This is a genomic window from Altererythrobacter xiamenensis (assembly GCF_900177715.1).
Classification (GTDB): Bacteria; Pseudomonadota; Alphaproteobacteria; order Sphingomonadales; family Sphingomonadaceae; genus Erythrobacter; species Erythrobacter xiamenensis.
This window is the reverse complement of sequence record NZ_FXWG01000002.1, coordinates 725866-839999: the sequence shown is the minus strand read 5'-3', so window position 1 is coordinate 839999 and position 114134 is coordinate 725866. Positions and strand designations below refer to the sequence as shown.

At 60.0% G+C, this 114134-nt stretch carries 113 protein-coding genes, 3 tRNA genes, 1 pseudogene and 1 riboswitch (2 of these 118 only partly in view); of the genes and pseudogenes, 78 read left to right on the top strand and 39 right to left on the bottom strand.

Translation table 11 applies throughout. The features are described 5' to 3' along the window. From CCE89_RS09465 to CCE89_RS09455, 3 genes are all read right to left on the bottom strand, one after another. Nucleotides 1-319, bottom strand: the 5' portion of a protein-coding gene (locus CCE89_RS09465) for a 6-phosphogluconolactonase (RefSeq protein ID WP_086437763.1). Its footprint begins 305 nt before the window's first position; only the first 319 of its 624 coding nucleotides appear in the window; it begins with the start codon at nt 317-319; the stop codon falls past the left edge of the window. Between the two features lie 74 nt (nt 320-393). Beyond that, the gene (locus tag CCE89_RS09460; RefSeq protein ID WP_086437762.1) at nt 394-855 is read right to left on the bottom strand and encodes a Dps family protein; all 462 of its coding nucleotides are present in this window, start codon (nt 853-855) and stop codon (nt 394-396) included. Between the two features lie 120 nt (nt 856-975). After that, nucleotides 976-1536, bottom strand: a complete 561-nt coding sequence (locus tag CCE89_RS09455; protein ID WP_086437761.1) for a hypothetical protein — start codon at nt 1534-1536, stop codon at nt 976-978. A 117-nt stretch (nt 1537-1653) separates the two neighbouring features. Here CCE89_RS09455 and CCE89_RS09450 point away from each other — a divergent pair, with 117 nt between their 5' ends. Continuing rightward, entirely contained in the window at nt 1654-2448 is a 795-nt protein-coding gene (locus CCE89_RS09450) for an SDR family oxidoreductase (protein WP_086437760.1), read from the top strand. 3 nt (nt 2449-2451) lie between these two features. Here the strand turns inward: CCE89_RS09450 and CCE89_RS09445 are convergent, their stop codons facing one another. From CCE89_RS09445 to CCE89_RS15455, 4 genes are all read right to left on the bottom strand, one after another. After that, nucleotides 2452-3396, bottom strand: a complete 945-nt coding sequence (locus CCE89_RS09445; protein ID WP_200810318.1) for an alpha/beta fold hydrolase — start codon at nt 3394-3396, stop codon at nt 2452-2454. A gap of 85 nt (nt 3397-3481) precedes the next feature. Continuing rightward, nucleotides 3482-3555 (bottom strand) — tRNA-Gly (locus CCE89_RS09440). A gap of 53 nt (nt 3556-3608) precedes the next feature. Next, entirely contained in the window at nt 3609-4706 is a 1098-nt protein-coding gene (locus CCE89_RS09435; RefSeq protein ID WP_159456634.1) for a tyrosine-type recombinase/integrase, read from the bottom strand. Further along, entirely contained in the window at nt 4703-4900 is a 198-nt protein-coding gene (locus tag CCE89_RS15455) for a hypothetical protein (protein ID WP_086437758.1), read from the bottom strand. The genes CCE89_RS09435 and CCE89_RS15455 overlap by 4 nt, the downstream gene beginning before the upstream one ends. 78 nt (nt 4901-4978) lie before the next feature. Here CCE89_RS15455 and CCE89_RS09425 point away from each other — a divergent pair, with 78 nt between their 5' ends. The 13 genes and pseudogenes from CCE89_RS09425 to CCE89_RS09365 all read left to right on the top strand — a co-directional run bounded on the left by CCE89_RS09425 (nt 4979) and on the right by CCE89_RS09365 (nt 19579). Continuing rightward, nucleotides 4979-5533, top strand: coding sequence for a hypothetical protein (locus tag CCE89_RS09425; RefSeq protein WP_086437757.1), 555 nt, complete (start codon nt 4979-4981; stop codon nt 5531-5533). 749 nt (nt 5534-6282) lie between these two features. Then, nucleotides 6283-6570, top strand: a complete 288-nt coding sequence (locus tag CCE89_RS15155; protein ID WP_143256006.1) for a hypothetical protein — start codon at nt 6283-6285, stop codon at nt 6568-6570. 661 nt (nt 6571-7231) lie between these two features. After that, on the top strand, nt 7232-7759 hold the full coding sequence (locus CCE89_RS09410) for a hypothetical protein (protein WP_086437754.1): 528 nt from the start codon (nt 7232-7234) through the stop codon (nt 7757-7759). A gap of 155 nt (nt 7760-7914) precedes the next feature. Next, entirely contained in the window at nt 7915-9735 is a 1821-nt protein-coding gene (locus CCE89_RS09405; RefSeq protein ID WP_086437753.1) for a type I restriction-modification system subunit M, read from the top strand. Next, nucleotides 9732-11054: a restriction endonuclease subunit S gene (locus CCE89_RS09400; protein WP_143256005.1), complete on the top strand. Its 1323-nt coding sequence runs from the start codon at nt 9732-9734 to the stop codon at nt 11052-11054. The genes CCE89_RS09405 and CCE89_RS09400 overlap by 4 nt, the downstream gene beginning before the upstream one ends. After that, a complete protein-coding gene (locus tag CCE89_RS09395) occupies nt 11051-11572 on the top strand; it encodes a hypothetical protein (protein ID WP_086437752.1) in 522 nt (173 codons plus the stop codon). The genes CCE89_RS09400 and CCE89_RS09395 overlap by 4 nt, the downstream gene beginning before the upstream one ends. 5 nt (nt 11573-11577) lie before the next feature. Beyond that, nucleotides 11578-12663 carry a DUF4268 domain-containing protein gene (locus CCE89_RS09390; RefSeq protein ID WP_086437751.1) on the top strand — a complete coding sequence of 362 codons (1086 nt, stop codon included), beginning with the start codon at nt 11578-11580 and terminating at the stop codon, nt 12661-12663. Between the two features lie 6 nt (nt 12664-12669). Continuing rightward, entirely contained in the window at nt 12670-15771 is a 3102-nt protein-coding gene (locus tag CCE89_RS09385; RefSeq protein ID WP_086437750.1) for a type I restriction endonuclease subunit R, read from the top strand. Beyond that, nucleotides 15768-16244, top strand: a complete 477-nt coding sequence (locus CCE89_RS09380) for a hypothetical protein (RefSeq protein ID WP_086437749.1) — start codon at nt 15768-15770, stop codon at nt 16242-16244. Before CCE89_RS09385 ends, CCE89_RS09380 begins: the two co-directional genes overlap by 4 nt. A 228-nt stretch (nt 16245-16472) precedes the next feature. Continuing rightward, nucleotides 16473-16808, top strand: coding sequence for a recombinase family protein (locus CCE89_RS15450; protein WP_234990025.1), 336 nt, complete (start codon nt 16473-16475; stop codon nt 16806-16808). Between the two features lie 597 nt (nt 16809-17405). Continuing rightward, nucleotides 17406-17696: pseudogene (locus CCE89_RS15585) on the top strand (HipA N-terminal domain-containing protein); the annotation flags it as partial. A 3-nt stretch (nt 17697-17699) separates the two neighbouring features. Further along, complete coding sequence (locus CCE89_RS09370; protein ID WP_086437748.1) at nt 17700-18584, top strand: HipA domain-containing protein; 885 nt, start codon at nt 17700-17702, stop codon at nt 18582-18584. Then, nucleotides 18581-19579: a helix-turn-helix domain-containing protein gene (locus tag CCE89_RS09365; RefSeq protein ID WP_086437747.1), complete on the top strand. Its 999-nt coding sequence runs from the start codon at nt 18581-18583 to the stop codon at nt 19577-19579. Before CCE89_RS09370 ends, CCE89_RS09365 begins: the two co-directional genes overlap by 4 nt. A 370-nt stretch (nt 19580-19949) precedes the next feature. Here the strand turns inward: CCE89_RS09365 and CCE89_RS09360 are convergent, their stop codons facing one another. Next, nucleotides 19950-20999 carry an IS110 family RNA-guided transposase gene (locus CCE89_RS09360; RefSeq protein ID WP_159456633.1) on the bottom strand — a complete coding sequence of 350 codons (1050 nt, stop codon included), beginning with the start codon at nt 20997-20999 and terminating at the stop codon, nt 19950-19952. Nucleotides 21000-21106: 107 nt separating this feature from the next. On the opposite strand from CCE89_RS09360, the gene CCE89_RS09355 reads away from it, so the two are divergent. The 11 genes from CCE89_RS09355 (at nt 21107) to mmsB (ending at nt 32944) form a co-directional block, all read left to right on the top strand. After that, complete coding sequence (locus CCE89_RS09355) at nt 21107-21730, top strand: S24 family peptidase (RefSeq protein ID WP_086437745.1); 624 nt, start codon at nt 21107-21109, stop codon at nt 21728-21730. 415 nt (nt 21731-22145) lie between these two features. Beyond that, nucleotides 22146-25064: a TonB-dependent receptor gene (locus CCE89_RS09350; RefSeq protein WP_086437744.1), complete on the top strand. Its 2919-nt coding sequence runs from the start codon at nt 22146-22148 to the stop codon at nt 25062-25064. A 118-nt stretch (nt 25065-25182) separates the two neighbouring features. Then, nucleotides 25183-26205 (top strand): LacI family DNA-binding transcriptional regulator, encoded by a 1023-nt coding sequence (locus CCE89_RS09345; protein ID WP_086437743.1) that lies wholly within the window; start codon nt 25183-25185, stop codon nt 26203-26205. 90 nt (nt 26206-26295) lie between these two features. After that, entirely contained in the window at nt 26296-27792 is a 1497-nt protein-coding gene (locus tag CCE89_RS09340; RefSeq protein WP_086437742.1) for a CoA-acylating methylmalonate-semialdehyde dehydrogenase, read from the top strand. Nucleotides 27793-27835: 43 nt separating this feature from the next. Further along, entirely contained in the window at nt 27836-28336 is a 501-nt protein-coding gene (locus CCE89_RS09335; RefSeq protein WP_200810317.1) for a hypothetical protein, read from the top strand. Then, nucleotides 28333-28656, top strand: coding sequence for an I78 family peptidase inhibitor (locus CCE89_RS09330; protein WP_234990024.1), 324 nt, complete (start codon nt 28333-28335; stop codon nt 28654-28656). The genes CCE89_RS09335 and CCE89_RS09330 overlap by 4 nt, the downstream gene beginning before the upstream one ends. Next, complete coding sequence (locus CCE89_RS09325) at nt 28653-29042, top strand: RidA family protein (protein WP_086437741.1); 390 nt, start codon at nt 28653-28655, stop codon at nt 29040-29042. Before CCE89_RS09330 ends, CCE89_RS09325 begins: the two co-directional genes overlap by 4 nt. Nucleotides 29043-29090: 48 nt before the next feature. Then, a complete protein-coding gene (locus CCE89_RS09320; RefSeq protein WP_086437740.1) occupies nt 29091-30236 on the top strand; it encodes an acyl-CoA dehydrogenase family protein in 1146 nt (381 codons plus the stop codon). Continuing rightward, nucleotides 30233-31279, top strand: a complete 1047-nt coding sequence (locus CCE89_RS09315; protein WP_086437739.1) for an enoyl-CoA hydratase/isomerase family protein — start codon at nt 30233-30235, stop codon at nt 31277-31279. The genes CCE89_RS09320 and CCE89_RS09315 overlap by 4 nt, the downstream gene beginning before the upstream one ends. Next, nucleotides 31276-32070: an enoyl-CoA hydratase-related protein gene (locus CCE89_RS09310; protein WP_086437738.1), complete on the top strand. Its 795-nt coding sequence runs from the start codon at nt 31276-31278 to the stop codon at nt 32068-32070. Before CCE89_RS09315 ends, CCE89_RS09310 begins: the two co-directional genes overlap by 4 nt. Continuing rightward, nucleotides 31955-32944 (top strand): 3-hydroxyisobutyrate dehydrogenase, encoded by a 990-nt coding sequence (gene mmsB, locus CCE89_RS09305; RefSeq protein ID WP_234990044.1) that lies wholly within the window; start codon nt 31955-31957, stop codon nt 32942-32944. Before CCE89_RS09310 ends, mmsB begins: the two co-directional genes overlap by 116 nt. Before the next feature lie 3 nt (nt 32945-32947). Here the strand turns inward: mmsB and CCE89_RS09300 are convergent, their stop codons facing one another. Continuing rightward, on the bottom strand, nt 32948-33670 hold the full coding sequence (locus CCE89_RS09300; RefSeq protein WP_086437736.1) for an Nmad3 family putative nucleotide modification protein: 723 nt from the start codon (nt 33668-33670) through the stop codon (nt 32948-32950). Between the two features lie 87 nt (nt 33671-33757). On the opposite strand from CCE89_RS09300, the gene CCE89_RS09295 reads away from it, so the two are divergent. Continuing rightward, complete coding sequence (locus tag CCE89_RS09295; RefSeq protein WP_086437735.1) at nt 33758-34558, top strand: NTP transferase domain-containing protein; 801 nt, start codon at nt 33758-33760, stop codon at nt 34556-34558. A gap of 20 nt (nt 34559-34578) precedes the next feature. Beyond that, nucleotides 34579-35847, top strand: a complete 1269-nt coding sequence (locus tag CCE89_RS09290) for a lipopolysaccharide biosynthesis protein (protein ID WP_086437734.1) — start codon at nt 34579-34581, stop codon at nt 35845-35847. 21 nt (nt 35848-35868) lie between these two features. Here CCE89_RS09290 and CCE89_RS09285 read toward each other — a convergent pair whose 3' ends face one another. The 10 genes from CCE89_RS09285 to CCE89_RS09240 all read right to left on the bottom strand — a co-directional run bounded on the left by CCE89_RS09285 (nt 35869) and on the right by CCE89_RS09240 (nt 48046). Further along, nucleotides 35869-36447 carry a J domain-containing protein gene (locus CCE89_RS09285; RefSeq protein ID WP_086437733.1) on the bottom strand — a complete coding sequence of 193 codons (579 nt, stop codon included), beginning with the start codon at nt 36445-36447 and terminating at the stop codon, nt 35869-35871. A 232-nt stretch (nt 36448-36679) separates the two neighbouring features. Next, nucleotides 36680-38242: an aminomethyl-transferring glycine dehydrogenase subunit GcvPB gene (gene gcvPB, locus CCE89_RS09280; protein WP_086437732.1), complete on the bottom strand. Its 1563-nt coding sequence runs from the start codon at nt 38240-38242 to the stop codon at nt 36680-36682. Continuing rightward, nucleotides 38239-39600, bottom strand: coding sequence for an aminomethyl-transferring glycine dehydrogenase subunit GcvPA (gene gcvPA, locus CCE89_RS09275; RefSeq protein ID WP_086437731.1), 1362 nt, complete (start codon nt 39598-39600; stop codon nt 38239-38241). Before gcvPA ends, gcvPB begins: the two co-directional genes overlap by 4 nt. Before the next feature lie 39 nt (nt 39601-39639). Continuing rightward, nucleotides 39640-40011, bottom strand: coding sequence for a glycine cleavage system protein GcvH (gene gcvH / locus CCE89_RS09270; RefSeq protein ID WP_086437730.1), 372 nt, complete (start codon nt 40009-40011; stop codon nt 39640-39642). Between the two features lie 3 nt (nt 40012-40014). Continuing rightward, nucleotides 40015-41157: a glycine cleavage system aminomethyltransferase GcvT gene (gene gcvT / locus CCE89_RS09265; RefSeq protein ID WP_086437729.1), complete on the bottom strand. Its 1143-nt coding sequence runs from the start codon at nt 41155-41157 to the stop codon at nt 40015-40017. A gap of 154 nt (nt 41158-41311) precedes the next feature. After that, a riboswitch (glycine riboswitch) is annotated at nt 41312-41413 on the bottom strand. Nucleotides 41414-41546: 133 nt separating this feature from the next. Further along, a complete protein-coding gene (locus CCE89_RS09260) occupies nt 41547-42503 on the bottom strand; it encodes a sulfite exporter TauE/SafE family protein (protein WP_086437728.1) in 957 nt (318 codons plus the stop codon). Then, the gene (metH, locus tag CCE89_RS09255) at nt 42479-45091 is read right to left on the bottom strand and encodes a methionine synthase (protein ID WP_086437727.1); all 2613 of its coding nucleotides are present in this window, start codon (nt 45089-45091) and stop codon (nt 42479-42481) included. Before metH ends, CCE89_RS09260 begins: the two co-directional genes overlap by 25 nt. Continuing rightward, entirely contained in the window at nt 45091-46137 is a 1047-nt protein-coding gene (locus tag CCE89_RS09250; RefSeq protein WP_086437726.1) for a homocysteine S-methyltransferase family protein, read from the bottom strand. Before CCE89_RS09250 ends, metH begins: the two co-directional genes overlap by 1 nt. After that, entirely contained in the window at nt 46134-47063 is a 930-nt protein-coding gene (gene metF, locus CCE89_RS09245; protein WP_086437725.1) for a methylenetetrahydrofolate reductase, read from the bottom strand. The genes CCE89_RS09250 and metF overlap by 4 nt, the downstream gene beginning before the upstream one ends. Then, the gene (locus tag CCE89_RS09240; RefSeq protein WP_086437724.1) at nt 47060-48046 is read right to left on the bottom strand and encodes an ArsR/SmtB family transcription factor; all 987 of its coding nucleotides are present in this window, start codon (nt 48044-48046) and stop codon (nt 47060-47062) included. The genes metF and CCE89_RS09240 overlap by 4 nt, the downstream gene beginning before the upstream one ends. A gap of 159 nt (nt 48047-48205) precedes the next feature. Between CCE89_RS09240 and CCE89_RS09235 the strand changes: the two genes are divergently transcribed. The 3 genes from CCE89_RS09235 to CCE89_RS15150 all read left to right on the top strand — a co-directional run bounded on the left by CCE89_RS09235 (nt 48206) and on the right by CCE89_RS15150 (nt 51183). Beyond that, complete coding sequence (locus tag CCE89_RS09235) at nt 48206-49234, top strand: glycosyltransferase family 2 protein (protein ID WP_086437723.1); 1029 nt, start codon at nt 48206-48208, stop codon at nt 49232-49234. Nucleotides 49235-49354: 120 nt separating this feature from the next. Further along, the gene (locus CCE89_RS09230; protein ID WP_159456632.1) at nt 49355-50383 is read left to right on the top strand and encodes a glycosyltransferase family 4 protein; all 1029 of its coding nucleotides are present in this window, start codon (nt 49355-49357) and stop codon (nt 50381-50383) included. Beyond that, nucleotides 50380-51183 (top strand): hypothetical protein, encoded by an 804-nt coding sequence (locus CCE89_RS15150; RefSeq protein ID WP_143256003.1) that lies wholly within the window; start codon nt 50380-50382, stop codon nt 51181-51183. The genes CCE89_RS09230 and CCE89_RS15150 overlap by 4 nt, the downstream gene beginning before the upstream one ends. On the opposite strand, the gene CCE89_RS09225 is transcribed toward CCE89_RS15150, so the two are convergent. Further along, nucleotides 51117-51770: a class I SAM-dependent methyltransferase gene (locus CCE89_RS09225; protein WP_086437721.1), complete on the bottom strand. Its 654-nt coding sequence runs from the start codon at nt 51768-51770 to the stop codon at nt 51117-51119. The genes CCE89_RS15150 and CCE89_RS09225 overlap by 67 nt on opposite strands. A 386-nt stretch (nt 51771-52156) precedes the next feature. On the opposite strand from CCE89_RS09225, the gene CCE89_RS09220 reads away from it, so the two are divergent. From CCE89_RS09220 to CCE89_RS09185, 8 genes are all read left to right on the top strand, one after another. Further along, the gene (locus CCE89_RS09220; RefSeq protein ID WP_143256002.1) at nt 52157-53686 is read left to right on the top strand and encodes a hypothetical protein; all 1530 of its coding nucleotides are present in this window, start codon (nt 52157-52159) and stop codon (nt 53684-53686) included. Continuing rightward, complete coding sequence (locus CCE89_RS09215) at nt 53683-55563, top strand: ArnT family glycosyltransferase (RefSeq protein ID WP_086437719.1); 1881 nt, start codon at nt 53683-53685, stop codon at nt 55561-55563. The genes CCE89_RS09220 and CCE89_RS09215 overlap by 4 nt, the downstream gene beginning before the upstream one ends. Before the next feature lie 207 nt (nt 55564-55770). Continuing rightward, a complete protein-coding gene (locus CCE89_RS09210) occupies nt 55771-56709 on the top strand; it encodes a glycosyltransferase family 2 protein (protein ID WP_234990023.1) in 939 nt (312 codons plus the stop codon). Nucleotide 56710: 1 nt separating this feature from the next. Beyond that, entirely contained in the window at nt 56711-57439 is a 729-nt protein-coding gene (locus CCE89_RS09205; RefSeq protein ID WP_086437717.1) for a class I SAM-dependent methyltransferase, read from the top strand. A gap of 1 nt (nt 57440) precedes the next feature. Next, nucleotides 57441-57836 (top strand): GtrA family protein, encoded by a 396-nt coding sequence (locus tag CCE89_RS09200; RefSeq protein WP_086437716.1) that lies wholly within the window; start codon nt 57441-57443, stop codon nt 57834-57836. 55 nt (nt 57837-57891) lie between these two features. Next, nucleotides 57892-58767 (top strand): sulfite exporter TauE/SafE family protein, encoded by an 876-nt coding sequence (locus tag CCE89_RS09195; protein ID WP_086437715.1) that lies wholly within the window; start codon nt 57892-57894, stop codon nt 58765-58767. A gap of 17 nt (nt 58768-58784) precedes the next feature. Next, complete coding sequence (locus CCE89_RS09190) at nt 58785-59915, top strand: pyridoxal phosphate-dependent aminotransferase (RefSeq protein WP_234990022.1); 1131 nt, start codon at nt 58785-58787, stop codon at nt 59913-59915. 19 nt (nt 59916-59934) lie between these two features. Next, nucleotides 59935-61155 (top strand): NHL repeat-containing protein, encoded by a 1221-nt coding sequence (locus CCE89_RS09185; protein WP_086437714.1) that lies wholly within the window; start codon nt 59935-59937, stop codon nt 61153-61155. Between the two features lie 67 nt (nt 61156-61222). On the opposite strand, the gene CCE89_RS09180 is transcribed toward CCE89_RS09185, so the two are convergent. Next, nucleotides 61223-64744: an autotransporter domain-containing protein gene (locus CCE89_RS09180; RefSeq protein WP_086437713.1), complete on the bottom strand. Its 3522-nt coding sequence runs from the start codon at nt 64742-64744 to the stop codon at nt 61223-61225. Nucleotides 64745-65061: 317 nt separating this feature from the next. On the opposite strand from CCE89_RS09180, the gene CCE89_RS09175 reads away from it, so the two are divergent. The 11 genes from CCE89_RS09175 (at nt 65062) to CCE89_RS09125 (ending at nt 73274) form a co-directional block, all read left to right on the top strand. Next, a complete protein-coding gene (locus tag CCE89_RS09175) occupies nt 65062-66219 on the top strand; it encodes a PepSY-associated TM helix domain-containing protein (RefSeq protein WP_086437712.1) in 1158 nt (385 codons plus the stop codon). Next, complete coding sequence (locus CCE89_RS09170; protein WP_086437711.1) at nt 66216-66416, top strand: hypothetical protein; 201 nt, start codon at nt 66216-66218, stop codon at nt 66414-66416. The genes CCE89_RS09175 and CCE89_RS09170 overlap by 4 nt, the downstream gene beginning before the upstream one ends. A gap of 29 nt (nt 66417-66445) precedes the next feature. Next, nucleotides 66446-68554, top strand: a complete 2109-nt coding sequence (locus tag CCE89_RS09165) for a TonB-dependent receptor (protein WP_086437710.1) — start codon at nt 66446-66448, stop codon at nt 68552-68554. A gap of 264 nt (nt 68555-68818) precedes the next feature. Beyond that, entirely contained in the window at nt 68819-69049 is a 231-nt protein-coding gene (locus CCE89_RS09160; protein ID WP_086437709.1) for a hypothetical protein, read from the top strand. Nucleotides 69050-69230: 181 nt separating this feature from the next. Beyond that, on the top strand, nt 69231-69524 hold the full coding sequence (locus tag CCE89_RS09155; RefSeq protein WP_234990021.1) for a potassium channel family protein: 294 nt from the start codon (nt 69231-69233) through the stop codon (nt 69522-69524). Next, nucleotides 69505-70026, top strand: coding sequence for a DUF305 domain-containing protein (locus CCE89_RS09150; protein ID WP_234990020.1), 522 nt, complete (start codon nt 69505-69507; stop codon nt 70024-70026). The genes CCE89_RS09155 and CCE89_RS09150 overlap by 20 nt, the downstream gene beginning before the upstream one ends. After that, nucleotides 70023-70502 (top strand): DUF6692 family protein, encoded by a 480-nt coding sequence (locus CCE89_RS09145; protein ID WP_086437707.1) that lies wholly within the window; start codon nt 70023-70025, stop codon nt 70500-70502. Before CCE89_RS09150 ends, CCE89_RS09145 begins: the two co-directional genes overlap by 4 nt. A 70-nt stretch (nt 70503-70572) precedes the next feature. Then, nucleotides 70573-70968: a DUF302 domain-containing protein gene (locus CCE89_RS09140; RefSeq protein WP_086438057.1), complete on the top strand. Its 396-nt coding sequence runs from the start codon at nt 70573-70575 to the stop codon at nt 70966-70968. A 564-nt stretch (nt 70969-71532) separates the two neighbouring features. Further along, nucleotides 71533-72075 (top strand): ParB N-terminal domain-containing protein, encoded by a 543-nt coding sequence (locus CCE89_RS09135; protein ID WP_086437706.1) that lies wholly within the window; start codon nt 71533-71535, stop codon nt 72073-72075. Further along, complete coding sequence (locus tag CCE89_RS09130; RefSeq protein WP_159456631.1) at nt 72072-72818, top strand: DNA-methyltransferase; 747 nt, start codon at nt 72072-72074, stop codon at nt 72816-72818. The genes CCE89_RS09135 and CCE89_RS09130 overlap by 4 nt, the downstream gene beginning before the upstream one ends. Before the next feature lie 27 nt (nt 72819-72845). After that, a complete protein-coding gene (locus CCE89_RS09125) occupies nt 72846-73274 on the top strand; it encodes a DUF5681 domain-containing protein (protein WP_086437704.1) in 429 nt (142 codons plus the stop codon). Between the two features lie 94 nt (nt 73275-73368). On the opposite strand, the gene CCE89_RS09120 is transcribed toward CCE89_RS09125, so the two are convergent. Next, nucleotides 73369-74511, bottom strand: coding sequence for a CaiB/BaiF CoA transferase family protein (locus CCE89_RS09120; RefSeq protein WP_234990019.1), 1143 nt, complete (start codon nt 74509-74511; stop codon nt 73369-73371). A 165-nt stretch (nt 74512-74676) separates the two neighbouring features. Between CCE89_RS09120 and CCE89_RS09115 the strand changes: the two genes are divergently transcribed. From CCE89_RS09115 to CCE89_RS09100, 4 genes are all read left to right on the top strand, one after another. After that, nucleotides 74677-75801 carry an iron-containing alcohol dehydrogenase gene (locus CCE89_RS09115; protein ID WP_234990018.1) on the top strand — a complete coding sequence of 375 codons (1125 nt, stop codon included), beginning with the start codon at nt 74677-74679 and terminating at the stop codon, nt 75799-75801. 13 nt (nt 75802-75814) lie between these two features. Beyond that, nucleotides 75815-77440: an AMP-binding protein gene (locus CCE89_RS09110; RefSeq protein WP_086437702.1), complete on the top strand. Its 1626-nt coding sequence runs from the start codon at nt 75815-75817 to the stop codon at nt 77438-77440. A gap of 64 nt (nt 77441-77504) precedes the next feature. Beyond that, on the top strand, nt 77505-79463 hold the full coding sequence (locus tag CCE89_RS09105; RefSeq protein ID WP_086437701.1) for a flavin-containing monooxygenase: 1959 nt from the start codon (nt 77505-77507) through the stop codon (nt 79461-79463). 9 nt (nt 79464-79472) lie between these two features. Further along, complete coding sequence (locus tag CCE89_RS09100) at nt 79473-80360, top strand: NADPH:quinone oxidoreductase family protein (protein ID WP_086437700.1); 888 nt, start codon at nt 79473-79475, stop codon at nt 80358-80360. A 55-nt stretch (nt 80361-80415) separates the two neighbouring features. On the opposite strand, the gene CCE89_RS09095 is transcribed toward CCE89_RS09100, so the two are convergent. From CCE89_RS09095 to CCE89_RS09080, 4 genes are all read right to left on the bottom strand, one after another. Continuing rightward, entirely contained in the window at nt 80416-81519 is a 1104-nt protein-coding gene (locus tag CCE89_RS09095) for a cytochrome P450 (protein ID WP_234990017.1), read from the bottom strand. Between the two features lie 137 nt (nt 81520-81656). Further along, nucleotides 81657-82559: an MBL fold metallo-hydrolase gene (locus CCE89_RS09090; protein ID WP_086437699.1), complete on the bottom strand. Its 903-nt coding sequence runs from the start codon at nt 82557-82559 to the stop codon at nt 81657-81659. A gap of 17 nt (nt 82560-82576) precedes the next feature. Continuing rightward, nucleotides 82577-84874 carry a TonB-dependent receptor gene (locus tag CCE89_RS09085; RefSeq protein WP_086437698.1) on the bottom strand — a complete coding sequence of 766 codons (2298 nt, stop codon included), beginning with the start codon at nt 84872-84874 and terminating at the stop codon, nt 82577-82579. Between the two features lie 101 nt (nt 84875-84975). Beyond that, the gene (locus CCE89_RS09080) at nt 84976-85617 is read right to left on the bottom strand and encodes a TetR/AcrR family transcriptional regulator (RefSeq protein ID WP_086437697.1); all 642 of its coding nucleotides are present in this window, start codon (nt 85615-85617) and stop codon (nt 84976-84978) included. Nucleotides 85618-85794: 177 nt separating this feature from the next. On the opposite strand from CCE89_RS09080, the gene CCE89_RS09075 reads away from it, so the two are divergent. From CCE89_RS09075 to CCE89_RS09030, 10 genes are all read left to right on the top strand, one after another. Next, complete coding sequence (locus tag CCE89_RS09075; protein ID WP_234990016.1) at nt 85795-87006, top strand: alpha-hydroxy-acid oxidizing protein; 1212 nt, start codon at nt 85795-85797, stop codon at nt 87004-87006. 1218 nt (nt 87007-88224) lie between these two features. Continuing rightward, nucleotides 88225-88431, top strand: coding sequence for a cold shock domain-containing protein (locus CCE89_RS09060; protein ID WP_159456630.1), 207 nt, complete (start codon nt 88225-88227; stop codon nt 88429-88431). 198 nt (nt 88432-88629) lie between these two features. Further along, entirely contained in the window at nt 88630-89229 is a 600-nt protein-coding gene (locus CCE89_RS15445; protein ID WP_159456629.1) for a DUF2061 domain-containing protein, read from the top strand. 210 nt (nt 89230-89439) lie between these two features. Continuing rightward, complete coding sequence (locus CCE89_RS09050) at nt 89440-89697, top strand: hypothetical protein (protein WP_086437692.1); 258 nt, start codon at nt 89440-89442, stop codon at nt 89695-89697. A gap of 65 nt (nt 89698-89762) precedes the next feature. After that, nucleotides 89763-89960: a hypothetical protein gene (locus tag CCE89_RS15145; RefSeq protein WP_143255999.1), complete on the top strand. Its 198-nt coding sequence runs from the start codon at nt 89763-89765 to the stop codon at nt 89958-89960. A gap of 1 nt (nt 89961) precedes the next feature. Beyond that, nucleotides 89962-90171: a hypothetical protein gene (locus tag CCE89_RS15140; protein ID WP_143255998.1), complete on the top strand. Its 210-nt coding sequence runs from the start codon at nt 89962-89964 to the stop codon at nt 90169-90171. Between the two features lie 240 nt (nt 90172-90411). Continuing rightward, nucleotides 90412-90678, top strand: a complete 267-nt coding sequence (gene infA / locus CCE89_RS09045) for a translation initiation factor IF-1 (RefSeq protein ID WP_086437691.1) — start codon at nt 90412-90414, stop codon at nt 90676-90678. 249 nt (nt 90679-90927) lie between these two features. Continuing rightward, nucleotides 90928-91155, top strand: coding sequence for a hypothetical protein (locus tag CCE89_RS09040; protein WP_234990015.1), 228 nt, complete (start codon nt 90928-90930; stop codon nt 91153-91155). A 193-nt stretch (nt 91156-91348) separates the two neighbouring features. After that, nucleotides 91349-91558: a cold-shock protein gene (locus CCE89_RS09035; RefSeq protein ID WP_086437690.1), complete on the top strand. Its 210-nt coding sequence runs from the start codon at nt 91349-91351 to the stop codon at nt 91556-91558. Nucleotides 91559-91627: 69 nt separating this feature from the next. Further along, on the top strand, nt 91628-91840 hold the full coding sequence (locus CCE89_RS09030) for a hypothetical protein (protein WP_086437689.1): 213 nt from the start codon (nt 91628-91630) through the stop codon (nt 91838-91840). A 124-nt stretch (nt 91841-91964) separates the two neighbouring features. Here the strand turns inward: CCE89_RS09030 and CCE89_RS09025 are convergent, their stop codons facing one another. After that, nucleotides 91965-92339, bottom strand: coding sequence for a response regulator (locus CCE89_RS09025; protein WP_086437688.1), 375 nt, complete (start codon nt 92337-92339; stop codon nt 91965-91967). Nucleotides 92340-92633: 294 nt separating this feature from the next. On the opposite strand from CCE89_RS09025, the gene CCE89_RS09020 reads away from it, so the two are divergent. After that, nucleotides 92634-92876, top strand: a complete 243-nt coding sequence (locus CCE89_RS09020; RefSeq protein ID WP_086437687.1) for a hypothetical protein — start codon at nt 92634-92636, stop codon at nt 92874-92876. Nucleotides 92877-93306: 430 nt separating this feature from the next. Here the strand turns inward: CCE89_RS09020 and CCE89_RS09015 are convergent, their stop codons facing one another. Continuing rightward, entirely contained in the window at nt 93307-93939 is a 633-nt protein-coding gene (locus tag CCE89_RS09015) for a tyrosine-type recombinase/integrase (protein ID WP_086438052.1), read from the bottom strand. A gap of 223 nt (nt 93940-94162) precedes the next feature. On the opposite strand from CCE89_RS09015, the gene CCE89_RS09010 reads away from it, so the two are divergent. Genes CCE89_RS09010 through CCE89_RS09000 form a run of 3 tightly spaced genes read left to right on the top strand, consistent with a single transcriptional unit; the run spans nt 94163 to nt 96406 of the window. Then, nucleotides 94163-94402: a DUF3489 domain-containing protein gene (locus CCE89_RS09010; protein WP_159456628.1), complete on the top strand. Its 240-nt coding sequence runs from the start codon at nt 94163-94165 to the stop codon at nt 94400-94402. Then, nucleotides 94390-94836 carry a DUF2924 domain-containing protein gene (locus CCE89_RS09005; RefSeq protein WP_268762232.1) on the top strand — a complete coding sequence of 149 codons (447 nt, stop codon included), beginning with the start codon at nt 94390-94392 and terminating at the stop codon, nt 94834-94836. The genes CCE89_RS09010 and CCE89_RS09005 overlap by 13 nt, the downstream gene beginning before the upstream one ends. After that, complete coding sequence (locus CCE89_RS09000) at nt 94829-96406, top strand: recombinase family protein (RefSeq protein WP_086437685.1); 1578 nt, start codon at nt 94829-94831, stop codon at nt 96404-96406. The genes CCE89_RS09005 and CCE89_RS09000 overlap by 8 nt, the downstream gene beginning before the upstream one ends. Before the next feature lie 207 nt (nt 96407-96613). Here CCE89_RS09000 and CCE89_RS08995 read toward each other — a convergent pair. Together CCE89_RS08995 and CCE89_RS08990 are read right to left on the bottom strand one after the other, a co-directional pair. Beyond that, nucleotides 96614-96689: transfer RNA gene (locus CCE89_RS08995), tRNA-Thr, on the bottom strand. Nucleotides 96690-96747: 58 nt separating this feature from the next. Beyond that, nucleotides 96748-96821: transfer RNA gene (locus CCE89_RS08990), tRNA-Cys, on the bottom strand. A 125-nt stretch (nt 96822-96946) separates the two neighbouring features. Between CCE89_RS08990 and CCE89_RS08985 the strand changes: the two genes are divergently transcribed. Beyond that, nucleotides 96947-97723: an acyl-CoA thioesterase gene (locus tag CCE89_RS08985; protein WP_086437684.1), complete on the top strand. Its 777-nt coding sequence runs from the start codon at nt 96947-96949 to the stop codon at nt 97721-97723. Between the two features lie 14 nt (nt 97724-97737). Here CCE89_RS08985 and CCE89_RS08980 read toward each other — a convergent pair whose 3' ends face one another. The 7 genes from CCE89_RS08980 to CCE89_RS08950 form a co-directional block, all read right to left on the bottom strand. Further along, complete coding sequence (locus tag CCE89_RS08980) at nt 97738-98544, bottom strand: crotonase/enoyl-CoA hydratase family protein (protein ID WP_086437683.1); 807 nt, start codon at nt 98542-98544, stop codon at nt 97738-97740. Nucleotides 98545-98662: 118 nt separating this feature from the next. Next, a complete protein-coding gene (locus tag CCE89_RS08975; protein WP_086437682.1) occupies nt 98663-99037 on the bottom strand; it encodes a winged helix-turn-helix domain-containing protein in 375 nt (124 codons plus the stop codon). 11 nt (nt 99038-99048) lie between these two features. Further along, entirely contained in the window at nt 99049-99456 is a 408-nt protein-coding gene (locus CCE89_RS08970; RefSeq protein ID WP_086437681.1) for a JAB domain-containing protein, read from the bottom strand. 24 nt (nt 99457-99480) lie between these two features. Further along, on the bottom strand, nt 99481-99990 hold the full coding sequence (locus CCE89_RS08965) for a hypothetical protein (RefSeq protein WP_086437680.1): 510 nt from the start codon (nt 99988-99990) through the stop codon (nt 99481-99483). Nucleotides 99991-99999: 9 nt separating this feature from the next. Continuing rightward, nucleotides 100000-100347, bottom strand: a complete 348-nt coding sequence (locus CCE89_RS08960) for a hypothetical protein (protein ID WP_086437679.1) — start codon at nt 100345-100347, stop codon at nt 100000-100002. A 24-nt stretch (nt 100348-100371) separates the two neighbouring features. Beyond that, nucleotides 100372-100929 carry a helix-turn-helix domain-containing protein gene (locus tag CCE89_RS08955; protein WP_086437678.1) on the bottom strand — a complete coding sequence of 186 codons (558 nt, stop codon included), beginning with the start codon at nt 100927-100929 and terminating at the stop codon, nt 100372-100374. Between the two features lie 99 nt (nt 100930-101028). Next, nucleotides 101029-102228 carry an LL-diaminopimelate aminotransferase gene (locus tag CCE89_RS08950; protein WP_086437677.1) on the bottom strand — a complete coding sequence of 400 codons (1200 nt, stop codon included), beginning with the start codon at nt 102226-102228 and terminating at the stop codon, nt 101029-101031. A gap of 128 nt (nt 102229-102356) precedes the next feature. On the opposite strand from CCE89_RS08950, the gene CCE89_RS08945 reads away from it, so the two are divergent. From CCE89_RS08945 to CCE89_RS08915, 7 genes are all read left to right on the top strand, one after another. Next, the gene (locus tag CCE89_RS08945) at nt 102357-104276 is read left to right on the top strand and encodes a PHA/PHB synthase family protein (RefSeq protein WP_086437676.1); all 1920 of its coding nucleotides are present in this window, start codon (nt 102357-102359) and stop codon (nt 104274-104276) included. A gap of 108 nt (nt 104277-104384) precedes the next feature. After that, complete coding sequence (locus CCE89_RS08940; protein ID WP_086437675.1) at nt 104385-105197, top strand: phasin family protein; 813 nt, start codon at nt 104385-104387, stop codon at nt 105195-105197. A 284-nt stretch (nt 105198-105481) separates the two neighbouring features. Next, entirely contained in the window at nt 105482-105811 is a 330-nt protein-coding gene (clpS, locus tag CCE89_RS08935) for an ATP-dependent Clp protease adapter ClpS (RefSeq protein WP_086438050.1), read from the top strand. Nucleotides 105812-105821: 10 nt separating this feature from the next. After that, a complete protein-coding gene (locus CCE89_RS08930) occupies nt 105822-106331 on the top strand; it encodes a DUF427 domain-containing protein (RefSeq protein WP_234990014.1) in 510 nt (169 codons plus the stop codon). A 106-nt stretch (nt 106332-106437) separates the two neighbouring features. Next, a complete protein-coding gene (lptF, locus tag CCE89_RS08925; protein WP_086437674.1) occupies nt 106438-107670 on the top strand; it encodes an LPS export ABC transporter permease LptF in 1233 nt (410 codons plus the stop codon). 14 nt (nt 107671-107684) lie between these two features. Then, nucleotides 107685-108782 carry an LPS export ABC transporter permease LptG gene (gene lptG / locus CCE89_RS08920; RefSeq protein ID WP_086437673.1) on the top strand — a complete coding sequence of 366 codons (1098 nt, stop codon included), beginning with the start codon at nt 107685-107687 and terminating at the stop codon, nt 108780-108782. Then, nucleotides 108779-109297, top strand: a complete 519-nt coding sequence (locus tag CCE89_RS08915; RefSeq protein ID WP_086437672.1) for a GNAT family N-acetyltransferase — start codon at nt 108779-108781, stop codon at nt 109295-109297. Before lptG ends, CCE89_RS08915 begins: the two co-directional genes overlap by 4 nt. Before the next feature lie 9 nt (nt 109298-109306). Here the strand turns inward: CCE89_RS08915 and CCE89_RS08910 are convergent, their stop codons facing one another. Continuing rightward, on the bottom strand, nt 109307-110401 hold the full coding sequence (locus tag CCE89_RS08910) for a fatty acid desaturase family protein (RefSeq protein ID WP_086437671.1): 1095 nt from the start codon (nt 110399-110401) through the stop codon (nt 109307-109309). Nucleotides 110402-110574: 173 nt separating this feature from the next. On the opposite strand from CCE89_RS08910, the gene CCE89_RS08905 reads away from it, so the two are divergent. The 3 genes from CCE89_RS08905 to CCE89_RS08895 all read left to right on the top strand — a co-directional run bounded on the left by CCE89_RS08905 (nt 110575) and on the right by CCE89_RS08895 (nt 113498). After that, nucleotides 110575-111732: a GNAT family protein gene (locus CCE89_RS08905; RefSeq protein WP_086437670.1), complete on the top strand. Its 1158-nt coding sequence runs from the start codon at nt 110575-110577 to the stop codon at nt 111730-111732. Between the two features lie 102 nt (nt 111733-111834). Then, nucleotides 111835-112260 carry a response regulator gene (locus CCE89_RS08900; RefSeq protein WP_086437669.1) on the top strand — a complete coding sequence of 142 codons (426 nt, stop codon included), beginning with the start codon at nt 111835-111837 and terminating at the stop codon, nt 112258-112260. Nucleotides 112261-112703: 443 nt separating this feature from the next. Then, nucleotides 112704-113498: a response regulator gene (locus tag CCE89_RS08895; protein ID WP_086437668.1), complete on the top strand. Its 795-nt coding sequence runs from the start codon at nt 112704-112706 to the stop codon at nt 113496-113498. A 43-nt stretch (nt 113499-113541) separates the two neighbouring features. Here CCE89_RS08895 and CCE89_RS08890 read toward each other — a convergent pair whose 3' ends face one another. After that, a protein-coding gene (locus CCE89_RS08890; protein WP_086437667.1) for a CHASE domain-containing protein crosses the window boundary here: on the bottom strand, nt 113542-114134 show its 3' portion. Its footprint extends 1081 nt past the window's final position; only the last 593 of its 1674 coding nucleotides appear in the window; the start codon falls outside the window, past its right edge; it ends in the stop codon at nt 113542-113544.

The following is a 114134-nucleotide window of genomic DNA, read 5'->3' as shown; positions in this document are numbered from 1 at the left end:
CGAAATGCGGCACCTGCTCCATCACCGTCAGCGTCACGACCTCGGCGCCCGAAGGCTCGAACAGCGCGCGGATCTTGCCGGTGTTCGACGCCTCGTGATCTTCCGCCACGATGCGATCATCGCCGGGCCAGACCAGCAGCCGCGAAAACTCGAGATCGCGCTTCAGCAGTTCTGCAAAGATCGGGAAAGGGGTCGATCCGCCGGGAACGCTGATGGCGATCGGCCCGTCCTGCTTCGATAGCGCAGCTTGCAGTTGTGACGCGATCCAGTCCGCGATCCCTGAAGCGTTCAATCCTTCGACAGTTGAAACATCAGCCATTGGGCCTCCCTAGCAAAAGGGCCGCTCCCGCCAAGCGGAAACGGCCCTCCCGAGGAAACTCTCCGTCTGCAAACTTACTTCAGCGTCTGGTTGAGGAACCATACGCGTTCCTCCGCCATGTCGGTCCAGTCATCGAGCAGACCGTCGGTGGCGTTGTCGCCAGCCTGTTCGGCCAGTTCCTTCATGCCCTTGAGGCGCTTGACCATCGCGGCGTTGTCGTCGCGCAATTCCTTGACCATCGCCTCGGCGGTCAATGTCACGTCGTCCTGATCCTTGATCTGCGTGTGCTTGGCGACCGAGCCGATCGAGGTCAGCGTGTACTCGTCATTCTTGCGAACGCGTTCGCCGATCGCGTCGATCTGGTCGCGGATCTCGATCGCCTGCTCGTCGAACAGCAGGTGCAGATCGCGGAAACGCGGCCCTGCTACGTGCCAGTGAAAGTTCTTGGTCTTGAAGAACAATGCCATGTGATCGGCCAGCAGACCGTTGAGTTCGCTGACGAGGGCTGCTTTCGAATTGTTGCCAGTGTCGGCCATAATGTTTTCCTCCTTGGAAACTTGTGCATCTTGCCTAACCAACGGCCGAAGCTTGATCGGGTTTCACAAGTTTAGAGGATTATTTTAATCGCTTTTGTCGATTATTGATCGAAATCAAATTTAGACCGCACCGCGCGCCGAGAGAGCGATCCACGCGGCGATAAGCAACACGACAATGCCAAGCGCGATCCGGACCCTGCGCAGGGGAAAGCGTTCTTCCAACTCCCCCTGCAACGTCCAGGCCAGCAACATGGCACCCGCCCCGCCCAACGCTCCACCGAGCCAGGCGAGAGGTGCCAGCACCGTGGCAGCAGCAAAAGCGAAAACGGCAAAACGCGCGGCATCGCCGAGCTGCCTAGCGAACAGCACGATGCCGATCGCCCCGAGCGAACGCGTCGGCTCCGTCGCCTCCCGCAGCCGAACCGGCCAGAATAGCTCGAGCGCGGCGATGGCGAGGGCAATCGCGATCAGCATGTGCTGCGCCGGCACCGGCAAGAGCACCGCTATATGCGCTCCGGCATAGGCCATCACGCCCGCGCTCGCCACGCTCACCAGAACCGCGACGGCGAGCAAGGCGCCGCTCTGGCCGAGCTTGGCCGAAAAGCGCGCCACCATGATCTGGTCGCGCCCACCGATCGAAAGCAGCAGCACGGCGGCAAAGGCGAACAGGAAGGAATCCATCGCGCATCCCTAGCCGGGGTCGGCCGGGCGCGCCATCGCTGCCCTTATGTTTTTGAAGGGGTTGCGCGAGGCCAGCCACGCCCTAATCGTGTCGGCCGATCAAGGGAGAATGACGCGATGAAACTCGAACAAGGTATGGCGGCAGTGGTGACCGGCGGCGCATCGGGGCTCGGCAGGGCAAGCGCGCAGGCGCTTGCCGATCTGGGCCTGAAGGTGGCCATCTTCGACATCAACGACGAGGACGGCGAGGCCCATGCCAGGGCAATCGGGGGTACCTTCCACCATGTCGACATTATGGATGAACAATCGGTCGAGGATGGCTTTGCAGCGGCGCGCGCGGCCAACGGGCAGGAGCGCGTGACGGTCCACTGCGCGATGGCGTCGAAACGCGGGAAGACCATTGGCTGGGACAAGGAAAAGGGCGGCTACAAGCGCCTGCCGACCGAAGACTATGCGTTCGGTGCCGAGGGTATCCTCGTCGCCAGCTATCGCGTCGCTTCGATCAGCGCGCTCGGCATGGCGAACAGCGAACCGGTGAACGAGGATGGCGAGCGCGGCTGCATCACGCTGACCGCTTCGGTCGCGGCGCAGGACGGCCAGATCGGCCAGGTGATCTACGGTAGCTGCAAGTCGGGGGTGAACGGCCTCGTCCTGCCGATGGCGCGCGACCTGATGGACCTCGGCATCCGCGTGAACTCGGTCATGCCGGGGATCTTCGCGACGCCGCTGATGCTGGGAATGAAGGACCGCAATCCGCAGATGTGGGACCAGTTGAACGCGAGCGTGCCCTTCCCCAAGCGGCTCGGCCATCCGGAGGAGTTCGCCTCGCTGATCTGCGAGATCGCGCGCAATACCTACATCAACGGTCACCAGTTCCGCCTCGACGGCGCGATCCGGATGCCACCGAAATAGGCGCTAGCGCAGCAGTTCCAGCCCTTCGCGGATCGCCGCGACGAGTTCGAGCGGGTGATCGACGAGGATGTGGTGACGCGCATCCTCGATCACGGTGGTGAACCGGCGATCGGGGATCAGTGCCTCCAGCTCTTCCAGCCGCCCGGATGGGAACAGCGCCGACTTGCCGCCGACGATGATCCCGATCGGCACCTGCGGCTTCTCGCCCCAGTTCCTCCGCTCGAACTTGGTCCAGAATTGCGGGTCGAACCGCCATGTCCAGCCGCCGGGCGCTTCGTCGGTAGCGGGAACTTCATGCAGCGCCCCGCGCGCCATCCAGTCGATGATCTCGGGCAGGCCCTCCTCCTGTTCGGGCAGGAAGCGGAAGCGGCGCAGTGCGGCTTCGAGCGTTTCGTAGCGCGGATTGTGCGAGCGCCCCTGCGCCAGCCGTGGCGGCGGTCCGCCTTCCGCGCGCGGCGGTGCTGAATCGACCAGGATCGCACCCGAAATCGCATCCGGATGATGGCTTGCCATGCGCAGCGTCGGGAACCCGCCGAAGGAATGGGCCACGATCACCGGTTGCATCCCGGATGCGCCGAGTTGCGCCACTTCGATCGCGGTCTCCGCTTCCTTGGCGAAGGTCGGAATATCGTAGGATTCGCGCCAGCCCGATTTCCCCATTCCCGACCATGAAATGGCCGCGCAGCGAAAACCGTCGGCGAATTGCGGGGCAATAAAGCTCCACCAATCGGCGTGCGCAGCATTGCCGTGGAGGAAGAGCAGGCCGGGCTTGCCGACCTCGCCCCAGGTCAGAAGCTCGATGTCGGCCCCATCGACGGTGAAATTGCTGCGTTCGGGCGCATGCGCGATGGCAGCGTCGAACCATTGCGCTGCCGGCGGTTTTTCGCCGCCGAATCGCCCAAGCAAGGTGCCGTCGGCGTCAGGGTCTGGCGATGTAATTGTGTTCAAGCTGTCCCCGAGACCAGTTTCATTTTGCTACCATCGGGGAGGGCCATGCGGTTTGCAAGTGCATCTGCCATTTATCGCGGGGTGCTGGAGCGGGTGAAGGGAATCGAACCCTCGTCGTCAGCTTGGGAAGCTGCTGCTCTACCATTGAGCTACACCCGCAAAGCACTGTGAAAGAAGGGAAACCGAATACACTGCATAGAACGGTTTACAGGTCAGTTTACACCCGCCTTCATGATGCGCTCGCCGATTGCCACGATTGCACGCGACTGGTCAACGTATGTTCGTCGGATGCCCGACACCTTTTCGACCGACCATGCCATGATCTCCGCAACCTCCGCATCGGTCAGGCCAGACAGGATGAGGCGTGTTGCAAAAGTCCCGCGAACGTCGTGCAGGTGTTTGCGCTTCTGCTCTCCCGTATCAGGGTCCGTAAATACGATCCCGGCCGCGTCACGAACGCGATTGAACGAGCCCCCGAAACCATCGCCACTCCATGGCTTGCCACGGCTGTTTACGAGAAGGGTGGTTACCCCCTCTTCACGCGGCCGTGTGTCCAGTTCTTGAAGCAGGAGATCAAGCTCCGGTATCCTTGGCATCGAAGCTGTTCGACGCCGCCCGCGGCTGGTCTTGAGCGCGCGCTTGACGATTGCAAAGTCATAGACGTCTGAGCAGCTCACGGTGACAAGGTCTTCGCGCCGCAGCCCTGTGACCGCACAGAGACGCAATCCGTCGAGCACATGGAGCTTGTCCATTCGCTTCGCCTCGAATGAGAAACGGTCGATGTCTTCGTCCGTCCAAATGATCTCGGCGCGCTGCCCATTCCGGTAGAGGGTCGGAATGCCCTCCGCGACGTTGATGAGGACGCGACCATGCAGACACCCAAACTTGAGCAGTTCGCGAAGCACCATGACGCCGAGATCAGCAGCTCGCGGCGTGGCTGCACGTTCGTCCCGCCACCGGACAACCTTCGCCTTCATGCGCGGGTCGTTCCAAACGGAAAGAGGCGTCTGACCCCAACGTTCGATGATCTGCTTGATATAACTGGACCAGGTCTTCTTCGTGGAGCTCGCCAGGTTCTCCCAAGCCGGACTACGCTCCCATTCGCGAACGAGCGCCGACAGCGTCTTGCTGTCCGGCGTCGCATTGCGCTCAATCGCTTCGATGGCAGCCTTGATTTCAGCAGCAGTGAGAACCGGCTTTCCGCCACCTTCACGTTTCGCGATCAGCGGACCTCCGCGCCACGCATACACATAATGAAGAGTTGGTTTGCCCGACCGCTTCTTCGTGACGAAGTGAATACCAGAGATCAAAGGGCGCCTCGCCTGTCCCATTCATCGAAGTCATTAGCAGCTGGTTCGAGGTTCCCGGTCGCAGCGTAAATTCGTAGCGCACCGCTGGCAGAGATTTCGATAGAGCCGACTACGACGCCAGCCTTGGTAACAGCAGCAATTGCCCGCTTGATCTCCGGTGAGCGGGGGAACTTGATGAGTGGTGTATCCGTCATGCGTGGCAAATACTACGCATTCACGAAAGTTTCAAGTGGCAATTGACACGCGCGCATTCTGAATGCCATACATTACGCATGAAAGACGAATATCCCCTAGCCGACACAACTGCCGCACGAATGCTTTCAGAAGGCTTGGCTAGGGCGAAGCATGAGCAGGGCTTGAGCATCCGCCAAATCGGTAAGCAGATGGGCTACAAGACAGCAGTGGTATTGAGCCACATGGCCCTTGGCAGAGCGCCGATCCCCATTGACCGCGCAGAGGAGCTGGCTGACACCCTAGCAATCGACAAAACTTCTTTTTTGCAAGCGGTTGTAAGGCAAAGGCACCCTGACGTGTCCTGGCACCTTCTCACCGAGAGCAGGCGTTCATCAGAATCTGATAACTTGGCCGACGAGTTGGAAACGGTCCTGGGCTGCCGCTTGAAGGATCTCTCCAACGAACAGCGCGCTGTCATGCGTGAGGTAGCTGCCGACCCACGCCCGCGGAGACGATGGCTGTCAGTGCATGAACTGCATGCTGTCGAGGTCCTGCGGGAGATGCGACCCTCGGTGTCCTCAAACGGATTAAGTGCGGCTGATTTAGAAGTTCTGCGCGAGCGCTTATCCGATCAGGACTCCCCCTTGAAGTAGGTGGTGCGTGCCGTTGAGCACGCGCCGTCGAATTCCACCGCTGCCGCACGAACGCCTCTCCACACAAGCTTACCGTCAATGAGAAAGGTTCGCCAACATTGCATCCGAAAGCTCCATCGTCGCGCGCACTTGGTGTCCGCCGAAAGCTCTATCGAAATCGACAGGTTACATATCGTGTCGCTGACATTGTCATCGATGGGAGCGGCAACATTCTGAAGCGACCACTTACAGAGCGTCTCATCTGCTTCGGAGATCCGGTCGAACGCCTTTGGGGCCGTTTCGATGAACCCCGACACTGGGGGGACGGGGAACCAGAACCCTATGGTTGCGCGATGTGCCCTGTCGCCATGTTTTGCGGTCAAGTAGTCCACAACCGTATAGAAAGTTCGGCCGATCTGCGCTCGCTCTATTTTGAGTGGGAAACGGCGACCGCGACCATGGCGTTAGAGGATCGGCATCGCCACCCATCTTGGAGCGCGTTCGTCGTTCGATGCGAGGAAGGCACCTGGCACGATGAGAATGACCGCATGCTTCAGGAGAAAGAGGACGCAAAAACCGCGTCGAGGCTCGCGAAGGCGACGCAAAACGCGACCGCCAGGCGCCGCCACAAGCGCAAGCCTCGCGCAGTGCCAAAGCGTATCCAAACTGCGATTCAAGACTACCGTGACGCGCGTCGGTCGGAATTGCTGGCGGAGAGGGCTGGGCTGAAGCCACCGCTGTGGCTTCGGAATCGATCGGAGGAGCGATGCGTGCTCATCGCAGATGCGTGGTGGGCGCGCGAACTGCTCGAATGGGGAAACCGAAAGGCGTCGGCGAACGAGGTGCGCAAGTTTCTCGTTGCCGAAGGTCGGATGGAAGATGGGCTGCCCGGCTCCCTTACGAAGCGCGTAAACGACGCGCTCAATTGTGCAGACCGTCTCACCGCGGAGGGGAAGTGGCCATTCTTCGATCCGAAGCCCGACCCGTTACCACGCGGCCTTACGGGCAAGACAGGCTTGCACCCGTCAGTGGTCCATACGTTGCTGGAGGACTCGTGATCTGGTTCGTAGCTCGTGGAAAAACGGACAGGGGTTTTAGGCTGATACATCTGCTCTAGGCGGGAAAAACCTCTGTCCAAAACACGTTTCACCTAAACCGTCTTCCATCTCTCGTTGGCTTCCATGCCGGCCGTCAGGCCGGAACGCCGGAGCGAAGCGAAGGCGTCGATGCAAGCGAGAAGCTGTCGTTGCGAAGCGAGCATAGCGAGCAGAGCAATGACTGCTGTGAGCGCAGCATCTGCTGCCGCGCAGCGGTAGCAGAATGTGAGGTGGTTCATGAGGTAGTGCCCCTCGCTACGCGAGGGGCGGTCACACGCCGCAGGGTTCCAGGTTCGCTTCGCTCACCTTCCACCACTCCGGCGTGGACTTTTACCTACGGGAAGAGAGGATGCAGGATCGTGAAAGTTTAGGGTTCTTGCGGTTTTCTTTAGCGATTTGCGCGAAAATGCTCTCATCCTCGTGGATTTGCCATTCACCGGCGTTCAGGAAAAGCTGCGGAAATCCGCCGTTCCGTGTGTTCGTTTTCCACTAGGGATCGTTGAGTCACTCAACTTCTTCCTGGCGTGCGATTTCCCATCGCCGCCACCGAATTGCCCACCCTCATCCACCACAGCGCGCAGCTACGCATCAAGCATCACCAACAGCATAAGGTAATGCTCAAATGCGTTTTGAATTGTATCGCGTCACGATCTCTCGTGCTCACCGGCGTGTCACCGGCTTCGTGCTGGCATCCGACCCGCAGCGCGCCGAGGAAATCGTCATCGCCAACGAAATCGAACTCAATCAGGAGAATGACGGCTTCACCGTCGAGCGGGTGGACGACACACTGCCGGAGGACCAACGGCTGGGACTCGACGCCTTGCTCGAATGCGCTCCGGCGGGCTTCGCCAGCTTCAACCCGCAGGTCGGCTGGATCGCGCATGCACTCCCCGCACCGAAACTGCATCTCTACCGCATCGAAGAAGTGTCCGGCGACGAGCATTTCGTTGTCGCACCCACCGGCGATGTCGCTGCGGCCGTCTACTGCGAGTGCGTGGAACTGAAGGAAGGCGAAGCTCGGATGTTCCGCATCCATGACGGAGCGACCGGCCTGAAGAACAAGGCGCTGCGAGGTCTGCCAGCGCTGCTGGAGTTCGGCCCGGTTGGCCTCGCGGTGTATACGGAAGGCGGCTGGTTGCTGAAGGACTAGCTGCATATTACTGAATCGAGCTTGTCGTGTTTTGGTGTTCCAATTCACGACAAGCTTTTCTTCGTCGCTGCTCCCAGTATCGCGGTTGCGCGCACCGAATACTGCCTTGCCGATGACTTCTTAGTGCTGCACTAACCCCTGCGAAGGGGAAATCAGTGAATCATCAATCGCTTTCGGCGTTTATCTGGTCGGTCGCGGACCTACTGCGTGGCGACTACAAGCAATCGGAATACGGGCGCGTTATCCTGCCGTTCACGGTGCTTCGGCGCCTCGACTGCGTGCTCGCTCCCACCAAGGAGGCGGTGCTCGAAGCGGCTGGCAAGGACCACCCCGACCCGATGCTGCTACGCGCATCCGGCACGACCTTCTTCAATCGCAGTCCGCTCGACCTCGTGAAGCTGGTCGGCGATCAGGACAACATTGCCACCAACCTCTTGAGCTACGTGCAGGGCTTCTCGCCGGAAGTGCGCGACATCTTCGAGCAGTTCGAGTTCGCTGCGCAGATCGACAGGCTCGCCAAGAACGGCCTTCTCTATCAGGTCACCGAGCGCTTCGCTGGTATCGACCTCCACCCCAGCACCGTCGATAACAACCAGATGGGGCTCGTCTTCGAGGAGCTGATCCGACGTTTCGCGGAAATCTCGAACGAGACGGCTGGTGAGCACTTCACGCCGCGCGAAGTCATCCGGCTGATGGTCAACCTGATCTTCGTCGAAGATGACGATGTGCTGTCCAAGCCGAGCGTCGTGCGCACCATCTACGATCCCACGGCGGGCACTGGCGGCATGCTCTCGATCGCGGGGGAATACCTGCACGAGCACAACCCGCAGGCGCACCTCACTATGTCGGGGCAGGAGCTGAACCCCGAATCCTACGCGATCTGCAAGGCCGACATGCTCATCAAAGGGCAGGACATCACCAAGATCGTGCAGGGCAACACGCTCTCCGATGACGGACATCCCGGCCAGACCTTCGACTACATGCTCTCCAATCCACCCTTTGGTGTGGAGTGGAAGAAGGTGCAAAAGGAAGTGAAAGACGAACACCAACGGCTAGGCCACGCCGGTCGCTTCGGCCCCGGCCTACCGCGTGTGTCCGATGGCTCGCTGCTGTTCCTGATGCACCTGCTGTCGAAGATGCGGCCAAAGGCCGAAGGCGGCTGTCGCTTTGGCATCGTGCTCAACGGCTCACCGCTGTTCACCGGCGCGGCTGGTAGCGGGGAGAGCGAGATCAGGCGCTATGTGCTGGAGAACGACCTGGTCGAAGCGATCATCGCACTGCCGACCGACATGTTCTACAATACTGGCATCTCCACTTATCTCTGGATCCTGTCGAACAAGAAGCCAGCGGAACGACAGGGGAAGGTGCAGCTGATCGACGGCAGCAGCTTCTGGAAGCGCATGCGGAAAACACTCGGCAGCAAGCGCAAGGAAATGACTGACGATCAAATTGACGATGTGACACAGATGTTCGGCGCGTTCGTCGAGGCGGAGCTCGCGACCGTGCTGGATGCAGAGGGCAAAGAGGTTGAACGGCAGATCGTGCGCGAGGGCGAAACAGCACCGTCCGCACCGGATGGCGGCAAAGTGAAGCTCGCACCGCTCTCATGCATCTTCGAGAACAAGAGCTTCGGCTATCAGACCATTACGGTCGAGCGTCCGCAGTTGGATGAGGATGGTAGGCCAGTCCTGGCGCAGCGGGGCAAGGCCAAGGGCAAGCCAGTCGCTGACACCAGCCTGCGCGACACCGAGAACGTCCCACTGACCGAGGACGTTGACACCTATTTCGAGCGCGAGGTGAAGCCGCATGCCCCTGACGCATGGATCGACAAGTCCAAGACCAAGATCGGCTACGAGATCCCGTTCAACCGGCACTTCTACGTGTTCGAGCCACCTCGCCCATTGCAGGAGATCGATGCGGAGCTAGACGAAGTGACTGATCGCATTCGCGCGCTGCTCACGGACATGCGGGCGTGAGCTTCCCAGCCTACCTCGACTACAAGGATAGCGGCGTCCCCTGGTTGGGAGACATCCCCGCAAGGTGGTCAGTTGGACGCATCAAGGATTTGTTCGAGATCAGGAAGCGGATTGCGGGCGAGCTTGGTCACGATGTTCTTTCCATCACGCAGAGTGGCTTGCGCGTGAAGGACGTAGAAGGAAACGAAGGCCAGCAGGCCATGGATTACTCGAAGTATCAGAAAGTCTTGCCCGGCGAGTTCGCCATGAACCACATGGACCTTCTGACAGGTTGGATCGACATCGCAACCCAAGGGGGCGTTACGAGCCCTGACTATCGAGTATTTGGGGCACGGAATGCCGAAGCGGTCGACGCCATCTATTTCCTACGTGTCTTCCAAATGGCGTATTCCGCCCGGCAATTCTATCCGTTCGGACAAGGCTCCTCGCAACTGGGTCGTTGGCGCCTACCAAAGGACGAATTTTACGCCTTTCCAGTGCCCATCCCACCATTGGACGAGCAGAAGCAGATACGGCTCTTCCTCGATCGCGAAACGGCGAAGATCGATGCATTGGTGGCGGAGCAGGAGCGGCTGATCGCGCTGCTGAAAGAAAAACGGCAAGCGGTCATCTCGCACGCCGTCACCAAGGGTCTCGACCCCGACGCCCCCATGAAAGACAGCGGCGTCGAATGGCTCGGCGAGGTCCCTGCGCATTGGCAAGTGGACCGCATCTCTCGCCTCTTCAAAAAGGTCGGCAGCGGGACGACGCCGAGCTCTGAAGCCGCATTTAAGGGCGGAACCGTTAATTGGGTCACCACAGGTGAGCTCCGCGAGCTGCCGATTACTGTGACCAGGAAGCGAGTAAATGAGGCAGCTCTTGATAGCCTCTCTTCACTTCAAGTGTATCCGCCAGGAACCCTTTTGATTGCAATGTATGGGGCGACCATCGGGCGGCTTGGCTGGCTCGAAAAGCCTGCATGCACAAATCAGGCTTGTTGCGCGATGGCTAATCCGGTGCGCATAGAAACCCGGTTCGCGTTCTACTGCCTCTGGTCGGCGACCGAAGCATTAATGCTGCTCGGCTCTGGTGGAGGGCAACCGAACATCAACCAGGAAAAGGTTAGGGCTTTTCGGCTGCCAGCACCTCCTTTGTCAGAACAGCAGTCTATCGTCGCGTTCTTGGACCGAGAAACGAACAAGATCGGTGAGTTGGTTGAACGCGCGCTAGGCGCAATATCCCTATTACAAGAGCGCCGTGCAGCGCTGATCTCCGCCGCTGTCACTGGCAAGATCGACGTGCGCGGACTTGTCGAGCAACAAGAAATGGAGGCCGCATGAGCCTAGAGAAGATCATCGCATCATTGCCCGACAGGTCCGCCGGCGAACGCAAGCAGATGCGGCTCAACGCCATCGAGCAATCCGAGAGCGATGTCCCGAAGAAAGCAACCGAAGCTCAGCAGTTCCTGGTGGCGCTCGACGCAGTTGAAGCCGACGAGCACGCGGAGCTGATTGCAGAAGTCGAAGGTCTTAAACCAGCGGAGAGGGTCATCAAGGCATTCAAGGCCGAGCCGATGACAGACACGGAGCAGAAGCTAGTTCAGGTGCTGCTCGACAACCCCAACTCCACCTCCGGCGAACTCACCGAGAAGATAGGTTGGAAAGGAATGAGCTGGCATCTCCACTTTGGCACCATGTGCGCGAACCGCGGCGTTTACCTCGGTCAGCCCCCCAAGGCGACGACACCCAACGGTAAATTCTACACCGGCATCCTCGCCGATTTCGACAACGATACGAGCCGCTTCACCATGAAGCCCGATGTCGCCGCAGCTTTTGCGCAGCTCGGCCTGAAGGGGTAAAGCTGATGGCGATCTACTCGCTTACAGACAAAGAACTTGTCCCTGTCTCCGCGACCAGCTTCACCGCCGAGAACATCCACGAGCGCACGCACATCCAACAGCTGCTGAAAGCAAACATTACTGTGCTCGACGCGGGCTTGATGGTGATAGCCGAGGAGTTCGGGGAGTGGATCGATAGCTCGCGGCGCATCGACCTACTTTGCATTGATAGCGACGCCAACCTCGTCGTCGTCGAGCTGAAGCGCACGGAGGACGGTGGGCACATGGAATTGCAGGCGTTGCGATACGCCGCGATGATCTCCGCAATGACCTTCGAGCAGCTGGTGGACACGCATGCTCGCTTTGTGAACCCCGGCCAGCCTGACCATGATGAAGCGCAAGCTGCGATCCTGAAATTCCTCGGCTGGGACGGACCCGACGAAGATCAGTTCGGTCAGGACACGCGTATCATTCTGGCATCGGCGAATTTCAGCAAAGAACTGACCACGGCGGTCCTATGGTTGCGCGACCGAGACATCGACATTCGTTGTGTGCGACTTCAGCCCTATCGCATGGCCGACGGTCCGGTGCTCCTCGATGTGCAGCAACTGATACCCTTGCCCGAAACCGCGAGCTTCCAGACCCAAATCGGCTCCAAGCGACAGGCAGAGCGCAAGCAGAGAAGCGAGCGGCACGAAATTCGCATCGCGTTCTGGCAGGAGCTGCTTCAGCTCGCGGCGCAGCACACCACCCTTCATGCTGGTCGCAGCCCAAGCAAAGACAACTGGATGTCCTCGTCCGCGGGCATCAGAGGCTTCGACTTCGTCTACGTCATCAGGCAGCGCGACTCCCAAGTCCATCTCTGGATTGCAGACAATGAACCTGCCTTCGAGCAGCTCAAAGAGCAAAAGGAAGCGATCGAGGAAGAACTGGGACAAGAGCTGATCTGGAAACAGGAAGAAGGCCAAAAAGGCACATTGATCGGGGCTCTGGTCGATGGCGGCTACCGCTCGGAGCGGTCTGAATGGCCAACGATCCAGAAGAGGCTCGTGGACACGATGGTGAAGATGGAAAAAGCGCTGAAGCCACGGCTCGCGCAATTGGGGAAATAGAACGCGGTGAGCCTGCACAAGGAAATCAGCTTCGAGGACGAAATCTGCAACCATCTGGATGCGGCTGGATGGATTTACGAGGAGGGCGCTGCGGCGCGCTATGACCGCGTGCGCGCGCTCTTCCCCGAAGACCTTCGCGACTGGTTGCAGGAGACACAGCCGAAGGTGTGGGAGGCGCTGGAGAAGGCGCACGGCGCAGCTGCGCTAGACATCCTCGGCGATCGCCTGCGCAAACAGCTCGACGATCGCGGCACACTGGATGTTCTGCGCCATGGTCTCGAACTGATCGGTGTGCGCGGTCTGGTAAGCCTCGCCCAGTTCGCTCCCGCGTCAGGCATGAACCCCGACATCGTCGCTCGCTACAAGGCGAACAAGCTGCGGGTCGTGCGCCAGCTGCGTTACTCGCGCTCGAACGAAAACAGCATCGACATTGGTCTCTTCCTCAATGGCATCCCGGTGGCGACGACGGAGCTGAAGACCGATTTTACGCAGACCATTGGCGATGCGATCGACCAGTATAAGTTCGACCGAAAGCCGAAGAACGAGCCTTTGCTAACCTTCGCTCGCGGCGCTCTCGTTCACTTCGCAGTGTCCAACCGCGAAGTGATGATGACCACCAAACTGGAAGGCGGAAAGACACGATTCCTGCCCTTCAACAGAGGCAACCATGGCGGCGCGGGGAACGCCGCCGATGGTCCCGGCCACCCTACGGCATATCTCTGGGAAGAGGTCTGGCAGCGCGAAAGCTGGCTCGAACTGATCGGTCGCTACATGATCGCCAAGCGCGACAAGAAGAAGCAAATCACCACGGTGATCTTCCCGCGCTATCACCAGCTCGACGCGACGAGGAAGCTGCGTGAGCAGGTGCGCGCAGAGGGGGCCGGAGGGCGTTTCCTGATCCAGCACAGCGCCGGATCGGGGAAGACCAACTCGATTGCCTGGTCAGCGCATTTCCTCGCCGATCTGCATGGCGAAAACGATCAGAAGGTGTTTTCGAGCGTGATCGTGGTTTCTGACCGCAACGTGATCGATGCACAGCTGCAAGAAGCGCTGTTCGAGTTCGAGCGCACCAAAGGTGTCGTTGCGACCATCACAAGCGACGGTGGTAGCAAGAGCGCGGCGCTTGCTGATGCTCTCGATGCGGGAAAGAAGATCATCGTCTGCACCATGCAGACATTCCCCTTCGCGTTGGAGGCTGTGCGAGAACGCGCAGCGACCGATGGCAAGAAGTTCGCCGTGATCGCCGACGAGGCGCACAGCAGCCAAGCCGGCGAGACTGCCGCGAAGCTCAAGGCTGTGCTCTCACCTGAAGAGATCGAAGAGCTAGGTGATGGTGGCGAGGTAAGCGCAGAAGACGTTCTCGCCGCGCAAATGGCCGCGCGTGCTGCCGAGGATGGCGTGACCTACGTGGCCTTCACGGCCACGCCAAAGACGAAGACGATGGAGCTGTTCGGGCGCAGGCCGAAGCCTGACGAACCCGCCAGTGATGACAACAAGCCAGCTCCGTTCCATGTCTACTCGATGCGGCAAGCGATCGAGGAAGGCTTCATCCTCGACGTGCTGAAGAACTACACACCCTACAAACTCGCCTTCAAGCTCGCCAGCGGCGGGCAGGAATGGGACGAGATGGAAGTCGAGAAGAGCGCCGCCATGAAAGGTATCATGCGCTGGGTTCGGCTGCACCCCTATAACATTTCGCAGAAGGTGCAGATCGTGGTCGAGCACTTCCGCGAGAACGTCGCGCCCTTGCTGGACGGTAAGGCGAAGGCGATGGTTGTGCTCGGAAGCCGTCTGGAGGCCGTTAGATGGCAATTGGCGATCGAAGCCTACATCAAGTCCCAAGGCTATCGCATGCGCACTCTCGTGGCGTTTTCTGGGGAGGTGAACGAACCAGATAACAAGGGCGAGAGCTTCACGGAGACAAGTGCGAAGCTGAATCCCGGTCTGCGTGGCCGTGACATTCGCGATGCCTTCAACGACGAGGAATGCAAACTGCTGCTCGTCGCGAACAAGTTTCAGACCGGGTTCGACCAGCCGCTTCTGTGCGGCATGTATATCGATCGGCGGCTGGCAGGTATTCAGGCCGTGCAAACGCTATCGCGTCTGAACCGCTCGCACCCCGGTAAGGACACCACATACATTCTCGACTTCGTGAACAGCTCCGAGGAAGTGCTGGCGGCCTTCAGGCAGTATTACGAGACCGCAGAGATCGAGGCCGAGACCGACCCGAACCTTATCTTCGATCTGCGCCAGAAGCTGGATGCTTCGGGTCACTACGACCAGTTCGAGATCGACCGGCTGGTAGCCGTCGAACTCGATCCCAATGCCACGCAAGGTCAGCTGGTCGCCGCGATCGAACCCATCGCGCAACGCATGCTGACGCATTTCAGTGAGGCCAAGGATCGATACAAGGCGGCTATCGACGCAAAGGACAAGACTGCCGCGAACGAGTCCAAGGAAGAGATGGACGTGCTGCTTCAGGTTCGCGGCGATATGGCCGCCTACACACGCATTTATGCGTTCCTGTCCCAGATTTTCGACTACGGCAGCACCGAGATCGAGAAGCGCTACATGTTCTACAAGCGTCTTACCCCGTTGTTGCAGTTCGGCCGGGAGCGAGATGGCGTGGACCTGTCAGGCGTTCGGCTTACGCACCACAACCTCAAGGACGAGGGTGCGCGCACGCTACAGGTCGGTGATGATCGTCCCGCACTTCCACCAATCACCGGGGTTGGCTCTGGAGCGGTGCAGGAGAAGGAAAAGGCGCTGCTCGCGGAGATCATCGCCAAGGTGAACGACCTGTTCGACGGTGACCTGACCGATGACGATCAGCTTATCTACGTGAACAACGTGATCAAGGGGAAGCTGCTGGAGTCCGAGGAGCTGCGATCCCAGGCACGGAACAACAGCAAGACACAATTTGCCAGCTCGCCGACCCTTTCGAGCGCAATCCTCGACGCGATCATCGATGCCATGGCCGCGCACGAAAGCATGAGTTCGCAAGCGCTCAATTCGGCGAAGGTGCGCGAGGGACTGCGCGATGTGCTGTTGGGGCCAGGGCAGCTCTATGAGGAGCTGCGCCGAGAAACGGTGGAGACTGAAAAATGAAGTTCATGAAGCCGGTTTTCGCAGGTCTGTGTGGCCTAGCCATTACAGCAACGTCTCCTGCTTTCGGAGAGGAGCAACCTGGTGGCTATCTCGCAAACCCTTCCGTGCGTCTTTGGTATACAGAAACAGGCCGACTCTCCGACAATGTGCTCACCGCCGACGACTTCCAGCTTTGGAACACCGTCATCGGAGAGGGCAGTGCTGAAGAGTATGCAACCGATGCCTTATTTACGATCGACGTTCGTAGTGACGGCCACCAGTATTTGCCGCAAACACTGATGCTAACCGCAACTGATAGCGAAGGCAAAGTTCTTGCCCAGCGCTCGTATGAAGGCATCCTCACTGGTGAGGGCGGAAACGGAACTTTCGCGTTATGGGTGCAAGATGCCGGCTGTGCTGGCAGAGTCACATTTCGAGCTTCGTTTGGAGCCTCGACTAGAACCTCTACCCTGGATTTCGACTGCGGCGAGTAAGCACGTTCGGTAGTTCTAACGTTCAATTCGAGTATACCCATCCGAGGCGTCTCACGGCGTCCACGGAGTGTCTCATTCGAGTTCGATCCCAATTATGAGACGCTATGCTGCGCTGACTCTGGACCCCAATGAGACAGCGAGAGCCAGCACATGAGTATAGTCGGATGCGCGCGTCAGTAGCAGCTCCCAGAACCTCGACCTCCAACTTGAGCAGCTTGCCGACGCGGGTTGCGAAAGGTCTTCTCGGAGAAGGTCTCTGGGACGTCGTGCAACGACCGCCGCGAGCTTGAGGAATGCCTCGACTGGCTGCGCGAAGGTGACACGCTTGTAGTGACGCGCCTCGATCGCCTTGCTCGATCCGGTCGCGATCTACACGACATCATCGCCCAGCTATCAGCGAAGCAAGTCGGGTTCCGGTGTGTGCAGCAAGGTTCGGTCGATACGATCACGAGCATGCGGAAGCTGATTCGGGGCATTCTCGGCGCCGTCGCGGAGGTCGAGACCGACATCCGCAAGGAACGTCAGCGCGAAGGCGTAGAGCGCGTCAAGGCCGCTGGTGTCTAAAAGGGACGCAAACCTAGCGTAGACGTGAAGCAGGTGCGCGCGCTGCGTGATGAGGGGTTCGGTGCATGATATAGCGGCAAAATTGGGGATCGCACGAGCAAGCGTCTATCGGGTGCTGAAAGACCCGATGGTTACGGCGACGTAGTTGCTGCCTTCAAAATGCAAGAGGTCCTAGACCGTGCCGGTTTGCTCGACCATGATGCTGCCTATCAGGCGGTGAGGTCGTATCGGCTGCCATCCACTGGCAAACGCCATCTGACGACAGCGTCTGTGTTCGTCCGAGCTGATACTGCGCGGCCAACACCTAGGGTTTCGGAAATTGCGGTCTTGCGGCATCTCGACGCGTGATGACGCGAGATCTGCTTTCTGGCTTTGTTCAAGAAAATACTGCAATTCCCGTAGCCAATGCATGTTTGTTTCAGATTGGCTGTTTTTCGATGCCTGTGCGCTTGCGCCGGTTGGGAAGATTGATTTTTAATCCAGGGAGGGCAGTTGATCAGAGATACCACATACCTCCAATAGAATTTTGCATATGTTCAATATTGCTTAATCATTTTCACGATGATAAGGTGAACCGTCTCATTAGCCTGATCGAGAATCGCCATCGCCGACCGCCACGCCATCGTCACCTTCAAGGGTCGTCCTGCCGGTCGGCTCAGCGAACTAGGTTCGGACACCCGCTTCGTCTATGACGAGGGCTGGAGCGAGACGATCGCCTGCGCGCTTCCCGCAGAGACACGGGACCATTATTGGCGCGGCGGCCTGCTTCCCTTTTTCGAGCATCTCGCCCCAGAAGGCTGGCTCCGCGGGCGTCAGGCGCGCGCCGGCGGCACAGCAAACCAAGACGATCTCGGACTGCTGCTACACTACGGGGCGGATTGTATCGGCGCGGTGGGCCTTATCCCGGCAGACGGGGAAGCGCCGGTCCATCCGATCGAGGACGACCTCATCGACGAGGCGGCGACCACCGCTGGACGGACTTTGTCGGGGGTGCAGAAGAAGCTGCTAGCCTTTCGCGCCGACGATGGCTTCTGGCCAGCCGTGGAGGTCACCGACCCGGCCACGCATATCGCCAAATTCAACCGCGAGGATCTTCCCACGATCGTCCAGAACGAGCACCTTTCGCTTAGCCTAGCCCGCGAGCTTCTCGGCGAAGACGATGTCACGCGCGCGCAGCTAGCAACACTGCACAATATCGACGGGATTGCGCTTCTGGTCGAACGCTTCGACCGCCAAGGCGAGGAGCGACTGCGCCTCGAGGATTTTGCGCAAATTCTCAACAAACCACGGGGGCGGACCTTCGAAGGCAAATATGACGGGAGCTACGAGGAAGCGGCCGAAATTGTGACCCGCTATTCCGCGCGGGGCCGGGTCGACCTCGACCGGTTCTTCCGTCTTGTCGTCTTCAATCTGGTTTTGGGTAACGCCGACGCGCATCTCAAGAACTTCTCCCTGCTCGAACGAGCGGAGGGCCTGCGGCTCTCGCCCGCATACGACCTCATCAACACGCTCGCCTACCCCGTCTACGACCGGATTACCGCGCTTTCGATCGGCGGACGCAAACGCGAATTCGATACGATCGACCGCAGAATTGTAGAGCAATTCGGTCTCGATATTGGCTTGCCCCGCGCTGCGGTCGAGCGCGCGCTTGCCGCGCTCGGCAAGGGGTTGGCGACTGCGCGCACGCTCGCCTTCGGTGACAGGGTTCGGCCCGATGATTTCCGCGAAACCTATCGAAACGTCATTCAGGGCCATGCGCAAAGGATCTTCACATGACCGACTGGCCGATCGATTGGCGCGCAACGGTCGACGAAGCCATACGCCGTCGCAAAGAAGAAGGTTTCAGTCAGCGCAGCCTAGCCGCGCTGGCTGGCGTGAGCCTGCCGACGGTCAATGCGTTCGAGCAGGGCCAGATCAACCTGCGCTTTGAAAGGGTAATTGCAATTCTCGAAGCGCTGGATCTCTTCGTGCGCCCCGCCGAAGAGGACAGCTTCGAGAGCTTCCTTCACGACTCGCGTCGTCGGTGGAAGGACCTCGTCGCGCCGCTGCCGCCCGACCACCCCTCGCGCCAACCGCTCGGGCACAGCGAGCAGACCTACGCCATCCTCGGCCTCAAGGATGTTCCTCCGCCCAGCCAGCTTCGCGAGTTGCTGACCGAAATCCCCAAGAGTTCGGGATGGACGCCGTTCTGGGTCCCCACCCGAACAGACCTGCGTCCCGTCATCGAGGACGGAGCGCTCGAATGCTGGTTGGGCCGCCCCGACACCGACCGGCATTTTCGCGATGCGGCACACAGCGACTTTTGGCGCGTCACGCGCAATCCCTTCGCCTATCTCCAGCGCGGCTATCAGGAGGACGGCCCGGACAATCTCGAGCCCGGCACGATCTTCGACCTCACCTTGCCCATCTGGCGCACTGCCGAGCTTTTCCTGCACGCGGTGAATTTCGCTCGTGCGCTCGGCGCGAGCGATACGACCGAAGTCCGTTTCGTGGCTCGCTATACGGGCCTTGAAGGACGCACGCTGATCACCTGGGCAAAGCCGCTGCTGCGCGAGCCTCTGGACCACCGGCTGCGCGCCCGCTCGCAAAAGGTCGAACTCGCCACGGTAGCGCAAGTATCCGACCTTGAACGCAATCTAGAGGATGTCGTCCATGATTTTGTCGAGCCGCTCTACGAGCGCTTCGACGGTTACCGCCCGTCGATCGAGCTGGTAGCGAACCAGCTGTCCGAACTGAAGCTGCAGCCTGGGTTCGGCGCTCGGGGCGGGTGAGATGGGACCGTTCGAGGTCGCCAAGTAACTTCTCGCAGAGCTGGACGATGTTCAGTTGCACGCCCTTCGCGACCGCCTGCTCCTCGCCGAGGCGAATTCGCTGCTCATATCGCATTCCGCCATCGCGGTCGGTGGAAATCAGGCAGCAGCCCAATTTCGTCGACGACCAGGCTCGTGCGTCGCTCGGTGACGAATTGCACCACATGCATTCAACGATCGCGAATAAATTCAGCATCACCGGATGCATACAGCTCACTCAAGAATGACACCCAAAGTTGGCGGGTCTGGCCCAATAACCTACAGCGGGGTCGCAGCCCCAGAAATCGGACCGGGGTCCAGACCCACCTCCCCTCGCGGAGATCATTGACACCTACAGCTTCGCATCGAAGGGGACGCCGCTCTTCCACATTTGCAAAAGGACCACAGCCATCTTGCGGGCGACAGCAACCCGAGCCTTGATGAAATTGGTCCTCGACATGAGGTCGAGCCCCCATGATCGAAGCCTACTCTCGGACTTGCATTGAGTCAGGATGAGCGTGGCCCCTATGATCAGATGATTCCGAGCCATCTTGTTGCCGAACCGTCCCACTCGACCTCGATGCGCAGTTGCACCTGACTGGCGGAGAGCAGGCGCAAGGCCGAGATACGGCCCGACGTCAGCATTGCGAGAGAAACGGTGCGGATCGCCAATCGCACTGTAGAACGAGAGAGCCGTCAACGGACCTACACCAGGCATCGTTTGAAGTATGGCGCAGACGTCGATGCTCTCTGCGAGGCTGCTCATCTCCCGATCAAGGTCAGCGAGCTGGCTACGAAGCACCTCACCCACCGTTACAAGTCTCATCAAGTCTGCTCGGACCGCGTATCCCTGCCTCTTTCGCTCAAGGAGCACTCTCGTAACCTCGAAGCGCAGCTTCCCAGGGCTGTTGCCGACACTCAAGCTTGCGCCATGACGGTGGAGGATCGAACGGATTGCGGCATCGGTGCGGATCCGGCAGTTAAGTATCGACCTGCGAACATTCAGTTGGATGCGAATATCATCCTGATCAGGTCGATTGATATGTATTCCTGCGCCAATCGATACACCCAACCGACCGAGTTCGGCCAAGCCCCGCGCATCGCTGGGATCTGTCTTTTGCCTTCGGATCGACAGGAATTTGCTCGACTTGCGCGGATCGACCACCCTTATCGGCAGCCCGCGATTGAGAAGCTTGCGCACTATGTGAACGCCCACGCCAGCCTCAATCGTGATGGCCTGCACCCTTTCGACACCGAAAACTCGAAGAATGTCTGTTACGGCACCGGCATTTGAGTCTCGAACGGCTTCGAGAAGGACGTTCCCAGCTCGGTCGATGAGGCAGATTGCACATTCAGCGTGGCCAGCATCAATGCCAACCCAGTAGTCAGTATCGGCGATCATTCCCACCCTCCCCACCATATTCAACCATCGCGCGCTGCCAAAGAAGTGGACCGATCTCGAGTAGGAATTGCCCTATCCATCCATAGAAATGCATAGGATAGAGTAGGATGACGAACGGCAAGATCCGAGACCGGCTGGAACAGCTCATAAAGGAGAATGGCGAGACCTACGCATCAGTGTCTCGCCTGCTGGGGCGCAACAGCGCATACATTCAGCAGTTCATGAAACGGGGAAGCCCAGCGCGCCTTGATCAGGCTGATGTTGTGAGACTTGCAGCATTCTTCGATGTCCCTGTTCGAGAGCTAGGGGGGAAGGCGACGAATAACAGGAAGGCAGCAACGCCGCTGGTTTTGCCGGTGAACATGTTCACCGATGGTGCAGGCAGGGCCGAAGGAAGGAGATTGGTGGATCGGAACTGGCTGGCACAAATCAGTTCGGAACCTGCGGGTGTCGAGGTGGTGGTTGTAGAAGGACATGCAATGTCCCCGACCGTCAGTGAGGGCGATGAAGTCTTTATTCAATTGCTTGGACGCAACGAGGCACTCCGTGATGGACTGTATGTGATACGCGGTGCTCACGAACATTTGATACGAAGGGTGGCGCTGGAGCCGAGAAGAGGTCGATACTCGATCCTGACCGACAGCCCCGACTTTCCCAACTGGACGAACCTGCCGCGTCGAGGCTTCGAGGTCCTCGGACGGGTGATATGGATCGGGAAGAACGTGCCGTAGGCGGGACTGCCAATGTTCAGTTCCAAGCGCTCGGAAGGTTTACAGCAATTTCGCATGTCATTGAAAACAAACGGGTCGATTTGGCATCGGTTTACACCAAAAAGCCCAAATTTCTGCGATTGTCGTCAGCTTGGGAAGCTGCTGCTCTACCATTGAGCTACACCCGCAGGGCCTGCTGCCGTGCAGGCGGCGCGGATTGGCAGCAAGGTCGCCCGAGGTCAAGCGTCCCGCTCACCCCCTCGCCCAACCCATTGCCATACCAGCCTTTCCATGCATCGCGTTAGCGACGCCAGGCGGTAATTGCGATTGTTGATGCGCGGGCTTGCCAAAAATTGCAAAATCCGATCTACTCGAAAAATAAACAAGAAGAGTTTGCACCTTCAACGAAAGGTGCGTGAGTGGGGAGGTTGCTTACATGAAGAAGCCCGAATTGTATCTCGGCGCGGCAGCAGTTGCGCTGTTCGCTTCGCCTGTCATGGCTCAAGACGCCGGAGATGATGCCGATACCGTCATCATCGTGACGGCGCAAAGGCAGGCGCAAAGCCTGCAGGAAGTACCGATCGCGGTCAGCGCTTTCGACTCGGAAGCGCTGGAATCGCAACAGATCGAAAACGCCAGCGATCTTCAGCTGACGTTGCCCAACGTCTCATTCACCAAGTCCAACTTCACCGCTTCGAGCTTTACCATTCGTGGTATCGGTGACCTTTGCGTGGGCGTAAGCTGCGACAGCGCGACCGCCATTCACGTCAATTCGGCGCCTCTGTTCGGCACGCGCCTGTTCGAAACCGAGTATTTCGACCTTGAACGGATCGAAGTTCTGCGCGGCCCGCAAGGCACGCTGTTCGGTCGCAACGCGACCTCCGGCGTGGTCAACGTCGTCACCGCCAAGCCGGACCTGTCGGGTTTCGGCGCCAGTGCCGAGTTCGAGTACGGCAATTACAACAGCATCAAGGCCAAGGGCATGGTCAACCTGCCGATCGGCGATTCGATCGGTGCCCGTGTTGCCGGCTTCTACCTCAAGCGCGACGGTTTCACCGAGAACCTGACGACCGGCGAAGATTTCGACGATCGCGACATGTTCGCGGTGCGCGGCTCGCTGCGCTTCGAGCCGGGTCCGGATACGACCATCGACCTGATGGCCTATTACTTCGAGGAAGACGACAACCGTTCGCGTATCCAGAAGCAGTTGTGCCAGCGTGACCCGACCGGCGTCCTCGGCTGTCTCAACGCCCGCCGCGACTTCGACAAGCTCAATGCGAACTCGACCTTTACCGGCACGCTCGGATCGTCCGAATTCCTGGCGGTCAACGGCATCCCGTCGACCTTCGGCCTCAACAGCCTTTACGGGCCGGACGCCTATTTCAATTTCGACGAGCCCAACGACGTTCGCAAGATCCGCACCGAGTTTGTTCCGGAATACTACACGGACGAGCTCCAGTTGCAGGCTCATATCGAGCACAACTTCGGTCCCATCCAGCTGGGCGTGACCGGTACCTATCAGGACACGACGGTCGATTCCCGGCAGGACTACAACCAGGGCGTCGGCGAGATCCCGAATGCTGCGCTGGCTTTCGGCACGCTCAACACCTTCGCCAATCCGCTGGCGGTGGGACCGGTCATCGCGTCCTATTTCCAGCCGGTTACGGAAGCCCTTTTCGATGGGGCCGGCAATCTGTGTACCTCGGACACCCGACTGGACAATCGCGGTTCCTATGAGGGTTTCCGCGTCTGTACGCCCAACGGCACCCAGTTCGACCGTTCGAACCAGGATCAGGAAAGCTTCTCTGTCGAGGCAATCGTTTCGTCCGATTTCGATGGCCCGTTCAACTTCCTGCTGGGCGGTATCTACGCTGAATCGGAAGTTGCGGAGAACAGCTATTACGTGAACGCCTTTGCGATCGATTACATCGCGGGCGTGCTGGGTTCGTTCACTTCGCTTGGCGGCGGTCTGGACCCGAGCTATCTTGCGACCTCGTTTTACCGCAACAACACCACCGACTTCAAACTCAAGAGTTTCGGCATTTTCGGTGAGGTCTACTACGACATCACCGACAGGCTGAAGTTCACCGGCGGTCTGCGCTATAACGACGACAAGAAGTCGATCGCGGCGCGCACCACGCTGGCGGCCTTCCTCAATCCGTACAGCAATGACGGCGATCCGTTCGACTCGCCTTATGTCGGAAGCTTCGATGCCGACTCGGGCGTCGCGGGCAACCAGCTGCTGCAGGAACGCGAGGTCGGTTTCGATGAGATCACCGGTCGTGCCGTGCTCGACTATTCGATCTCGCCGGACAATCACGTCTACGCATCCTATTCGCGCGGCTACAAGTCGGGCGGCATCAACCCGCCGCTTTCGCCGGTCTTCTCCGTGCCGGAGAGCTTCGGTCCTGAATCGATCGACGCATTCGAAATCGGTTCGAAGAACACCTTCGCGAATGGCGCACTGCAGCTCAATGCGACGGCCTTCTACTACAAGTACAAGGGTCTGCAGCTGAGCCGCATCATCGCGCGTACCTCGGTCAATGATTCAATCGATGCCAATATCTGGGGCATCGAGCTCGAATCGATTATCCGGCCGAGCTACAACTGGCTGATCAACATGAACTTCAGCTATCTCAATGCCGAGGTGGCTGGCGATCAGTTCTTCTCCAACCCGCGCGATCCGGGTGCCGGCGATCCCGACGCCGTGATCATCAAGGACATCACCAACGGCGCTCTGTGTGCGGTCACCGGACCCGCTCCGGGCGCAGCCGATGCCTTCGTCAACGGCTTCAACGCGGGGCTCAATGCCGCAACAGGCAGCACGCTTCAGGGCACGAATGAGTTCCCGGGAGATGGCAATATCGCTTCGAGCGGTGCATTCAGTATCTGCGGAAGCGGGACCGGAAATCCCCTTCAGCCAGGGGAGGTGTCGCTCACCAGTGCCGCACCTCCGGGCTTCACGGTCCTGAGCCCCGGCATTCAGGTCAACCTCAAGGGCAACAAGCTGCCGCAGGCGCCGACCATGAAGGCTTCCGTCGGTGCGCAATACACCCACGAGTTCAGCAGCGGCATGACGCTGGTGCCGCGCATGGACATCGCTTTCACGGGTGAGCAATATGGCAATGTCTTCAACGGCAACGTCAACCGGCTCGAATCCTTCGTGCAAGCCAATGCGCAGATCCAGCTCAATGCCGCCAACGAACGCTGGTTCATCCGCGGCTTCGTTCAGAACATCTTCGACAGCGACTCGGTCACCGGCCTGTACGTGACCGATGCGAGCTCGGGCCTGTTCTCGAACATCTTCACGCTCGATCCGCGGCGCTACGGCGTGGCGGTTGGCGTCAGCTTCTGACCTCGAGCCGGAGCACGGCGAGAAGGGGCGCTGCGGGAGACCGCGGCGCCCTTTTTCCATCATTGCGCGACCCTCTGCGATTGCCACCGGGTCCGCGTGTGCATAAGTATGCACAATCATGAGCAACGGCACTTACAAGACCACTGCCTGGGACGTCGCCGAGAAGGCCGGCGTGAGCCAATCGACGGTCAGCCGCGTCTTTACGGGCTCGACCCGGATCAGCGAGCCGACCCGGGAGAAGGTGCTCGCCGCGGCGCGGGCGCTCGACTACCTGCCCGACAAGCGCGCCTCCCGCCTGCGCAGCGGCCAGACCGGCGTCATCGCCGTGGTGGTGATCACGCGCGCGGAGGATAGCGCGCAGGAGATCAACCCCTTCGCCTACACATTGCTCGGCGGCGTGTGCCGCGCGGCGTCCGACCGCGGCTACGAGACGCTGGTTTCCTTCCAGGCGAGCACAGACCAGTTCTATGGCCGCTATGTCGAACAGCGCGACGCCGATGCGATGATCGTGCTGGGCACGACGCAGAATCCCGCTGCCTGGGAACACTTCCGCCCGATTCTGCAACAGGAATGCCGCGCGGTATGCTGGGGCCTGCCTCTCGACGAACCGCATTCGGTCCGCTCCGACAATGTGCAGGGCGGCAAGCTCGCGGCAGAGCATCTCTGGGAAAGCGGCTATCGTCGTCCGGTATTCCTGGGGCCGGTGGAAAGCGAGCAGCGCCAGTTCGCGGAACGCTTCAAGGGTTTCAGCGAGAGATTGCAGAAATTCGGCGGCAACGTGATCGCATCGCCCGAACTCTCTCGCCCCGACCGGGTCGGCCAGGGCCGCGAAGCGATCGAGAAACTCGCGGCAGATGGCACGCAATACGATTCGATCTTCGCCGCCTGCGACTTCATCGCACTGGGCGCGCTGGAGGCATTGACCCAGCGCGGTATTTCGGTGCCGGGCGACGTCGGCATCGTCGGTTATGACGGGCTCGCCGCGACTGCCCATGCCAGTCCCCCGCTCACCACCATCAAGCCCGATCTCGAGGAAGCCGGTCGCCAGCTTGTCGCCCATGTTCTCGACGAAGAGAGCGATGCGAACGGTTCGCTCGCGCCTGTCGAATTGATCGCGCGCGCCAGCACCCGGCGCGGCTGAGCGGGCCCGCTCTGGCTGCAAAACCTAGCGGAATCGCTGCTTGCGACTCATTGCGCGACGCGTCATGGGCACCGCAACAAGGAGAGTCATATGCGTCAGATCGACCATTTCATTGCCGGCGGTGCCGGCGAATCATCGGGCCGCAAGCACCAGATCTGGAACCCTTCGACGGGTGAAGTGCAGGCCGAAGTCGTCCTCGGCGATGCCTCGGTGCTCGACCGCGCCGTGGCCGAGGCCAAGAAGGTCCAGCCCGAATGGGCGGCAACCAACCCACAGCGCCGCGCCCGCGTCATGTTCGCATTCAAGGAACTGGTCGAGAAGCACAAGCAGGAGCTGGCCGAGCTTCTCTCCAGCGAGCACGGCAAGGTCGTCGACGATGCGCATGGAGACGTGCAGCGCGGCCTCGAAGTGATCGAGTTCGCTTGCGGCATCCCGCAGGCACTGAAGGGGGAATACACCCAGGGCGCAGGCCCGGGTATCGACGTTCTCTCGATGCGCCAGCCATTGGGCATCGGCGCAGGCATCACCCCGTTCAACTTCCCAGCCATGATCCCGATGTGGATGTTCGGCATGGCGATAGCAGCGGGCAATGCCTTCATCCTCAAACCCTCCGAGCGCGATCCCTCCGTGCCGGTCCGCCTCGCCGAACTCTTTGTCGAAGCGGGCGCGCCCGAGGGTCTGCTGCAGGTCGTTCACGGCGACAAGGAAATGGTCGATGCAATCCTCGACCATCCCGATATTCCGGCGATCAGCTTCGTCGGTTCTTCCGACATCGCGCAATATATCTATTCGCGCGGCACGGCGAATGCGAAGCGCGTGCAGGCTTTCGGCGGAGCGAAGAACCACGGCGTGGTCATGCCCGATGCCGATCTCGACCAGGTGGTGAACGATCTGACCGGCGCCGCCTTCGGCTCGGCGGGCGAACGCTGCATGGCGCTGCCGGTGGTCGTCCCCGTGGGCGAGGACACCGCCAACAAGCTGCGTGAGAAGCTGATCCCCGCGATCAACGCGCTGCGCGTCGGCGTTTCGAACGATCCCGATGCGCATTACGGCCCGGTCGTCACGCCCGAGCACAAGGCGCGCGTCGAAAGCTGGATCGACACCGCCGAGAAGGAAGGCGCCGAAGTCGTCATCGACGGACGCGGCTTCTCGCTCCAGGGTCATGAGGACGGCTTCTTCGTCGGGCCGACGCTGCTCGACCGCGTCACGCCCGACATGGAAAGCTACCAGGAAGAAATCTTTGGCCCGGTCCTCCAGATCGTGCGCGCCAATGATTTCGAAGAAGCGCTCAGACTTCCCAGCGATCACCAGTATGGCAACGGCGTCGCCATCTTCACCCGCAACGGCCACGCCGCACGCGAGTTCGCGAGCCGCGTGAATGTCGGCATGGTCGGCATCAACGTGCCGATCCCGGTCCCGGTGAGCTACCACAGCTTCGGCGGGTGGAAGCGTTCGGGCTTCGGCGACATCGACCAGTACGGCATGGAAGGACTGCGCTTCTGGACCAAGTCCAAGAAAGTCACCCAGCGCTGGCCCGACGGCGGTGGCGACGGCTCCAACGCCTTCGTCATTCCGACCATGGGGTAGTATCTGGCGGGAAAGGATTGCGGGGCGAAGCATTGGAGACTGCATGAAACAGATCAACCTTCTTCGCTCCGCCCTTCCCGTCACGCTGCTCGCGCTTGCAGCTTGCGCCCAGCCGGCGGATGACGCCCCAGACGGCGACGAAACGATGATGCCGGTCGAACCCGACGGCGGCATCGGAGACGGCGCCGGACCTCCGACGGATAGTGTGGCCGAGGGTATCCCGGCCGCGCTTCAGGGCCGCTGGGGACTGGTACCTGCAGACTGCACCTCCACGCGCGGCGATGCCAAGGGCCTCATCGAGATCGATGGCGAGAGCATCACATTCTACGAATCCCGCGCCGTCCTCGAGGAAGTCGAGACCTCGCAGCCCACCATGATCGCCGCCCGCTTCGCCTTCACCGGCGAAGGGCAGGAATGGACACGCGACATGACATGGCGCCTGTCGGACGACGGGAGCCAGCTGGATCGGTCGGAAACGGGTGAGGATGCCCTTGCCGAGCCGCTGACCTACACCAAGTGTGATACCGAAGGAGAAAATGCGTGAGACTTGCGCTTTCCACCCTCCTCGCCCTGCCGCTCGCGGCATGCGGTAGCTATGGCGAGACGACCTCCACCCCCACGCCCGGGCCCGATTATCAGGAGCGGGAAGCCGGGGCGGACGCTCTCTGCGATGCATCGGGCCTGCAGGACCATATCGGGCATACCGCGACCGCCGAGAGCGGTGAGAAGCTGCTCGAGCTTTCGGGTGCGCGCACGCTGCGGTGGGGTCCGCCGAACAGCGCCTGGACCATGGATTATCGCCGGGACCGCCTCAATGTGCGGTACGATCAGGAGATGGCGATCACGGCGATCACCTGCGGATGAGCGAGCGCCAGCGCACGACCAGCGGCTCGCCCTTCGAAGAGCAGTTCGGCTTCTGCCGCGCCGTGCGGGAAGGAAATCGCATCATCGTTGCGGGCACCGGACCGATCGAGGATGACGGGTCGAGCACGCCAGGCGACGCCGCGGCACAGGCCGCGCGCTGCTGCACGCTGATCGTGCAGGCGATCGAGGCACTCGGCGGCAGCGCCGAGGATGTGGTGCGGACGCGCATGTTCCTCACCGATTTCGACGATCAGGCGGCGGTCGGCGAAGTCCATGCGCGCTTCTTCGGCGAAGCCAAGCCTGCCGCAACGATGGTCGGCTGCGCATGGCTTTGCCGCAAGGAATGGAAAGTCGAGATCGAGGCTGAAGCAATCATCCCGGACTAGCTTTTCAGGGCCTTTTCTCCCCCGCCTCCCGACGTTAGAGCCGAGCACATGACAAACCAATTTGCACTTACCGACGACCAGCTGGCGATCCAGGAAATGGCCCAGCGGTTCACGGCAGACAACATCACCCCCTTTGCGGCGGAATGGGACGAGAAAAGCCACTTTCCCCGCGATGTGATCCAGCAAACCGGCGAGCTCGGCTTCGGCGCGATCTACGTGTCCGAAGCATCGGGCGGCATCGAACTGGGCCGTCTCGAAGCGGCGCTGATCATGGAGGCGATGGCCTATGGCTGCCCCGCCACCAGCGCCTATATCTCGATCCACAACATGGCCGCCTGGATGATCGACCGCTTCGGCGGTGACGATGTGAAGGCGAAGTTCCTGCCGGAACTCGTCACGCTGGAAAAGATCGCCAGCTATGCTTTGACCGAGCCGGGCTCGGGTTCCGACGCGGCGGCGCTGAAGACAACCGCGCGGCTCGACGGCGACCATTACGTGCTCAACGGGACCAAGCAGTTCATTTCCGGCAGCGGCTTCAATGACATCTATGTTGTCATGGTCCGCACGGGCGAGCACAAGTCCAAGGGCATCACCTGCCTGGTGGTGGAGAAGGACACGCCGGGCCTTTCCTTCGGCAAACCCGAAAAGAAGCTCGGCTGGAACGCCTCGCCCACCGCGCAGCTGATCTTCGAAGATTGCAAGGTACCGGTCGCCAACCGTGTGGGTGCCGAAGGCGAAGGCTTCCGCTTCGCGATGGCCGGGCTCGACGGCGGCCGCCTCAACATCGGTGCCTGCTCTTTGGGCGGCGCGCAGCGCTGTCTCGACGAGGCGGTGGCCTACACCAAGGAGCGCCAGCAGTTCGGCCAGCCGGTCGCCGATTTCCAGAACACGCAGTTCATGCTCGCCGACATGGCGACCGAGCTGGAGGCAGCCCGCGCGCTGCTCTACATGGCCGCCTGCAAGGTGAGCGAGAACGCGCCGGACAAGTCGCTCTTTTCCGCGATGGCGAAGCGGCTTGCGACCGACAGCGGCTCCAACGTGGTCAACAACGCGCTGCAGTTGTTCGGCGGTTACGGGTACCTCAAGGAATATCCGATCGAGCGGTTCTGGCGCGACCTGCGCGTCCACTCGATCCTCGAAGGCACCAACCAGGTCATGCGAATGATCGTAGGCAGGGATTTGCTGCGCCAATGACACAGGACGTTCTTTCTCACACCCACGGCGCGGCGGGGCATCTCAGCCTCAACCGGCCCAAGGCGCTGCATGCGCTTACACTCGACATGTGCCACGCGATGAGCGCGGCGCTCTCCGGATGGGCGGATGACGGTGCGGTAAAGGCCGTGATCCTCGACCATTCGGAGGGGCGCGGTTTCTGCGCCGGTGGCGACATCGCGTTCTTGCGCAATTCGGCGCTCAACGATGGCGGGAAGAGCGGCCGCGAGTTCTTCCATGACGAGTACCAGCTCAACCACCAGCTGTTCACCTATGACAAGCCCGTGGTCGCCTTCATGGACGGCATTACCATGGGCGGCGGCGTGGGCATCTCGCAGCCATGCAAATACCGCGTCGCGACCGAGAACACGCGCTTCGCCATGCCCGAAACCGGCATCGGCCTCTTTCCCGATGTCGGCGGCGGCTGGTACCTCTCGCGCATCGGCGGGCGGATCGGACAGTTCCTCGCGCTGACGGGTGCGCGGCTTGATGGCGCAGAGTGCCTCTGGGCGGGTCTCGCCACGCACTACCTGCCGGCCGAAAAGCTGGCCGAGGCCAAGGCGCGCATCAGCGACAATCCCGACCGGATTTCGGGCATATTGTCCGAACTGTCGGTCACGCCGCCAGAGGCGCGCATCGCCAAGAATGCCGACAAGATCGCCAAGCATTTCGCCTCCGACAGCTACGAGGACATCCTCGCCAGCCTCGAAAATGATGACAGCGAATGGGCAGCCAAGGAGCGCGACACGCTCGGCACGAAGAGTCCGCAGACCTGCAAGGTGGCGCTGCGCCAGCTGGCGGAGAGCGCCAAGCTCGATGATTTCGCCGACAACATGCGCATGGAATACCGCATCGCCAGCCGCGTGCTGACGCGCCCCGACTTTGCCGAGGGCGTGCGCGCGGTGATCGTCGACAAGACGGGTGACCCCAAGTGGAACCCGGCCACTCCCGAGGGCGTGAGCGAAGAGCTGCTCGACAGCATCTTTGCGCCGCTTCCCGCCGATGAAGAATGGAAACCCCTATGACTTACGAAACCATCACCGTCGAAACCGACGCGCAGGGCAATACGGGCGTGACGCTGATCACGCTCAACCGGCCCAAGGCGCTGAACGCGCTCAATTCGCAGGTGCTCGATGAACTGATCCAGGCGTTTGCCGCCTATCAAGCGGATGGCAGCCAGCTGTGCGCCGTGCTGACCGGATCGGGCGACAAGGCCTTTGCCGCGGGCGCGGACATCAAGGAGATGAGCGAGAAGGCTGCGGCCGATTTCTATCTCGACGATTTCTTTTCGCCCTGGACCTCCGAGATCGTCAAGAAGACGCGCAAGCCGTGGATCGCAGCGGTCAACGGCTTCGCGCTGGGCGGCGGGTGCGAGCTTGCCATGATGGCGGACTTCATCATCGCGTCCGAAAACGCGAAGTTCGGCCAGCCCGAAATCAAGCTCGGCGTTGCCCCCGGGATGGGCGGCTCGCAGCGCCTGACCCGCGCCATCGGCAAGTCCAAGTCGATGGAAATGTGCCTCACCGGCCGGATGATGGACGCCGAGGAAGCCGAGCGCAGCAATCTCGTCGCGCGCGTCGTGCCGCATGACGAGCTGATCGCTTCGACGCTCAAGACCGCAGCCACGATCGCCTCGATGCCGCCGATGGCGACCATCGCGAACAAGGAAATGGTCAATTCGGCCTTCGAAATGACGCTCGATCAGGGGCTTATCGTGGAACGTCGCATCTTCCAGATCCTCACCGCGAGCGAGGACAAGAAGGAAGGCATGGAAGCCTTCATCGAGAAGCGCGAAGGCCAGTGGAAGGGACGTTGATATGAAAATCGCATTTATCGGCCTCGGCAACATGGGCGGCGGGATGGCCGCGAACCTCGCCAAGGCGGGCCACGAAGTCCGCGCCTTCGACCTCAGCGAAGAGGCGCTCGCCCGCGCCAAGGACGCAGGATGCGCAACTTTCGGCTCGGCACGCGCCGCCGCTGAAGATTGCGAAGCGGTCGTCTCGATGCTGCCCAATGGCGCGATCGTGCGCGATGTCTACACCAGCGACATCATCGGACAAGCACCCCAGGGCACGGTCTTCCTCGATTGCTCGACCATCGACGTCGCCACCGCGAAGGACGTGATCGCGCTTGCCGAAAATGCCGGATACGACATGGTCGATGCGCCGGTCTCGGGCGGCATCGCGGCAGCCAATGGCGGCACGCTCACCTTCATGGTCGGCGGCACGGAAGAGGCTTTCGAGCGCGCCAAGCCGATCCTCGAGGCGATGGGCAAGGCAGTCATCCACGCCGGTGAAGCCGGCGCAGGCCAGACCGCCAAGATCTGCAACAACATGCTGCTCGCCATCACCATGATCGGCACGGCAGAAGCGATGAAGATGGCCGAAAGGCTCGGCCTCGACCCGCAGAAGTTCTACGAGATTTCCTCTCAGTCCTCCGGCTACAACTGGTCACTCAATGCCTATACGCCGCTGCCCGGCGTCGGCGTCGAAAGCCCGGCTGACAACGACTACCAGGGCGGCTTCGCGACCGCGCTGATGCTCAAGGATTTGCGGCTTGCGATGGAAGCGGCGGAAACCTCGGATTCCGCCGTGCCGCTCGGTTCGCGCGCGGCGTCGCTCTACGAGGATTTTGCCGGTGCCGGAAATGGCGGGCTCGATTTCTCGGCGATCATCAAGACCTATTCGTAGCGCCTACCGGTCGATCTCGGCCAGCACCCGCCCGAGCCATTCGCGCGGCGCCTGTCTGCGTCCGATATCGGCGACGAACTCCTGTCCGCGCGCAACGCTCTTCAGTCGTCCGCCACGCAGCCAGCGATCCGCACGGTCGTGGTAGGACAGCCCCCCGCGCTTCAGCCAATCGGGCCGCTGCCATAGCGAAGGTGGCCCTCCTTCGACCGTCAGCCGCAAAGCCTCGCTCGCGCGGTTCGCTGTCCGCCCCGGACCGCGATAGATAACATCGTTCTTGTGATGCATCGCCAGCGCATGCGGGTGGCCGATCTCGACCAGCTCCTGCGGTGCGCCCTCCCCCAGCGCGATGATCTCTTCGACCTCGAGAAAGCCGAAGATGCGGTGATGCGGTTCGCCCGTATCTTCTTCGCGGAACAGGCCGAAGAAGAGGAATACATCGCCTTCGCCCACGCCCTGCCGCTCGAGGTGCGTCTGCGCCGCGCCGCACTGGCCGAACAGGCACTCGCCCGCTTCGGTGAACATCGGATCGTGGTGGCAGAGGTCGTCCGCGCCCAGCTTGCCCCGGCTCGCCCTGGCCGCATGCTCGCCCAGCCCCAGCGCACCATAGCTCGTTTGCGATGCCGCGCCCGCCGGGATCGGCAGGCTTACCGGGCGCCCGCCAACGATCGGCGAAGGCCCACCACCAGAGGCACTGTCGAAACCCTTGCGAGAGAAGATGATCCGCATGGCTGTGCCTGCTGCCCGTCCGGGCGACACAAGACAAGGGGATGACAGGACTTTGCCTGAAACGAAATCGGGCCTATTGGCGCTCACATGGAAAACAAGGTTACCGCCCTCATCATGGCCGGAAAGCGGTCCGGCGTTCACGACCCGCTCGCCCAGCGCGCCAATGTTTCGCAGAAATGCGTGGTTCCGGTGCGCGGCGTGCCGATGATCGAGCGCGTCGTGCGCGAGGTTGCCGCTTGCGACAAGATCGGCGCGATCCACGTCGTGGCGCATGATACGGATGAAATCGCGGTCCTGCCGACGGTCGCCAGGCTGATGGAGGAAGGCCGGCTGCACTTCCGCGAAGGCAAGTTCAACATCGTCGACAGCGTGTTTTCGGGCGCGGAAGGGGCCAATTTCCCGCTGCTGATCACGACCGCCGACAACTGCCTCGTCACCTCGGACGGCTATGGCGAGTTCATCGACAAGGCGATTGCTGCCGAGGCAGGCGCTGCCGCAGCGCTCGCCCGCAAGGAAGACGTGAAGGCGGCCGATCCCGAAGGGCAGAAGAAGTTCTACGAGTTCACCGACGGCGGCTATTCCAACTGCAACATGTACTGGATGGGCAGCCGCGAAGCGCTTTCCGCTGCCGAGATCATGCGTCAGGGCGGCCAGTTCGTGAAGTTTCCCAAGCGCATCGGCCAGGCATTCGGCTGGATGAACCTCGTGCGGTTCTATCTCGGCTGGGGCACGAAGGAGAAGATCTTCGAACAGGTTTCGCGCCGCTTCGGCTTCAAGCTGGTCCCCATCGTCATGTCGAAGGGCGATTTTGCGATCGACGTCGATAACGAGCGCACTTTCGAAGTGACCGAGCGCGTGTTGGCAAAGCGCGAGGCCGCGGCGGGCTGAGGCTCGCAAGCTTTCGCGTCATGAAGCGCCTGTGGCAGAATATCGGCTGGCTCCTCGGGGGGCGCGGCTTCAACGCGGTGATGAGCCTCGTCTACCTCGCGCTCGCTACGCGCACGCTGGGTCTCGACGGGTTCGGCCATTTCGCCATCATCATCGCGCTGGGTCAAGCCGTCACCGGCATGGCCAATTTCCAGACCTGGCAGTTCGTGGTGCGCTGGGGCGCAGGCGAGGAGGGTCCGGGAGAGGCGACCGGCTTTGCCATAGCGCTCGACATGCTGTCGGTCGTGATGGGAACGATCGCCGCCGTGATCCTCGTCGCCACGGCGCAGCTGTGGCTGCCGCTGCCCGATGACCTCCTACCCATCACGCTGATTTACTGCGTTATTTCCCTGCTATCGATCCGCACCACGCCGACGGGCCTGCTGCGGCTGCGCTTCCAGTTCGGCAAGGCGACTGCGGCAGAGGCGGTCCAGCCCGCGATCCGCGCGGCCGGTGCGATCCTCGCCTGGTTCCTGGTGCCCAATGTGATCGGCTTCGTGCTCGCCTGGGCGGCATCCGAAGTCGCTGTAGCCCTCGCGCTCTGGATCGTGGCGGCGCGTCAGGAACCGATCGACCTCTCGCAAATCAGCCTCCGCAAGATTCCGCGCGACCACCCCGATGCCTGGCGTTTCGTCTGGGCGACGAACATGACCGGCAGCCTCAATATCGCCGCCAAGCAACTCATGATCCTGCTGGTCGGGTCGCTCGGCGGGCAGGCGCTGGCAGGCGGCTTCCGTGTCGCGAGCCAGCTGGGTCAGGCTCTGGTGCAGCTCGCCCAGACCGTGTCCAAGGCGATCTATCCGGAACTGGTCCATGCCAAGGAAGAGGCGCTGCTGATGGCAAGGCGCATGGCGAATATCGCCCTGATCGGCGGCGCACTCGCGGTGTTGGTTGCCCTGTTCGCGGGACGCTGGGCGCTCGAAGGAATCGCAGGGCCCGAGTTCGGCGGCTTCTACTGGGCGATGGTTATCCTCGCGATTGCAGGCGCGGTCGAACTGGTCGGCGCGAGCCTCGAAAGCCTGCTGGTCTCCGCCGGCAAGGCGCACACCGCCTTCATAGTGCGGGCCGTTCCCACCATCCTCGCGCTGGTCCTGCTCGATGTCGCGATCGACTGGAACGGTGCCAAGGGCGCGGCATTCGCCGTACTCGGATCGAGCGCTCTGGCAGTGATCGGTTTCTACGTCGCGATGCTCAACATGCAGCAGATCAGGATCACGGTCGAAACGCCCGAGGACCAGAAGCCGGTCTGATCATCGCGCCTTTCAGCCAGATCAACTTTCTTCCCGCGATTGCGAGATTTGCAGGATTCGCGCCTCTTCGGCACTTCGGCTCATGCCGATGACATGGTCGACGCCCTCGACGGTGATGGCCAGCGTCCCGTGCTCGGTCACATCGACATAGCCCTTCGATTTCAAATACCAGACGTGGAAGTCGAAGCTCTCGTCAGAGCAATCGAGATGTTGCTGCACGAAGTAGCGGATGACGCCGGGATCCTCGGCGTGCTCGCGGCGGCGCTTGTAGAGAAACGCGAGCATTTTTTCGTGGGCCTCTGCATCGTCAAGCGCACCGCGCTGGTCGATCGAGGCGTCCTCCGGCTTCGCCTCGGCCTTGTACGCGGTCGGCCGGTGAATACGGTGCTGTTGATCGTATTCGTCGCGCTTCTCAGGATCGCGCAGGATCCTGTAGGCCTCGTTCAGCGCCTGGAACATCTCGACATCGGCGGTCTCGGGATGATCGGGATGATAGAGTTGGGCGAAGTGCCGATATGCCTTCTCGAGCATCTTGGCGTCGCAACTGGGATCAACCTTCAGGAGTGCGTAACAATCGACGAACTCGCGTCCGTTTTCCATCGCCAATACCTCATCGGTCCAGTTCTATCGTCCCACCTCCATTTTTCGGAGTCTGGGCGCGGATCAACATAAAGGCGATACCCGACAGGGATTCCTCGCGTGGGCGGTTCAAATTGTCAAAGTAAACCGCCGCGTTTCGTGCGGATATTCTCGACCATAGCAAAACGGCCTGCCGATCTGCCTGGTCCGAATATTCAGAAGTGGCGGAGTGTAGGGAGCGCCCCGGCGCGCCCTACTCCCCGGTCGTGGTCCAGCTCAGTACCGGTTTGCGTGCCGCCTGCGTTTCATCCAGCCGGCGACGCGGCGCGAAATAAGGTGCCTGCTTCATGCTCTCGTCGCCCGCCCTCGCCCGTTCGGCCACGCTGCGCAGTGCCATGATGAACTGGTCGAGCGAGGCCTTGCTCTCGGTCTCGGTCGGTTCGACCAGCATCGCGCCGTGGACCACCAGCGGGAAGTACATCGTCATAGGGTGATAGCCCTCGTCGATCAGCGCCTTGGCAAGGTCGAATGTCGAGAGGTCGTCGCCGAAATCCTTGTCGCCGAACAGCGCCTCATGCATGCACGGGCCGCTATCGGCGAAGGGCGCATGGAGCAGGTCCTCCATGCTTCTGAGGATGTAGTTCGCGTTCAGCACGGCATCCTCGGCGACCTGCTTCAATCCGTCGGCCCCATGGCTGAGGATGTAGGCGAGCGCGCGGGTGAACATGCCCATCTGTCCGTGGAAGGCAGTCATCCGACCGAACGCAGCGGTATGGCCGAACTCGTCCGCATTTTCTTCCTCGACGAGATGCACCACGCCGTCTTCGGTACGCGCGGTGAAGGGTAGCGGACCGAAGGGCGAAAGCGCTTCGGACAGCACCACCGGGCCCGAACCCGGGCCGCCGCCGCCATGCGGGGTGGAGAAGGTCTTGTGCAGATTGATGTGCATCGCATCGACGCCAAGGTCGCCGGGGCGTACCTTGCCGACGATCGCGTTGAAGTTCGCGCCATCGCAATAGACGAAGCCGCCTGCCTCATGCACCGCGTCCGAAATCGCCTTCATGTCGCGTTCGAACAACCCGCAGGTGTTCGGGTTGGTGATCATCACGCCCGCAACATCGGGGCCTAGGCGTGATTTGAGCGCTTCCAGATCGACGCGGCCCTCGGGCGTCGCCGGAATATCCTCGACCTTGTAGCCGGCGAAGGCAGCCGTGGCAGGATTGGTGCCGTGCGCGCTCTCGGGCACGAGGATCACTTCACGCGCATCACCGCGCGCCTCGAGGGCGGCGCGGATGCAGAGGATACCGCAAAGCTCCCCATGCGCGCCCGCCTTGGGGCTCATCGCCACACCATGCATGCCGGTGAGTTCGATCAGCCAATGCGCGAGTTCGTTGATGACTTCCAGCGCGCCGCGCACCGTGCCGGTCGGCTGCAGCGGGTGCACATCGGCAAAGCCGGGCATGCGCGCGACCTTCTCGTTGAGCCGCGGATTGTGCTTCATCGTGCAGCTGCCGAGCGGGAAGAGACCAAGGTCGATGGCGTAGTTCTGGCGCGAGAGGCGCGTGTAGTGCCGCACGGTTTCAGGCTCGGTCAGACCCGGCAGGCCGATGGCTTCGCTGCGTTCGAAACCGCCGAGCCTTGAGGAAGCGCCCTCCTCGATATCCGGCAGGTCGACGCCGGTCTTCTCGGGATGACCGATTTCGAACAGCAGCGGTTCCTCGAGCATCAGGGCGCGATTGCCGGTTGCGGTCTGATAACCTTCGCGCCGCTCGGGCGTCATTTCGGGCTTCCAGCCGCTCTTGTTGGGCGCGTTCATGCCAGTTCTCCTTCGAGCGCTGCGGCAAGCGCTTCGATATCTTCCTCGCTCGTCGTCTCGGTTACGGCGACGAGCAGCGCGTCATCCAGTCCGCCCGACTGCGGGTACAGCCTGCCGAGCGAAACGCCCGCGAGAATGCCTTGATCGGCGAGCTTGCGCACAAGCTCGCGCGCGTCGCGACCGACCTGGATCGTGAACTCGTTGAAGAAGGTGTCGTTGAGCACCGTGACGCCCGGCACTTTCGCGAGCCGATCGGCAGCCTTGCAGGCGAGGGAGTGGTTCCATGCGGCAAGCCGCCGCAGCCCTTCTTCGCCAAGCAGGGTCATGTGCACGTTGAAGGCCAGCGCACAGAGCCCCGAGTTGGTGCAGATATTGCTCGTCGCCTTCTCGCGGCGGATATGCTGCTCGCGCGTCGAGAGCGTCAGCACGAAGCCGCGCTTGCCCTCCGCATCGACTGTCTCGCCGCACAGACGCCCGGGCATCTGCCGGACATGCTTGGGGTCACGCACGGCAAAAAGACCGAGGTACGGCCCGCCGAATTGCAGACCCACACCGATCGACTGGCCTTCACCCACGACGATGTCCGCGCCGAGTTCGCCGGGCGACTTGATCGCGCCCAAAGCAACCGGTTCGGTATTGACCGCGATAAGCAGCGCGCCCTTTTCATGCGCCGCTTCGGCGATCTGCGCGAGGTCGGGAATACGCCCCAGAATGTCGGGATATTGCACCACGACGCAGCTGGTCCGATCGTCGATCCGCGCGATCAGCCCGTCATTGTCGGGTGCCGGCTGGATGGCGACCGGCGCGTCCGCGATCTCGTCGCCGGTAAACTTCGCCATGGTCCTGACGACCTCGGCATAGTGCGGATGCAGCGCGCCGGAGAGGACCGCGCGATTGCGCTTGGTCACGCGGCTTGCCATCGCCACCGCTTCCCAGCAGGAGGTCGAGCCGTCATACATCGACGCGTTGGCGACCGCGCAGCCATAGAGCTTGGCGACCTGTGTCTGGAACTCGAACAGCATCTGCAGCGTGCCCTGCGCGATTTCCGGCTGGTAGGGCGTGTAGGCGGTCAGGAACTCGCCGCGCTGGATGATGTGATCGACGCTTGCCGGAACATGGTGGCGATAGGCCCCCGCCCCGAGGAAAAACGGCGCATCGGCTGCCGCCAGGTTCTTCTTCGACAGGCGGCGCATGTGCCGCTCGACCGCCATTTCGCTGGCATGGAGCGGCAGGCCTTCGATCGGGCCTTTCAGCCGTGCCTCTTCGGGCACGTCGACGAACAGGTCATCGATCGAGGACGCGCCGATCGTTGCGAGCATGTCGCTCCGGTCGGTATCGGTGAGAGGTAAATAGCGCATAGTGGATCCTGTCGTCCCTTGGGAAAGGCGGGAAGAAAGTTATAGCCCGTCGACGAAGCTCTTGTAGCCGGCTTCGTCCATCAGCCCTTCGAGCTGCGACTTGTCGCCGATCGTCATGCGGAAGAACCAGCCTTCCTCTTCGGGCGATGTGTTGACCAGTGCCGGATCGTCTTCGAGCGCGGCATTGCCTTCGGTCACTTCGCCGCTGATCGGCGCATAGACGTCACTCGCCGCCTTGACGCTTTCGACCACCGCCGCATCGCCGCCCTTGTCGAGCATGGTGCCGACTGCGGGAAGCTCGACGAAAACGATGTCGCCCAGCTGTTCCTGCGCATAATCGGTGATACCGACCGTGGCGCTTTCGCCTTCAACGTCGATCCATTCGTGTTCATCGGTAAAGTAACGCGGCATTGTTTAGCTCCCTCGGAAGTAGCGATGCGGGACAAAGGGCATGGGTGTGACGGTGGCGGCGAGGCGCTTGCCCCGCACTTCGATTTCGAGCGCGCTGCCTTCGGCGGCGTGCGCGGCATCGACATAGGCCATGGCGATGGGCGCGCAGAGTGTCGGAGAGAAGCCGCCGCTGGTGACCGTGCCGACCTTGGTATCGCCGGAGAAGACTTCGGCGCCTTCGCGAGCGGGCATGCGGCCATCGACCTTCAGACCGACGCGCGTCTGCGCGGCGCCGTCTGCCAAGACTTTCGCCAGTGCCCCGTGCCCCATCCAGCCGCCCGTTTCGCGGCGCTTCCTGGTGAGGGCAAAAGCGAGGTCGGCGCTGACCGGGTCGGTCTCCAGCGTCAGATCGTGTCCATAAAGCGGGAGGCCAGCTTCAAGCCGCAGGGAATCCCGCGCGCCGAGGCCCGCAGGCTCGACCCGCTCGTCGGCCACCAGCGCGTCAGCCAGCTTTTCGGCGTGATCCGCCGGAACCGAAATCTCGAACCCGTCTTCGCCGGTATAACCTGCGCGGCTGACCCACAGCGGCACGCCGTTCCAGTCGAAATAGCCCGCGGTCATGAAGGTCAGCTTTGCAGCGCCCGGCACCAGCGCATCAAGCACCTCGGCAGCCTTCGGGCCCTGCAATGCGAGCAGCGCCTGCTCGTCATGATGGGTGAGCGTGATTTCGTCGGGCAGATGTTCGCGCAGGTGGGCGATATCGTCCCACTTGCACGCACCGTTCACGACCAGCGCAATGTGCGGCCCCGCATTGGTGACGATCAAATCGTCGATGATCCCGCCCTCTTCGGTCAGCAGCAGCGAATAGCGCATGCGGCCTTCCTTGAGCGTGGTGATCGCGCCGGGAAGCAGTTTTTCCAGCTCCTCTGCAGCATTCTCGCCGCTGACGGTAAGCTGGCCCATGTGGCTGACGTCGAACAGGCTGGCACTCTCGCGCGTCCAGTTGTGCTCGGCGACGATACCGCCCCCATGCGAAATCTGCTCGCCGGCATACTGGATCGGCATTTCATAGCCTGCGAAGGGCACCATGCGCGCGCCATGCGCCCGGTGCCACGCATCGAGCGGCAGTGTCTCCGGCGGCAGGTCTTCGGTCGTTTCGTCGGTCAAAAATCGATGTCCCCGCAACAGGCGCGCTGGACTTCACCGTGAAGCTTCACGCGCGCCCCCTCTGTCGGGAAACCTGAGAGCTTAGCCGGGCGAGAGCCGGGCCTTCCCCTTCGGTGGCGCCCGGACGAACCGAAACGCGCTTTCCAGAGTGCCTATCCAGTCAGCGGTCCATTGGCCTGAGAGTTTCCGGGGCGGTTGCTCCTTCGGCGCCCTTTCCGCCCGTTCAGGCGCAAAGGATCTCTCCCGCTGACCGTTCGAGAATCGCTTCCCGAAGGCCGCCAACCCCTCTCCCATATCGCGCCTGCGGTCAATCTGCGATGGCGGACTCTGCGCGAAAAATCTCCGCAAAAGCCTGCTGACGGGCGGGTTTTGCGGATTGTGCGCGTGTTTCAGGCCCAGTTGAGCCAGAGCAGATAGAGCGCCGAAGCCACGATCCAGGCGCCTCCCGCGGTTTTCAGTTTGCGAGGACCGAGCCACAGTGCGATCGGCCGTGCGAAGAACGCACCGACCATGGCGCCGGGCGCGGCGAGCAACACGACTTCCCATTGCACCGTGTCCGCTTGGATGTGCCAGGCGAGGCCAGCGATCACGCTGACTGCCGAGATCACGCAGGCCGTCCCGACGCAGAGCAGGACGGGATAGTGCCGGAGGAAGAGGTAGAAGGCGACGAGCTCGCCGATCCCTACCGAAAACAGCGCGGTCAGCGCGCCGCCCGGGACGGCAAGGGCTGCCAGCACGAAGAGATCGATCCGCGCGAGTTGCCCGCGCTCGGGAACATCGCGATTGATCGTCCAGGTCGCGGCAATGAGCGCGAGTCCCAGCAGGATCGAGAAGCTCTTGTAGCCCAGCAGGACCGTCGGCCCGTCGAACGGCACCATGCGCTGCGTTGCGAGCAGCGCCGGAACCGAGATGGCGATGACCAGCGCGCTCACCAGCCAGTAGTCGCGTGCGACGACCTGCGCCTCTCCCTCAACCGGCGCGTGCTGGTGATAAAGCCGGTCGGTCCAGCGCAGCGCGCCGAAACTCATCCCGAAGGCCTGAATGCCCATCGAAACGGCGACGACCTGCAAGGGACCCGTCGCCATCACGCCGAGATCGCGCAGCGCGTTGAAGACGGGCACGAAGACCACCCCTCCGCCTGTCCCGCTGGCATTGGCAATAATCGCACCGACCACGCCAACGCCCGGGAGGAACCACAACTGCTCGAGCAGCGCGCGATCGGTTTCGACCAAGGCCCAGCAGGCCAGGTAAGCGAGCGCCAGAAGCGCCCCGCCGATCAGCGCCAACCGCGAGCTATGCGCAATGGTCGGCGGGACCGCATTCAGTCGAGATTGGGGCGTAGCCATCGTTCGGCAGTCGCCATATCGACCCCGCGCCGCTGCGCATAGTCCTCGAGCTGGTCGCGACCGATCCGGGCAACGCCGAAGTACTGGCTTTCCGGATGGCCGAAGTAGAAGCCGCTCACCGCCGCGGTCGGATACATGGCGAAGTTCTCCGTGAGCGTCAGCCCGACGTTGTTCTCCGCATCGAGCAGGTCGAACAGGATCGGCTTGAGCGAATGGTCAGGGCATGCGGGATAGCCGGGCGCGGGCCGGATACCGCGATACTCTTCCTTGATCAGCGCCTCGTTGGTCAGCTGCTCTTTCGGTGCATAGCCCCACAGGTCGGTGCGGGTATGCTGGTGGAGCCGCTCGGCAAAGGCTTCCGCGAAACGGTCCGCCAATGCCTTCAGCAGAATGTCCGAATAATCGTCCTTGTCCGCGAGGAAGCGCTTCGAATGCTCCTCGATACCGTGGATGCCGACCGCAAAGCCGCCTATCCAGTCACCCGCCGGGTCGATAAAGTCGGCGAGGCACATATTGGCGCGGTCGCGGCTCTTCTTCACCTGCTGGCGGAGGAAAGGCAGCACGACGTGCTCTTCCTGGTCCACCCGGTGGATCGTCACATCGTCGCCGTCGCGCGCGCAGGGCCAGAACCCGGCGACACCGCGCGCGGTCAGCCACTTCTCGGCGATGATCTTGTCGAGCATCGCATTGGCATCGGCGAACAGCTGAGTCGCGGTCTCACCCACCACTTCGTCCTTGAGGATCGCAGGATAGTTTCCGTGCAATTCCCAGGCGCGGAAGAACGGCGTCCAGTCGATGTATTCGCGCAGGTCCGTAAGGTCCCAATCCTCGAACACATGCACGCCGGGCTGGAGCGGCGGTGCGGGCTTGTCCGAGAGATAGGCGTCGTAATAATTCGCCCGCGCATCCTCGAGGCTCAGCAGCACGCTCGGCGTCTTGCCCTGCCGCGCTTCACGCACCCGCTCGTACTCACTCGCCGTTTCCTCGACGAAGCCGTCCTTCTGCGTGTCCGAGAGCAGCTTGGAGGCAACGCCCACCGCGCGGCTCGCATCGAGCACGTGGATCACCGGCCCCGGATAGGCCGGATCGATCCGGAGCGCCGTGTGCACCTTGCTCGTCGTCGCGCCGCCGATCAGCAGCGGCATGGTCATCTCCGCGCCGCGCATTTCCTCGGCAACGGTCACCATCTCGTCGAGCGATGGCGTGATCAGACCCGAAAGCCCAATCATGTCCGCCTTGTTGTCATTCGCCGACTTGAGGATGTCCTGCCACGGCACCATCACGCCGAGGTCGATCACTTCATAGCCATTGCACTGCAGGACGACGCCGACGATGTTCTTGCCGATGTCGTGAACGTCGCCCTTCACCGTCGCCATGATGATCGTGCCCTTGGACTGGTTGGCCTGTCCGCTGGCTTCCTTCTCCGCCTCGATGAAGGGGATGAGATGCGCGACTGCCTTCTTCATCACGCGCGCGGACTTCACCACCTGCGGCAGGAACATCTTGCCGCTGCCGAACAGGTCGCCGACGACGTTCATGCCGTCCATCAACGGGCCTTCGATTACCTCGATCGGGCGGGAGAAGTTCTGGCGAGCTTCCTCGGTATCGTCGACGACATGCGCGTCGATGCCCTTGACCAGCGCATGTTCGAGCCTGCGCTCGACCGGCCAGCCGCGCCATTCCTCGGCTTCCTTCTCGTCCTTTGCCGACCTGCCCTTGTAGCTTTCCGCCAGGTCGATCAGCCGCTCGGTCGCATCCGGGCGCCGCATCAGGATCACATCCTCGCACGCCTCGCGCAATTCGGGGTCGATATCGTCATAGATGTCGAGCTGGCCCGCATTGACGATCGCCATGTCGAGCCCGGCGGGAATCGCGTGATAGAGAAAGACCGAGTGCATCGCGCGGCGCACGGTCTCGTTGCCGCGGAAGCTGAAGCTGAGGTTGGAAAGCCCGCCCGATGTCTTGGCATGGGGGCACGCCGCCTTGATCTCCGCCACCGCTTCGATGAAATCGAGCCCGTAGCGGTCATGTTCCTCGATCCCCGTCGCCACCGCGAAGATATTGGGGTCGAAGATGATGTCTTCGGGCGGGAAGCCGATCCCGGTCAGCAATTCATAGGCGCGGGTGCAGATTTCGACCTTGCGATCCTTCGTATCGGCCTGCCCTTCGGTGTCGAAGGCCATCACGACGACTGCCGCGCCATAGTTCATGCAAGTGCGCGCCTGTTCGAGGAAAGCGTCCTCGCCTTCCTTCATCGAGATCGAATTGACGATCGGCTTGCCCGATACGCACTTCAGCCCGGCCTCGATCACGTCGAACTTCGAACTGTCGATCATCACCGGCACACGGGCGATGTCGGGTTCGGCCGCGATCAGCTTGAGGAAGGTCGTCATGGCATGCTCGGCATCGAGCAGCCCTTCGTCCATGTTGACGTCGATGATCTGCGCGCCGTTCTCGACCTGCTGGCGCGCGACCTCGACCGCGGCGGTGTAATCGTCCGCCATGATGAGCTTCTTGAACCGGGCGGAGCCGGTCACATTGGTGCGTTCGCCGATATTGACGAAGCGTGCGGTGTTCTTCTCGGTCATCAGGCTGCAATCGTGAAGGGTTCGAGGCCGGCGAGCTGCATCGCGGTGTCGCGATCCGGCACTGTGCGGGGCGCTGTGCCGTCGACGGCCTTGGCGATGGCCGCGATATGTTCGGGGGTGGAACCGCAGCAGCCGCCCAAGATATTGGCCCGGCCATTCTCGGCCCACATTCCGAGCAGGGCCGCGGTCGTTTCTGGCAATTCGTCATACTCGCCCAGCTCGTTGGGCAGGCCGGCATTGGGATAGGCCATCAGCAGGGTGTCGGCGATGTCCGACAGCAGCTGGACATGCGGGCGAAGCTGCTCTGCGCCGAAGCTGCAGTTCAGCCCGATCGTCGCGGGCTTCGCATGGCGCACGGTGTTCCAGAATGCTTCGACCGTATGACCCGACAGATTGCGCCCGGAAAGATCGGTGAGCGTGAGCGAGATCATCAGCGGAATATCCTCGCCGCGTTCTGCCTCCAGTTCCTTCACCGCCATGATCGCGGCCTTGCAATTGAGTGTGTCGAACACGGTCTCGATCAGGATGAAGTCGGCCCCGCCCTCGACCAGAGCCTCGGCCTGCTCGCGGTAGACCTGCTTGACCTCATCGAATGTCACCTCGCGATAACCCGGGTCCTCGACCTGCGGCGAGAGTGAGAGCGTCTTGTTGGTCGGGCCCATCGCACCGCAAACGAAACGCGGGCGACCGTCCTTGGCGGTGGCGTCGTCGCAGGCTTCGCGAATGATGCGCGCCGCCGAGACGTTGATCTCGTGGACGAGGCCTTCTGCACCGTAATCCGCCTGGCTGATGCGGTTGGCGTTGAAGGTGTTGGTCGCCAGCACCGTCGCGCCTGCATCGATATAAGTGTCGCAGATCGCGCGGATGACATCGGGCCGCGTCAGATTGACGAGATCGTTATTGCCCTTCTGATCCTGCGTCAGCCCGGTATCGCCCGCGTAATCTTCCGCCGACAGGCCCGCGCGCTGGATCGCGGTGCCATAGGGGCCGTCCTTCACCAGCACGTGCTTCGCACATTCCTCGATGAGTTTCTGGCGGGCGCTCACGATTGGTTCTCCCCGGGGCGTTTGCCCAGCATGTGGCAGATGGCGTAACTCAACTCGGCGCGGTTGAGCGTGTAGAAATGGTATTGCCGTACGCCTCCAGCATAGAGCTTGCGGCACAGTTCGGCGGCGATAGTCGCGCTGACCAGCTGGCGCGCGTCAGGCATTTCGTCGAGCCCTTCGAACAGGCCCTTCATCCACGGCGGGATCGAGGTTCCGCACAGGCCGCTCATCCGCTCGACGGCGGCAAAGCTGACCACGGGCATGACGCCGGGTACGATCTCGCCATCGATACCGGCGGCCGCCGCCTTGTCGCGAAAGCGGAAGAAGCACTGCGGATCGAAGAAGAACTGAGTGATCGCGCGGGTCGCGCCCGCATCGAACTTCGCCTTGAGATTGTCGATGTCGGCCTGCGCGTCCGGCGAGTCCGGGTGAACCTCGGGATAGGCCGCGACCGAGATCTCGAAGTCCGCGATTTTCTTGAGCCCGCCGATCAGGTCGACGGCATTCTGGTAGCCTTCGGGATGGGGCCGATATTTCGCGTCGCCTTCAGGCGGATCGCCGCGCAGGGCGACGATGTGGCGAATGCCCTCTTCCCAATAATGCCGCGCGACCGCATCGACTTCCTCGCGCGTCGCGTTGACGCAGGTCAGGTGCGCCGCCGCCGGAATGCCAGCCTCATTCTGGATGCGCAGAACCTGTTGGTGCGTGCGCTCCCTGGTCGAACCGCCGGCCCCATAGGTTACAGACACGAATCTCGGTGCCAGCGGCGCGAGCGTCTCGACGCTGTGCCACAGAGTTTCGGACATCTTCTCCGTCTTCGGCGGAAAAAACTCGAAACTGATGTCGATGTCGCCTGCGACATCGGAGAAGAGCGGGTTTTCGAGCGCGAGCTGCGCTTCCCGCATTTGATCCACGGTGGGGCTCATGCCCGGTTCTCCTGCACGGCATTGGTAACGGATTTTGATTGCTTCTCGCCGACCCAGATCTTCACGACGAGCTCGCCGCCTTCGAGGGCGATCGGCTTGCGGGGCGCGAAACCTGCGTCGCGCAGCAAGTGCTGAACCTGCTTGTCGGAAAAGCCCAAGCGCGCATGGGCATGACGCTCGCGCAATTCCTCGCGCTCATGCGTCGCAAAATCGACGATGGCGATGCGCCCACCGGGCCTGATCACACGGCCGGCTTCCGCCAGAGCCGTCCGCGGCTCTTGCGCGAAGTGGAGAACCTGGTGCAGCAACACCGTGTCAAATTGGTCGGCATCGAAGGGCAAGGCAGCAAGATCGCCCTGCACCAGCTGGACCCGCTCGGTGGGCAGGTGCTGAAGCTTGGCGCGTGCGATCCGCAGCATTTCAAGGCTCTTGTCGAGCGCCACGATCCGGTCGGCGCGCTGCGCGAACAGTTCTGCCATGCGTCCGGTGCCGGTGCCGATATCGAGCAGCTGACCGAGCGGCGCATCGCCCAGCGCCTCGATCAAGGCTTTCTCGACCATCTGGTCGGGGCTGTGAAGACGGCGCAGATCGTCCCACTCCTCGGCATGACGCGCGAAATAGCCTTCGGCCGTTTCCTGGCGCGCGGAGCGGATCGCGTTGAGCTTGCGCCGGTCTTCATCGCACTGGCGCGCAAATTGCGCATCAGCCCGCTCTGCCACCGCGAGCAGGCGCTGGGTCGCCTCGGTCAAGGGTGAACTGCTGTCGGCGATCGAAGGCGCGCGCAGGAACACCCAGCTGCCCTCGCGGCGCCTTTCGGCAAGGCCCGCATCGCACAGGATCCCGACATGGCGGGAGACACGCGGCTGGCTCTGCCCGAGTACCTGCGCGAGTTCGCCCACGGCCAGCTCCATCGCACCGATGAGCCGCATAATGCGCAGCCGCGTCGGGTCTGCGAGCGCCCGGAAGATGGATTCGATGGCCATTCGCGATAGATATAAAGGTATCGTTATGTCTGTAAATGGCAATTCTTATGCGCCCAGCCAAAGTTCGGCTTTCAAGCCGCATCTGTTCGCCACGGTCGTATTTTGTTAACCATAGCGGACTAGGGCTCGTTAATCCGCATCTCGGGGGGCGAAGGGCGCGTGAAACTGATCATCCAGATACCTTGTCTCAACGAAGCCGAGACATTGGCCGAAACCATTGCAGCGCTCCCTCAGTCGATCGATGGCATCGATACGGTCGAGTTGCTCATCATCGACGATGGCAGCAGCGACGATACGGCAGGCGTGGCAAGCCGGATGGGCGTGCATCACATCGTGCGCCACCGCCGCAATCGCGGGCTCGCCGCAGCGTTCAACTCCGGCATGCAGCGAGCGCTTGCCGAAGGTGCCGACATCATCGTCAACACCGATGCGGATGGACAATATGTCGGCGAGGACATTGCCAAGCTCGTCGCGCCGGTCGTTGCCGGTAAAGCCGATATCGTCGTCGGCGATCGCGGCGTGGCCGACAATCCGCATTTCGGCCTGTTCAAGCGCCGCCTGCAACGCCTCGGCAGCGCGACGGTCAAGCGTCTATCGCAACTCGAGATTACCGACGCCGTGAGCGGATTCCGCGCGATCAGCCGCGAGGCCGCCCAGCGCATCAATATCACCACCGATTTCAGCTATACGACCGACATGCTGATCCAGGCCGGTCGCAAGCGCCTCGCCGTCATTAGCGTGCCGGTGCGTACCAATGCAGCCGCGCGCCCGTCCCGCCTGTTCAAGTCGATCCCCGACTTCATCAGCAATACCGGGATGACGATGGCGCGGGTCTATCTGACCTATAACCCGCTGCGTTTCTTCCTCGGCATTGGCCTCGCCATGACATTGATCGGCTTCGTGCCGATCCTGCGCTTCCTGTGGTTCTTCGTGGAGGGCAATGGCGACGGTCACCTGCAATCGCTGGTGCTCGGATCTGCGCTCGTCATCCTCGGCCTGCTGGTATCGATCCTCGGTCTGCTGGCAGACCTTATCGGCACGAACCGGCGCCTGATCGAGAGTTCGCTGCACAAGATTTCGCGGATCGAGGAGGATCTGCGCAAGCCCTTGCCTCCCACCCAGGATGTGACCGAAGAGGACAACAAAGGCGACAGCGACACTGACGAGCCGGACATCCGGGCAGCCTGATGATGTCCGGCAATTGCGACCAACGCGATGTCTTATGGCAATGCGAAAACCGAATGCGAATTGACCATGAACGCGCCAGTCCTTTTCATCACTAGGAAATGGGCTCCAGCAAGCGGAGGCATGGAAACCTATTCGATGCGACTGACTGAGGCCATGGAGGTGCTCGAGCGCACACAGATCGTTTCGCTTCGCGGACAGACAAATGGAATGCCTCCGGGCTGGTTCGAGCTCTTGTCTTTTCCCATTACAGTAATTGTGAGTTGTTTGAGGCGCCCCACGGCACCCAAAATTCTACACCTTGGGGATATGGCCATTTGGCCATTTGGATTTTTGACACTCATTTGGCGTCGAGCAGCTCTGGTAATATCGGCTCACGGCACCGACGTAGCATATCATCGCCGAGGAGGAATTGCGGGCTCTCTCTATGGGGCCTACCTACGTATCGGCGCATTCTTGCTGGGGCAGCGAGCTACAATTATCGCAAACTCAAGTGCTACTCGCGAAGTCACCGCCGAAACCGGCTGGAAGAATATCGAGGTTGTCCCCCTCGCGAGCGACTTTGACGCGAGTGGAACGCCAAAGGTAGGTTCGCAAACCATCTTGTTTGCCGGTCGCTTAGTGAAACGGAAGGGGTTGTCATGGTTCGTTGACACGGTTCTTCCACTTCTGCCGAGCGAGTTCTCGCTGGAAGTGGCGGGCCCCATTTGGGACGAGAGCGAAGAGAAGGCGCTTTCTGATCCCCGCGTGCAATTTCTTGGAGCCCTGCCCCAAGATAAATTAGCGAACAGATTCGCGGAGGCTCTGTGTGTCATTATCCCAAACATCGAACCCAAGAATGGTGAATATGAAGGGTTCGGTTTGGTCGCGCCGGAAGCGGCGGCTGCAGGCGGCGTCGTCCTTGCGGCGGATCATGGTGGCCTAACCGATGCTGTGCTGCACAACGAGACAGGTTTCTTGTTGCAGGCTGGTAACGCGGCTGCGTGGGCAAACGCCATAAAGGATATAGCGAATTGGCCAGCAGAGCATCGCGCCGATTGGTGCGAGAAGGCAACCGCTAGGTCTCGTACATACTATAGCTGGGAGCGCGTAGCAAAGGACACTCTTTCCGTTTATCAAAAAGCGCTCAGAATGAATGACTATACCATATGAAACGCCTCATCTATTTTCTCGGTACAATCCTATTCATTACGAGCCTTGTTTTCGTTGGGCTGTACTTACGAGAAAATTGGTCTGGAACCATCCAGATTCCGCTAACTTCTCTGGCGATTTCTAGCGTACTGTATTCTTTGACACATTTTACAACTTCTCTTTCTTGGATGTCTATACTAAGGGCAACAGGAAATGAATTACCCTTCAAATCAGGCATTGCCATAAATATGGTCTCGCAGGCCGCAAAATACATACCGGGTAATTTTGCCCACCATTTGGGTCGAGCTTTTCTAGCCAAAGAAATTGGACTGCCACTAAAAGTGTCTGCTTATGTATTGCCGATTGAAATTGGATGCGTTTGCTTTGCCTCACTTCTGGTAGGAGGTTTCTTGTTCTCCTATTGGATAAGCATCGCGTGCTTCGCTGCACTGGCGGCATTGCTGCTCACCGGCTACAGAAAATACGTTTTCCCGATTTTGTCTCTCGCCTTTGGCCTCTTGCTCGCAGGAATTTCACTCGCCATTCTCGTGGACGAACCAAGAGCGATTGCCGCATACTCCATCGCGTGGCTGATTGGATTTCTACTTCCCGGGGCTCCAGCGGGAATTGGCGTGAGAGAAGTGGCCTTGGTGGCCTTGCTAGAAAAATCGATTTCGCCCGAAATTCTTGCCTCAGCCATCATCGTCCACCGTCTTCTTACGGCTGCGGTAGACGGCCTGATCGCGGCTATCGCTTACTTCGTCACGCTCGCTTCAATCCAAAGACGCGCTGCGAAGAAGGAGCCGACGATTGGCAAATGACTAAGCGGGTGGATTTTTCGCAAAATATTGTAGTGAGGAATGGTCGAGATTTTAATCGCGCCAAAGCCGCATTTTTCTAACAACCTCTTGTGTTGACCCGCGGTTCTCACAGCAATGTGTTCAGGAAACTGGCGAATTATCCCTATATCCTTTGCCCGTTCCAAAAAGAAATCGAGATTCGGCGTGTGTAGATAAAGTCGCCCGTTTAAAACCAGGGAATCTTTAATAGCGCTATAAATGGTCAAGAATGTTTCATCGTCGATGTGCTCACTGAAATCTAAGGTTGTAGCAACATCAAATGCACTTTGATTATTCTTACAGAAATCAACAATGTCAGCGCAGTGGAAACGAGCATTGTCGCCAGCCTTCTCGTTGGCGACAGCAATAAAATCCGGCGAAAAGTCAACGCCATCGTATGAGTCGAAACAATCCAAGCAATCCAACAACATACCGATCCCGCAACCGAAATCGACTACTCGATCTGTCGGCCCGACATCCATAAGCGGTATAAGGCGGGATACCCTGAATGTTGGAGAACTCTTGAAGCGCTCGACGTAATCGCCGGAGTGAAGAGATATTGAATCCATTCGAAGCGTATTAAGGTCTCATCCACCCCGTAAGCAAGACTGTTTGCCCAGATTGGGATGAGCGTTCGCCTTATTTCGAACCTGCCCCTGCCGGGAGATACATAGCGCTTGGGCCCACCTTTAGCGGCACTCTCGCCTTAGCCTTGCTCGAGACATTTCCCCAGCAATCTTGCCCCATCCTCCCCAAAAGCCTGAACGGCGGCAATTTATGGTTTACCAGTCGTTAGGACAGGAAGGTTAATTCCCCTGTCGAGAACGGGCGGGAATGGGCGAAACGGTTTCATGGCGACAAAGTTGTCCGGCGAGGAGCAGCAGCACGCACTGCCAGATCCTCACGCGCCAATGCGATCCGCTTGTTTGCCTCTTCATGATGTGAGCGTGGCGCCGTGACAGAGGTCGCCTCCAGACGGCTGATTGCCGGGCTATACGCCCTGCCCATCGTGTGCGCGGCCCTGGCAGCCGCATTCTATTCGCAGTTCCTTCTGACGCACGACTCCAGCTGGTATCTCATCGCGACGCGCAAGTTTCTCGAGGGGCAAAGGCTCTATCTCGACATCATCGAGATCAATCCACCGCTCAACTTCTACCTCACAGTGCCGGCGCTTGTCCTGGCAGACATCATCCAGATTTCGGACACGCTTTCCTACACGCTCTTCTATTGTGCGCTAGCTGGCGCCTCGACCCTTTGGGCCGCGCGTCTTCTGGAGCGGTCGGACCTGGCGAATGGTGATCGGCTGCTGTTCCTGGTCGTCGGGCTTGTCGGACTGTTTCTGCTGCCGATTTCCGAGTTCACCCAGCGCGAACACATCATGCTGATCTTCGCCCTGCCGTATTTCTATCTAAGCATTATCGGCAGAGATCGGGCTTCGATCGGAGTTTTCGAGCAATTCGCAATGGGCCTCGTTGCCGCGCTCGGCCTGGCGCTCAAGCCCTATTTCCTGCTGATCCCCCTGGCCCTTCTGCTTGCCGGACCTTCGCGCGAGATTTTCAAACGCGCTTTCTTCCCCGCGAATCTGGGACTCGCACTCGGCCTGGTGCTTTATGCACTGTTCGTGCTCGTCTTTCACTTCGAGTACTTTACCCAAATCGTACCGATCGCCACCCGCGTTTACGGCGATTTTGGTCTTTCGTGGCAAACGGTCCTGTTCAGAAGCGAGGCGGTAGCACTCTTCTTTCTAGTGCTTCTTGTGCTCTGGACGAGGAACTCACTGGATCAGGTCGGCCGCAGCTTGGTTGCGGGAACTCTCGGCGCGCTGGCCGTCTATCTCATACAGTTCAAGGGATGGAATTATCAGGCCCTCCCCTTTTCATTCTTCACCGCTCTCAGCGCGCTCTGGATTGCCCACAGTCGGCGCAGCTTCGCAAGGCGCGAAACTGCCGTCTTGTTTCTCGTCATGGGCGCGGTGATCTTCGCAATTGGTCCCCAGCTCAAACGTGGGCCATACGATACGAAGATGGTCTCGCCATTCGCAAGCTTCATCGAGGCCCCGGCTCCCCGCATCCTTGTATACAGCACGAACGTATCGGCCGGGTTCCCCTTCACCAATGCGGTGGGAGGACAGTGGTCGAGCCGCTTCCCCGCACAATGGTTGATCCCGGGAGCGCTGATCGGTTTGCAGGAAACGGAATGCGGCGCGAAGCCGAAAACCTGCAATGATCTCACTGGGATTCTCGGAGCCGCACGAGATGCGAACACCGAGGATTTCTTGCGCAATCGCCCCGATTACGTGTTCGCCGATGAGAGAAAGAACAAGAGCTATTTCGGCGGTCTCGCCTTCAACTACATCGACTTCATGAAAGACGATCCGCGCTTCGCACAAGCCTGGTCGAATTGTCGCAGGATCGGCGCGGTAGAACGGTTCCAGTATGGCGTGTGGCGTTGTGATACGGCGAAGATTAGCGAGCCGGCCGAATGACGTTCGCACGGTCCTACTGGTCGCTGGGCGCAGTGGTAATCGCCTTCACGCTCGCGCTCTTTGCGCTCTCGCCGGGCTTCTTTACCATTGACGAGTTTATCTATTTCGCAGGAGCGGACGCTTTTGCGAACTCCCGATCATTCGTGGTCTCCAACGGCCCGGGAGATTGGCATTCCGAGCAACTGCAACTGCAATTGCTAGTTCCCGGCCCATCGGGCCTCACCCCGCAATATCCACCCGGCACCGCCATTCTGGGCGGCCCGCTGATGTCGCTGTTCGGCCTGCACGGATTGATGCTGGTCAATACCCTCAGCGCCGCACTCACCGTTTATCTGCTTTACGCGATCGCGAAACGTCATTTTGGTGGCCACGAGGTAGGACTGGTTTCCTGCGCCCTCCTGTTGGGAGGCACATTTTTCCTGGAGTATGCATTCGCGGTGTGGCCACACGCTGTGAGCGTGCTGTGCGTGACATGGGCCTTCGCTCTGACGCTGGACGCGATCAAATCGGACAATTCGCTCATCTTTCGATCGGTTGCAGCGGGTGCGGTTATCGGGTTCGGGCTTTTGTTTCGAACCGATACCATCCTGGTTTTGCCGGCTGTCGGGCTCGTGCTCTTTCTGTTTGCTGACAGGCCATATCTTCGCTCGGCATTGCTTGGCGCAGGCTTCCTGCCCTTTCTCGCGGCAGCTTCGGCAGCGAATTGGGTCAAGTTCGGCACGTTCAATCCGCTATCCTATGGGCGGAAGACGGGCGGCGCTGTCACCTTCGCCGATCACCTTCCTGCGTTCATCGGATTGGCGCTGGCTGGCGCAGTATTTCTCGTGCTACATTCAAGCTGGTCGAAAATTCGGCGCAAGGATCTGGTTTTCTGGACCATTGGTGCACTTGGACTTGTCCTCGCAATCATCGCTCATGGTTTCACGCTGCGTTATCTGCACGGTTTCTGGGGTCTGGTGGTCGATGCAACCATCCTTCAAGACAGTCGTCCGGGCGTGGCCTATCTCGACAACGGCACTGTCAATTTCTGGGGACTATGGAAGAAGGCACTCGGCCAGAGCATGCCCTGGCTCGCACTGCTGTTAGGCCTGACCTGGGGAGCCCGCGATATCGAAAGCCGTATCAAGCTATCGATCCTGATCCTGGCAGTAATCTGGAGCCTCCCATTCTTTCCCAAGGATTGGCATGGCGGAATGAGCAGCAACATGCGTTATTTCCTGCCATTGCTTCCTTGGCTCTGCGCGCTAGCCGCGAAACTCATATTCGAGATTGTCGGTACCGTCAGCGATCCAGTTCGAAAGCTTCTAATCGGCGCAGTCTTGCTAGTTCTCGCTGAGCAACTGTGGCTCTTATTTAGCGCCACGCATTTCGCCGGCGTAAACCAGATACTCTCAACCTATGTCTTCGGTCTGATCGGATTGCTCGCTTTATCTAGTTTTTTCGTCGCAAAGTATCAATCGATGCTGCGGACAGCCTTAGTTGTCGCTCTTGGGGGTGGACTGGCGCTTTCCGTCCACTTCGCCACATTCGATTTCCTCAATGCCCAGTACAATCGTAATAAATCGCTTGTGATGAACGAAGTCTATCGCGAGATCCCAGAACGCTCGCTCGCTTACGTTCCTTCACGATTTCTTCTCGGGTGGGCGCTCGCGCCGGGACACGTTGTCGCATCGCCTAACTTACTCGTCTCTGCGCCTTCCGACAGAAGCGACACGTTCGACTACGATCTGATCAGGCAAGCTCATGAAGATGGCTACCGTGTCTTCGTGGCCCGAAATTACGTCACCGATGGATTGCGTAACCGTAAAGGCTTGCGATTGATCGAAACCGACATCGGCCTCGAAGGTCAGACTCTATTCGAAATCAGGGCGGAATAGAGCCGGCCTCCCTCAATAGTTTTGAACTTCGACATGCCGATGCTTTCACAAACATCGATCGATTTGGTAAGCAGGAATTAACCATTCCACCCGAAGACGGTCCAGATAGGGGATCTGGGCGCTGAAAGGGCGGGCCTGGCTCCAGGAGGGCAGACGATGACACGGGCTTCAGCGCCGGAGCAAAGCGGGCACCATACAGGTAAGCCAATGTTGTCACTGGTAGTGCCGGTGCTCAACGAAGCCGACGCGATCCGCGAATTCGTTCGAAGCGTTGACGCAGCGATCGAAGCCGCATGGAATGGCGCTTCCGATACACCCGACCTTGAGATTATTTTCGTCGATGATGGCAGCTCCGATCCCACCGCCACCGTTGTGCGTGCGCTTCGCAAGAATGACGCGCGGATCAAACTGATTTCACTATCGCGCAATTTCGGCAAGGAAGCGGCACTCAGCGCAGGCCTGCACGCTGCCAGTGGTGACGCGGCGATCCCCATGGATGTCGATCTGCAGGACCCGCCCGACATGCTTCGTCCCATGGTCGAAGCCTGGAAAAACGGCGCAAAGGTCGTCAATGCAAGGCGGGCCGATCGCAGTGCCGACAGCTGGTTCAAGCGGACAAGTTCGCGGGTCTTCTATCGGATGATGAACCTCATCTCCGACCAACCGATCGCCGACGACGTCGGAGATTTCCGCCTGCTCGATCGCGACGCGCTCGAAGTGCTCAACGACATGACCGAGCACACGCGCTTCAACAAGGGGCTGTTCTCCTGGATCGGCTTCGAGACGGCGACTGTCGAGTATGTAAGGCCCGACCGAAATGTCGGCCAGACGAAGTGGAAACCGCTCAAGCTGCTGTCGCTTGCCTTTGACGGTATAACCTCCTCAACGACCCTGCCTCTCAGGGTCTGGACCCTGATTGGCGCTCTCATTGCGATTGGAGCCATCGGCTATGCAGGGTGGCTGATCTTCTACACCCTCGTTCACGGTGCAGATGTCCCCGGTTACGCCTCGCTGATGGTCGCAATCCTGCTTCTCGGAGGCCTGAACCTGATCAGCCTCGGACTTATCGGCGAGTATCTCGGCAGGGTGGCCGTCCAGGTCCGCGGCCGGCCGCTTTACATCATCGCTTCCACCGAAGGGCTTTGACGTGGACGCCGCCGCATATGAGTCGCTCCGCGACCTTCAGCAAGAGCATTGGTGGTTCGTCGGCCGACGCAAGTTCATCCGGCGTCTCATCGAACGCCATGTATCGCGCTCTCAGGGCCTGAATATCCTGGAGGCCGGGTGCGGCTACGGCGGAAATCTCGCGATGCTGAGCGAGTTCGGGAATGTGCGCGCTTTCGAATTCGATGCGAGCGCACGCGATTTTGCACGGCAGATGTCGGGCATCGATATCCAGCCGGGCGAACTTCCGCGCAATCTGCAGCTGGACCAGCAACAATTCGATCTGATCGCGATGCTCGATGTGCTTGAACACATCGATGATGACAGAGGCTCGCTCGAAACCTTGAAGGAGCATCTGACCGCAAACGGGCTTATCCTGATCACCGTGCCCGCTTTCCAGTGGCTATGGTCGGGACACGACGAGATCCACCATCACAAGCGCCGCTATTCGCGCAAGGAATTGAGCGCCAGCCTGCGCGCCGCAGGTCTCGAACCGGTCGATACCGGTTATTTCAATTCGATCCTGTTTCCGATTGCGGTGGCGCATCGCCTCGCCTCGCGCGTCACGAGCAAGCCAGCCGGAACGGACAAGTTGCCGCCACCTGCGATCAACTCTCTCTTCAGTGGGATATTCGGCGCCGAGAGCTCGCTTATCGGACGACTTTCGTTGCCGTTCGGCCTGTCCCTCTATGCGGTAGCAAAGCGAGCCTGATATGTCGCTCGTCCGACAGGTGGCGTTCTTCGGAATTATCGGTGTGCTCGCGACCTTCGTCCATGTGGCGTTGGCCTACACGCTGATGACCGTTCTCGCGCTCAATCCCTATGTCGCAAACGCGCTTGGCGCGGCAGCGGCCCTCGGCATCTCCTTTCGCGGAAATTCGCAGATCACATTTCTGTATCGAGGCAATGTTTCCCGCGCCTTCATCCGCTTCCTCGGGCAATCCGCGCTGAGCTTTGCTCTGACCAATGTCATAGTCTTCATCGTCGAACAGAACGGGTGGCCAAGCTGGCTCTATGCCGCGATCGTGATCGCGGTGGTGCCGCCGGTGTCGTTTCTTGTGGCCAAGCTCTGGGTTTACCGTCCCGAGGGTGACACTCGCATCTCCTGACCGGGCCTTCATAGGGACCTAGCTGCTCGCTCGTCCGACCCAGAACATCCGCCCGATGTTGCGGTGCAACAAATCGCTTGGCGAACTCGCGCTCCTGGGTAATGATGCGCTGGTGGGCGATCCGGGATCTCTGGCCTTTACGGTAATCGCACTGCTCCTTGCCGGGGCAGGCGCGGGTTTCGCCGGCGGCCTGTTCGGGATCGGTGGCGGCTTTGTCGTCGTTCCGGCACTCGTTTTGTTGTTCCCCATGCTCGGAGTCGAGCAATCGCAGGTCGCCCATGTCGCGGTGGGCACCTCACTGGCAACGATCATCTTCACCTCGATCCGCTCGACCATGAGCCACGCTGCACGAAACGCCGTGGACTTCTCCGTGTTGAAGAGCTGGGCGCCGTTTGTTGTCCTTGGCACGGTGTTCGGAACGCTGATTGCCGACCGGGTGACCGGAGCCGAGCTCGCGATGATCTTCGGCGTCGGCGTGCTCGGCTTTGCGGTCTATTTCCTATGGCCTTCTCGCGGGGAAGAGAAGCAGCTGGTCCCCATGCCCGCCGGCCTGCCGCGGGCCGGAATCGCGGGCGGTCTGGGCGTGATCTCCGCGCTCCTCGGAATTGGCGGCGGGACGCTGACGACGCTGGTCATGACCACCTGCGGCAACCCGATCCACCGCTCGATCGGCACGGCGGCAGGCATGGGCGCGATCATCGCTATCCCGGCGACAATCGGCTTCCTGCTGATCGGCTTCGGAGAGCCGAACCTGCCCTGGGGATCGGTCGGATATGTCAATCTGCCAGCTGCGCTCGTCATTACCTTGATGTCGGTGCTGATCGCCCCTCTGGGCGTTGCGACCGCACACCTTTTGCGCCCCGAGATCCTGCGGCGGGTCTTCGGGATTTACCTCGTGGTGGTTGGAGTGACGATGATCGCCAAATACTGAAGAAAGGAACCTCTCCCATGTTCACCGATCGCAGACGTTTCCTTGCAGGAGCCACTTTCGGTGCGGGCCTTACCGCGATGCCCATGGCAGCCAGCACTGCAGGCGCGGCCCCGGCTGCCGAGGTTATGCCCTTCGGACCGCTGAGCGGACAGGCGCTGCTCAGCCGCAACGAGAATCCTTACGGGCCGTCACCATCGGCGATCAAGGCGATCAACAGGACTGCGACGATGGGGTGCTATTACGCCGATCGCGGGCTGGAATATCTTCAGGAGATGATCGCCGAGCGCCACGGTGTTTCGCCGAGCCAGGTAGTGGTCGGCAGCGGATCGACCGAGATCCTTTGCGCAGTAGCCCTGGCCTGGGGAGAAAAGGGCGCGATACTGTGCCCCGACCTCTTCTGGGATACGACCGTCAAATATGGCGAGCGCCAGGGGGTCAAGTCGATCCGGGTACCGCTGGGACCGGACATGGGCGTCGATCTCGACGCGATGGCGGCTGCGATGGTCGATGCGGTATCGCTGGTGCAGGTCTGCAATCCCAACAACCCGACCGGCATGCTGATCGATGCTGCCGCGCTCAAAACCTTTGCGGCCAAGGTGACGCCGGAAGCCACGCTATTGGTTGACGAGGCCTATAACGAACTGACCGACACGCCCGACGCCAACTCGCTCGTGGGGCTGGTGCGCGAGGGCAAGGATGTCATCATCTGCCGCACCTTCTCCAAGATTTACGGCATGGCGGGAATGCGCGTCGGCTACGCCATCACTACGGAAGAAAATGCAGAGCGCATCCGCGGTTTTCTGATGAGCTTCGGCGGCAATATCTCAGGCATAGCGGGCGCCATCGCGAGCTACAGCGACATGGCCTTCCTCGAAAAATCGAAACTGATGGTGAGCGAAGGCCGTGCGATGATCCTCGATGCGGTCGTGGCTGCCGGGCTGACCGCCCTGCCCTCGCAGACGAACTTCGTTTACGTGAAGGTCCCCGATGCCGACAAGGTGCAGGCGGCGATGAAAGCGCGCAACATTTCGATCCGCGGCGCCTACGGGCCTTGGACGCAATATTCGCGCGTCAGCACGGGCAGAATCGAAGACGTCGCGCGGTATGCAAAAGCCCTGCCGGAAGTTATCGATAGCCTGTTCGGCTAGAAGAATAGAGGAGAGTTTGATGCGAATAGGTCTTGGCCTGGCTATTGGTGCAGCGGCCCTTTGTTCGAACGTCGCTCAGGCGGAAACGCTGGTCGATGTCGCCAGCGAGCGCCTCGATACCGAGGTTCCGGTCCCGACCTTCAAGGTGGATACCAGTTGGCCCAAGCTGCCCGAAGATATGATCCTGGGCCAGATCCCGGGTCTCTCGGTCGACAAGGATGACAACATCTGGATCCTGACGCGGCCCAACTCGCTTAACCCGACCGAGATCGGGCTCGATCAGGACCCGCCGATCACGGTGGCCTGTTGCAAGGCGCCGCCCCACGTCCTGCAGTTCGACCAGCAGGGCAATCTGCTGCGTAGCTGGGGCGGCCCGCCTCTTGCTCCGGGCGAAAGTACCGTGACGGGTGAGGGCCGTGATGCTGTCGAAGAGGGGGACGAGCAATGGCCCGCCAATGTCCACGGTCTCTACGTCGATGACGAGATGACCGTGTGGCTCGGCGGGAACGGAAATGGCGATCACGTGGTGCTCAATTTCACTGCCGATGGCGAATACATCCGCCAGATCGGCCGCCGCCAGTCGACCGAGGGGAATGCCTCGCAGCAATACCTCGGCAATCCGGCCGATATCGCGAGCAACGGCGAAAGCGTCCTCGTTGCCGATGGCTACATCAACAAACGGATCATCGAGTTCGCAGAGGATGACCTTTCCTTTGCGCAATTATGGGGCGCCTATGGCGAGAACCCGGATGGCGGCACGCGCGATGAGCCCTTCGACCAGAGCCAGGCGACCAGCACGGGCGACGGCGGCGCGAACCCTGAAAGCACGAGTTTCGGCGATATCGTGCACTGCGTCGTGCGCGGACCGGACGACACGGTGTATGTCTGCGACCGCCGCAACAATCGGCTGCAGCTGTTTCGCGAAACGTCAGGCGGGATCGAGTTCGTCGAAGATATCGTGATTGCGCCTGAAACCGGAGGCACGCGCACGGCGAGCGATGTCGCGTTCAGCCCTGACGGCAAATACGTCTATGTCGCGGACATGATGAACGGACGGGTGTGGATCCTGCTGCGCGAAACGCACGAGATACTTGGCTCGTTCGGGCGCAACGGTCGTTATCCCGGGCAGTTCATCTGGCTGCACAGCGTCGACGTAGACAGCGACGGCAATGTCTACACTACCGAAGTGAACACCGGACGCCGCGTTCAGAAGTTCGTCTTTACGGGAATGGCCGAATAAAAGGCTTCGCCGGGCATCTCCTTTTGGAGACGCCCGGCGCCTTGTCCAGTGCTGGCCGGTGCCGTACCTAGAACCGCCAGCCCAGGGTCACCTGACCCTGATCGTTCGACAGGAGGCCGCGGCCCATGTCGCTGGTGATCGACAGTGATGCCGTGAGATTGTGACCCACTGCCATTTCGGCACCCGCATTCACGCTCACCCACTGCGGGTCGAGCGAATTGGCGATGGAGAACGGCACATCGGGCGCACCGAAGAAATGCGCGCTGACCGTATCTTGGGTATCGCCCAGTTCGCGAGCATAGGCGACCGAGCCAAACGCGCGGATTGCGCTCTTCTCACTGCTGACGATATCGACGCTCGCCATCGCTCCGACTTTCGCGCCGAGCGAAGTGTAGGTGCGATCCGCAATGACCAGACCGAACCGGCCGGCCCCCAGCTCGCGGTAGCCTTCGATATCGCTACGAACGTAGTCCATGCTCACGACGGGGCCGGCTTCGATCCCCTTGGCGAGATCGACGGCATATCCGAACCGTAGCCCGCCGAAGGTCTGCTGCCCTTGCGACTGGCCGACCGCATTGTCGTAATACGGCTGGAAGTCGCCCGAGGACAGGCGGTCTGCACCAAGCCGCTGTTCGGACGTGCCGGCGTAGCCATCTGCGAACAGCCCCCGGTCCTCGTAAGTCACATAAAGCGCCACGGACCGGCTCTGGTCGGCCTGCGGCTGGAGCATATGGGACGATTGCTGACTATTGCGGATGTTCGAGACCGCGATGCCGAAGCTGAAGCTTTCCGACACACGCATGTCTGCACCCACGGTCAGTTCGCCCGCCTGGGTGAGCGAAGCCTGCTCGAATGCATTGGCACCCAGAGGCGTGCCTGCACTCGCCACGTTCATCCCGAGCGTATCGAAGCCGCCCGAGCCCAGGAGTCCCGACTGCTGGGAGGCATTGCGGTACATGCCGGAAGCGCTCCCGAACATGCCGAGCTTGCCCACCTCGCTGGGAGGAGCGCCCGCAATGGCATAGCTGGCGCTGCCCGAGGCGCTGAAATTGCCCAGAGCGCGCGAACCACCGCGGAGCGCAAGCGTGCGCTGCGAGATCTGCCCGGTAAAGCGCTGGGCGAAGCTGTTGGCCGTGAACGTCTGGTTGAAGGCGCTCATCGGAGCGAGCGACAACAAGGTGCTGCCCAGGGTGTCGTAGGTCGCATTGTCGACGATCAGGAACATGTCCGCGAACGCGTTGAAATTGCTTGCTCGCAACGTGTCGAGAGCGCCGCCCAGCGATTCAAGCGATGAACTTGGCCCAAGCAGGTCCTTGATGCTTTTCGCACCGAACTCCACGATCACATCATTGCCGACGATCCGGTGCTCGGCAGTCAGGATCGGCGAGAATGTGAGGAAAGCGAACTCGCTGAAGTCGCCGTCAATCGCTCCCGCAGTAAGCGCGGTGTACTGATCGCCAAAGCGCACCCGGCGACGATCGGCGGTCACGATCAGAAGCCCGTCGAGTATGGCGGTCCCGGAAATATTGTAGGAATCCGCAATCAGGTCACGGCGGCTTCCCAGCGCGTAATTGGAGAGCAAAGCCCCGCCGCTTGTCTGGATGTAGTCGCCGTCGATGTTCAGAGTACCGGCGCTGAATGTTCCGCCTGCATTGAGCAAGCCGGAAACATTGAAGAGCGCCATCGTGTCTATCGTTCCGCCATCCCCGGTGATCTGGCCGCCAGCCAGCGTATAGAGAGGAGTGCTGAGCGTCCCGTCTATGTTCGCCGTACCATTGAACTGTTCGACACCGATGAGGCTCGAGAAGCTCCAGGTTTGCGGCAGGTCGAACTCGGCATCGCGATTGTCGATCACCAGCTTGTCGATCTCGACATTCATGTCGACCGAGGTCGTGCCGGCGCGGCTCAGGTGAACTTCGAAATACTGTGCCGGATTGGCGAAAGCAGTGCCGGGCGTACCGTCGGTATTCTGCGGGACGAAACCGGTCGAGCCCGGGCCGAGCAGGACCGAGCTGTCGGGCGTGTTCTCACCGAAATTGGGCGTGCCCTGCGGAGGAAGCCCGGCGGTGAGGATGTCGGGGTATTCGGAAATATCGATGCCGACGATCGTCCCGAGCGCCGGCCCGGTTTCGTAGACACCCGGTTCCGGTCCGGTAGGCACGCCGTTGACCAGCGTCCCATCCTCCAGCTGGATGAAAAATCCGGGGTCGAGATCCTGCGTCCAATGGGTCGGGTCGGACCACAGGCCGTCACCTTCGTTTGCGGAGACATACTTATAGGCCGTGTTTTCGGTGATGAACTCGAAGAAGGGATAAAGGGGATTGTAGAAGCTGATGTCACCATAACCTTCGGGAACGCCGAAAAAATCGAACCCTCCGGAGAGCACGCCGATGGCGAGCGAGAAATCGAACAACTGGTCGACGATCAGGGGCGATCCGCTGTCGCCACCCGCGGTTGCGACTTCGTTGGGAAGCGCGTCGTCCGCGAAATAGTCGATCGCACGAACCGCGGCGAGATTTGCGCAGCTGACCCCACCGGCAGTGAACACGCAACCGTCAATCTCTTCCTGTGTGCGGTTGGGATTGTCGAAATCGGTGAAGTAGTAAGGCTGTGACTCGAAACCCAGCGTGGCCGCAGAAGGTGCCAGCGCCGGAATCACCGAATCCACGAGATCTGCAGAAGAAGCGAGTGCGCCGAGCATGTTCTCGCCAACGCGGCGCAAGAAGCCGATGCCTTCTGCTCCGCCGCCCTGAATGCCATTGGCGGTCCCAAACGTGCCGTAGCCGACCTGGACCACATGCGTCAGTTCCGTCAGCGGGGTCAGCAGCAGGGGCAGAGGGGGAACGTCGGTGATCGGGGTATCGACCGCGATCAGCGCGATATCGGCCCATGGGAAGGGCAGAGCACCATTGCCGACATTTGCCGATGCGTGAATGACCACGTCCGTGCTTGAGGCGACGCCGCCTTCTGCATAATTCGCCCCGGTACCGAGATATTCGAAGAACCGCACCGAGCTATCGACACCGCTCGAAATCAGCATCGTTCGCTCTGCGCCCGTTTCCGGCAAACCATAGGCTTCCGAGGAGCGCGTCGTGCTCGCGGTGAGGCAGTGCGCCGCGGTCAGAATCGTGCGCGGGTTGATCACGCTGCCTGTGCAGTTGAAGAAAATCGCGCCATCCGAATTGCGCTGACTGAATATCTGGACAACCGAAGGCTGCGTGTTGTCGACATCGACTATGCCGCCCGATCCCACGTCGTCGCGCGCGATGATCCGTGGTTCCGCGTAGGATCCTGTCGCTATCGTTTCGTAGGCGAGGCGCGGTATCGCAAAGTCGGTCGGACTATCGAACCGTGCTTCGAAACCCGTCACGTCGAAGCCGGCAAACGTATTTATCGGTGCGATCGCGCCGACAAGGCTGCCGGAACCGGACATCATAGATGGAGGCGAAATATCGTTGAGCTCTTCGGCGGGGCGTTCCTCACCTGCTACGTCGGAACCCTCGTCAGTCGATGCCAAAGCTGGCGTAGCGCCAAGAGCCGTGGCCATCGCAAAGACACCCACGCCGTTCAGAATACTCCACTTTCTCATTCAAGCCCCCTTGTCGAGTCGATTTGCCTCAAGAAGGGAAGCTACAGGAATTACTCTATTGGTCTAGATTTTTTATTTTAGTTACTTGTGCTTACTCCCTAATTGCAAAGGCGCGATAGCAAACGCCTGCAGCCCGCATCGCTGGAAGGCCTCCAGACAGATCGGACAAAGGCAAGGCGTGTCCGAAGCCACATTGGCCTGATTCTCAAATCTGCTAATGCGAATGATTATCATTGACGATAGTCGCCAGTGATCCTAGGCGGCGGTCACGCGACCGACGACTCGTCACCTCGGTCAACCTGCCTTCTGGAGCTTTTGTGAAACGTTCGACCATCAAGACCTGGTTTCTCGTTCACAAGTGGAGCAGTCTCATCCCGACGGTGTTTCTGCTCATGCTCTGCATCACCGGGCTGCCGCTGATCTTCCACGATGAAATCGATGCAATGGTCGGCGAGGATTACGATGCGATCCTCGACGGCGGACCTTCGGCGGAACGCGGCAGGCCGCTCGACGAGATGCTCGATCGCGCCCTTGCCGAGCGTCCCGGCGAGGTGCCCCTGTTCGTGGCGTTCAGTCAGGAGAGCCCGCTGCTGACCGTCACCACCGGCCCGACCCCGGATGCCGACGGGTCGGAGATGACCCTGCTTTTTCTCGACAGGTCCACCGGGGAAGTCCTCGGCCCAGCGCCGTCGGGCGGTTTCATGGAGTTCATCCTCCAGCTGCACACGGACCTTTTCCTCGGCCTGCCCGGAATGCTGTTTCTCGGCGTCATGGGCGGGCTGTTCGTAGTCGCGCTCATCTCCGGCGTGGTGCTGTACGCGCCCTTCATGCGACGCCTGCCCTTCGGCACCTTGCGCAAGGGCCGCAGCGACCGCGTGAAGAATCTCGATCGACACAACTTGCTTGGGATTGTCGCTTTCGGCTGGATGCTTGTCGTCGGGGCGACCGGCGTCATCAATGCTTTTGCCGACCCCCTGGTCGACAACTGGCGCAGTGGCGAGCTGGCTGAAATGACGGCGCAGTATGCAGGCGAAGAGCCTCTCGATCCTGCCAGCTACGGATCACTCGATGCGGCGATGACCGCGGCGCAATCCGCCCTGCCGGGCCGATCGCCGCAATTCATCGGCTTCCCCGGCGGCGACTGGAGTACCGGGCATCACTACGCCGTCTTCTTCCAGGGCGACCGTCCGCTTACCCAGCACCTGCTGACGCCGGCGCTGATCGATGCGCGTAGCGCGGAGCTGACCGATGCGCGGGCCATGCCTGCGATCAACCAGGCGCTGATGATGTCGAAGCCGCTGCACTTCGGCGATTACGGCGGACTTCCGCTCAAGCTGATCTGGGCTGCACTGACCCTTGCGACGATCTGGGTGCTCTGGACCGGCATCCTGCTCTGGGCGCGTCGCTCGCCCGCCAGGATCGAAAGGCGCATCGACGAAATCGCCAGCGGCGCGGCCAGAGGTGTCCCGGCATGAGGCCGCCGAAGCCCGTCGCTCGCCGTCCACGCGCCAGTCTCGCACGTGTGATGGCTATTCCGGCCTTGCTGCTGCTCGCCAGTATTGCCGGGCTCGTCCTCGGCCTGACCGGTGACGGTCTGCCCGATGCGCTTTCCTGGGCGCTGCTCTCCATCCCCATCATCCTGGCCGTGATCGCATTTTCGCGGCGCGGCTGAGTATTCTTCCTCAAATCCAAGGAACCCCGATGCGTTACCGTCAGACCGCCCTCCCCGCCTTCGTGATCGCCGCCGCCTTGGCAGGCCCTGCCGCCGCACAGGAGACCGAAGAGAACACCATCGTGGTAACGGCGCAACGCGACAATGCGACCGAGATCGTCAATGGCGGCGACGCCGGTGTCCTTGGCGACAAGCCTGCCGAAGACCTGCCCTTCTCCATCCGCAGTTTCGACGAGACGCTGATCTACAACCAGCAGCCGCTGACTATCGGCGACGTGCTGGACAACGATCCGACCGTGCGGACGACCTATGGCTTCGGCAATGCGGCCGAGCAGTTCGTCATTCGCGGTTTCGCGCTGTTCGGCGACGATGTCGGCGTGAATGGCCTTTACGGCATCGCCCCGCGCCAGCTGATCGCGCCGGAATTGTTCGACGAGGTGCAGGTACTCAATGGCGCGACAGCCTTCCTGAATGGTGCGGCCCCCGGCGGTTCGGGGCTGGGCGGGAGCGTGAACCTGCAGTTGAAGCGCGCCGGTGCCCAGGATGTCGCGCGCGTCACGGCAAATTTCGTGGGCGAAGAGCATGTCGGCGGCAGCTTCGACGTCTCGCGGCGCTTCGGCTCTGCCGGCCAGTTCGGACTGCGCGTGAACGGCGCCTACCGCGATGGCGAGGTCTCGGTCGATCGTGAGGATCGGCGGACGCAGGTGCTCGGTGCCGCATTCGATTATGATAGCGGCCCGTTCCGCGCGGTGCTCGACATGGCCTATCAGGAAGTGCGCGTCGATTCCTTGCGCCCGAAAGTGACGCTCGCCGGTTTCATCCCCGACGTTCCGGAAGCCGATGCCAACTACGCGCAGGATTACACCTATACCGAACTGCGCGACATCTTCGGCACGCTATCGCTCGAATATGATCTCGGACCCGATGCGCTCCTCTACGCCCGGGCGGGTGTGCGCGATGGGGACGAGGAAGGCATTTACGGCGGGATTACCGTAACCGATGCGGCGACGGGCGACGGGACGAGCGGCTTCCACTCCTTCATTCCCTATGAACAGTCCAACCAGTCCGTCGAGGCCGGATTGCGCGCCGGGTTCAACCTTGGTTCCATAACGCACGAGATCAATGTGGGGGGCAATGCAATCTGGCAAGAAGACCGCACGGCCTACGACTTCTTCAATCCCTTCGACACCAATCTCTACGATCCTGCGCAGGTCGCTCCGCAGGCGACTGCGTTCGTGGGCGGGGATCTCGACGACCCCTTCCCCATCACCAAGCGAGAGCTGACCAGCTTTTTCGTTTCCGACACGATCGGGTTCGCAGGCGACCGCGTCATGCTGACCGGCGGCGTGCGCTATCAGGAAATCGCCGTCGACGGCTTCAGCTATTTCGGCGGCGCGCTGACGACAAGCTATAACGAGAACCGCTGGACCCCGGTCGCTGGCCTGGTGGTCAAGCCGAGCGACGGATTGTCACTCTACGCCAACTACATTGAGGCCCTGCAACAGGGGCCGACCGCACCGGTCGATCCTGCGCTTTCAAACTCGGGCGCCGTTCTGGCTCCGCGCGTGTCGGAGCAATATGAGATCGGCGGCAAGCTGGCGCTCGGACCGGTGTTCGCGTCGCTCGCGCTTTACCGCATCGAACGCCCCGGCGAAGGCGTGACCACCGAGGGCGGGCAACAGGTCTTCAGCTATGTCGGAGAGGCACAGCACGAAGGCATCGAGCTTACGCTGAACGGCGAAGTCGCACCGGGGCTGCGCCTCATCACCGGCCTAGCGGTTAACGATGCGGAGTTCGATAATGGCCTCGAAGTTATCGGCGTGCCCGACTTCACCTTCAATGCCAATGCCGAATGGGACCTCCCCTTCCTGCCCGGCGCCACGCTGACTGGTCGCGTGACCCACACCGGAGAACAGGCAGCCGATAGCGCCGGAGCGCTCACGCTGGACAGCTGGACCGTGGTGGACCTCGGCGCGCGCTACGTGTTTGCGGCAGGACACAAGCCCGTCACGCTTCGCCTGACGGTCGACAATGTGTTTGACGAAGCATACTGGGCTTCGGCCTTCGATGTTTTCGCGCCCGCCGTGCTTCAGGGCGCACCACGTACGGTGAAAGCATCGGCATCGATCGCATTCTGATCTGACGAGTGGGCCGGCAACATCAGCACGTCAGCTGCCGGTCCGCCTTCCTCCCGAAGGTCGACATACCCGAAGGCAGCGACCTCGGAGGGGGGCGAACTCGCACCGATATCCGCGGCGTTCTGGCGGCCAGGTCTGGATGAGGTCTGGCTTGCGCGAGTTTTGAAGCTACGATCACCCGCCGACAGTCCCAGATAAAACAGGTAGCGCTATGCAGCCTGGAGCGAATGCGTCTCTTGCCTGTTTTCCCTGTTTTGCCTCGTCATGGACATGCTCGTTCATTGGGGGGTCTATCGCCACCTGCGCCAGGAAATCGGCGCCACGGGCACAGTGCTGCTGGCGGCTCTGGCGGCGGACGCCATCGTGCTGACGGCATTCGCCTCCGTCAAAGTTCAAAGCGACCCGATGGTGGTGCTTTACGCGGCCATCGGCATCTCGGCCGTCTTCGCTGCGGAATGGATCTATCTATCCAATCGGAAACAAGAGGGCGCCTGATCCGTTTCGGTGTCGGGTGAAGAGAAAGGAGAAGGCTGGAATCGCAACTGCTTTGGCATTCGGAGCTGCGCTGTCTTTGATGGCGGTCTGGGTCCATCTCTACCTCCTGTCGCAGTGCAGGAAGCTCATGCACTCCCCATGGCACCTGTCGTTGCGTGTATCGGGAGCCTCTTTGCTGGTCTTGCTCAGCCATCTCCTGATCGCAGCTCTTTTCGCAGGAGGTTTCTACGCCGCGGCACAAGCCGGCCTCGGCGGCTTCAAGAAAGAGATCATGGGAGACTGGATGGACTACTTCTACTTCTCGCTGATCAACATCACCACACTCGGCCTGGGCGATGTCTACCCCACTGGCCACCTGCGCGCGATCACGGGAATCGAGTCCCTCACAGGCTTCGTGATCATCAGCTGCACCGCGCAATTCGTTTACGAGGCAATCAAGCAGAAGGAGGATAGCGATGGCCAAGAGCGCTCATAAGCAGGAGGGGGACGGCCCCTACTGGAAATTCATGGCGATGATCGGGACGAGCACCGCCGTGATGTTCGGGCTGATGTATCTCAATACATTCACCATCGATCACGTTTTCTGGAGCGAGACGCGATTCTGGATGGCCTTCGTGATGGGGGCGGCCATGATGGTCGTCATGCTTCTTTTCATGTGGGGCATGTATAAAAACTCCACGAAGAACTTCATCATTCTAGGAGTCGCCGCCGTAGTGTTCGCCGGAGGCCTCTGGCTCGTGCGTAGCCAGACGACCGTGACGGGCGTCGAATACATGCAAGCCATGATCCCGCACCACTCCATCGCCATCATGACCAGCGAGAGAGCGCAGATCGAGGACCCGCGCGTGCGCAAGCTCGCCCATGACATCATCCTCGCCCAGCGCCGCGAGATCGCGCAGATGCGCTACCTGATCGCCGACATCGAGGAAAACGGCGTGCGCTCGACCCGCCGCTTGCCGCAGGAGATGGAACAATGAAGACCACGACCTTTTCGATAATCGCTTGCCTCGGCCTCGCCGCCTGCAACCAGAACACCGCCATCGGCAATGATCGCGAAGCGCAGCTCGATCCGCCCGCAAAGGCCTCGCCCATAATGAGTGCGGATGCGGCGCTTGCAAATGTGTCGACGGCGATCGTGAAACCCGAAACGATGTCGGATGCCGACATGAAGGCGATCGGCGCCGGCGGCGGATGCGTGTTCCGGCTGACCGAGGTCTCCTATCCCGCCCTTGCCTACACCGACGGGGAAAGTGCCACGATTAAGCTCAACGGCAAGCTCATTCCCTTGCAGGCGACCGGCCCCGGCCATTTCGAAAGCGGGGGCTTGCGCGTGAATCTCAGGATGCTGGACTATGAAGGCGACGCGGGCCTGCAAGGAATGGAAATGCTCGTCATTCCGCCAGGCGCGCCGGACGAGCTCGGCTATCATGGATTCCGCTACTGCCCTGCATAGTGGAGCGATACTTTTGCAGCCGCGACGGCTGCAGAAGATCTGCGAGTTGAAGCACATGAGGACAGACGACATGAACTATTATTATTCAACGACCATCGAGGCGCCGTTGGAAGAGGCTCTCGAGAAGACGCGAAACGCTCTGGGCGATCAGGGATTTGGCATTATCAACGAAATCGACATGGCGAATACTCTGAAGGAAAAGATCGGCGCCGATTTCCGACCCTATCGCATCCTCGGAGCCTGCAATCCGCAACTGGCTTATGAAGCCCTGCAACTCGAAGACAAGGTAGGCACGATGCTGCCCTGCAATGTCATCGTGCAACAGCTGCCATCGGGTTCCACCGAAGTGGCTGCCATCGACCCGGTGGCTTCGATGGCCTCGATCGACAACGCCAAGCTGAAAGAGGCAGCCGAGCGTGTGCGGGACAAGCTCCGGGCTGCAATCGAGGCACTCAAAGGCGCCTGAGCGCTTTTGGAACTTTCGGCGAGGAAATGGCCCCTTCGCAGTCCCGATCTCCCAACGGCTGTCAGTCTGCAACCGACCCGAATTCAGACAACACTCGGATTGAGTGGGGCCAGAGTGGGAATTGCCCTTTTCCCCTGGAAAAGATCACCCACCTGGAACCCAGCTGCCGGTCCAGCCGAACGGGCATTCCGCAGCAAGTCTCGATTTTTGCTTTTGGAAGTAGTGGTGCGCGACGCAGATGCGAGCGGACCAGTCTCAACCAGGAATTCCCTGCTTTCAGGGAAATTTGCAGGGAATTCCGCAATTTTCGCTCTCTTCTGGCTCGCTTAACGTAAAATAGGCTGCTGAATTTGCAGCATTACCTGGGGCAGTTCCCTAGTCTTGGCAGCAGGGAATTCAGGCTCCCGGAGCAGGGAAATTTTTCAGGCCCAGCAGCTAAATGACATGGAAGTTGCACCGAAGTTGGCGAACTACCAAGGAATTTTCGGTCTCCGGAAGATTTACAAAAAAAGTGCTTGCGAGCTTGAAACGACGAGTCCTTAATAGGGCATCGCCGCTCGCGACATGGCTGTCCTCGGCAGGAGAAAGCGCGTCCGCAAGTCGGAGAAGGATCAGGTTGAGCGTGTTGCGCGAAGCATAAGAAGGCACAAACAGGCTGCGCCGATCCTGACCGACCACTCGGGCGAAATCATAAACGGGCATATCGTTGTTCAGGCCTTGAGATCGCTTGGTGCGAGCGAAGCATGGTGCGCAGTAATCGACCACCTCGACGAGGACGAGCGGGCCTTGCTCCATGTTACCTTGAACAGGCTCGGTGAGACCGGCGACTGGGACCTTGATGCTCTGGGCCCTCTCCTGATCGAGCTGGATGAGCTCGGGTTCGAGCTCGAGACAACCGGGTTCAGCCTGCCGGAACTCGACATCATCATGTCGCCTAAAGATGAGGAATGTAGCGAAGCCGAAGGAGAGGAAATTCCCGATCTGCCTGTCGAGCCGGTTTCCGTTTCGAGTGATACCTGGCTCATTGGCGATCACGGCTCCACTGTGGGGACGCGACGGATCCGAAATCCTACAAACTGCTCCTGGATGGTGAAGTCACCGATGTGATCTTCACCGACTGTCCATGGAATATTCCCATCGCAGGCTTTGTCAGTGGTCTCGGCAAGGTCAAGCACCAGGACTTCAAGATGGGTGCCGGCGAAATGCCAAAGGAAGAGTTCGTCGACTTCTGCGACAGGTTCCATGAGCTCGGGGCTGCCAATCTAATTGACGGCGGGGTCTTCTATTCCTGTATCGACTGGCGCTCTGCCGACGTCATCATGAAGTCGGGTCGACGCGCCGGCCTTCGGCACATCAATACGGCTGTCTGGAACAAGGGATCGGGCGGAATGGGATCACCCTGGCGTTCTGCCCACGAGTTCATCGTGATCTTCTGCAAGGGCAAGAAATGCGCGGTGAACAATATCGAACTGGGAAAGCATGGCCGGGACCGGACAAATGTCTGGAGTTACCCCGGTGCCAACCGCAAGGGATCATCAGCCTCAAAGGCCCTCGCAAACCATCCGACGCCCAAGCCGGTCGAGATGGTGCGCGATGCCCTGCTCGATGTAAGTAATCGCGGAGGGATCGTCCTTGATCCGTTCATGGGATCGGGAACCACGATCATCGCGGCCGAGCAATGCGGTCGCGTGGCTCGCGGGATCGAGCTCGATCCTGCCTATGTCGATGTGGCGGTCCGGCGATGGGAAGAGCTGATCGGCAGACCCGCAATGCATGCCGAAACGGGCCTCAGCTTCTCCGAGATGGCCGAGAAAAGACTCGCGAAAGACGACGTGGCGAACGCTGCCTGAGGTCAAGTCAGCGATCAGGGGGTTCAGATGGCAAAGAAATACAAGGTGGGATACGGGAATCCCCCCAAGGAACACCAGTGGAAGCCCGGGGAGAGCGGCAACCCTTCGGGCAAGAAGGGGAGCGCAAAAATGGCTGCAAATGCAAAGCCACTGATCGACTGCCTTGTCGAGGAGCTTCTTGAGCCGGTCAGTCCGACAGTCGGCGGGAAGACACTGAAGATGCCGTTAGTGAGCGCGCTGGCCAAGACATTGGTCCGCGACCTCCTCAATGCGACCCCGAGGGAAAAGATCCAGCTGCTTGAAAAGCTGATGGAACTAGGCGTCTTTGATGCTTTGGCGACCCGGATACGTGATACGCAGCAGAACGCAGACTCAGGCAGTTGGATCAGTGAGGAAGACCGTTTGATGGTTGCAGCCCTCAATGAGGCACTCGATCCCGATAATGGAAATTCATGACCGAGAGCGGTGGCCCAGGCAAACCATCCTCAAATGGGCCGCCGATGAGCTCGAAAAGATACACCGACCTACGACCCAATTAAGTAAGCAGTTATCACCAATGGGGAGGCCAACCGTCTGCTGGAGAAGCAGTCACCGTTTCGTGGGGATATCTCAAACTTGAAGAGCTGAAACGCGGCGCGGGTCGTGGTTGGAAGGACAAGTCCGTCGCGATAATGGAACCGCGCGTTCGGTTGGTCTCGCTTCGAGACGCCTCTTCCAAGGTTAGAACGGGTGTGACGCATGCGTCCAATCCGGCGAAGGCAACTTCCCACTCGGTCATGGTCTTTGTCTTGATCACGGGTCCCAGCAACTCAGCGCGCGAAGCCCAGTGCTCGGGGTTGAGGTAGTCGTCAAAGTCCAATGGATCGAAACCAAGGCCGGTGAGGAAGGCGTCGTGGAACTGCTTCTCGAGCGCTCCCACCGCAATATGGCGTCCGTCGGCAGTTTCATAGCAGCGATAGAAGTAGGCGCTGCCGTCCAACAGGTTGCCTCCACGCCCAGAATTCCATTGGCCCATCTGCATCCAACCGGACAGTTGCGTCAAAAGAACACTGATCCCGTCGATCATGGCGACATCAAGGACTTGCCCCCTGCCGGAGCGTTGCCTCTCTTGCAGTGCGGCCAGTACTCCAACCACCATTAACATCCCGCCACCCCCGAAATTGCCGACGAGGTTCAGAGGCGGCGTCGGCGCACCATCGAAAGGCCCGATAGGGTGAAGTCCGCCACTCAATGCAAGATAGTTTATGTCATGACCGGCCTTCTGGCTTAGCGGACCTTCCTGGCCCCACCCGCTCATCCGAGTGTAGACCAGCCGTTCGTTGAGCTCGCAGAGCCGGTCCGGGCCCAGACCAAGTCGCTCCATCGTGCCAGGCCGATATCCCTCAATCAGGACGTCCGCTTTTTGCACGAGTTCAAGAATTGTCTCCACGCCTTCGTGCGACTTGATATCCAGTTCGAGCGACGGCCTCCCCCGGAAAAGAAAATCGAACTTTGGATCCCCTCCAAGCGGATTTGTCGCTCCGGCCCGCTCGATCCGGATACCGCTGGCCCCGAGGTCGCAGAGCATCATTGCACCGAACGGCGTAGGCCCGAGGCCTGTGAACTCCAGCACCTTGACGCCTTCCAGCGGCATCTGCCGCCGCGCCTCGTTGCTATTTGTGTCGGCGTGGCCAGCAGCCATGTCTTTCTCCAAAATTATTCCCGCAAGTTAAAAAATATACTAGCCAGTAGACGGTTCGGATGTCACTATCGAAAACACGATCCGCCTGAAGGCGGACATGGGCACAACTGAGAGGATGCTAGAATGGGAACCGTTACACCTAGTGAACTGCGTTTTACGCGGACGGAGCGGGTTACAATGGGCCGGCCCGCCGGCGAGGCACTGCTGGACCAGGCTGAAGCCATGGGATGCAACAAGGTCTTTCTCCTCGCATCCAGCACCCTCAGGGAGAAGACTGACGAGATCTCCAGGATCGAAAACACGCTCGGCAAGCGACACACTGCGACTTTCAGTGGCATTGCGCCGCACGCGCCGCGGGCCGATGTGCTCAAGGCGGCCAATGCTGCGCGTGAAGCGGGCGCCGATATGATCGTATCGATTGGCGGGGGGTCGGCAACCGATGCAGCCAAGATCGTCAGTCTGCTCATCAAACACGACGTTCGCACGGTCGAGGATTTCGAGCCTCTCCGTACATACGTCACCGGCGACGGTGAGGTCATCAATCCGATCACGGTCGGACCGGATATTCCCGTAATATGTGTGCCGACCACGTTATCTGGCGGCGAATTCAATGCACTTTCGGGAGCTACCGACGAGGAAACGCAGCACAAGCAGGGATACGAGCATCGCAACATGGCTCCGGTCATGGTGGTTCTCGATCCTGCGATCACCGTGCACACTCCTGAATGGCTATGGCTCTCTACTGGCGTGCGGTCGGTCGACCATGCCGTCGAGACGCTTTCTTCCGATAAATCGAACGATTTTGCCGATGGGCTTGCAGAAAGCGCGCTGAAGCTACTGGTAGAAGGTCTTCCCCGAGTGAAGGCTGACCCTGACGACCTCGAAGGTCGTCTCAAATGCCAGGTCGGCGCTTGGCAATCCATGATCAGCATCATTGGTGGAGTGCCGATGGGCGCCAGCCATGCGATAGGCCATATCCTAGGCGGAACCTGTAACGTGCCGCACGGCTACTGCTCCTGCGTGATGGCGCCTTACGTGTTGCAGTGGAACGCTGAGTACGACGACAGTAGGCAAAATCGAACACTATCCGTTCTCGGCAGCACCCACCCGACCGCGGCAGAGGCACTCGATGCATTCATCCGGAATCTTGGAATGCCGCGCACCCTCAGTGAGGTCGGGGTCGATGAGAGCCGCTTCCAGCAGGTTTCCGAATATACCCTTCTCGACATCTGGGGACGAACCAATCCTAGGCCTGTCAAGACGGCGGACGACATCATGGAAATACTGCGTCTGGCAGCTTGAGGGAGGGATCGACGTGGCCAAAGAGGAAGATTTCAGCGATCCGCGTATTCCAAACCGCGATGCATGCGTGCTGCGCTATCTAGTCGACAGATGGGCAGCTGAGCGGCCGGAAAAGGCGCATGTGGTTTTTGCCGATGGCGATGAATGGACATTCGCTGAACTGCAGAAGAAAGTCCGGGCCAAGGCTGCAGGGTTCCGCGAGCTCGGAGTTCGCCAGGGTGAGCATGTAGCCGTGTGGTTGCCAAACGGGCCAGACGCTCTGCTCGCTTTCTACGCTATCAATTACATTGGTGCGGTTTTCGTTCCCTTCAATACTGCATACCGGGGCAGCCTTCTGCAGCACGTGATTGCGAATTCGGGAGCGCGTTTTCTGCTGGTGCATCCGGACCTGCTGCCACGCTTGTCGGAAATCGATCTGGCGAAGGTGGAGCAGTTGGTCGTCACGACGAATGGGGAGGCGGATTTCGCGCCATTGCCGGTCACCCGTTTTGATTCGCTATGCGGCGATGAGAACGATCCGCTTCCTCTCGATCGACCGATCGAGCCCTGGGACATTCAATCAATTATCTACACGTCGGGTACGACTGGCCCGTCGAAGGGGGTGCTGTCCTCCTATCTGCACATGTTCTCCAATGCCGGTCCGGAATCCTGGCCGATGGTGGGCGAGGACGACAGGTACATGTGCGTTGCTCCAATCTTCCATATCGGTGGCATGGGTCCTCCGTTCGTCATGCTGGCGCGCGGTGCATCAGTGGCAATGATCGACAATTTCTCGACTGATGAATTCTGGTCTGTCGCGAAGGCTACCCAGTCAACCGTAGTCTTTCTGCTCGGCGTAATGGCGACCTTCCTCCTCAAGGCTGAACCAGGACCTGGAGACCGGGATCATACGGTGAAGAAGGCCTTCATGGTTCCTTTAACCGGCGATGCGCCTGCATTCACGGAACGCTTCGGCGTCGACATCTACACAATTTTCAACATGACCGAGATCTCTTCCCCGATCGTGTCGGAGGCAAATCCGATCAAGATCGGGACCTGCGGAACCGTGCGGGACGGCGTGGAAGTCCGCTTGGTGGATACAAATGATTGCGAGGTGCCGGTCGGGGAGATCGGCGAGATGCTGGTGCGTACGGACAGACCCTGGGCAATGAACAGCGGCTACAATGCCAATCCTGAGGCAACTGCCGAAGCCTGGCGTAACGGCTGGTTTCATACCGGCGATGCATTCCGCAAGGACGAGGATGGATACTTCTATTTTGTCGACCGGGTAAAGGATGCGATCCGGCGGCGCGGGGAAAACATCTCGTCTTTTGAAGTAGAAGCCGACGTCTGCCGCCATCCCGCTGTCCGCGAAGCTGCGGCCATCGCTGTCCCAAGCGAGTACTCCGAAGACGAGGTCATGGTTGTCGTGGCGCCAGTACCCGGAAAGTCGATCGATCCGCACAACCTCGCGGAGTTTCTTATCGAGACCATGCCCTATTTCATGGTCCCTCGTTACGTGAGAATTCTCGAGGAGTTGCCCAAAACGCCTTCAGCAAAGGTGATGAAGGCAGAACTGCGTAGCGAGGGAATTACCCCGGATACATGGGATCGTGAGGCTGCGGGCCTGCGCGTTCGTAGAGAGAGCTTCAGTTCATGAAGCTCACATTCATTCAACTGGTAGTCACCGCAGACCACCCCAAGATACCGGGAAAACCGTTTCAATGAGCCAGCCCTTCTCCGACCGACCGGTCCGCGCGGACGAAATTGATCGCAATCTCCTCAAGCAGGGAATTGCCAAGGCGAACATCCCGGCACTGTTGATGGTTCTCTACCAGATGACCGGTCAACGGCGCTGGCTTGAGGAACCGTATGCCCCGAAGCGTTCGCCGGGCCTCGACGACAACGACAGCGGGCAGTTGCCCGACGATGTGCAGGAAGAGATCCGTGCAGCTGCAGCCAAGGCGATCGAGCGGTGGCTGGGCGGTGCACCACTGGGGGTTCCCCGTCCCGGTAACGCCGAGCTCGCGCAGATGCTGAGTGTTGCGATGACCGAGGACGTTCCCGAGGAATATGGGGATATCATCGCAGCCGGAATGGAGTACGATAACGCATCGGGCCTGGACAGTATCGAGGGCGCGGGCAAGACCGCCATTGTCATCGGTGGTGGTGTCTCTGGGATTTGTGCAGGTATCGAACTCAGCAATCTTGGAATCCCTTACACGCTATTTGAGAAGAACGAGGATTTCGGCGGCACCTGGTTTGAAAATCGCTATCCAGGCTGTGGCGTCGACACCCCGTCGCTCACATACACCTTTTCCTGTCGGCCAAACGACTGGTCGATGTATTTTCCGTTGCGTGATGAAATCGAGAATTATCTGCTCGATACAGCGCGGGAGTTCGGCCTTTACGAAAGCGCGCGGTTCAACACGCATGTGGAAGAGGCGCGCTGGAATGATACCAGCGAGAAGTGGGACGTCACGGTCACCGCAGCGGACGGCAAGCGCGAGACTCACAGCGCAGACTATCTCTTCAGCGCGGTGGGCATTCTCAATATTCCCAAATACCCCAAGATAGAGGGTCTCGATCGCTTCGCGGGAGAAGTTTATCACACCAGTCGCTGGCCGAGTGATGTCGACCTTGCCGGGAAGCGCGTCGCCGTGATCGGCAACGGCGCCTCGGGTATGCAGGTAGCGCCGGCCATTGCCGACGAGGTCGAGAGTCTGACCCTCTTCGCACGATCGAAGCAATGGGCAGCGCCTTTCCCGCAGTTCAGAAAGACAATCCCAGACGGCGTGCGCTATCTCATGCAGGTGGTGCCGCTGTACCGTGCCTGGCTCGAACAGCGCCTGTCTTGGACCTTCAACGACAGGGTGCACGGCACACTGTTCCGGGATCCGCAATGGGAACATCCGGAGCGCGCGGTAAACAAGATCAACGATGGCCATCGCCGGGCCTTCACGCGCTACGTGCACGAAGAGCTGGAGGATAGACCCGATCTGATCGAGCACGTGTTGCCTGACTATCCGCCTTTCGCGAAACGGATGCTGCTCGACAACGGCTGGTATCGCACGATCAAGAAGCCGAATGTCAAACTCATCCCCGAGCATTTGGCTCGAATCGAAGGAAGCACGCTCTATTCCTCCTCGGGAGAGACCGTAGAGGCTGATGTCATCATTCTGGCAACAGGATTTCAAACGACCAATGTCCTAGGCTCCTATGACATCATCGGTCGCGGTGGGGAGGTCCTGCGCGAGAAATGGGGCGAAGATGACGCTGCTGCGTATCTGGGGACGCTGGTACCAGGTTTCCCCAATTTCTTCATCCTTCTAGGACCGAATGTCGGATCGGGCCACGGCGGCAGCATGATTCGCAATATTGAAAACCAGATGCATTTCGCTGGTGAGGTAATTCTTTCGGCCAGCGACCGGGGCGCACAAACGGTGGAAGTACGCGATAAGGTCTACGAGGATTATCTGCGCAAGATTGACGAGGCACACGATAAGCTGGTCTGGACCCACCCGGGAACGGAGAACTGGTATCGCAATTCGAAGGGCAGAGTGGTAGCCATCACTCCTTGGCGCAACGACGCTTTCTGGCGAATGACACGCAAGCCGGATGTGAACGACCTGAAGTTCGAACAGGATCAGGAAGTCATCGACAATCAAGCTCAAGCGAGCTGAGCTTTCGCGATGCGAGCATATTGCGGTCACGAACTCGGCAATCTCGAAGCGTTCGCGCTTCAACACTTCGATACTCCAACCCCAGGCGAAGGCGAACTGCTGATATCGGTCGAAGCGACGGCGTTAGGGTTCGTCGATCAGCTCGTCATGCGCGGGTTGTATCAGATAAAGCCGCCGACGCCCTTTGTGCCGGGCGGTGAGGTTGTTGGTACGGTCGAAGCCGTCGGCCCAGGCGTTTTGGGCTTCGTGCCCGGCCAGCGGATTGCGGCCTGGCAATTCGGGGGCGGGCTGGCCGAGATGACGATAGTTCGCCAGGATCATGCAGTGCCGGTACCGGCAGATCTCGAACCTGCCGCGGCCGCCTCCCTGCTGCTTGATTATCTGACCGCCTATTACGGATTGTTCGATCGCGGCGGCCTCAAACCGGGGCAACTGGTCTTGGTCACCGGTGCATCAGGCGGCGTGGGCGCTGCAGCGGTCCGACTTGCCAGTGCCGCGTCAGTGAGTGTCATTGGCCTGGCTTCAAGCGATGAGAAGCGGGAGATGGTTTCCCGCGCAGGGGCATCGCTTGTGATCGATTATCGCAACGAGAACTGGCGCGAAGAGCTCAAGCGCGCACATCCATCAGGCGTCGATATGGTTTTCGACCCGGTGGGCGGTGGGTTGTTCGAGCCATGCTTCCGCTCGCTTGCAAAGCGTGGTCGCCATCTTGTTGTCGGCTTCGCGTCCAGAGATAGTATTCCGAGCCTACCGGCGAACCTCCCTTTGTTGAAATCGGGAGAGCTGGTGGGCGTCGACGCGCGCTATCTCTGGGAGACAGATCCCGTGCGAGTGCGCCAAGTCCTGTCGATAGTGCTGCGGCTCTCGACGATGCGGCTTCGGCGATCGCTTATGTGACCGACAAGAACCGGATCGGGAAGGTCGTCGTCAGACCCTAAACGGAGGGTGCCGCTTACCAGCTGACCGGCAGGGCAGAAAGTCCGCGAAAGAGGAAACCTTCGCGCCATTGCGGATTGCTCGCGTCTGCTTTCAAGGTTGGCAGTCGGCGGGCAAGCTGCTCGAATGCGATCCGGCCTTCGAGTCGCGCGAGTTCCGCACCCGCGCAGAAGTGGATGCCGCCGCCAAAGCTGAGATGCTTTTTCGCATCACGAGAGATGTCGAAGCTGTTCGGATCATCGAACACCCGAGGATCACGGTTACCCGCCCCGATCAGCGTCAGAACCTTGGCACCGCGATCGATCGTCTCCCCGCGTATGTTCGTTTCGCGAAGCGCCGTGCGGTAGGTGGCGATTAAAGAACTTTCATAGCGCAGGGTTTCGTCCACCGTCCCCGCTGCAAGCTTATCCGGCTCCGCGACCAGCGCAGCCCACTGCTCGGGATAACGGGCGAAGGACAGCAGGGCGTTGCCAATCATGTGAGCCGTCGTTTCGAAGCCTGCCCCGAAAAGTCCGATGGCGACGGTAACAAGCTCGTCATGCGACAGCGAGTCCTCCTGCCCACCCGACTGAACGAGCGCTGTGGCGAGGTCGTCGCGCGGTTCGCGCATGCGCTCGGCAAAGAGCTCTTCGAAAAAGTCCTGCAATACTTTGATCTGTTCGTTGGCGGTGGCGAGCTCGTGCTCGCTAAGCGCTCGTGCCTCAAACACAATAAAACTTTGTGCGATGGCTGCCATGACGGCAGGCAGGCGTGGGTCCTCGGCATCGATGCCAAGCATGTCACACATGACACGCACGGGAAGCTGGTAAGCGAAGTCAGCAATGACCTCGCCCGCACCCCGCTCGAGCATTGCGTCGATCAGGCTGTCGGTAATCTCGCGGATGCGCGGTTCCATCGCTCGTACCCGCCGCGCATTCAGCGCGCCGGTGACCAGACCGCGGACCCGCGTGTGATGCGGAGGGTCCTGCATCAAGAAGACTTCGGAAAGCCATTTGTATGACCGCTGTCCAAGTACGTCGAACTCGGGTCCATAGAACAGCCGGATATTTTCAACGAAATCGCCCTGTCCGAAACCTTCCCGATCCATCAATACCGAGCGAACATCCTCATGCCGACTCACTACCCAATATCCCAGGTCCGATCGATGTATCGGGTCATGTTCCCGCAGTTCGGCAAAAACGGGATAGGGATCCTGGCTCATCCCCGGCGCGTCGGGGGCAAAGGAAGCTACTTTGGCGGAATTGCTGGCCATTGGCTTTACTCCGATACCTGGTCTGGAAATACGGGACGGAATCCCTCGCTCGTACGCTCGACGAAGACGTAGTGGGGCGCCCCGAAGTGCGCCGGGACGATCCTTGCGCCGGTGCTTGCGGCCTGTTCGAGGATACGGCGCCTGGTACTGGCGGCCTGGGGGCGGCTTTCGCAGTAAACGCTGTTCCAATCGGGTCGATAGACCTGGATGGGATGATGAAGGATGTCGCCGGTAAACAGTGCCGTCTGTCCGCCATCGGTTACTTCAAGGACCATGTGACCCGGTGTGTGGCCCGGAGAATAGTGAGCGGTCATCCCCTCGGCGATCGAAGCTCCGTCATTCACCAGCTCGGCGAGTCCTGCTTCAATGATCGGGGCTACGCTGTCCTCAAAAACATTCGAATTGACCACCGCTCCGTTCATGGATGAGAATTGGTGTTTCTGCGGATTCCAGGCCTCTTCGTCGAGTCGGGGCAGGAAATAGGTGGCGTTGGGGAATGTAGCTTCCCAACGATCGCGGACCAGACGAGTGTTCCAGCCAACGTGGTCTATGTGCAGGTGAGTGCAGAAGACCTTGTCGATATCGTCCGGGGCAAAGCCTGCCTCGCCCAGCTTCTCAAGAAAATCGCCGTCGAGATTGCCAAAGACCGGGATGCCCGGACGCTCCTTTGCATTACCTGCACCGGTATCGACCAGGATACGCTCTTGCCCGGTGTCGATCAGCCAACTCTGAAGGTAGGCGTAGAGCATCCCGTCACGCATGAAGTCTGGCACAAAGCCTGACGCTCTTTGTGAAAAGGCGTCAGGCTCGAATTCCGCGAAGAGATCTTCGGGCGGGCTGAAACCGCCCTGCCACTCTTCTATCCGGTAGACATTGAACGATCCGATGCGAAACGCTTCTTTCGTCATGGCGCGTCCTTCCCGTCTTAGAAGTCCACTCCAAGCGTGACACCGTAGGTCCGGGGCGGCCTCAGCGACCCAACCGAAACGAACCCATAGAGTGGCGCGGTGATGATCGTGTTCGCAAGCGCATATTTGTCGAACAAGTTTTTGCCCCAAAGGGCCACCGAGTACCGTTCATTGGGCGAATGGTAGGTGATGCTTGCATTAACCAGGGCAAAGGCTTCCTGACGAGCATCCCGATTGTTGAACTCGGTAAAGAAGACCTCGTCCTGAAAGCTCATGTCCGCGGAAAGATCGATCGATCCGGTATCGCCTAGATCGATGGTCTGATCAGCGAAGATCGCCACGGTGAACTCCGGCGCATTGGCCAACCGATTGCCAGAGAGGTCAGATAGCGCAGGGTTATCGGGGCAGGCTGGAAACTGCCTGCGTGTGGGATCGCCAGCTGCATAGTAGCCGTTGCAGAAGTCGGTGTACTTGGCATTGAGGTAGGTCCCGAAAATACGGAACGTGGTATTGCGCGCTGGTCGGAGCGTCGCTTCCAACTCGAGTCCGTAATTGCGAGCCGACGCAGCGTTTATGGTTTCGACGATACTGTTCTCGTTGACAAAGCCAACCTGCAGGTTGGTGTAGTCATAGTAGAAAGCTGCAGCGCTGTATCCGAAGGTACCGTCCCCCGTTTCGCCACGCAGGCCAACCTCGTAACTCCACACGTTCTCGGGCTCGATAACGTCGTTGACGCTACCGATATTCACCACACCTGATTTAAAGCCTTTTGTTACCTTTCCGTACAGCAGCGTTCCGCCCGGAGTCTGGTATTCGAGAACAAACTTCGGCGTGATCGAATCCCAGTCTCCAGTCTTGTCGGTCGGGATGTCCAGGCCTTGCGCTTCGAAGGTAAAACGGCCGGTCCCCGAGCGCTTTTCCCAGTTGTATCGGGCCCCGGCTGTGAAGGTCAGGTCAGGAACAAGTTCAAGCGATCCTTCCAGATATGCTCCGACAGCTTCTGTTTTAACCGTTCCGCGTTGCAGGTAGTTGCCTTGGTCGAACAGGTCTGGCGGGAGATTGGTACCAAGAAGGACGTTGAAATACTGGGCTAGATTGACCGTCGGCACGCGGACTTCACCGAAGAGATCCTCCTCGAAATACATTGCTCCGCCAAGCAGATCGAAACCGCCAAGGTCGGCCGTAAAGGTGACCTCCTGGCTGAAGGATTCGCTGTCTTCGGTGTAGTTGTTCTGACCGAACGCATTGATATCGGTGACATCGAGGTCGTCTCGATTGAAGCGCTCGAACTTGCGGTAGGCCGTGGTAGAGGTCAGCGTGAAATTGCCCTTGTCCAGCGTCGCAATTGCCTGGATGCTCGAACCCTTGCGATCATTGATCGCATCCTCGTCGGAATAAATGTTGCGCGTATCTACCGGCTCGCCGCGGTCGGCGTAGTAATCGAAAATGGTATCGCCGCCGAGGAGTGGCCCAGGAAGGAAAGCTTCCGGCACGACTGTGGGGCCGAAATAGTGAAAGGCGTAGTTGAAGTCGTCTTCCCTGAAGTGATCCGCCACCACAAGGAGCTCGAGATCAGGCGTTAGGTTCGCCTGCAGTGACCCGCGGAAAGCGTAGGCGTCGCGGTCGTCAACGGGATTTCCAGTGAAGAGGTTTTCGCCGTAGCCGTCGCGCTGTTCGTACTTGCCGGCCACGCGAAAGGCGAGCGTTTCGCCGGCGATCGGCCCGCCAACCGCCCCTTCAAGGGTCAGAGCGTCGTAATTGCCATAGGTAGCCCTGGCATATCCCTCGAAATAAGGAGTGGGCCGTGCGGTGACGATGTTGATGACGCCTGCTGTAGCCCCTCGCCCATAGGTCGTTCCTTGGGGCCCGCGCAGAACTTCGATCTGCTCAATATCGTAGAAACCGCTTAGCTGTGCTGCAGGGCGGCTGTTGATCGCGCCATTTTGCAGAAATGCGACTGCGCCGTCGGCGCCCAAATCAATGCTCGTCAGACCAATCCCACGGATGAAAGTGCGGTTCACCCCGAACTGATCACCAACCGAAACATTGGGAACGGCCGCCGACAGATCGCCCGCGTTCTCGATCCCCCCCGGCCCAATAGCGTCCGCATTGAGCACTGAGATCGCTGCTGCGGTATCCTCAAGAGACTGATTGGACTTTGTCGCCGTGACTATGATGACTGGATTTCGCTCTTCCTCAGCGGCAGCCGGCGCCGTGGGCTCTTCGGCCACTTGCGCACTGGCCTGACTGGCGCACTGAATGGATGCGATCGCGGTAGCTGAAAGCAGCACGCGCCTAGTGCTCTTAAGTTTCATAATCTCTCCCCTTCATACCCGGCCTCTGTTTTTCTACTGGCCAGTATCGTTAAACAAAAAAGTGCAACCTCAAACTGCTCCTCAGACAAATCAATTCTGCGCTATTCAGCGCCTGCAAGCCGCAGGGCGGCAGAGACGAGCTGGTCTACCACTTCATCTGCCGACCGCTGGCCACCTGGCGAATACCAGGTCGGTATCCAGCTGATCAGGCCGCCGATCCAGACTGCGACAAAGGAGTCCGTGTCCTCGCGAAATTCGCCAGCTTCGATGCCTTCACGGATCAACTCGGCGATCTGGTGATCGAATGAGTGCCTCAGACGCAGGATGCGGTCGTAGTCCGAAGCGCTCAGGTGCTTCATTTCGCGCTGATAGACGACCACATACTCCTGGCGATCGATGACGATCCTTCCGACCTGTCGCACCACTTCAGCAAGAAGCGCTTTGTGATTTCTGTGCTCACCGGCCAAGGTGGTCTCAAGAACCGCAAGGGCTTCACTGATGCCGACTTCGCAAATGGCGGCGAGAATGGCTTCCTTGTTCTTGAAGTAGGAATACAGGAAGGGTTTGGTTACGCCCAGGTTGTCGGCGACGTTATCAAGCGTACAACTGCTGTACCCACGCTGGTAGAACAGGTGGCTGGCCACCTCGACAATGCGATTAGTCTTGAAGGCAACAAACTCGCTCTTGAGCGATGCTCCTCGACCTGCCGCAGGCTTGTCAAGCGGCTTGGTTACAGCTGACATTGCGAAACCGCAGGATTGGGGGCACGTCTTGGCAATTCCATCTCCGGTTGGTGGACGCTTTCTCCACCTTCGAATCCGAGGATGCCAAAAAACACATCTACTGGCCAGTAGTTTTTTTCAGGGCTTGGTAGAGCCACGCATCTGACATAGACCTCAGGACTGTTGCAGAAGCCTTGCATGCTCGAAGACGAGGCGGAGAACAAGAGCAAGGAGAAAGATGAAATGGCGCACTTCGGCGACATGCAGAACGCGATCTACAACGCCGGTCTTTCGGGCGTCCTGCCTGACTATCCGGTCGATTTCGCCTCGCTACAGGCGCGGGCGGAAAAGGCCCTCTCGCCGATGCTTCTGAACTATGTTCAGGGCGGATGTGGTGATGAACATACGCAGTACAGCAATGCCAGCGCCTTCCACCATTGGGGGATGGTGCCGCGGATGCTGGTCGATTGCAGCGAGCGTGATCTCTCGATCGAATTGTTCGGCACCAGATACCATTCGCCTATCTTCATGGCACCGATCGGCCTTAACGGTGAGGTCACCCAGGACCGGAAGGGCGATGTCGCCGCCGCGCGGGCTTCGGCCGAAACAGGAGTGCCCTTCTGCGCCTCAACTCTGTCTAACACGCCCATTGAGGAAGTCGCCACGGCCGCAGGAAACACGCCGGGCTTTTTCCAGCTGTACACGCCCAAGCATGAGGGGCTGGCCGAAAGTTTGATACAACGGGCCGAGACCGCAGGCTACAGGGCGCTTGTGATCACACTCGACACCTGGCTCACCGGATGGCGTCCGCGCGATCTCAATACCGCCAACTTTCCCCAGCTGCGCGGCAAGGTGCTGGAAAACTATTTCAGTGATCCGGTCTTCCGCAGCCTGCTGGACAAGCCTCCCGAAGAGGATCTTGCAGCCGCAGTCGGCACTTGGGCAGCCACTTTCGGAAAGGTTTTGACCTGGGATCACATCGCCTGGTTCCGGGAAATGACCAACCTGCCGATCGTTCTCAAGGGCATCTGCCATGCGGATGATGCGCGCCGGGCGGCCGATCTCGGAGTTGATGCAATCTATTGCTCGAACCACGGCGGGCGACAGGCCAACGGTGGAATCGCAGCGATCGACATGCTTCCGGGAGTGGTTAAGGGAGCCGGCGGCACCCCAGTGCTATTCGACAGCGGAGTGCGTTCTGGCAGCGATGTCATCAAGGCCATCGCTCTGGGAGCGACGGCGGTGGGGATCGGCCGTCCTTACCTTTACGGCCTTGCAATTGGAGGTGCTGGCGGCGCGGCGCATGTTCTTCGCTCCATACTTGCAGAGGCCGACCTGCTGATGGCGGTGAACGGTTACCCGACACTCGAAGCTGTACGTTCAGCAGGTGCAGAAATTACAAGAGACTAGAGATCGCCCCATACCCACACTTACTCAAGTGCGCCCCGTCCTGCCTCCCCCTCAGGCTACAGACTGGTAAGGACGAAACCGGGTTGTGACCTGATTTTATGTTAAGTGGCGGCAGGAAGTGGGCCGAAAGCGGACGGTCTTCTTTTGGCGAACGCGAGATAGAAAGCCGCTTTCAGACTGCGATCCGGGTTAGCAGTTGGAAAACTGGATGAGATAAGCCGAGCTCAATGACCATTCATAAGGGGGCCTCTGGATGCTTTGTGAGAATTTCTGCGATCCGCGCGATTGGTGTGAACCGCGGCCAACGCATCCCTGAGATTGGAATAGCGATTGGCGCCGACTGCATAGCTGCCAACTAGGGTGAGGATAATGCCCATCTCCCTGAGGTCCGCCATATCCGCGGCCAAATCCTCGCATCTGGCCAGATCGACGCGCCCGTCTTCGCCAAGCATGTGGGGGTGGCAGCGCGGAAGGAATGTGTCCTGCGGCATAGGTCTTAACCTCGTCTCGTAAGCGGGAGCACGAGGTCTCTCAGTCGCAACAGCCTACAGGTAGTTAAATGCGATGCCCTGTATATGGGATTGAAAGGGCAGAATTACGAGAGACCCTGGACTAGCAAGTCTTGGGATCATGCACCGTTCTCCCGGAGCAGGAGCCCGCCGTAATTTTCAGATGAAAACCTATTAGTGACGGCTTACCGAAGATCCGAAAGGGGCGGCCGCATGGCAAATGATCATAGCAATGCCCACGGGCCCTTCCCATATGGTTTGGAAGCGAGGCGCCACATTGCCCTACTACAGATTCCATGAAGCAGACGGCTCGGCCGCGGTCATCACTGATGACATTACCGGCGGCAAGCTGCCCCCATCGACATCAGGATGGAAAGCCGATGGACTTACCGAGGTCTTCGTAGGTGGGCGGCCCAGGTTTGGCGTCGAGCCGGCTGAGATTATCACCAGCATCCAGCGAGATGGATACTTTCATGCGCCTCTCTATCCGCGCGATAGGCGGTGAACAAATCAACAAGCGATGCAGGTCTTGAGGGCGTGGCTACTCCAATTATTGTAATGGTGCAGCGCAAACCCCATCTCTTATCTGCTACCAGTCGAAACCGACGGTTCGAAGCATCTTCGATAAAGTTGCCGATCCCCTCCCTTCCGCCTTGCAGCCAAGCCAGCGGTCATCCCGATGCGCTGTACACAACGCATAGGATTGGCAATGGCGAATTTCGGCCACATCAAACACTACAACGCTAATACCGGTACCGGCTTTATCCGACCTGAGGACGGTGAAGATCCTTTGCCGTTTCGGGCGAGCGAGATGATTGTCGAAGGAGAGGATCCCAAGGAGGAAATCCGCGTTCGCTACGAGATCGAAAAAGACCGACAGGGAGAACCTCAGGCAGTACGGCTTCAAAAAGCGTGATTGGAACTCTCCTTTCCAGCGAGAGGGGCCCCTTCCGTCCAGCTTGCCCAACGCCATCCGCCGAACAGTGCGGCTATTGTTGCAGGAATGCGCTGGGATGCTCGACCATATGAACATCAGACATTCCGATGGGCCCGCTTGTTTTGCCGTGCTCTTCCAGATCGGATGCCTCGCCACGCTCTTTGCCTGGTTCTCACAGTGACGCGGAAAACGTCGTCCGGGCTGGGCCGAAGCCTGCGCGAGCCTGTTCCTGACCTGCCGGAGCCGCCGGTTTTCGGACCGGAGAACATAAAGGCGATTCCGCCCAACACCCATAAGGTGTCGGCTTGGAGGTCTGCTGCGAAGGCTGTGTCCTGGCGTGTGATCGGAACTCTCGACACTCTCGTTCTATCTTATTTACTTATTACCGTTCTGGGCCCGCTTTTCGGGTTCGAGCTGCCGGCTGGGGAGGCGCTCAAGACGGCAAGCTATATCGCAATCACCGAGGTCGCGACCAAGATGGTCCTGTACTTCGTTCACGAAAGGTTATGGGGGCGCATTCGGTGGGGATTGGTCACACGCGGCGAACGCAAGCGTGAAACCAATCAGCGCAGCGGAGTGAAAACCGCAACCTGGCGAACAATCGCATCGCTCGACACGTTCGCGTTGGCATGGTTTTTTACCGGCAGCGTGGAGACAGCGGTGTCCATCGGCGGCATCGAGATAATCACCAAGCTGGTTCTCTATTTCTTCCACGAACGTGCATGGTCCAAGGTCACCTGGGGAATCGTAGAGCGAGAGGAAAGTTCGCGAGTCTGACAAACTCACCAGTGAATTCGACGGCGGTCGGATTCTACGAGTGATCGCAACCCCTTGTTTCGGGCATTATCATCCCCATTTTAGTAACAGCTACCAGTCGCAATCGACGGTCTTAGGCCTCCAGTTTCGAGAAGCCACCTCCTTCAGTTTCGTCTCTTAGTCGCAGCCAGGCCAATACTGGCGCGCTGCCTTTATACTGAAGGACACGACATGACACATTATGGCAAGATCAAGAGCTACGACAGCAGCTCTGGCACTGGCTCTATCACGCCTGAAAATGGCGGCGACGCTCTCCGGTTCAAGAAGAAGGACCTGCAGCAAGAGGGCCAGATGCCGAAGGTCGATCAGCGCTACAGCTATGACACCAGCGAGGTCGACGGCGGCAAAAAGAGCGCCGTGAACCTCCAGCACCAGCAAGGCGACGTTAGCAACGCGCAGGAAAACCAGGCGAGCCAGCAGCAGGGTTAGCAAGCCAATGTGGCCGGGGTGGAAAACCCCGGCCTCTTTTGCAAGGTACGGAGGAGGCATTCGCCATGACACTCGACCAACTGATCTTTAATTACGAGCTCGCGAAGGCCAATGTGGCTGGATCAGGCTCGTCAGACGATCGAAAAACGTATTTCGATCTGGTCGGCTACTACGAAAAACGCATCAATGCCGCTCGAAGAAGGGCAGCTCCAGTAGGGATTGGCATGTCACGGGATCGGCTTTCTTCGGAAAGGTTCCAATAGCATGAGAGAGGTTCCGAAAGCGCCAGCCCGAAAGGCCGAGGCGGCAAACGACTGGGAAAATGAAGGTGGCTCCGTAAAAGCCGTTTCATCACCGGCATTGCCTGAAGGTATCACTGCGGTGACCGTAACGAAATACAGGGTTGGCCCATACACTTACACCACCCTGGACGGCGCGCTGGCGGAGCACAAACGCCAGTGCAACAATAAATGACTGCAGAGAAGTCGCCACAGGATATTTTTTTAGAAAAGGAATTTTCATAATTCTGGGCCATACATATTGTAATTTATTTGCAAGTCGTTATAAAGATATTGCCTTACGTCGTTTGCGACGGATTATGATTGCCGCAGCGAGCGCTCAAGCGCCGTGACGGTACCACATCCCTTACATCCTACCTGGCTCCGCAGCGGAAATCGTCCGTGCGGACAATTTCTAGTACGCAAGGACAACGGATTGGCGAAAGAAGAGCTCATTACGATGGAGGGCGAGATCAACGAGATCCTGCCCGATGGACGCTTTGGCGTAACCCTCGACAATGAGCATCGCATCATCTGCTACACTGCTGGCAAGATGCGTCGCTACCGTATCCGATCGGTCGTTGGAGACCGCGTACATGTCGAAATGACGCCATACGATCTGAGCAAAGGCCGGATCGTTTTCCGCGAACGGACGCCCGGGCAAAGCCCCGCTGGCGCACGCAAGCGCGGATTTAGGCGCTGAGATTCAAGAAGGCGACGGGGAAGAACCTGTCGAACAAGACTACAATGAATACAATGAATGTGCGCAATATTTCGCGCCCCAAACTTTCGCTGCGCTACGGCGCGATCCAGGGAAACGCCCTGGAGAGTGAACGCGCAGTTCCCATGACAATGCCGACTACCGAGCTGAGGCGTCTCGTAGCAACGATGATTGACTAAGCGGCTCACCAAACCTGCGGCCATGCATCAGCATTCCCGCCATAACCGGAGAATGAACATGGACCTCAACCGCCAATATGCGAAACACCAACAAGCGCTCATGGGTGCTGACTGCGCAGCAAACGATGATGATCGCCTTGCCAAACTGGCGAAGGCTTCACGCATCGCTGGACGTATCAGCGACTTCCAGCATGGGCTGGGCGCTGCCGCAGCCTGTGCCTGGAGCAAGGCCCAGTTTGCCAACTCAACTCAAGTGAAGGCGGGCTTCGAAACCCCTTAGTAGGGGCGGAGATGTGCCAACCAAATCCGCTCACGTTGAATTTCGACGGATATCGACGCATGGTATGACTATCGGAATTTTCCGGCTCTCATACCTTTAATACGACGAGCTCCTTTCAATTGACGACCTGACGCAAGATCCCGGCATGCAATCTCGCGGGCCGGACATGACCGTTTCTTGAAAGGAAGCGAATATGACTATCGGTACTGTAAAATTCTTCAACGAAGACAGAGGCTATGGTTTCATCCAGCCCGATGACGGCTCTTCAGACAGCTTTGTCCACATTTCGGCCGTCCAGGCCGCAGGCATGACGACGCTCGAGAAGGACCAGCGCCTCAATTATGAAATCGAGGACGGCAGCAACGGGAAGGCTAGCGCAGTGAACCTGTCAGCCGCGGAGTGATTATGCCATCCGGGCGCGGCTGCTTCATAGTCGCGCTCGATCGCCTCCAGCCAGAATTGGAGCTTTTCAATGGCCGATTCATATGAGTTCTATTGCGAACGCGCCGATGCGGCGAAAGCTGCGGCGGAAGGTGCAAATCTCGATAATGTAAGAGAACGCGAACTCCGGGCGGAGAAGACTTGGCGCGGTCTCGCCGAACAGGCACGCAAGGTAAAGCAAGCCCAGGAAAGATCTCGACAAGAAAAAGAAGAGGCACGGGAGCAGCGAAACAAGTCAGAGTAGCCGGACTTAGCTACTGCAAAAGGTCGAAATGTCCACCAAGCTAGAAATCGGCCCCTTTCAACGTATCGGTGAAACCGAAGAACGTAGAGTCCACAGCGATTGTCCACACAATGTGGTTCAGGTTTTACGATGGGTGGGGCAACATCTCTCTGATCGCAGCGTGGACCAATTCCGGACTATAAGGCTTGGAGAAAAAACGCGAGCCCTTGGGCAGAATACCCATGCCGGGCGGGGTCATTCCGGACGTGACGATAATCCCCATTTCAGGCCAAGACCGGGAAACCTCATGCGCAAGCCGGATGCCATTGAGATCCCCTGGCATATCGATGTCCGTGAAGAGCAAGTTCACAATCTCTGCGTTCGCAATTGCTTCGAGTGCCTCGCGGCCGGTCGCAGCTTCAAGAATCGCATAGCCCTGTTGATTGAGTTGATCGACCACATCCATGCGGATCAAAGCCTCGTCTTCGACGACGAGAATGACTGTATTGGAAGTCTCCACGGAGGTCTTATCCTTTCAGGATAGTCCCTCCGCATTGTGGAACGACAAAGGTTTAACGCGTTCGGGCCTACGTCCGTTCCCGTCATGCGGTCGGTGTCGGTGCCGTCCATATTTGGCCGTCGAGCGGAATTCGTGATGCGAAAGCCAATTATCGTGATACTACGTGCCGCATCGCAGGGATTGCAATTGAGCGTCTGCGACTGAGAGACAAACTTGTGCTCCCGCTTTGAACGAGGAGTCAGACTTGTCCTACCTACCGGTATCTTCCATTTCCTTATCTGTTGCGTCTTCGCGATGAACCGGCGCAATCCACCTTTTCGCCTCACAGCAACCGCCTCGCGTCGTCAGGGCGAAACAACGCGCATGGCCATCATGGTTCTAGGGCGCGAAGCGGCGATAGAATTCATGAATACGCATGATGAAGCCTTGGGCGGACGGCCCATCGATCTGGCCATCGCCAGCGATGAAGGGCGCGCCCGGGTCGAACTTGCGCTTTGCGGGTATTCACATCCTTCAGGCGAACCTGAGATGCCCTAGAGTTTATCCAGTTAGCAGTAGCCCTGCACGAAGGCGACCCGAAGGGCGGCATTGCGGCGTTCGCAATGCTAACCTCGACTATAGGCCTCCGTCTCCTTTCTGAGGTGGAGGCCTTTTTTATGGCTGATCGAGGTCCCGACCAAGGTCATCAGCCAGATCCCCGCTTTCCTGGAAGGAGACATACTCCAAGCCGACACCAATTCCGCGACCGGCTTCTTCGATTTTTGAATGACCGGCCTTACGTCTCGAAATCAGGGCGCAATGGGCCCTTCCGCTGGCTTCTTCTCCATTCGCTTACTCGGCCGTGAGGACACCCGGATAGTTGCCTCGCGATGAGTTGGCTTTGGCAGCGGAAAATAGCGCAGTCTGTCCGTGTTCGCTGTTATCAAAGTCGGACGCCAGCCCACATCGAGCCGGCGCCCAACAGCAATCAAATCTCGGTCTTCTCCGCTAATGTCAGGGCGTCTTCAATATCGACTCCAAGATAGCGAACGGTGTTCTCGATCTTGGAATGCCCCAGCAAGATCTGGATGGCCCTAATGTTGCCTGTGGCTTTGTAGATGATCGAGGCCTTGGTGCGACGAAGTGAATGGGTCCCAAACTCCTCAGTTCGAAGGCCGATGCCTTCGACCCACTCGTCAACCAGTCGAGCATATTGGCGAGTACTCAGGTGCCTTGTGTGATCAATGCGGCTTGGAAAGACATAGTCTTCAACGCAGCCGCCCCGACGTTCGAGCCAAGCCAGCAGGCTTGCCCTGGCATCTGCGGCAATCTCGAACTGGACTGGACGGCCGGTTTTCCGTTGGGTGATCGTGGCTCGTGTCCTGATCTCCGCTCCACTGACCAAATCTCCGATCTTGAGCTCGACAAGGTCACAGCCTCTCAACTTGCTGTCGATCGCCAGATCGAACAGCGCTCGATCTCGAATGCGCTTCTCGCGATCAAGGAAGAACCGGATCGCCCAAATTTGCTTCTGATTGAATGGCCGCTTGGGCCCGACTTTCGCACCGAAATTCCAAGGCACGCGATTGTGCGCGGCTGGGTCGAATTGTGAGTAAGTCATTTTCATTCTCCTGGGCCGAAATGGCCTAGGAGAACGTCCGCTTTCGGGATTTAATATCTTGGATCGCAATGTCTTTGATTGGGGCGCAAATCCGACAATCCGACTGGACTGTCGCCGCAAGCTGAGCATTGCTGTGCGTCACGAAGGCGCCGCGTGAGCCAAATGGCTTAGCGGCTTGGGTCAGTGCAAGGCCGGATGGTCCGGCCAGCACAGGAGACCCATGATGACCAAGCAAAAGACGACTGCCCGCAAGACCAAGTCAGCCAACGTCAATCGCTTGCTACGCCGTTCTAAAGGCGCAACCCTGGCCGAGATTGAGAACGCGACTTCGTGGAAGCCGCATAGCTGCCGCGCCTTCCTGAGTGGAGTGCGCAAGCAAGGCATTGCCTTGGCAAAGGAAGAGCGAGCCAATGGCGAGACCGCATACAAGGTGTCAGGCGAGGCAGAATCGTGCCGCGCCTGAGCATCGATGAGCTTGAAGTCATGTCGCCTGCGCAGCTACGGGCGGCATGGCGGGAACAATTCAGGAGGCCCGCACCTGAGATCGGACCAGCACTTCTGCGTCGGGGGCTGTCTTGGCATATCCAGGCGCGCGTGCATGGCGGGCTTCCGACCTCAACAAGCAAGGCGATCGACAGGGCCTGTTCACTGCTCGAGCGAACCGGATCTGCCACATCGGATCGAACCATATCTATCAAGCCGGGCATACGGTTGGTGCGCGAGTGGCATGGCAAGACCTACCATGTGCTCGTGCTCGAGGAAGGCTTCGAGCATGATGGCCGACGCTACGAGAGCCTGTCACAGATTGCGAGGGCAATAACCGGTGTGCACTGGTCAGGCCCGCGCTTCTTTGGCCTGCGCTCGCGGTCCTTAAAGGGACTAGCTGCAGATGGCTGAGAAGAAGCGTTGTGCGATCTATACGCGCAAGTCGACCGAGGACGGGCTTGAGCAGGACTTCAACAGCCTGGATGCACAGAAGGAAGCCTGTGCTGCCTATATCCGGAGCCAGGCAGCCGAGGGCTGGGAACAGATCGCCGAGCATTATGATGACGGCGGGTGGTCAGGAGGAACCATGGGGCGTCCGGCGCTCAAACAATTACTGGCCGACGTCAAGGCACGCAAGGTCGATATCATCGTGGTCTACAAGGTCGATCGGCTGACCCGCAGCCTTGCTGACTTTGCCAAGATCGTCGAGATCCTCGACCAGCACGAGGCTTCCTTCGTCAGCGTAACCCAAGCCTTCAATACCACCAACTCGATGGGGCGACTGACGCTCAACGTCCTGCTCAGTTTCGCGCAATTCGAGCGCGAGGTCACCAGCGAGCGCATCCGCGACAAGGTCGCAGCCTCCAAGAAGAAAGGCATGTGGATGGGTGGTCCCGTTCCGCTCGGATACCGGCTCGAAGACCGCATGCTGCACATCGAACCGGCAGAAGCAGAGACGATCCGTTTCATCTTTGATTACTATTGTGCGCTTCGTTCGGTCCAGCAGGTTGTCGATGCGCTGGACGCGAAGGGCGCAAGAACCAAGCTGCGCCACTACAAGAGCGGGAGGACAGTCGGTGGATGCCCGTTCACAAGGGGCATGCTCGCACTCATTCTCAAGAACCCGATCTATAGCGGCCAGGTCAGACACAATGGCGCGGTCTACGATGGACAGCACGAAGCGATTATCCCGATCGAGCAGTTCGAGCAGGTACAGTCCATCCTAAAGCAGAACTCACGCGATCGGCGCTTTGGCAAGTGCGCCAGGACTCCAAGCCTGCTGACCGGTATCATGAGCGGTCCCGATGGCCGTCCGATGTCGCCAAGCCATACGACGAAACAGCACCGGCGCTACCGCTATTTTGTGACCCGCTTTCTTCCCGGCGAGACGAGGGGTACACCATGGAGCGTGCCAGCAGGGGAGCTCGAGAAGGCAGCCGTGCGCCTTGCAGCGCAGTGGCTGCGATCCAGCAGCGAAGGTGATGCCCGCCAGATTGCTGCAAGGCGAGAACTGGCGACAGACTTAAAGATCATGTCGACGGTTGAACGGCGGGCCGTCCTCCTCGAACATGATCTGCAATTTTCTCTCACCAGCGAGAAGCTGGTTCTTCACAATCGAGAGGGCAAGCTCCAGACAGCTCTGCCGGTCAGACTGGTCTCGCATGGCGCCGAGAAGAAGCTGCAACTGCCACCCGATACACACGGGGCCAGCAATTGTCCCGACCCGGTTCTTCTCAAGCTCCTTGCCCAGTCCTGTGCTGCGCAACGCATGATCGTGGAAGCAAGTAATGAGCCCACCGTAGCCCACTACAGCAAGCGCCACCTCTGGCAGCTTCTCAGGATCGGATGGCTCGCGCCCGACATCACAACGGCGATCGTCGAGGGACGCCAACCGGCCGGGCTGACAGGGCGTCGTTTGCTGCGCGCATCGGCATTGCCGCTCGACTGGGCAGGACAGCGCGCCTTTCTCGGGTTCTCCTGAGAACAACCCTACCCAAACAACAACTGCAACTGGTGCCACGATTCTGGCGGCTTGAGACACTCGGTCTGTTCGAGGCCAATACCACGCGCCAGGTTGGTCTCAGAGCGCGGCCCACCAAACACACGCCCCGCTAACCTACCGGAATGTCGGCAGTACCTTGCGAGGTTCTCGCGGAAACTGGTGCCAGTGGGAAACCGAAGGACTGTGTGGTGCCGCTTACGTGACTCGAACACGTGACCCCATCATTACGAATGATGTGCTCTACCAACTGAGCTAAAGCGGCCCACTTGCCCGCCCATGCGCCAGCGCCGAAACGCCAGCCGCAAAGGCAGGAAAGAATGTGGAGGCCCGAGCCGGAATCGAACCGGCGTACAAGGATTTGCAGTCCTCTGCGTCACCACTCCGCCATCGGGCCATCGGCTCCCGAAGTTGCCGAGAAGCGGCCCCCTAGCGGACCGCCAGAGCCTTGGCAATCGGATTGATGAGTTTCCGTAACGTCAATCTGGACGAGCGGCGGCGAAGTCGGCAGGAACCTGCGCCATGAGTGTTTCAGACCTTCTCGAGCCCCTGACCGGAAACTCCGGCCCCGTCACCCTCACCGCGGCCGATGACTGGATGCAAGGCCGCACGCTCTATGGCGGTGCCTCTGCCTTGATTGCTTACACCGAAGCCATTCGCGCATTTCCCGATCTTCCCCCGCTGCGAAGCGCCCAGGTCGCCTTCATCGCTCCGGTTGGCGAAAGTTTCGAACCGCGCGTGGAAATGGTCAGGAGCGGCCGCAACGTGACCCAGGTCCGCAGCGAATTGCTGGTAGAGGGCAAGCCTGCACTCAGCGTTCTTCTCGTATTCGGAACCGAGCGCGAACCGAACGCAGTGTTTCCCGCTCCGAAGGTCGACCCGTGGCCCGGCTCGCCGGAAGAGGCAGAGCCAGTGCCCGAACCCAAGGGCAGGCATTTCATTTCGAACTATGAAATCAGGCGGGCACAGGACACCAGCGGTCCAGGCTTTCCGCTGGTGCGTCGCTGGTTCCGGCTGAAGACCGATCCGGGGCTCGACGCGGTCTCCCACCTCATTCTCGTCGGCGACACCTTGCCGCCGGGATCGATGCGCGCGATGCAACGCCAGGGTCCGCTGAGCTCGATCAACTGGACGATCAATATCCTCGATCCGCAAGTCCAGACGCGCGATGGCTGGTGGCTCGCCGAAACGGCGAGCGACCATGCCGATCACGGATATTCGTCAGAGCGCCTGCGTCTGTGGAACGCCGACGGCGACCTGGTCATGGTCGGCATGCAGGCCGCAGCGATCTTTGGCTGAGTTAAGCGCCTGAATTACACGTCGTCGAAGGCAGGCGCGCGTTTTTCCATGCCGGCCATCACGGCTTCGACCTGGTTCTTGCTGCGCATGATGGCGTGCTGCTCGATGCTTTCTTCGAGCAGGATCGCATCGGTATCGCGGTCAGTCATGCCTGCATGAAGGCGCTTGGCCGCGCGAATCGCATGCGGATTGCGGTTTGCGATTTCCGAAGCGATTGCAGTAGCCCGCGCCAGCGGATCGTCTTCGACAAAGGTGGCGAGGCCGATCTCCTTGGCCTCCGCTCCGGTGAACTCGCGATTGGTATAGACCAGCTCGCGCAGGACATCGTCACGCACAAGGCCGCGCCACAGGGCATAGCCGCCCATATCGGGGACGAGGCCCCATTTCAGTTCCATGATTGCCATGCGCGTTTCGGGATGGACCACGCGAATGTCCGCGCCGCTTGCGATCTGCAGGCCGCCGCCGAAGCATACGCCATGCACCGCCGCGATGACGGGGACCGGAAGCTTGCGCCATACCATCGCGGCCTGCTGCGCGCGGTTGGCGTTGCCATGCGTGCGCTCGGTCAGGTCCGGCTCATCGGGGGATGGCTTGCGCGCGAAGTTGGAGAGATCGAGGCCGGCGCAGAATGCCCTGCCCTCGCCCGAAAGGACGACGACGCGAACGCCCTTCATCTTGTGCAAGACGTGACCTGCTTCGATGATCCGTTCGAACATCTCATGATCGAGGGCGTTCATCTTGTCGGCGCGCGTGAAACGAACCTGCGCTACGCCGTCTTCGCCAAGGTCGATCGCAACACGATCGTTGGGTGTCATGGTCATTATGAATCGATCCTTCTTCACTCTCGCGAATAAAGTGAAGGATGCTCGCCCTGCTGTCCAGACAGGTGATGCCTATCGAAATGACGCCTCCCGAAATCGCGGACAATGCCCACGCAGTTCAATCGGCATTGCTGAAGCGGAAGCTGCTCGGTCCCGCGGGCGCATCGATGTAATAGCCGCCCTCTGGATGGGTCAGGACGATGTTTTCCAGACCCAGCCGCGCGAGCTTGCCGCGAACGCGGGCGACATGGACGGCGACGCTGTTGGTTTCCGGCTCATGGTTGATCCGCCAGACATCGACCAGCAACTGCTTGCGGGTCACGGGCGTACCAACGTCCTGCACCAGCCTCCAGAGCAGTTCGAACTCGCGTGGATGCAAGCCGAGCCAGCGGTCCTCCACTCGCCCATCGCGATGAAACAGGTCGAGGGTCAAGTCGCCAGCCTCGCGAAAGCGCGGGATCATTTCCTCGCTTTCGGGCTTCGCAATATTCAACGGTAACGCCTTCACAATTCCCCCCCTGCGCGAATGGAATACACGCAATCCCTTGTAATAATTAAATGATCCATAAGTTCTATATCAAGTGCGCAAGCAATTTCGGAAAGTTTTTTCGTTGCGCGCAGATCTTCGTGACTGGGCCTGCATATTCCCGAGGGATGGTTATGCGCTATGATCAGGCCGCGAGCTTCGAGTAGCAGGCCTTGGGCCAGTATTTCCCGTGCGCGCAATTGCAGCGCTGCGACCCCTTCCCCCCGCACGAAACGATCTCCCAGATACCTGCGCTCTCCATCCAGAAAGATCGCGTAGAAATGCTCCCGACCCAGGCCGTGATCCCTGAACAGATCGCACAGATATCGCGCAACCGTGGATTCGCGTGCAAAGCTGCGCGCTTGAGCTTGAAAGGGAGCGTTCATGCGGTCCTTCCTGCCCTTGGCCGACTATCGGGTTCGCTGGGCGAACGGCGAGGCAGCGCCATAATCCGATCCTCGCCAGTCACGATATTCGCCGAACTCCTTCTTCCGCCGCACATGGGCGATGAGGCCGCCGCCAAGGATGGCCAGCTGGAAATAGGACGGTGCGATCACGAGAAAGGCGTAAGCGATTGGAGTGATTTCATCGACCATCCCCCGGGCAAGATGCGCGCTGAACGAAATGAGTTGGAATGACGCAATCCAGAGCGTGAAAAGCCGATTTGCCTGTAGGGCGATAACAAGAAAACCGAGGCCTGCGGCGAGGTCCATCGCCGCATGAAAGGTATCGAACTGATCGACGCGAAAGACCGGCTCCCACAGCAGGTGATAGCCGCGGTGGACGATCTCGAACACCGAGAGCCAAACGATTGCAACCCAGCGCTCCGGACCTCCGCCCCATTTCAGGGCGCAGAGACAAAGGACCCAGGCTGCAACCATTTGCACCTCGGCACGGTATTCCAGAATTGCCGCAAGCATGCTGTCGATCTAGACGACAATGCTCTCTTCGGCATCGGTCTTTTTCCGCGCAATGCTGGCCTCGGGAATCTCCGTCGGAACGCCATCGTCGTTAGCCGCGTAGATACCGGCGACCTTGCTCAGCTCATCATGGACGCGCAGCAGGTTGGTCGACATCGCCATGGCCTGGTTCTCGGCTTCGTTGAGCCGCATCAGGGCGCGCTGGCCGGTGTGAACTTCGACGGCAGGGTTGAGCCTTGCGGCCAGCATCGCCTGCTTCAGCCGGGCGAAGGCCAGCATGGATTCGTCGGCAAGCGCTTCGGCTTCGCGCATGAGCTTCTTGATGTTGTATGCGTCGTCAAGGACCCGATCGGACATGGGTGAACTCCTCACCCGCCGCGCTCAGCTGGCAGGTTGCGTATAATCCACGGGGATGGTGGCCTTGTCGTCCAGAGCCTCGCTGATCGCCATGGCCGCCGTCACCATGAGGACGACTGCCGCCAGGATGCCGAAGGCGATCCCGATAATGACCGCGAGGCGTAGGAGGACGGCATGGTCGCCATCGAGCACCCCGGGGACGACTCTCGGTTCGGTCAGGGGCTCCCACGGAGCGACCCGATCGAAGGGCAAGGCATCGCTGAACACGATCTCGCCCAAGTCGACCCGGCCATGATCCTTGCCCCCATGAGGCTTATCTTCGACCTGATTTTTAGTGTATACAGAATTGCTGAAGGCTTCATCAGAGGTTTCATCAAGCCCTTCAGCAGCCCTGTAGGTCTCAACCAGCTCGTTAAGGCTGGCTGCGTCATAAATATCCTTGAGCGCACGGATGTGCTGATTGATGCGCGTTTCGGAAACACTCAGTTCGTTCGCGATGACCTTGATTGGCACTCGCCGGTCAATCCGCTCCATCACCGCACGCTGACGCTCGGTGAGCGGCCGCGCGGCTCCACTACTCATTGGACACTCCATTAGCCATCAATGTTGATGTTAACGGATAATAACGCAAATGGCTCCGTCAAATCGATGAGTTGCAAGTCAAGTTTGCGAAGGCCCTGATTATGCAGCGGAACTGTTGATTCCGAGTGACGAGAGATAGCGCTTAACGTTTCGCGCCGCCTGTCTGAGGCGCTGCTCGTTTTCGACCATGGCGATTCGCACATAGCCTTCGCCCTGCTCGCCATATCCCACGCCCGGGGCGACCGCGACCTTGGCATGGGTGAGCAGGTCCTTCGAGAATTGCAGGCTGCCCATTTCCTTCAATGCAGGCGGAAGCGGTGCCCATGCGAACATCGAGGCAGGCGGGGCGGGAATATCCCAGCCAGCGCGGCCAAATGCTTCGACCATGACGTCGCGGCGCTTGTGATAGCGCTGGCGGTTTTCCTCGACCACGTCCTGCGGACCGTTAAGCGCGGCGCAGGCCGCCGCCTGGATCGGTGTAAAGGCACCGTAATCGAGATAGCTCTTCACACGCGTCATGGCTGCGATCAGCTGCGGATTGCCTGCTGCAAATCCCATGCGCCAGCCGGCCATCGAATAGGTCTTGCTCATGCTCGTGAACTCGACCGCGATGTCCTTGGCTCCGGGTACCTGCAGGATCGAAGGGGTCGGGTTGCCGTCGAAATAGAGCTCGGAATAGGCGAGGTCGGACAGGACCCAGACCTTGTTCTCGCGCGCCCAGGCGACGAGCCGCTCGTAGAAGGCAAGGTCCACCACCTCGGCGGTGGGATTGGACGGATAGTTGACGACCAGCACGCTCGGCCGCGGCACGGTGAAGGCCATCGCGCTTTCGAGCGCACGCCAGTATTCGTTATCGGGCGTCGTCGGGACGGACCGAATCGTCGCGCCGGCGATGATGAAGCCGAAGGTGTGGATCGGGTAGGAAGGATTGGGCGCCAGCACGACATCGCCCGGTGCGATGATCGCATTGGCGAGGCTGGCGAGGCCTTCCTTCGATCCCATGGTGACGACCACTTCGCGCTCGGGGTCGAGCTCGACATCGAAGCGCCGCTCGTAATAATTCGCCTGCGCGCGGCGGAGGCCCGGGATGCCGCGCGACTGCGAATAGCCATGCGCATCGGGCTTCTGCGCGACTTCGCACAGCTTGTCGATCACATGCTGGGGCGGCGGATGGTCGGGGTTGCCCATGCCCAGATCGATGATGTCTTCGCCCGCCTGACGTGCTGCATGTCGCATCGCGTTTACCTCTGCGATGACATAGGGCGGCAAGCGTCTCATGCGGTAGAAATCGGGATCCATGGGTACCTTTGCGTTCTGTTTTCTGCCGGAACAGCCCGGCCGGGAATGAATCTACGCATATATCAGGTGCAGGGAAAACCCATTTTCGCTATCGCAGCAAAGTTTAGCGACCAAAGAGAAGCACAGACATGGCCGACGACCCCGGTAACTCCTGGAACCAGCAGACCGAACCCTTCCGCGCTTTCTTCGACATGCAGGGCGAAGCGATGCGCGAAATGATGGGGCAGATGGCGCCCAAGGGATTCGGGACAATGGCCCAGGGGGCCATGCCGGACATGGGTGACCTGGGAGCGATGGACCCGGCCGATCTCGCCGAATGGGCGAAGACCGCGCAGGAGCTTCAGGCAATGTGGCTCGAGTTCGCGCAGGAAAAGGCAGGCGAGGCCGCGAACAAGGCCAATGCGTTCGATCCGGCACAATGGATGGTGATGATGCAGGGGATGGCGAAGCAGATGCCCACCGCCCCGCTTGCAGCGTCCCAGAAGTTCGCCACCGACGCGATGCAGGTCTGGCAGAGCGTTTTCAGCAGCTTCCTGCCCGGCGCCCAGGGAGAGCAGGCGGAGACGCCCGAACTGCCGCGCAAGGACCGCCGCTTTGCCGATCCGGCGTGGAAGGAAAACCCTGCCTTTGCCCTCCTCCACCAGACCTATCTGATGCTGGCGGAATATTTCGTTACCGCGGCGAAGGAGATGAAAGGCATCGGGGCAGAAGAGAAGAAGCAGCTCGAGTTCGCGACGACCTCGCTGGTCGAGGCGATGAGCCCTGATAACTTCATCATGACCAATCCTGTCGTGCTGAAACGCACGATGGAAACCAAGGGGCAGAACCTGGTGAAGGGGATGCGCCACCTCATCAACGACCTGAAGCGCGGCCAGCTGACCCATACCGATGCCAATGCCTTCACGCTGGGCGAGAACCTCGCGGCGACGCCGGGCAAGGTGGTGCATGAAACGCCGCTCTACCAGCTCGTGCAATACAGCCCCTCGACCAAGGATGTGCTCGAGGTGCCGCTGGTGATCTTCCCGCCTTGGATCAACCGCTTCTACATCCTCGACCTCACCCCGCAGAAAAGCTTCATCAAGTGGGCCGTGGATCAGGGCATCAGCGTTTTCGTGGTCAGCTGGAAGTCCGCCGATTCCAGCATGAAGGACGTGGTGTGGGACGATTACATCCGTTCCCAGATCGAGGCGATCGACCATGTCCGCGACCGGCTGAAGGTTCCTGCCGTCCACACGATCGGCTATTGCGTTGCAGGGACGACGCTCGCCGCGACGCTGGCGATCCTTGCCCGCCGAGAGGAAGCCGACAAGGTCAAGAGCGCGACCTTCTTCACCGCGCAGGTCGATTTCGAGAAGAGCGGCGAGCTCAAGCATTTCATCGACGACGGCCAACTGGAGATGATCGGGAATCTCTCCCACGACGGCTATCTCGACGGGCGCTATCTGGCAGCGACCTTCAATTCGCTGCGCGGGAAAGACCTGATCTGGAACTACGTCGTCAACAATTACCTGCTTGGCGAGGACTATCCGGCGTTCGACCTGCTCCACTGGAACGGCGACGTCACCAATCTGCCCGCCAAGTGGCATAGGGATTACCTGCGCGATCTCTATCGCGACAACAAGCTGGTCCAGCCCGATGCGCTGAGTGCCGATGGCACGCCGATCGATCTCACCAAGATCGAGACGCCTGCCTATATCCAGGCAGGCAAGGAAGATCACATCGCGCCTGCTGCAAGCGTCTGGCGAGCCACGAACCATTTCAAGGGGCCGACCACCTTCCTGTTGGCGGGGTCGGGCCATATCGCAGGCGTGGTCAATCCGCCCGCCGCCAACAAGTACCAGTACTGGACCGGCGACAGCGGCGCTTCCTCGCTCGAAGAGTTCAAGGAAGGCGCCGAAGAGCACCCCGGCAGCTGGTGGCCGCACTGGCTCGACTGGCTGAAGGACCTCGACGATGCCACGGTCCCTGCAACTGGCAAGAGAAAGCCGGGCGGAAAGGGCGATAATGTTATCGAAGATGCGCCCGGCCGCTACGTCAAAACGCGCTAACCTGCTGGAATAGCGTCTAATCCTCCATTTTTGTGCACTGCACAAAAAACCCTTGACTTCGCGCTTGCAATATCTATTTTGTGCACTGCAACACGAAGTGAGGTTCCCATGGCAGACGATGCCAAATCGAAGATCGATGCCGCTGCAGAGAAGGCCTATGCCGAAGCTGCTGCAAAGAGCAATGTGAGCGAGAAGGCTGTCGAAAAGGCTGTCGAAGCCGACGCGCCCAAGGCCGACGTGAAGCTCGAAGCCGTCGAGAAGGCCGTCGAGGCTCCGGCCAAGAAGGCTGCGCCGAAGGCTAAGCCCGCTCCCAAGAAGAAGGCAGTAGCCAAGAAGGCCGCGCCGAAGAAGAAGGCAGTGGCCAAGAAGGCTGCGCCGAAAAAGACTGCAGCGAAAAAGCCCGCCCCCAAGAAGGCGTCGGCGAAGGCCGCTGCCAAGACCTCAACCAATCCCGTTACCAAGATCAAGGATACCGTCATGGCCAAAGCCAAAACCACCGAATACACCAAGGCTGCCAAGGAAATGGCTGCCGACGTTCAGGGCCGCCTCAAGAGCGCCTATGCCAAGACCGGCGAGTTCGCTGGCGAAGTCACCGAGTTCAACAAGGCCAATCTCGAAGCCGTCGTCGCTTCGGGCAAGGTTTTCTTCTCGGGCGCCCAGGACCTGGTCAAGGAAGACGTTGCGAACAGCAAGGCTGCCGTCGAAACCGTGACGGCGGACGTCAAGAAGATGGCCTCCGTGAAGTCGCCGACCGAGCTCATGCAGCTTCAGGGCGAACTCGCTCGCCGCAACTTCGACGCAGCCGTTTCCTTCGGCTCGAAGCGCACCGAAGCTCTTCTCAAGCTCTACAACGATGCGTTTGCACCGATTTCGAACCGCATGAGCGTTGCCGCCGAGAAGATCTCGAAGGCTGCCGCCTAAGGCTTACCAGTCAGGTTAGCGACGCCGGGAAAACTCCTCTCTCCCTTTATCCCGGTTAGCGAACCCGAGCCGGACGGACCCGATGGGTCTGTCCGGCTCATCTTTTTGGGCTCCTGGATGCTGCCAGCGCAGGTTGAATTGCCGTCAGAGCGTTGTTGGCATGGAATTAACCTGCACTTTCGCATCTTGCGATCATGCCAAGCCTTACGATATTGCACCCTGCAATGACCGATAACCGCCCCACCCTCCCTTCGCCGGCAGCCGAACTGCGCGCACCTTTCCGCATGGCTGACAAGAAAGACGGCGATTCGGATACGGACGGCGCCGTTGGCATTGCGACCAAGACCAAGGCGCGCCCCAAGAAGCCGAGCCAGTACAAGGTCCTGATGCTCAACGACGATTACACGCCGATGGAATTCGTCGTCATGGTGCTCAAGCGGTTCTTCCAGATGGATCTCGAGCAGGCCACGCGCGTCATGCTCCACGTCCACCAGCGCGGCGTCGGGGTCTGCGGCATCTTCCCTTATGAAGTGGCCGAGACCAAGGTGAACCAGGTGATGGATTTCGCCCGCGAAAACCAGCACCCGCTGCAATGCACGCTCGAAAAGGCGTAGGTTCGAAGGCGTGAGCCTGTTCTCGGGCCATCCTGAACCCGACCTGGTCGGTCCCGGCCAGGAAAGCGTCTGGGACTATCCCCACCCTGCCATTGCCGAACCCACCGACCGCCATATCCGCATCATTCACCGCGGAGTGACAATCGCCGACAGCAAGCAGGCGTGGCGCACGCTCGAAACGAGCCACCCGCCGACTTATTACATCCCGCAGAGCGACATCGCGATGGAGCTGCTCGCCCCCAATGCGCGGCGCACCATCTGCGAGTGGAAAGGGCAGGCGAATTACTGGGACCTGGTGATCGATGGTGAGCGGCTGGAAGCGGTCGCGTGGAGCTACCCGCAGCCGACCCCTGCCTTTGCACCGATCCGCGATCACCTGGCGTTCTATCCGGACCCGCTCGATCAGTGCCTTGTCGATGGCGAGCAGATCACACCGCAGCCCGGCGAGTTCTATGGTGGCTGGATCTCCCGATACGAAGCGGGCCCGTTCAAGGGCATTCCCGGCAGCCGGTTCTGGTAGCGCCCCAGCAAAAGTGCCAGAGTCGAATTTCAGCTTGGGGCATGACCGCGAGGCAATTTCGCGCTAGGGCCTCAGGTGTAACGCAACCGGACCGACGTTAGGCGCCTTGGCAAACCTCTTTCCCAGTATCGACCGCTATATCTTCCGGCTGGTGATATTCCCCATGCTGGGTGTTTTCGCGCTCGCCGCATCGCTGCTGCTGCTCGACAAGATGCTGCGCCTGTTCGACTTCGTCGCGGTCGAAGGCGGCCCGATCGGCGTCGTCTTCAAGATGCTCGGCGCGCTCATCCCCGAATACGCCAGTCTCGCCATCCCGCTGGGATTGCTGCTCGGTATCCTCATGGCCTTCCGGCGGCTCGCCACATCGAGCGAGCTCGACGTCATGCGCGCGGTCGGCCTCAGCTACAATCGCCTGCTGCGCGTCCCCTACATCATTACCGCCGTATTGGTCGCGGTGAATGTCGCGCTGGTGTTCTATATCCAGCCGGTCAGCCGCTATTATTACGAGCAGATGGAGTACGAGCTGCGATCCGGCGCGCTGGGTGCCTCGATCAAGGTGGGCGAATTCACCACGCTCAAGGACCGCATGGCCCTGCGGATCGAGGCGAGCGAGGACGAAGGACGTCGGCTCAAGGGCATTTTCGCGCGCGTCGCCAATTCAAAGGGGCAGGTGCTTTCGATCAGCGCCAAGGAAGGCGCGTTCCTGGCGACGAGCGACGATCCCAACACGATCATCCTGCGCCTGACCGAAGGCACCATCGTACAGGATACCGGCAGCGCGACACCGCGCGTCCTCAGCTTCAGCCGCCATGATTTGCCGATCGACCTGCCCCGGGTGGAAGAGTTCCGCGCGCGCGGCGATGCCGAGCGTGAATATATTCTGCCCGAGTTGTTGAGCATCGGATGGAGCGACGGCCAGCCCGAGGCGAAACGCGATGCGAGCCAGGCGAGCTTCAACTTCCGGCTCGTGGAGGTGGTGATGATGTGGCTGATGCCGCTCCTTGCGGTGTCTCTCGCGATCCCGCCCAAACGATCTACGAGCGCGCTCGGCGTCTTCGTGTCGATCATCATGGTCGTCTCCTATCACAAGATAAACCAGTATGGAGAGGACATTGCGGCGCTCGGCCGGGTGGACCCGATCCTTGCCCTGTGGGGACCATTCGTCCTCTTCGCAGCGCTTATCATCTGGATGTATTACCGCGTGGCCTATGTCCCGGGCGGACAGGCGATCGGTGCATTGGAGACCTGGTTCGCCAAGCTTTCGAAACGGATCAAGAAGCTGTTCAAGCGCCGCCGGCCAAAGCAGATCGCATCGATGGAAACGGCTCCGGCCGAATAGGATAAAGACCCCAAGTGCAGCTCGATTTCTTTCCTTCGCGCACGCTCACCATCTATCTCGCCAAGATGTTCGTGGTGCGGATCCTGGCCGTGCTGGTCATGCTGGTGCTCGTGCTGATGATGCTCGACCTGTTGTCGAGCAGCGGTGAAATCCTCGCGGTGGAAGGCAATGGCCAGGGCGAACTCCTGACCTATGCCGGCCTCAGGATACCGCAGCTGATCCAGCGCTTCCTGCCCTATTCGGTGCTGCTGGCGACAATCATCACCCTCGTTACCCTCAACCAGAATAGCGAGGTGATCGCGATGAAGGCCGCGGGGCTAAGCGCCCATCAGGTGCTCGCACCGCTGCTTCTCACCGCCGCGCTGGTGTCGGCTCTCAGCTTCGCCTTCAACGAGCGTGTCGTGACCAGCGCCACCGCGACGCTGAAGGCCTGGGAGGCGGCCGAATGGGGCGAGGTGCCGCAGCAATCCAATGTGAAGGCGAATGTCTATCTCACCGATGGCGAGAGCATATTGAGCGCAGCCTCGATCGCGGGTTCGGGCGATGCCATCACCATGACCAATGTCACCTGGTACGATCGCAGCGACGGCGGGTTGATCAGCGAGCAGGTTCGTGCACCGCGCGCGACCTTCGCCAACCCCGGATGGCGGCTGGAAAATGCGACCCGCTTCGACGTTGCCGCTGCCCAAACCGAGCAGCTGGGCGAGCTGGTCGTCGGCCGGGGTCTCACTCCGGGCCAGATCGACCTCGATACGATCGATCCCGACGCGCTGTCCTTCTTCGAATTGTCGGATTCGATCGCGGCCTATGAAGCGGTCGGCAGGCGGACGTCCGAAATGCGGGCCAAGTGGTGGCACAAGCTCTCCGGGCCCCTTTCTGCGTTTCTTATGCCCCTGTTGGGCGCTGTTGCGGCCTTCGGCCTAGCGCGCTCCGGCATGCTGTTCGTGCGCGCGCTGATCGGGATGGCGCTGGGCTTTGCCTATTTCGTGATCGACAATGCCGCGCTCGCCATGGGCAGTTTCGGTGGCTACCCGCCCTTTCTTGCCGCCTGGGCGCCATTCTTCCTGTTCCTGCTGGTGGGCGAGACGGTCCTCATTCGGACCGAGGAATGAGCGATTTCTCCATTCGCCTCGCCCGCCCCGAGGATGCCGAGGGGTTTCATCGGGTGGAGGAAGATGCGGCCGCGCTGCTGCGCGAAGAGCCGTCTCTGGCGGGCATTCCCGTCCCGCCCTCGACCAGCGCCGAAGATTATCGCCGCACGATTGCGGCGGGCCAGTGCCTTGCTGCTGCCGTGGGAGACGAAGTGGTGGGATTCGCGGCGGCTGGCCGCATCGGGCGAGAGCTGCATCTGCACGAGCTTTCCGTAGCGCGCGCCCATCAGCGCAAGCATATCGGATCGACCTTGCTGAGGGCGCTCAAGATCGATGCGGCGAACTCGGGGCTACGCGCGATCACGCTCAACACCTATCGCGATATCCCGTGGAACGGCCCGTTCTATGCGAGACACGGCTTCGTCGAGGTCGAGAATTTCGAAGGCAGACCGCATCTCGCGCAATCGCTCGAGGATGCGGTGGCGCTCGGCATGCCGCGTGACCGGCGCTGCGCGATGATCTGCTTTCTCGATTGAGTCGGCGCTTCAGGCGCTGCGGCGCCCCATCGTGCTTTTCGCGATACGCCCGACCAGCACCATCATTCCCGGGTGGTTCGCCCCGTCATAGGTCGAAGCCTCGCCCAGCTCTTTGCGCAGGCGGCGGTGCGCCTCGGGCAGATCGTGATAGGGCATGGAGGGCATCAGGTGGTGCAACGCATGGTAGCGCAAGCCGACCGGCGCCCATATCTCTGCAATCCGGCCCGGCGGCGGCACGTTGACGCTGTCGAGGAACTGCGCCGTCACCGTCATCGGTTCGCCCTCGTTCTCCCACAGATGCGCGACCAGCGTGCGGAGCTGGTTGAGCAATGCGGTGAGCGAGACGATCGCGAGCGCGATGAGCAATGGCCTCCAGCCGATCACCATCGTGCTGGCGAGGATCGTCCAGGCCCAGACCATGCCGCCCACTTCCTGCCAGAGGACGCGCGGCTTCAGCTCGCCTTCGGGCGGGCGGCGGCGGAAGTAGGGATTGATCGAAAGCGCAGAAGCGCGCTGCCAGACCTGCTGACGGATCGGCGGGATGATCGCACCCAATGGCACCAGCACCGCAAACCGCAGCAGCAGCGCCACCGGCGCGAGCAAGGCGATCAGCACGAATGCGGGAAGCGTCCAGGGCTTCATCAGCGCCAGCGGCAGATATTCGGGATCTTCCACCGTGCCATATTGCGTACGCTTGTGGTGGAGCGTGTGAACGCCTTCATACATGAAGCTCGGCGTCAGCAATGGAATACCGACCAGCAGGTTCCAGCCGAGGCGGAACCCGGGAAGCGCATCGCGGTGGATATGCGTCAGCTCATGGATGAACATCAAGGCGCGATAGAGCGCGAGCGAGGCATAGAGCCCCAGCGCAATGGCTGCCCACACATTCTCGACCAGCACAGCGCCCGCAATCGCGGCATAGCCGGTCAGGCTGAAAAACAGCATGTCGGGCCAGTAGATCGCAGCGCGTGCCGTGCCCAGATCCTTGGTCAGTTCACGCGCGGCGCGCAGCATCGCCTTGTCGTCGCTCGCAAGGAACTGCGCGCGCGTGGCCTTGGCGGGCCTTTCAGCCGGATTTGCGGAAGGGTCTAGGGTCTGTTCCATGGTTCTATCGGTTTCTTGGTGGGGCCTTACCGCATAAAGCGCGGTGAGGACAAACAAGTCCTCTCTACCAGAGTGATCGACTGGCTGACTTGACTTGGCGCAATTAGTGCAGACAGGGCTAATCCAGCCTGAACAGCCGCTTGAAGTGGCCAAATGAACGAGATGCGCCAGTGATGGACGGAAAAATAGTGATCGAGCCGATTTCCGGCAAGAAGCAGCGAGCGGAATTCGTCGATCTTGGACGCGATTTCGCCGCTCGCGAGCCACATAGCGTGCCGCAATTGCGTTCCGAACAGCTCGAACTGGTCAATCCGGACAAGAATCCCTTCTTCGGCCACGCACGCGCGCAGCTGTTTGTCGCGCGGCGAGATGGCAAAGCGGTGGGCCGAATTTCGGCGCATATCGATGAATTGGCCCTTGAAATGCCGTCGGAGCAGGGCTTCGGCCCCGGCACCGGCATGTTCGGCTATTTCGACGCCGAAGACGAGGCAGTGGCAAAGGCGCTGCTCGATACGGCCGAAGCATGGCTGCGCGCCGAGGGCATGACGCGCGTGCTCGGCCCCATATCGATGTCGGTGTGGGAAGAGCCCGGCCTGCTCGTCAGCGGGCAAGACCATTCGCCGATGATCATGATGGGACACGATCCGGCGCATTATCGCGGCTGGATCGAAGCGGCGGGTTATGCGCCGGCCAAGTCGCTCCTGACCTATCATCTCGACGTGCAGAAGGAATTTCCGCCGATCGTCCAGCGCATCGTCAAATCTGGCCATCGCAACGAACGCATTACCGTCCGTCAGGTGGACAAGAGCAACTGGGATCGGGACGCGGCGATCGTACTGTCGATTCTCAACGATGCATGGTCGGGCAACTGGGGGTTTGTTCCTTTCACCCCCGAAGAGGTGGCCTACGCCGGGAAAAAGCTGAAACCGATCATCTTCGAGCCGCTCAACATGATTGCCGAAGTCGATGGCGAGCCGGTTGCCTTCATGCTGACTTTCCCCGACATCAATCGGATCTTGAAGCGCATCAACGGCAAGCTGTTTCCCTTCGGCTGGTTTCACCTTCTGCGCTGGCTCAGGAAGCCGACCAATGCCGACATGCGCGTTCCGCTGATGGGCGTGAAGAAGCAACTGCACAGCTCGCGTCTTGCCAGCCAGCTCGCCTTCATGATGATCAGCCAGATCAGGGAAAACGCGGCCACGGATTTCGGTGCGGTCCGCGGCGAGATCGGCTGGATTCTCGACGACAACCAGGGGATGGTCGCTATCGCCGATACCATTCAAAGTACGGTAAACCGGGAATATATCGTGTTTGAAAAGCCACTGGCCTGAGCAAAAGAACGCTCAAGCCATGGCTATGGGAACCAGCAGGTTCCCAGCGCGGTTGGTCCCGATACAAGGTGCGCAATTTCAGCGGGCCGCCAGGGACTCTCGATGCGCAAAACACAAGCTCGCAAATCTTCCAACGACATGCCCCGCCACGTGATGGTGGTGGAGGACGATGCCGTGCTCGGCATGGATATCGAGCAGATTCTGCGAGCCGCCGGCGTTGAAGAAGTGAGCATCTGCGCGACCGCCGCCTGCACGCTCGAACAACTGCGCGAACAGCGGCCCGACGCGATGATCATAGATGTCCATCTGGCGGACATCGATGAAGGCTGGGGCATTGCCGAGATGGTGGACGTGGTCGGCGGCAAGCCTCCCCAGATCATCTTCCAGACCGGCACGCCGCAGGACATCCCCGAAAATGTCGCGAAGCTAGGGACGGTCCTTGCGAAGCCTTACGCACCCGAAGAATTGATCGGTCTGCTGCGCGGCAAGCGCAAGACAGGCTTTCTCGCTGCGCTCCGACGCGACTGACAAACATTGCCGCTGATTGAGCTCGGGCGCACTTCAGGTGCGAGCCCTTGCGTTCGCCTGCGCGCGCAGTGTTTCCCATGGATCACATCATTCAGATCCAAAAAAAGGCCTCCGCTCTTTTGAGCGAAGGCCTTTCGGGATCGTATCACCTGCCGCTTGGACGGGAGGGGGGTCTCGGCGGTGACAAGGACTAAATGCCCCGCCAAAACAGTAGTTCCCACCGCATCAATTATTTTCGAAATTTTTTTGCGAACGAGGCCAAAGCGCCGCCTGCCGGTTGCCATGACGGGGAACGGTGACTAGCTGCATTGCCACACGAACAGCCTGCCTCGTCCGGCAGGCTCGAACAGCGCCTTGCGGTCAGTTCATTCACGTTCAGAGCGCGCGGAACCGAAAGCAAAGCAGGCCGTTTAATGGCGCGACAACTCTGGTGAGGGAACTCCATGGCATTGAGTGATAAGATTGCAGCGGACCTGCCTTTTCTGCGGCGCTATGCGCGTGCGCTGACAGGTTCGCAAACCACTGGCGATACCTTCGTCCGCGCGACGCTCGAAGCGGCGCTCGCCGACGATGACCTTCGCGACAGCCTGAATGGCGGGCGGGTCCCGCTCTATCGTGCGTTCAACAAGGTCTGGTCGAGCGCTTATCTCGAAACGGGCGAGATCGATCGTGGCAACAGCGAACTCGAAGCAGCAGCGAGCCAGCGCCTCGGCGCGATCACGCCGCTCAATCGGCAAGCGCTCCTGCTCACGACGCTCGAAGATTTCAGTGTGCCGCAGACTGCGGAAATCATGGATCTCTCACCCGAAGCGGTGCAGGGCCTGATCCAGGAGGCGATCGAAGAGATCGACAGCGAATCGGCCACCGATGTCCTTATCATCGAAGACGAGCCGCTCATCTCGATGCAGCTTGAAGATCTGGTCAAATCGCTCGGCCACGAGATCTGCGGGACTGCGGCGACGCGGACCCAGGCGCAGGAAGTCGTGGCGGAAAAACAGCCGGGACTGGTCCTTGCCGATATCCAATTGGCCGATGGCTCATCCGGGCTCGATGCCGTTGACGATATTCTCAAGATCAGCAGTGTTCCCGTGATTTTCATCACCGCCTATCCGGAACGCCTCCTGACGGGTGACCGTCCGGAGCCGACCTATCTGGTGACCAAGCCTTTCCAGGAGAAATCGGTGCGCACGGCGATCAGCCAGGCGCTCTTCTTCGGCTCCAGCCGTCCGCTTACCTAAACAAAACCCTTTGCACTAAGTCTGGACGGGGGGCCTTCGAGGTCTACCCGTCCAGACGTGCTTTCTGCCGCATCTGGAATTCTCCCCGCGCCCTCACAGGTACGTGAAGCGTGCAGCGTACACCCTCCACCGGGAAGTCGAGTTCTACCGGGTGCTTCAATTCGTGCGCGATGATCTTCTCGATCAGCTCGGTCCCAAAACCCGTTTCGCGCAGTTCGGAAACGGGCGGCCCGCCGCTCTCCTGCCAATTGACCACTGCCAGCTTGTCGGTGTGCATCCGCCAATCGATGGTCACTTTCCCGGCGGGAGTGCTCAGCGCCCCGTATTTGGCCGCATTGGTCGCAAGTTCGTGGATAGCCATCCCCAGTGACAGAGCGTCATTGGGCGCCAGTTCGATGGCGGGACCGGACAGACTCACCGCGCTGTCCGAGCCGGTCGAATAAGGCGCGACCTCCGCATCGATGACATCGCCAATCAGGGTCGTGCCCCACTCCGATTTGGTCAACAGATCGTGCGTCGCCGACAGCGCACGAACACGCCCCTCGAGGCCATCGGCGAACTCATTGAGTTCATCGGTACGGCGACGCGTGAGGGAGATGATCGAAAGAACATTAGCGAGCGTATTCTTGACCCTGT

Excerpts from the sequence above, each read along its gene's own strand:
- CCE89_RS09460 (WP_086437762.1), bottom strand. The coding sequence starts at position 855 with ATGGCCGACACTGGCAACAATTCGAAAGCAGCCCTCGTCAGCGAACTC.
- CCE89_RS09455 (WP_086437761.1), bottom strand. The coding sequence starts at position 1,536 with ATGGATTCCTTCCTGTTCGCCTTTGCCGCCGTGCTGCTGCTTTCGATC.
- CCE89_RS09450 (WP_086437760.1), top strand. The coding sequence starts at position 1,654 with ATGAAACTCGAACAAGGTATGGCGGCAGTGGTGACCGGCGGCGCATCG.
- CCE89_RS15455 (WP_086437758.1), bottom strand. The coding sequence starts at position 4,900 with ATGACGGATACACCACTCATCAAGTTCCCCCGCTCACCGGAGATCAAG.
- CCE89_RS09425 (WP_086437757.1), top strand. The coding sequence starts at position 4,979 with ATGAAAGACGAATATCCCCTAGCCGACACAACTGCCGCACGAATGCTT.
- CCE89_RS09410 (WP_086437754.1), top strand. The coding sequence starts at position 7,232 with ATGCGTTTTGAATTGTATCGCGTCACGATCTCTCGTGCTCACCGGCGT.
- CCE89_RS09395 (WP_086437752.1), top strand. The coding sequence starts at position 11,051 with ATGAGCCTAGAGAAGATCATCGCATCATTGCCCGACAGGTCCGCCGGC.
- CCE89_RS09390 (WP_086437751.1), top strand. The coding sequence starts at position 11,578 with ATGGCGATCTACTCGCTTACAGACAAAGAACTTGTCCCTGTCTCCGCG.
- CCE89_RS09380 (WP_086437749.1), top strand. The coding sequence starts at position 15,768 with ATGAAGTTCATGAAGCCGGTTTTCGCAGGTCTGTGTGGCCTAGCCATT.
- CCE89_RS09365 (WP_086437747.1), top strand. The coding sequence starts at position 18,581 with ATGACCGACTGGCCGATCGATTGGCGCGCAACGGTCGACGAAGCCATA.
- CCE89_RS09360 (WP_159456633.1), bottom strand. The coding sequence starts at position 20,999 with ATGATCGCCGATACTGACTACTGGGTTGGCATTGATGCTGGCCACGCT.
- CCE89_RS09355 (WP_086437745.1), top strand. The coding sequence starts at position 21,107 with ATGACGAACGGCAAGATCCGAGACCGGCTGGAACAGCTCATAAAGGAG.
- CCE89_RS09350 (WP_086437744.1), top strand. The coding sequence starts at position 22,146 with ATGAAGAAGCCCGAATTGTATCTCGGCGCGGCAGCAGTTGCGCTGTTC.
- CCE89_RS09345 (WP_086437743.1), top strand. The coding sequence starts at position 25,183 with ATGAGCAACGGCACTTACAAGACCACTGCCTGGGACGTCGCCGAGAAG.
- CCE89_RS09340 (WP_086437742.1), top strand. The coding sequence starts at position 26,296 with ATGCGTCAGATCGACCATTTCATTGCCGGCGGTGCCGGCGAATCATCG.
- CCE89_RS09335 (WP_200810317.1), top strand. The coding sequence starts at position 27,836 with ATGAAACAGATCAACCTTCTTCGCTCCGCCCTTCCCGTCACGCTGCTC.
- CCE89_RS09325 (WP_086437741.1), top strand. The coding sequence starts at position 28,653 with ATGAGCGAGCGCCAGCGCACGACCAGCGGCTCGCCCTTCGAAGAGCAG.
- CCE89_RS09320 (WP_086437740.1), top strand. The coding sequence starts at position 29,091 with ATGACAAACCAATTTGCACTTACCGACGACCAGCTGGCGATCCAGGAA.
- CCE89_RS09315 (WP_086437739.1), top strand. The coding sequence starts at position 30,233 with ATGACACAGGACGTTCTTTCTCACACCCACGGCGCGGCGGGGCATCTC.
- CCE89_RS09310 (WP_086437738.1), top strand. The coding sequence starts at position 31,276 with ATGACTTACGAAACCATCACCGTCGAAACCGACGCGCAGGGCAATACG.
- CCE89_RS09300 (WP_086437736.1), bottom strand. The coding sequence starts at position 33,670 with ATGCGGATCATCTTCTCTCGCAAGGGTTTCGACAGTGCCTCTGGTGGT.
- CCE89_RS09295 (WP_086437735.1), top strand. The coding sequence starts at position 33,758 with ATGGAAAACAAGGTTACCGCCCTCATCATGGCCGGAAAGCGGTCCGGC.
- CCE89_RS09290 (WP_086437734.1), top strand. The coding sequence starts at position 34,579 with ATGAAGCGCCTGTGGCAGAATATCGGCTGGCTCCTCGGGGGGCGCGGC.
- CCE89_RS09285 (WP_086437733.1), bottom strand. The coding sequence starts at position 36,447 with ATGGAAAACGGACGCGAGTTCGTCGATTGTTACGCACTCCTGAAGGTT.
- gcvPB (WP_086437732.1), bottom strand. The coding sequence starts at position 38,242 with ATGAACGCGCCCAACAAGAGCGGCTGGAAGCCCGAAATGACGCCCGAG.
- gcvPA (WP_086437731.1), bottom strand. The coding sequence starts at position 39,600 with ATGCGCTATTTACCTCTCACCGATACCGACCGGAGCGACATGCTCGCA.
- gcvH (WP_086437730.1), bottom strand. The coding sequence starts at position 40,011 with ATGCCGCGTTACTTTACCGATGAACACGAATGGATCGACGTTGAAGGC.
- CCE89_RS09260 (WP_086437728.1), bottom strand. The coding sequence starts at position 42,503 with ATGGCTACGCCCCAATCTCGACTGAATGCGGTCCCGCCGACCATTGCG.
- metH (WP_086437727.1), bottom strand. The coding sequence starts at position 45,091 with ATGACCGAGAAGAACACCGCACGCTTCGTCAATATCGGCGAACGCACC.
- metF (WP_086437725.1), bottom strand. The coding sequence starts at position 47,063 with ATGAGCCCCACCGTGGATCAAATGCGGGAAGCGCAGCTCGCGCTCGAA.
- CCE89_RS09240 (WP_086437724.1), bottom strand. The coding sequence starts at position 48,046 with ATGGCCATCGAATCCATCTTCCGGGCGCTCGCAGACCCGACGCGGCTG.
- CCE89_RS09230 (WP_159456632.1), top strand. The coding sequence starts at position 49,355 with ATGGAAACCTATTCGATGCGACTGACTGAGGCCATGGAGGTGCTCGAG.
- CCE89_RS15150 (WP_143256003.1), top strand. The coding sequence starts at position 50,380 with ATGAAACGCCTCATCTATTTTCTCGGTACAATCCTATTCATTACGAGC.
- CCE89_RS09225 (WP_086437721.1), bottom strand. The coding sequence starts at position 51,770 with ATGGATTCAATATCTCTTCACTCCGGCGATTACGTCGAGCGCTTCAAG.
- CCE89_RS09215 (WP_086437719.1), top strand. The coding sequence starts at position 53,683 with ATGACGTTCGCACGGTCCTACTGGTCGCTGGGCGCAGTGGTAATCGCC.
- CCE89_RS09210 (WP_234990023.1), top strand. The coding sequence starts at position 55,771 with ATGTTGTCACTGGTAGTGCCGGTGCTCAACGAAGCCGACGCGATCCGC.
- CCE89_RS09200 (WP_086437716.1), top strand. The coding sequence starts at position 57,441 with ATGTCGCTCGTCCGACAGGTGGCGTTCTTCGGAATTATCGGTGTGCTC.
- CCE89_RS09195 (WP_086437715.1), top strand. The coding sequence starts at position 57,892 with ATGTTGCGGTGCAACAAATCGCTTGGCGAACTCGCGCTCCTGGGTAAT.
- CCE89_RS09190 (WP_234990022.1), top strand. The coding sequence starts at position 58,785 with ATGTTCACCGATCGCAGACGTTTCCTTGCAGGAGCCACTTTCGGTGCG.
- CCE89_RS09185 (WP_086437714.1), top strand. The coding sequence starts at position 59,935 with ATGCGAATAGGTCTTGGCCTGGCTATTGGTGCAGCGGCCCTTTGTTCG.
- CCE89_RS09180 (WP_086437713.1), bottom strand. The coding sequence starts at position 64,744 with ATGAGAAAGTGGAGTATTCTGAACGGCGTGGGTGTCTTTGCGATGGCC.
- CCE89_RS09170 (WP_086437711.1), top strand. The coding sequence starts at position 66,216 with ATGAGGCCGCCGAAGCCCGTCGCTCGCCGTCCACGCGCCAGTCTCGCA.
- CCE89_RS09165 (WP_086437710.1), top strand. The coding sequence starts at position 66,446 with ATGCGTTACCGTCAGACCGCCCTCCCCGCCTTCGTGATCGCCGCCGCC.
- CCE89_RS09160 (WP_086437709.1), top strand. The coding sequence starts at position 68,819 with ATGGACATGCTCGTTCATTGGGGGGTCTATCGCCACCTGCGCCAGGAA.
- CCE89_RS09150 (WP_234990020.1), top strand. The coding sequence starts at position 69,505 with ATGGCCAAGAGCGCTCATAAGCAGGAGGGGGACGGCCCCTACTGGAAA.
- CCE89_RS09145 (WP_086437707.1), top strand. The coding sequence starts at position 70,023 with ATGAAGACCACGACCTTTTCGATAATCGCTTGCCTCGGCCTCGCCGCC.
- CCE89_RS09140 (WP_086438057.1), top strand. The coding sequence starts at position 70,573 with ATGAACTATTATTATTCAACGACCATCGAGGCGCCGTTGGAAGAGGCT.
- CCE89_RS09135 (WP_086437706.1), top strand. The coding sequence starts at position 71,533 with ATGGCTGTCCTCGGCAGGAGAAAGCGCGTCCGCAAGTCGGAGAAGGAT.
- CCE89_RS09125 (WP_086437704.1), top strand. The coding sequence starts at position 72,846 with ATGGCAAAGAAATACAAGGTGGGATACGGGAATCCCCCCAAGGAACAC.
- CCE89_RS09115 (WP_234990018.1), top strand. The coding sequence starts at position 74,677 with ATGGGCCGGCCCGCCGGCGAGGCACTGCTGGACCAGGCTGAAGCCATG.
- CCE89_RS09105 (WP_086437701.1), top strand. The coding sequence starts at position 77,505 with ATGAGCCAGCCCTTCTCCGACCGACCGGTCCGCGCGGACGAAATTGAT.
- CCE89_RS09100 (WP_086437700.1), top strand. The coding sequence starts at position 79,473 with ATGCGAGCATATTGCGGTCACGAACTCGGCAATCTCGAAGCGTTCGCG.
- CCE89_RS09090 (WP_086437699.1), bottom strand. The coding sequence starts at position 82,559 with ATGACGAAAGAAGCGTTTCGCATCGGATCGTTCAATGTCTACCGGATA.
- CCE89_RS09085 (WP_086437698.1), bottom strand. The coding sequence starts at position 84,874 with ATGAAACTTAAGAGCACTAGGCGCGTGCTGCTTTCAGCTACCGCGATC.
- CCE89_RS09080 (WP_086437697.1), bottom strand. The coding sequence starts at position 85,617 with ATGTCAGCTGTAACCAAGCCGCTTGACAAGCCTGCGGCAGGTCGAGGA.
- CCE89_RS09075 (WP_234990016.1), top strand. The coding sequence starts at position 85,795 with ATGCTCGAAGACGAGGCGGAGAACAAGAGCAAGGAGAAAGATGAAATG.
- CCE89_RS09060 (WP_159456630.1), top strand. The coding sequence starts at position 88,225 with ATGGCGAATTTCGGCCACATCAAACACTACAACGCTAATACCGGTACC.
- CCE89_RS09050 (WP_086437692.1), top strand. The coding sequence starts at position 89,440 with ATGACACATTATGGCAAGATCAAGAGCTACGACAGCAGCTCTGGCACT.
- CCE89_RS15145 (WP_143255999.1), top strand. The coding sequence starts at position 89,763 with ATGACACTCGACCAACTGATCTTTAATTACGAGCTCGCGAAGGCCAAT.
- CCE89_RS15140 (WP_143255998.1), top strand. The coding sequence starts at position 89,962 with ATGAGAGAGGTTCCGAAAGCGCCAGCCCGAAAGGCCGAGGCGGCAAAC.
- CCE89_RS09040 (WP_234990015.1), top strand. The coding sequence starts at position 90,928 with ATGAACATGGACCTCAACCGCCAATATGCGAAACACCAACAAGCGCTC.
- CCE89_RS09035 (WP_086437690.1), top strand. The coding sequence starts at position 91,349 with ATGACTATCGGTACTGTAAAATTCTTCAACGAAGACAGAGGCTATGGT.
- CCE89_RS09030 (WP_086437689.1), top strand. The coding sequence starts at position 91,628 with ATGGCCGATTCATATGAGTTCTATTGCGAACGCGCCGATGCGGCGAAA.
- CCE89_RS09020 (WP_086437687.1), top strand. The coding sequence starts at position 92,634 with ATGAACCGGCGCAATCCACCTTTTCGCCTCACAGCAACCGCCTCGCGT.
- CCE89_RS09015 (WP_086438052.1), bottom strand. The coding sequence starts at position 93,939 with ATGACTTACTCACAATTCGACCCAGCCGCGCACAATCGCGTGCCTTGG.
- CCE89_RS09010 (WP_159456628.1), top strand. The coding sequence starts at position 94,163 with ATGACCAAGCAAAAGACGACTGCCCGCAAGACCAAGTCAGCCAACGTC.
- CCE89_RS09000 (WP_086437685.1), top strand. The coding sequence starts at position 94,829 with ATGGCTGAGAAGAAGCGTTGTGCGATCTATACGCGCAAGTCGACCGAG.
- CCE89_RS08985 (WP_086437684.1), top strand. The coding sequence starts at position 96,947 with ATGAGTGTTTCAGACCTTCTCGAGCCCCTGACCGGAAACTCCGGCCCC.
- CCE89_RS08980 (WP_086437683.1), bottom strand. The coding sequence starts at position 98,544 with ATGACCATGACACCCAACGATCGTGTTGCGATCGACCTTGGCGAAGAC.
- CCE89_RS08970 (WP_086437681.1), bottom strand. The coding sequence starts at position 99,456 with ATGAACGCTCCCTTTCAAGCTCAAGCGCGCAGCTTTGCACGCGAATCC.
- CCE89_RS08965 (WP_086437680.1), bottom strand. The coding sequence starts at position 99,990 with ATGCTTGCGGCAATTCTGGAATACCGTGCCGAGGTGCAAATGGTTGCA.
- CCE89_RS08960 (WP_086437679.1), bottom strand. The coding sequence starts at position 100,347 with ATGTCCGATCGGGTCCTTGACGACGCATACAACATCAAGAAGCTCATG.
- CCE89_RS08955 (WP_086437678.1), bottom strand. The coding sequence starts at position 100,929 with ATGAGTAGTGGAGCCGCGCGGCCGCTCACCGAGCGTCAGCGTGCGGTG.
- CCE89_RS08950 (WP_086437677.1), bottom strand. The coding sequence starts at position 102,228 with ATGGATCCCGATTTCTACCGCATGAGACGCTTGCCGCCCTATGTCATC.
- CCE89_RS08945 (WP_086437676.1), top strand. The coding sequence starts at position 102,357 with ATGGCCGACGACCCCGGTAACTCCTGGAACCAGCAGACCGAACCCTTC.
- CCE89_RS08940 (WP_086437675.1), top strand. The coding sequence starts at position 104,385 with ATGGCAGACGATGCCAAATCGAAGATCGATGCCGCTGCAGAGAAGGCC.
- clpS (WP_086438050.1), top strand. The coding sequence starts at position 105,482 with ATGGCTGACAAGAAAGACGGCGATTCGGATACGGACGGCGCCGTTGGC.
- CCE89_RS08915 (WP_086437672.1), top strand. The coding sequence starts at position 108,779 with ATGAGCGATTTCTCCATTCGCCTCGCCCGCCCCGAGGATGCCGAGGGG.
- CCE89_RS08910 (WP_086437671.1), bottom strand. The coding sequence starts at position 110,401 with ATGGAACAGACCCTAGACCCTTCCGCAAATCCGGCTGAAAGGCCCGCC.
- CCE89_RS08905 (WP_086437670.1), top strand. The coding sequence starts at position 110,575 with ATGGACGGAAAAATAGTGATCGAGCCGATTTCCGGCAAGAAGCAGCGA.
- CCE89_RS08900 (WP_086437669.1), top strand. The coding sequence starts at position 111,835 with ATGCGCAAAACACAAGCTCGCAAATCTTCCAACGACATGCCCCGCCAC.
- CCE89_RS08895 (WP_086437668.1), top strand. The coding sequence starts at position 112,704 with ATGGCATTGAGTGATAAGATTGCAGCGGACCTGCCTTTTCTGCGGCGC.